Here is a 105,299-nt window from a genome sequence, read left to right as displayed (position 1 = left end):
AACCCCTTTTTACCAAATTCACACAAAAAAGATGAAAAAGATAAGAAATGTAACGAAATCAATGGGTTGTGATCCCTTCAGTGAAGGACGGGATGCTCGGCTACATATCCCAGCTCACGCACAACACTATATATGGATGCTTCTACCCTTCAGCACACAAGATAAAACGGAATCAAGCGTGAGCCGTGCCAGCGCTTGATTCCGATCCGACTGCAATTCAGCCTAGATGATGGGCAAAGAAAGCTTGTGTGCGCTGATGCGCCTCTTCGGCTGCGGTTTCGACGTAGTCGTTTGGCCGCGCATCATTTGCAAAGGCGTGCCCGGCGCCGTCATAGATGTGGACTTCCATTGACGGAAAATAGGCACGGGCCGCATTAAGCATCTCTGCTGGAACGTGGCTATCATCCGCGCCCCAATGACCCTGTACCGGAACCTGTAATGGGGCGATCTGATAGGTGGGTAGTCGTGTCCCGTAGAAAGCGACGCTCGCCGCGACATCGAGAATTTGGGCAGCGCGAATAGCCAGCCCACCACCCCAACAGAATCCGATGACGCCGACCTTACCACCTTTCGCCTTGAGCGATTGGACCGCTGCATCGACATCAAGCATGGTCGTTTCCAAATTCGCCGCAAGCATGAGATCACGACCGCGCAGCGCCTCGGCGAAGGGAATAACCGCATCCTTTTGCTGACGATCGAACAGCGCAGGGATCGCAACATCATACCCAAGCGCAGCATAGCGATCAGCGACCCCCTTGAGCTGATCAGTAACGCCAAAGATTTCTTGCAAGATCACAATGCCGCCCCGGCGTGCCCCTTTGGCGGTTGCCATCCAGCAATCAAAGGAATGGCCATCAGTCGCCTGAATTGTAGTCATCATTGGATTTTGTTCCTCATACAATAGAAAGGAAGAGACCCGCCCGTGCCGCGCGGGCAGGTCAATTTGATTTATTCGCCGACAGTCACGCCGACCTCTTGATAGAAACGCAATGCGCCTGGGTGGTAAGGTGTGACGCTTGCTGGTGCCATTTGATCAAACTTAGCACGGTTAAACGCCCCGAATGATTGACCCAATGCCTCTTTATTACCATGGATGACCTTTACCAAATCATAGACTGTTTGTTCGTCAGCATCGGCGTGGGTCAACAGCATCCAAGGAACGCTCACGAGGTTAGCACCCCAATTCTGCAACCCGTTGATGTTTTCGTTCTGTGGGAGCGTGGCGATTGAGCCACTTGGCAACACGTCTTCTAGCGCCTGAGCGGCCTCATCTCCGCTTTCCATTGAAATATAGCAAAGACCGCCGCGCGACTTGAGCTGAACCGCCGCTTGTTGACCGGCACCGGCATTCAAGCTGACCAATGCCAAATCAACGAGCCCATCACCCAAAGCATTAATCCCAGCGACAAAGCTGGATACGGGCACTTGATCGAAATCTTCGTAAGTTAGCCCGCTCGTCGCCAAGGCACCTTGGATATAGAAAGGAATAATTGTCGAAGATGTATATTCAGAGGCGATCCGCAGATCATTGCGCCCTTGAAGATCAGAGATGCTTTCAAGACCGAGGTCGCAAGGCGCCATGATACCTGTTGTCAGACCGAACATCTCGCCGACCAAACGCACATTAGGATGCTCGCGGGTGAAATTCCCAGTGCCTGTCAGCGCAAAGCTCGCCTCGGCACCGTTTGAGTAGCCAAAGTCGACTTCGCCAGCGTTCAGCAGTGGCATATAACCAACAAGCGGTTGCGTGCGCACGGTGATCCCGTTGTCGTTCGCAACAACGGCGACAGCTTGGCCAGAGTTGTAGGCAAGCGATCCTTGCGCACCTGTTGCCATCGTGACCACTTGGGCCGTTGCTGCCGATGCAAACATCATCGCACTCAGGCCAAGACCTGCGAATGATAGTCGTTTCATGATTTTTCCTCCCATGGATAAAACGTTTAAGTTGCTTGATTGGTGGGGGCGGCCTCTCCTCTTGCCAGCCGGACCACCGCGCATGCCAGCAACACCAGCACCGCTGCGAAATGCACCCAGAGCGGCACCGCAAAGAAACCAAGCGGCAAGGCAAGGACGCCGAAGCCTCCGAAACCAAGACGCCAGAGATGGTTCAGGCGCCCCGCCCAAAACCCGACAATCGCGATTGTGACGCCGCCAATTCCGAATGCTGTCAGTGCTGTCGAGAGGAAGATCTCTTGGGCTGTGCCCTCGAACAGCAGGGCGGGCGTCGCGACAAATGCGAATGGCAAGATAAAGGCCGCCCAACCAATCCGCATCGCAGCGGCACCCGTTGCAAATGAACCGGCACCGGAAATCGCAGCAGCGGCAAATGCCGCGAGCGCAACAGGTGGGGTGATCATCGACATCATGCCAAAATACAAAATGAACAGATGCGCCGCGATCGGTGTCACACCTGCCTCGACCAAAGATGGCGCGACCAGGCTTGCCAATAGAACGTAGACCCCTGAAGTGGGCATCCCCATGCCCAAAATGATGCAAACCACAGCTGAAATCAGAAGCAACAGGAACAAGCTGGACCCAACAGAGTCGACCAACATCAATGTCAGCGCAAAACCTAGCCCGGTGACGTTCAATACCCCAATGACGAACCCCGCAGCGGCCACGACAAGGATCAGGTCGACCATGGATGTGCCCGTGCTGACAAAGACCTGGCCAAACGTTGCAAAGGTCAACCGCGTTCCTTTGTAGCCCCGAATTGCACCCGCTGCGACAATCGCGATTGAAGCAAGCAACGCGGAGTCTTCTGGATCAAGCCGCAATCCAAACAACCCGTACAACAAAACGGCAAATGGGATGAGGAAATGCCACCCCTCAGCCAGCACCTTGCGAACAGTTAGGTTCGCATCTTCGGGGGCTGCAATTCCGTCGCGCGCCGCAATCAGATCAACTTGGGTAAAAACGCCAAGGTAATACAAGGCAGCAGGGATCAAAGCCGCCGCTGCGACAGAGGTATAGGGAATGTCCAAAAACTCGGCCATAAGAAACGCGGCCGCACCCATAATCGGCGGAGTCAATTGACCACCAGTTGAAGCGACAGCCTCGATCGCGCCTGCATCTTCTTTGGAGTACCCACCGCGCTGCATCATGGGCACGGTTATCACACCGGTTGTCGCAACGTTCGAAACCGCAGATCCAGAAATCGACCCAAACAGCGCCGACCCGACAACCGCAATCTTTGCGCTTCCGCCGCGTGCCCGACCGGTCGCGGCCATCGCCAGATCAGTAAAGAAAGCGCCGCCGCCTGCCGCAAAAAGCAGCTGACCAAAGAATACGAACAACAAGACTGTGACTGTGCCGACCGCCAAAGGCGACGAAAAGACCGCAGAGCTGTCAAACCCCACGTAATCGACCAACCTCACGGGTGATAGCTCTCGCCCAATGAGCCGACCCGGAACACGATCAGCAAACAATGCATAGATCAAGAATAGCCCGACGATCGAAAACAGCATCCAGCCTGCGCGTCGACGGACGCCCTCCATGACGCCTACCACGACAACGCTTCCGACAAGTGTGATTTGCCATGGGCGATAGAATTGCTCTTGTAGAAGCCAAACAAAATGGATTGCCGCATAGATCAAGGTCACAAGACAAATGAGCGCAAAGACAATGTTAATGAAATGTGGCCGGGTGACAGGTCGTCCACGCAACCCATAGCTCAGAAAGGCAATGGATAGTGCCAGCCCTAATTGCAGCGCCATATATTGCTGACGCAAAATCGCAAACCCAAGGCGGGTGTGCGCCTCGATATTCCATAAAATACAGGCAACACACATCGTGGTCGCCAAGAAGGCAACTGTCCGGCGCGTCCAAACGGATTGCGTGTTCAGATCAGACATCTGCGACCTCCTCTGGCCAGTAAAGCCGCATCGGATTATCGACCAAAAGCTTGCGCTGAAGTTCCTTTGTCGGTGCGATCTGGGGGATCAGATCGACCAACGCCCCATCATCAGGCATATGTGAACGCATATTGGGGTGCGGCCAGTCAGTCCCCCACAGGACACGATCCGGATAGGCCTCAACCAGATATCGCCCAAAAGGCACAACATCGCCGTAGGGTGGGCCCGATTGTGTCAAACGCTCGGGGCAAGAAACCTTGACCCAGAACCGTTCATCTTTATCCAACAGTTCGCGCACGTTTGCGAACCCGACATCCTGCAAACCACCTGACGCATCAGGACGCCCCATGTGATCAATCACGATGGTGCCGGGCAGGGCGGTAATAAACGACGCGAGATCCGGCAGTTCTTGGGACTCGAAATAGACAACGATGTGCCAACCCATTTCCGCCGCGCGTTCAGCGATACGAATATAGTCGCCCTTGGGCGCATCCCCGACAAGGCGCTTGAGAAAGTTAAACCGCACGCCCCGCACGCCACCCTGATGCAAACGCAAGAGTTCTGCTTCGGTTGTATCCTTTTCAATGACAGCAACGCCGCGCGCACGTCCGTCTGATCGTGCAATTGCGTCAAGCATCGCCGCGTTATCGGTCCCGTGGCAGGTTGCTTGGACAATGACGTTGCGCGCAAATCCTAGGTGATCACGCAGCGCAAACAATCGCGCTGCCGGAGCATCAACAGGCGTGTATTTACGCGTTGGTGCAAAACTGAACTGATCAGCAGGGCCAAAGACGTGACAATGGGCATCAACAGCACCGTCCGGGGGACAAAACTCTGGCCGCTTGGGGGCAGGGTGAAACGACATATAATCGGTCGCAGGCCCTGCCTGAACCGTGTCATTGTTTTGAATTACATGCGATTTCGCCATCAAGATGTCCTCCCGCGTGGCATCGTGCCTGACGGGTCATCATTTGAAAAATGGATATTTGTGTAATACAACATTCATCAAATTAATGGACGACTGAAAATGCTTGGTAATTTTGATCTTAACCTCTTGGTTGTTCTGCATGTACTTCTCGAAGAGCGTAGCGTCACCCGCACCGGAGAGCGTCTGGGCCGCACCCAATCGGCTATTTCAAACGCCTTGAAACGGCTGCGTGATCGGTTCGAAGATCCTCTTTTGGTGCGTACGCCTGATGGGCTCAGCCCGACACCGCGTGCGGCCGAACTCGCCCCGATTGTGGCCCGCATTATTCAAGACGTGGGGATTTGTGCAGCGCCCCGTACAGATTTCGATCCTGCAACAGCGCAAGCCAGCTTTGCGATTGGTGCGCCAGATCGGTTTAGTCTGCCAGTGTTCCTACCCTTACTCAAACACCTGGGCCGCGTTGCGCCCAGAATTGTGGTGAACCTGCGCACAACTGACCGTGACTATGCCACCCGACTGATCGAAGATGGCGAGATTGATCTAGCCGTGGGTTGGATCGACGGAACGCCACCGCATCTACAAACAAGCTTTGCCTACGAGGACCGCTTTGTTTGCTTGTGTAGACAGGATCACCCCCTGATCGAAAAAACAAAGCAACCAAGCGTCGACGATATCCTGAAATATTCTCATTTGGTTGTCAGTTCGACGAGCGACCGCCGGGCAGCTTTCGATGCTGTGCTTGCCGAACATGGCGTTAAACGTACAATTGCGGCGACATTGATGAGCTTTACAATCGTCCCAGAGCTTTTGTTGGAATCTGATTTGATTGGGGTCTTTACGAACCGCGCCAGCGAATATTTTGCCGCACGCTATGGGCTCGCGACCGTCCCGGTCCCTCTCGAGGTTGCGCCCATTGCAAACCACCTGATCTGGCATCGCAGGTTCGAAGAGGACCAAGCCCATGCGTGGCTGCGTCAGCAATTGGAAATGGCGTTTACAGGCAAGATGCGCGAACCAAATCTCAGGCGACAGCGCAAAACACGCTAATTTGGCCACGAAACGATACGCGAAATTCAGCGTATTGCCGCTTAATCCTTGAGGCCAAACGATGTTATCTATGTGGCAAAATATTGACACACATCGCGGCTGCACGTAAATTGCTGACTCGAATGTGCCAGCATTTAATGGCACTCCGTTCGTATTCCGGACGTCACCAAGTAATTTCCGCCTTCGGGCAAGTCGTTCTCTCACAGCACATCACGGTTTGGGTGAACGGTTGAGTAGTGATTTGAGAGGGAGTTAGTTCGCCGTGAACTACGTATTTGAGACCGATAATATCGGCGTCGATATTGAAGACATTTCGCTTACCGGTGATTTCACCATAGAATTCAACATTTTCTTTGAACCGGGCACAGAGATCGCAAAGAATGACGGGGCTGTTTCATCATCTGTAGATGGCGGCAATGACATCAATTTCTTTGATGGCATTCCTCGGTTATATGACGCGAATATGGGTGACGTTGTTGTTGGCGTTAACCCACTTGAAACGGGTGAGTGGAACCACATCGCCCTTGTTCGCGAAGGTGGGACCGTCCGGCTATACGTTAATGGCGTCAACGAAGCGAATTCGCTGACCCAGAACTACACCGATACTTTTGTCATCTCAGAGCTCGCGTCGAGTATCGTCGGCGGCCTTGAAGGGCGCATGGACGAAGTGCGCGTATGGTCGTTGGCGCGTCCGGGTGCAGAAATTCTGGCGAATGCCAACCAGACGCTCGATCTTGCAGGTGGCAACCCTGTGGGATTGGAACGCTACTACCGCTTTGACGAAGACACAGGTCACATTGTCGATGCGACAGGCAATGCCGAAACAGGGCACGATCTGCACCTTCCGACCGGCTCGGATATCGTCGAGGACGACACCGTATTTGATACCCCAGTGGGCGACGCAGGCGGTTTCATCGACACCAAGGTGGTGACGGGGCTGTCATTGCCAACGGATATGGCGTTCTTGCCTGATGGTCGGATGCTCGTAATCCAAAAGAGCGGTGAGGTCGTCATCGTCGAAGACCCAAGCGTCGCCAACAGTCCAAAAGCCATCTACATGGACCTAAGCGCCGAGATTGAGAACTCTCGAGAATCTGGCCTGCTGAACATCGAAGTTGATCCAAACTTTGATGAGAACGGCTATATCTATCTACTTTATACCGACCTTGCCGAACAACGGACAACGGTTGCCCGTTTCCAGCATGAGGAAAACAGTGGCGGCGCGACCAGCACCGCAGATCCCGCTGATAAAACAGTGCTTTGGCGTGAATTCGACATCTATTCACAAAAAGACCACCAAGGCGGCGGCATGGCGATTGCCTATGAACCCATCGACGCCAGCGATCCAAGCCCGTACAAAATGTACATCACGATCGGCGAAGAATTCGAAGGCGATAACGCCCAAGACATGACCCACGATGATGGTAAGGTGCATCGGATCAATCTGACCGACGGGTCTGTACCTGCCGACAACCCATATTATGACCCCGCCGTTGCCGCGACCTATACACCGCATATCAACACGCAGACTGCGATTTCGACCAGCGCCGAAAATTTGGCGATTGATCCAGAAGGTGTCATCACAACCATCTATAGCTATGGGCTCCGCAATCCATTCCGAGCCGAATACGACCAAGAGTCGCAAACGCTTTGGATTGGTGAGGTCGGCGGTAACGGGCGCTACGCAACCGAAGATATTCACATCGCCGCACCCGGCGCCGATCACGGCTGGCCAAACTACGAAGGATATCTACCCGACCCAGATGATCCCGGTAGTCCGATCTATAGCTACATCCACGCCTCTGCACCCGGCCAAGACCAGTTGCCCAGCTATGGCGATTCAGGGTCATCCGTTTCTGGCGGTGTCGTCTACCGAGGAGATCAGTTCCCAACAGAGTACCAAGGCGTCTATTTCTATGGCGACTGGGTGCGGAACTGGATTCGCTACCTCGAAATTGATTATTCATCTGGCGAACCTGTGCTGGTCTCGGACAATCACTTTAAGAACGCAAGTGGTCAGGTTCTAACATTTGCCGAAGCACCAGATGGCACGCTGTATTACATCACCACCTTCCAGACCGGGAACATCTTTAACTTCGAAGGGGCCGTGAACCGGCTTGAGTATAGTATCGGTAACCAAGCACCCGGCGGAACAGGGATCATTCTTGATCCTGGCGAGGACACCAGCCTAACCGCGCCTTATACGGTGACCTTTGAAACAGATGCATTTGATCCTGACGGAGATGCGCTGACATATCTTTGGTCCTTTGGTGACGGCCCAGACATTGACGGGGACGGGATCGGCGACGGCGCAACATCCACCGAGCAAAACCCGACCTACACCTATACGCAAGAGGGGCAATATACCGTCGAACTGATTGTGACCGACGAAAACGGCGCACAGACGGTCTATAACCCTGCAACCATCACGATTGGTAACGCACCAACTGTAACCATCGACACGCCAGTCGAGGGCCAGACGTTCCGTGCAGGCGACATTATCACCTTTACCGGATCGGCCACCGACCTAGAGGATGGCGCGCTGTCAGGCCCCGACGTGTTTTGGTCGGTCAATCTGGCACATAACGAACACTTCCACCCGGAAATTGCAGCTGTCGAAAACGTGCCCGGCGGTTTCCAGTTTGAAATTCCCTACATTGGCCACGACTATTTCGAAAGCGTGGGCTACCAGATTTCACTCACGGCAATTGATAGCGCCGGCCTGACCACCACTCAGACGATTACGATCATGCCAGAGGAGTCAGTCACCACTTATGACATGCCTGACGTTCCGGGCTACACATTTACCATCGATAGCATCGCCTTTACCGGGGATCAGACCCGCGACAACCTGATTGGGTTTAACCATATCGTCAGCGTACAGGATTCTTATGTAAGCGACGGTTTCCAATGGGATTTCTCGCATTGGGAAGACGATCCGCTTCTCACAGATACAACCCGTACTTTTGTCGTGCCCGAAACAGATTCCATTCTGCGCCCGGTCTATGTTCAAGGTGCGCCTGTCGGGCCAGTTGATGCCATTGACGATGAAGTGACCGTTGCGGTTGGCGATCTTAACGGTAACGCGGTGAACCTGCTTGGTGATGTCATGATCAATGACACCAACCCAACGGGTGACCCGTTCCAAGTTGTCGGAGTCGATGGGTACAAAGTGACCGGTGCACCAAAATCTGACACCACGCTGGATAGCCTAGGCGCCTATGGTTGGGTTTGGGGTGACAACGGCGGACAGTTCCGCGTTTACCAAGACGGTCGTATCGAATTCCGCGACCGTGATCTGCAATTCGCTGATCTTGCCGAAGGCGAAACCGCAACCACCAGCATCAGCTATACAGTTGGCGATGGGGATGACACGGATCAGGCAACCTTTACCCTAACCATTCAGGGGGCTGGTGCACCCAATACCGCGCCAACAGGCACGGGTATCGTGCTTGACCCCGGCGAAGAGACAGGACCGAATGCACCCTATGAGGTGACATTTGCATCGGATGTCAACGATGCCGAGGGGCATTCACTGACCTATGCTTGGGACTTTGGCGATGGAACAACGTCGGATGCCGCGGCACCGACGCATACCTACACTGATGTTGGCGTGTATACCGTAACACTTACTGTGACCGACGAACTGGGCGCCAGCACCACCTTTAGCGAGGCGACAATCGACGTGGGCAATGTGCCACCGGTGGCGGTCGACGATAGCTTTACGCTTGAGCCGGGGTTCGATCCGGTTGCCAACCATCTTCATATTCTTGACAACGACTATGACCCAGATGGTGCGCTAAATATGCAGGTCGTTGAGATCATCAGCGGCCCGACATTCGGCACCATCGAAATGATGGACACCGCGCAAGAGCTGGCTGACCGTGGGCTACCTGCAGGTCACTATGGGCACGCCGAATACACTCCGTTTGACCCCGAATTCGAAGGTACCGACAGCTTTACCTACCGCGTCCAAGACGCCGAGGGCGAATGGTCAAACGTGGCAACAGCCACGATCAACGTGACCAGCACCCCACCCAGCGTCGTTGATGCCGTTGATGACAGCCTAAGCATTGATCTGGCCGAGATTAGCAGTGGCGATTGGACAACCTTGCCCCTGAATATCTTTGATAACGACGGCACGGCTGACTTTGACCTGTTGCAGCTTGACGGTTTCAAGGCAAACGGCATCGCGATTTCAACAACCAGCTTTGACTCTCAGGGCAGGCTGAAGACTTGGTCAGATGGTGGCGGCTTATTCCGCATCCGCGATGACGGGACCGTAGAATTCCGCGATCGCGATTTCCAATTTGCGGATATGGCAGAGGGTGAATCTGTTACTCTGTCCATCTCATATACAATTGGTGACGGGACCGAGACAGATAGCGCCTCAATCGCGCTCACGATCACCAATGGCGAGGCCGGGCCACCCAATACCGCGCCAACAGGCACAGGTATCGTGCTTGACCCAGGCGAAGAGACAGGACCGAATGCGCCATACGAGGTGACATTTGCATCAGATGTCAGCGATGCCGAGGGCCATTCACTGACCTATGCTTGGGACTTTGGCGATGGAACAACGTCGGATGCCGCGGCACCGACGCATACCTACACTGACGTTGGCGTGTATACCGTAACGCTCACTGTGACCGACGAACTGGGCGCGAGCACCACCTTTAGCGAGGCGACAATCGACGTGGGCAATGTGCCACCGGTTGCGATCGACGATAGCTTTACGCTTGAGCCGGGGTTCGATCCGGTTGCCAACCATCTTCATATTCTGGACAACGACTATGACCCAGATGGTGCGCTAAACATGCAGGTCGTTGAGATCATCAGCGGCCCGACATTCGGCACCATCGAAATGATGGACACCGCGCAAGAGCTGGCTGACCGTGGGCTGCCTGCGGGCCACTATGGGCACGCCGAATACACGCCATTTGATCCCGAATTCGAAGGTACCGACAGCTTTACCTACCGCGTCCAAGACGCCGAGGGCGAATGGTCAAACGTGGCAACAGCCACGATCAACGTGACGTCCGGTACAAGCAACAGCGCCAACGCCGGGGCTTTGTTATCGCAAAACAATGGGAATGGCATTGATGTCCAAGATCTGACGGTGACTGGCGACTATACGATTGAATTCTGGATCGCGTTTGAGCCGGGCAGCAATATCAACAAATACGATTCCGTGATCGCCGGTGGCACATATGATCCCGCGCCGAATGACGACAGCGCAACGGACGGTATCTTTGGCAACGACCTAAACTTCCATGCCGGACAAATGCGGCTCTATTCAACAGAAACCGCTGGATCGTCAGATGTGATTGTCGCGAATACCGCACTGACCGCGGATGGGACGTGGAACCACCTCGCGTTGGTACGCGAAGGTGATGACTTTACCATCTATCTGAATGGCGAAGTTGACGCGAATGCAACGATGGCGCTGGATGCAGATCTATTGATCGAAGACATTGCCACCAACGTGCGCGAGACCAAGGCACTTGGCGGATCGCTCGACGAGCTTCGCATTTGGGACGACGCCCGTTCTGCCGCAGAAATTGCCGATAACATGGGCACCAGCATTGACCCATTCTCGGATGATCTGCTGCGGTATTACCAATTCGATGACGATGAAGACATCGTGGATTCAACTGGAAACGCGGAAATGCCTGGCGATTTAGCCTATACGGACATCGCCGGCATCGAGTGGACGCAAGCAGACGCGTTTATCTTCTAGGGTAGGGGTGCTTCGCATGATCGGCGCAAAATCAGTGTCCGCACATGATACCGGGGCGTTCGCACCCTCAAAATTAGAGCGGCACCTTCCCGCTCTGATTTTGCTCAGTGGGATCGGCGTCTTTGTTCTTAACTTTTGGCGCAATCGGTTTTTCTTGCATGACGACGCATATATTTCGCTGAAATACGCCCAAAATTTTGTTGAAACGGGCGAACTCACCTGGAACCTTGGCGAACGTGTCGAGGGATATACCAATTTTCTCTACGTGATTTTGACCTCGGGGTTGTTACGGCTTGGGGTCGACGCGGTTGACGCGCTTCGGATTCTCAATGGGTTAGCCATTATTCTGATGGCAGGTGCGGTCTATTATGCCGCACGAAATATTGCGCCTGAACGCAAAGAGTTACACGCGCTCTCGATTACTTTGGCCATTGGGAATGTATCGGCTGTTGTCTGGTTTTTTGGAGGTCTAGAGGCCCCCGTTGCAGCCGCGCTCATTGCGTGGGGAATGGCCTTTGTTGTCGCTGCGATGCTTGCTGAAACCTCTGCCAGACAGATATCACTTTTCGTCGCTGCTGGTATCGCGCTTGCGCTCACAGTGCTCACTCGGCCAGATGGTGTCATTGTGGTGGCTTGTGCCTCTATTGCCTTGCTGTTCACCAGTTCCGGCGATTGGAAAACACGGCTGCGGAACGCTGCAATCGTCGGGGGAATCCCCTTTGTCGTCTTTATGGTGCATATGGTTTGGCGGATCTCGTACTACGGCGACATCGTTCCTAATACGTTCCACGCGAAGGTCGGACTGGATTTATCCCACCGGATCGGAAAGCTGGCCGATTACCTGCTAAAATCTGCGCTACTTTACCTGCCAGTCATCAGTTGCGCCGGAGCAGCCGTTGCAGCGGCGATAATCTGGGGACGGCTGTCACGTATTGCCATCACGATGTTGATCATCGCAGTCGGATTTACGCTTTATATCGCGTGGTCCGGCGGAGACCACATGGCCGCTGCAAGGGTCTTTTTGCCGATAACAGGTGTTTTGACGCTGCTGGCCATTCTTGCAGTCAATTCACTCAAAGAAGGGGCGGGCAGGGTAGTTTCGCTCATCCTCGTTGCAATGATCTGTGTCGCAGCGCTGAATGCGCGCGCATTCCGAATGGACTGGGCCGCTTTCAATGGAACAATTGTCGGGCGCTATATCGAACAAAACTGGCCTGCGGGATCGCTCGTCGCGCTCAACACTGCTGGCTCAACCCCGTTTTTCGGCGCATCGCACCGGTACATTGATATGCTTGGCCTGAACGACCGTACGATTGCACTGCGCGAAGATGTTCCGATCTTGGCGCGTAGGCAGGCCATGCCGGGCCACGGCAAGGGCGACGGTGCATATGTGCTGTCACGACAGCCTGATTACATTATTCTCGGTGGCTCTGAAGGGATCGACATAGCAGATGCTGCCAAGTGGTTTTTGACAGGTGTTGAACTATCAAGCACTGACACCTTTGCCGCATGTTACACTAAGAATACCGTCACACTGCCAGTGCCCGAAGACCTGCAAGCATCTCGTCCAGAAAAGAACGAACTGCTCTTTACCTACTATGAACGCAGCTGCGCAGATTGAACTATTCGTACTGCCTGTTTTCGCTTAGAAATCAAGCATGGCACATGATCTAAATCTGAACGCAATGAACTATTTCGAAGCCGTCGCACGATTGGGCGGCGTTAGCAAAGCGGCAGAGGAACTGAGCGTTTCGCCCTCAGCGGTGAGCCAGCAAATTCGCACGCTTGAACAACAATTCGGGGTGCGCCTATTCCGGCGGGAAAAACGGCGATTGGTTCTCACGCTTGATGGGGAACGGCTGTTCCAGACAACGACACAAGCGTTTCGCATGATGCGTGACGTGCGTTCCGCGATCAAACGCCAAAGAGAAAACCGCCATTTCATTATGCGTGTGTCACCGTCCTTTGCCGTGCGGTGGTTAGGTCCACGCGTCAAACAATTCCTAGATCGCGTTCCCAACTGGGACCTGCGGATTGATGCGGCACCGGATTTTTCGGACTTCGATACCGAAGTTGTTGATCTCGATCTCCGCTACGGAGAAGGAGGCTGGGCCGGGCTGCACGAAGAATGCGTCCTTCATGATTATGTACTTCCAATGTGTTCGCCCGAATACCTCGCCGAGCTCAAATCCCAATCGGACAGCCCGATCAGCCAGCTCTTGAACGCGCGTTTGATCGACTCGGTCAAGACGCATTATCGCTGGGATTTCTGGCTCGCCCGGCAAGGCGTCATGGGCGAGCGGCTGGTCTATCCCCTGCGGTTTGACCGTTCATCAATGGCGCTTCAAGTCGCGCGCGATGGCGGCGGCGTCGTATTGGAAAGCACAACATTGGCGATCAACGAGTTGCAAAGCGGAGCATTAGTGCCGTTGTCGACCGCCTTTGAAGTGATCCGCTTTCCCGCCTATTGGATCGTTTGCCCGACGCGGCATACCAATCGCCGGATTGTTCGGCTGTTCAGTGATTGGATGTATTCTGAAGGAGCAGCGCATGACACACGTGTGCGCGAAATCATCGCTGAGCTCGGTTGTCGCATCCGAGACGAAACCGGACCCAAAGTGCCAGGTGTAGAATTCATGCCAGCGGCAAACGACTGACCCCCGCGAATTGCAGGGGTCAATCATTTTTGCGTTCAGTAGATCGTCAGGAAAGGCAGGTAACTGATTAACATCAGTACCACGATGGCGACCGCATAGAACGGAAGCAGCGACTTAACCACCGCCCCAATCGAGGTCTGCGCAATCGCGGCGGATATGAACAATGTTGTACCCACCGGCGGCGTATAAAGCCCAATCGCAAGGTTCACGACCATCATTAGTCCAAGCTGCACAAGATCAAGACCAATCGCATTTGCAATCGTCACAAAGAGCGGCCCCAGTAGCAAAACCGCTGCTGGCAGATCAAGGAACGTTCCGACGATCAGCATGATCACATTCAAAGCAAGGATGACCATCCAAGGCTCTGTCAACGCACTCGTTACCCATAGCGCAAGCGTCTGCGGCGTGCGTTCAGCCGTGAGAATCCATTGAATCGCACTTGATGACATGATGATAATCATTACTGCGCCCGTCATGACGCCTGTGCTAATCATCGCGTTCCAGATTTCACGTTTGGTCAAATCACGGTAAACCACACCTGAAACAAATAGCGCATAAGCCACCGCCATAACCGAGACTTCGGTCGGGGTCGCGATCCCAAATCGCAGCGTCCCAATCACAAATATCGGCATCAACAACGCTGGCAGGGCGTGCCAAAGCTGCGATTTATACGCACGAAACCCTCCTGGCAGTTCGGCCGTCGGCAGGTCAAGACGCTTGGACACAAAGTAGACCGCGCTAAACATACCCACACCCAGCAGAATGCCCGGAATGATCCCTGCGACAAACAGATCAATGATCGACGTGTTGGACACCAAACCATAGAGGATCAGCGGAATAGAAGGCGGAATCAGCACCGAGACCGTCGATGAGGCAGAGTTCACCGCCGCGGCAAAACCTGCTGGATAGCCTTCCTTGCGTTGGACCGGGATCAACGCATTACCCAAGGCAGAAGCGTCTGCCACCGCAGACCCAGACACGCCGCCAAACATCACCGATCCGATGATGGAGACCTGCGCCAGCCCGCCCTTGAACCGTCCAACAAAGAGCTTGGCAATATTGACAAGATACTCACCAAACTTGCCCGACATCATTAAGTTGCCTGCAAGAATAAAGAACGGGATCGCCAACATCGGAAAGCTCTGCGTTGGCGAATACAGACGCTGCGCGATGACAGCCATTGGTTTGCCATTTGCCCAAAGTGCAACCCCAGTAGCGCCAAGCATGGCTTGGGCGACAGGAACGGACACGAGCAAAAGAACCGGAAAAACCCAGATCAATAGTTTGACCATTTCAGGCTCCTTTTAACTATAACTGACCTGCGCATCTTTGCTGTCTGATTTGCGAACGAGCAAAGCACGCACAACATTCAATCCGGCGTTCACTGCCATACAAGAGAATGCGTAGTACAAGCTGATGTATCCCCAGTACTGCGACACGGGAATTTCTGACAACCGCTGGAATTTAGATGCGTTGATAATGGGTTGACTGGTTTTGACGACCATCACGGCGATGACACAAACCAGAACATTGACCGCAATCGAAAAGATAACTTGGACCTGCCTTGGAAACGCCTGAACAAGAACATCAACTGCGATGTGATGCCCCCGCACAGAGGCCACAGCAATGCCGCCCGCAACCAGCCAAGGAAACAAGATCGCATGGATTTCGTAAGCCCAAGCGAGACCGTCACCCATCGCGTAACGCAAGAATACATTCACCAACAAAGCCAAAAAGATCGCAAGCAACGTTCCAAAAATGATCAAAGAGCCTGACCATTCAATCGCGCGATCTACGCCATCAAGAACACGGGTCAGAGGGCGGAATTTTCCGCCCTCTGCGTTGATATCCCGGTCAGGGGTCACTGTGCAGCCTCGCGCAGTGCGGTGATCATGTCACCGTATTGCGCCGCATAGGTTTCGTAGACACTCGCGGTTGCATCAATAAACGCCTGACGGTCTTCAACTTCTGAAAAAATCGCACCCTCTGCTTCCATGGTGGCACGCAGTTCATTGCCTTGGGACAATGACAGACCACGTTGGTACCAACCGGCCTCTTTCGCTGCTGACTCGACACATGTTTGCGTGCCTTCATCCAGCGAAGACCACCACATCAAAGAAGCAACAACTGGGGTCGATTCATACTTGTGACCGGTCAGGGTTACATAGGGCGTGATCTCGTGCAGCTTTGCAGAGTAGATGTTTGTCAGCGGGTTTTCTTGACCTTCGAAGACACCCGATTGCAGTGCGGTTGGCAGTTCTGACCAAGCGAGCGGAGCAGGGGATGCGCCCAGCGCTTCGAAGGTTGCGATCGTGACCTCATCGGATGGCGTCCGGATTTGCATACCATCTAGATCAGCCGGCGTTGGAACGTTTTTACCTGTGTGTGTCACGTGGCGAATACCGTTGTCCCAGAAGGTCAGGATTTTCAGGCCAGCATTTTGCGCCTTTGCGTCCAACATGTCACCAACTTCGCCGTCAACGACGGACCAAACGGTCGGCAGGTCTTCGAACAAGAACGGCAGGCCGAGCATCCCAGCTTCGGGAACGATTTGCGCAAGAGGTCCTTGGCTATTTGCAGAAATTTGAATGATACCAGCAGCGGTCGAGGTCAGCATCTCAACATCGTTGCCCATCGTCGCTGACGGCGCAACGTTCACCGTTGTTTCACCACCCGTACAGGCTGGAACAAGTGCTGCAAACATTTCCGCAGCGGCATAGCGCGGGTTCCCAGGGTTCGCACCGTGGGCAAAAATAATCTCGTCGGCAAATGCTGGCGCAGCAGTCGTAAGGACGGTCGCACCCAAAATTGCGGCTTTGATAGTCGATTTCATCTGTCTTCTCTCCCTTTCTTCAGGCGGTCTCCTCCCCGCCTTTGCCGGGTTGCCCGGCGATTAGCCGACACGCGCAATGCATGACGGGATTCGAAGCTGACCGCCACCCAAATGCGGCGGCCAGCGGTATCAATTAGTGAATGAGTGAACCACCGTTCACGTCGACTTCGGATCCGGTGCAATATGCGGACAAATCAGAAGCCAAGAACAAGGCACAACCCGCAACATCGTCGGCAGTACCCGCACGACCCATTGGGATGCCTTCCAACACAGTGGCGCGCATTTCTTCGGTTAGTTTCCCGGCAGTAATGTCAGTCGCAATAAAGCCAGGGCAAATCGCGTTGAAACGCACATTATCTGGCGCACATTCGCGCGCCATAGCCTTGGTCAGACCAAGAATCCCGGCCTTGGCGGCAGAGTAATGCGGACCACCGAAAATGCCTCCGCCACGTTGTGCAGATACCGACGACAGATTCACAACTGAACCAGTTTTACGCGCACGGAAATGAGGGATAAGCGCTTGGCTCATGTACAATGTTCCGCGCAGGTTCACATCCAGAACCGCATCATAGTTTTCAGGAGCGATATCCATGATTTTCAATGGTTGCGTGATGCCCGCATTGTTGACCAGAATATCAACCGCACCCCATTTCGCGACCAGTTCATCAGCGGCGGACTGACAAGCCTCTTTGTCGATCACGTTGCATGCCAGACCGATATGGCCCTCACCCGGCAAATCATCTGCGGCAGCCTGCGCTTGCTCCAGATCGAGATCCAAAATCGCAACGGTTGCGCCGTGCTCTGCAAATAGCTTGGCGGTTGCTTTCCCCAGACCACGCGGAGAGGCCGCGCCAGTGACGATGGCAAATTTACCGTCCAAAAGTCCCATTTTGTTACCTTTCATATTGACCGCTTTGCTAAAGCCAGCTGCGGATTTGTTCGGCGACCTTTGTTGTGCTGAGGCCGTACATGTCGTGCAAAGTGGGCAGCGCGCCCGCTTCGAGAAATTGATCGGGCAGGCCGATTTGCCGGAACGTAGGTGTCACACCAGCCCGCAACAGAGTGCTTGCGACGGCCTCGCCCAGACCGCCGATCACGGTGTGATTTTCGGCTGTCACCAAAAGACGCCCCTTTGACGCCTCGGCAATAATGGTATCGGTATCCAGCGGCTTGATTGTCGGGCAGTGCAGAACCGCGACATCGATATTGTCCTTTGCCAGCAATTCGGCAGCATCCAATGCACGCATCGTCATAATGCCAGAGGACACAACCAGCACATCAACACCCTCGCGAATGATCTGTGCCTTGCCCAATTCGAACTGATAGTCGGGCTGATAGCGTGTCAGTACTTCAGGTACTTTTCCACGCAGTAAGCGGGCGTAGACAGGTCCATTATGGTCAACCATAGCAGGGACCATCTGGGCCACATCGGTTGCATCCGCTGGATCAATGATGGTCAGGTTCGGAAGCCCTCGGAAAATCGCAAGGTCTTCGGTGGCTTGGTGGCTTGGGCCATAGCCAGTCGTTAGTCCCGGTAGACCGCAAACCATTTTAACAGGCAAGTTTTCTTCGGCGATTGCCATGCAAATAAAGTCATAAGCGCGGCGCGATGCAAAAACGGCATATGTCGTCGCGAATGGCACAAAGCCCTCGTGCGCCATTCCTGCTGCGGCAGAAAACAGCAACTGTTCGGCCATACCCATTTGATAAAACCGATCTGGGTTTTCTTGGGCAAAGATATGCAGATCGGTGTATTTCGCCAAATCGGCAGACAGACCTACAATACGCGGATCTTTGGCAGCGACCGCGTTTAATGCATGCCCGAACGGAGCAGACACCGTATCGTACCCTTCGGCTGCCAACGACGCGATCATGGCACTGGTCGCCACCTTTTCTTTGGGCGCTACACGGGGTTCGTATTTTCGCGCGCGTGCGTTGGCGGTCATGCTGGCGCTCCTTGGTCAAGAATGTCGATCGCCTTGTCCCATTCGTCAGCTTCGACGCGAACAAAATGGGTAATTTCACGCGTTTCCAAAAAGGGCACACCTTTACACATCAGGGTATTGGCGATGATTACCCTTGGCCTTGGCTCTGAGAGATTGCGGGCAGCGTCAAATGCTTTGACCAATGCCTCTAGGTCGTTGCCGTCAACACGTTGTACATGCCATCCAAACGCCTGCCATTTGTCGACAAGCGGTTCGGCAGTAAGGGTATCTGTCGATTTCCCATCGGCCTGTTGATCGTTAAAATCGACGATGCAAATGAGGTTATCCAACTTATGGTGGGCCGCGCTCATTGCGGCTTCCCAAGTTGAACCTTCACCCAATTCACCATCAGACATCAGGTTATAAACGAACTGATTTGTCTTCTTGGCCTTTAGGCCCAGTGCCATGCCAACCGCGATACCCAGACCGTGACCCAGCGATCCGCCAGTCATCTCCATCCCAGGCGTATAAGATGCCATACCTGACATCGGCATTCGGCTATCGTCCATCCCATAGGTGTCGATTTCTTCCTCTGGCAAAACGCCCGCTTCGATCAATGCGGCATACAGTGCAATGGCATAGTGACCGATGGATAGCAGGAACCGATCGCGTCCTTCCCACTCTGGGTCATCTGCTCGCATGTTCAGGGCGTGAAAATATGAGACGGCGAGCACATCTGCAACGCCCAGCGCCTGACCAACATAACCTTGGCCTTGGACTTGGCCCATCAGCAACGCCTTGCGGCGAATAGCCCAAGCCCTTCTTGCCAATGACACATTGGTCAGTGGTGTGGCAGTCTCCACCATTTGATATCCTCCCGACTGCGGCAAATCTGCGCCGCGGTTGTCGGTGACCATGGCCTCGAAAGTGAATAGAAATCCATCAAGAATACTTAAATACGTTTGAAGTATTTCTTCACAGTTAACCTACGAGTTTCCATTTCCTGATGCTGGTTCTTTGGATACCAATTTGGGTCAATCAGGCCGGTGTTAACGCAAACATCGGCGGGAGGATCACGGAGGACATCATGAAACTGGGTTTGGGCAGCTATGCCTATCGTTGGTCTATCGGCATCAAGGATCAGGTCCCGGCAAGACCTATGGACGCATTCGCAGTGCTAGAACGGGCGGACGCGCTGGGGCTTACGGTCGTGCAATACGCCGACAACATGCCGTTGGATCGTTACACCGAAGCGGATCATCATCGGCTATTTGAGCAAGCGCAACAAAAGGGCATCGCGCTCGAATTGGGTACGCAATGTTTCGACGCTGACGAGGTCGATCGTTATCTAGACATCGGTCAACGCCTGCATGCAAAGATCATGCGTGTCGCGCTCGACGAGGCAGACGGCCATATGGAGGTTTCCGAACTCGCCGAACAATTGCGCCCGCGTGTCGACAAGGCCCGCGCGAAGGGCATGAAAATCGCAATCGAAAACCACTTTAATTATCCGTCCCCACGGATGGTCGAATTGCTAGATACAATTAACGACGATCATCTTGGTGTTTGTCTGGATGTTGCCAACTCGATTTGTGCAAACGAATGGCCCGAAGAAACCATTCAAATGCTGGCACCATACACAATCAACCTGCATCTCAAGGATTATGAAATTACCCCAGACCCCTACGGCGTTGGGTTCCGAGTGCATGGTGTGCCGCTCGGCCAAGGGCGTGCACCAATCGCTTGGACGCTTGATCAACTAAAACACTGCCCACCGGACATGAGCGTCATCCTCGAACATTGGCTGATGATTGATGAAACGGGCCTCGATGGGGCAATCGCCAAAGAGCAGCCTTGGATCGAACAAACGGTCGCCGCCGCCAAAGAATTTACAAAAGGACGCTAAAATGACCGAAGATATTCGCACCAAGAAACTGATAAACGCGCCCGAAGATATTATCTCTCACGCGCTCGAAGGGATGCTTTCCGCCCACTCAGACATGCTCAACATCGAAGGCGCGACAGGCAGGGCCGTTGTCGCCAAGGATGGGCCACGCGATGGCAAAGTCGGCATCGTCATCGGCGGTGGGTCAGGGCATGAGCCCGCCTTTGCTGGATATGTCGGGCGCGGTTTGGCGGATGCCGCCGCTGTCGGCAACGTCTTTGCTTCTCCGTCACCTGAACAAATCATGGACGCCGCGCGTGCAGCTGATGGCGGTGCGGGTTTGATGTTTCTTTACGGAAACTACACTGGTGACGTCCTGAATTTCGACATGGCCGCCGAGGAATGCGCAGGAATTGGGATCGCTGCGCGCTCTGTCGCTGTGACGGATGATGTGGCTTCTGCTCCACAAGATCGCATCGCGGAACGCCGTGGAATTGCCGGTGATTTCTTTGTGTTCAAAGTGGCCGGAGCCGCCGCAGAAGAAGGCCGCGATCTAGATAGATGCTATGCCGCAGCCCGCAAAGCAAATGACAACTGCCGGTCAATGGGCGTCGCGTTGTCTGCCTGCTCGATGCCGCAAACGGGTAAGCCCAATTTTGAGATCGGGCATGACGAAATGGAAATCGGCATGGGCGTACACGGAGAGCCAGGCATGCGCCGCGGTCCTCTTGAAAGCGCGGATTCAGTCACGGACGAATTGGTGAATGCCATTCTCGGCGATATGCCACTTAAACAAGGTGATGAAGTTGCTGTCTTGGTCAACGGGTTGGGCGCAACTGGACCACTTGAGCTTTACATTATTCACCGTCGGGTCGCACAAATTCTGGCAGATCGGGGTGTACGCATTCATCGGTCCTGGGTCGGCGAATATTGTACCTCCCTGGAAATGGCTGGCGCATCTGTGACCTTCCTCAAGTTGGACGCCGATCTCAAATTGCTCTTGGATATGCCCTGTCAGACTCCTGCTCTTACTGTTGCGGGACAACTCCGCCCAAAGGGCATCCGCACAAAACGGCATCATGCAAGTGTAACAACAGATCAAACCGTCGATCTCGCAAGCCTTGCACAGGGCGGAGACATCACACCCGAAAAATTCCGCCAAATGATGCTCTCAGTAGCAACTGCCATCCGCGAAAACCGCGACTGGCTGTCCGAATTGGATGGGGTGATCGGCGATGGCGACCACGGGGTTACGATGGATATCGGTTGGACTGCCGTGCGCAGCAATATCGAAACCCCCAAGACTGAAACCATCACTGCGATCTCAGAAACGATGGCCAAATCATTCTTGGATGCGGTCGGCGCATCCTCGGGCCCGCTCTATGCCTCTGCATTTCGTCGGGCCGGAAGCGCGGTCGCTGATCGCCTAAATCTGGACGCTGGCGCAATGGTCGCTTGGATAGAAGGCATATCAGCCGGAATCCAATCCCGCGGAGGCGCACAAGTCGGTGACAAAACAATGATCGACGCATGGGTCCCCGCCGTCGCCAAAGCAAAAGAAGCCTTGCAATCAGGGGCACCAACACATGAATGCCTCGATTCAGCCATTGCCGGCGCTATCAGCGGCCGCGACTTTACCGCAACAATCGAGAGCCAACGTGGTCGATCGGCTAAACTCGGAGATCGCTCAATCGGGCACATAGACCCCGGAGCAGCCTCTGCCGTAGTCATCCTACAAGCTATCAGAGCCGCCTACGCGTAGCTTGGGCCTTCAAAAAGGCGAAAAAACTACAAAACCGGCGCTGGAAGAAAAAACACATTCCAGCGCCAAATGATCAAGAACACCGGGATGAACGGCGCCAGACCATCTGCAAGTTCTGCTCAAACAGCGAAGAGCATTGAACCGCTGATATCCGTGACAACTGCAGCAATCGGGAAAGCCTGATCGCATTCGAGCGCAAAGTGTCCCAAGCGAGCACTTGGGGCAGACACATAAGCACGACGCGTCCACCATCTAATCGGCTAGCAATACAAAAGTCTTTCTCACCATTGAGCAGCAGGAACTGGCCTAATTACGAGACTTCTTGCAAACGTCAGAAACAACAGAAAAAACGATGAGCTGTTGTCAAAAACACCAAACGATGTACCACCTTATATTCGATAAAGTGGTGAGCCGTGATGGGTTCGAACCATCGACCTACTGATTAAAAGTCAGTTGCTCTACCAACTGAGCTAACGGCCCACTGGGGCGCTATCTAGAAAGGTGGCGCGCTGGGGTCAACCCCCAAATGTCATCTCGACTAGATTAGTACAAAAGACTCTACTATATGGCCGATATGACCACGAAAACTCTTTCATATTTGCCGTTCATGAAGATGCACGGGCTTGGAAACGACTTTGTTGTCGTTGATGAGCGAGGAATCACGCCCATCGTTGACGCAACGTTAGCCAAAAGAATCGCTGATCGGCGGTGGGGAGTCGGATTCGATCAGCTTGCCGTTCTATCTGACCACGACGATTCGGATGTGCATTTGACGTTTTGGAACAGCGATGGGACCACGGCTGGCGCATGTGGGAATGCGACGCGCTGCGTGGCGCGCTATCTGATGGATGAAACTGGCAAAGATGCCCTGCGGATCACTACTGATCGCGGGATGCTCTTTGCGCAGGATGCAGGCGACGGGCAGACTTCGATCAACATGGGGCATCCGCAACTATTGTGGAATGAGGTGCCGCTGGCGCATGAAATGGACACTCTACGGCTACCTATTGAAGGAGAACCGAGTGCGACGGGCATGGGGAATCCACATTGTACGTTCTTTGTAGATGACGCCGAGGCCATCGACCTTGCCCAGCGTGGCGCAGAAATTGAGCATCACCCACTCTATCCGGAGCGGACCAATGTACAATTCGCAAGTGTGATCGGACCTAACCACCTGCGGATGCGGGTGTGGGAACGTGGGGTCGGGATCACGCAAGCCTCGGGTTCTTCGTCTTGTGCGACAGCGGTTGCCGCCGCACGGCGCGGTATCACGGGCCGCAACGTTCGGATTGATCTAGACGGTGGAACGCTGCACATCGACTGGCGCGATGACGGGGTCTGGATGACAGGGCCGACTGCGCATGTGTTTGATGGAAAGTGGCGACTGTAATGGAACTCAAGGCTCCTAAATTTTCGAACCACGGTTGTCGGCTTAACGCCTATGAAACCGAGGCAATGAAAGAACTGGCGACATCTGCGGGTGTTGAAAATGCGGTCATCATCAACACCTGTGCGGTCACGGCCGAGGCCGTACGCAAAGCCCGCCAAGACATTCGCAAATTGCGCCGCGAAAACCCCAGCGCCAAACTGATCGTGACGGGCTGCGCCGCGCAGACAGAACCTGAAACCTTTGCCAAAATGTCCGAGGTCGATGTGGTGATTGGCAACACCGAAAAGATGAAGCCTGAAACCTGGACGAATATGGCCCCCAACCTGATTGGGCAGACAGAGCCTGTACAGGTTGACGATATTATGTCGGTCACCGAAACCGCTGGTCATTTGATTGACGGGTTCGGCACACGTAGCCGCGCCTATGTTCAGGTCCAGAATGGGTGCGACCATCGCTGCACGTTCTGCATCATTCCCTACGGTCGCGGTAATTCGCGTTCTGTACCGGCTGGTGTGGTGGTTGATCAGATCAAACGCTTGGTTGATCGCGGCTATAATGAGGTGGTGCTCACTGGTGTGGACCTAACGAGCTGGGGTGCAGATTTACCTGCCGCTCCGAAGCTGGGGGATCTGGTGATGCGGATTCTCAAACTTGTGCCTGATTTGCGCCGCTTGCGGATTAGCTCAATTGACAGCATCGAAGTTGATGAAAACTTGATGCAGGCCATCGCGACAGAGCCACGACTAATGCCCCACCTGCATCTGTCATTACAACATGGCGACGATATGATCCTGAAACGGATGAAGCGTAGGCACTTGCGCGATGATGCCATCCGTTTTTGCGAAGATGCCCGAAAACTACGTCCCGATATGACATTTGGCGCAGATATTATCGCGGGCTTTCCAACCGAGACCGAGGCGCATTTCGACAATTCGCTCAAGCTCGTTGAGGAATGTGACCTGACTTGGTTGCACGTCTTTCCCTATTCAAAACGCGAAGGCACGCCTGCGGCCAAGATCCCGTCGCAGGTGAATGGCAAAATTATCAAAGATCGCGCGGCGCGTTTACGTGCAGCAGGTGATGCGCAGGTGGATTCACATCTGGAACGGCAAATCGGTCAGACTCATCAAATCTTGATGGAAAACCCACGCATGGGGCGTACCGAACAATTCACCGAAGTACGCTTTGCTGCTGACCAACCCGAAAGCCAGATCGTGACCGCCAAGATCATCGGGCGCGACGGCATTCAATTGACGGCCTAATGTGATGACGACGCTTCCCATTCTTTGGTCTTTTCGGCGCTGCCCATATGCCATGCGCGCACGTCTCGCGATCCAATCGAGCATGCAATCGGTAGAGCTGCGTGAAATCGTACTGCGCAACAAGCCAGCGCCCTTTCTTCAAGCCTCTGCCAAAGGAACGGTCCCTGTTCTACAACTGCCGGACCGGGTCATCGACGAGAGCCGCGATATTATGATGTGGGCGCTGGGTGAAAATGACCCGGAAAATTGGCTTGATATGCCGCCGGATGGTTTTGATCTAATCACCACATGCGAGGGTCCGTTTAAGGCGGCGTTGGACCACACGAAATACGCCGTTCGTTATCCCGAATTGGATGAGCAAGAAGAGCGCGAAAAGGCGATGGTTTTCTTGCGCGTTCTGAATGATCGGCTGTCGCGCCAGTCCTATCTGATGGGCGACGACCGCCGCCTTGCCGATATGGCAATCCTGCCATTTGTCCGCCAGTTTGCGAATACTGATCGTGATTGGTTTGACGCGCAGGGGCTGACGGCCGTGAACAGGTGGTTGGATGAATTCCTGAACTCTAAACGGTTTTTATCTGTCATGACGAAATATACGCCTTGGCAAGATGGACAGGATCAGGTCTTGTTCCCCTAAGAAACAGACCGGGGGATAACAATGCAGCTGTTCATGTCAGGGATGTCACCCTTTGTACGCAAAGCGCGCGTTGCGATCCGCGAACTTGGACTTGCCGACCAGATAACTGAAGCCCCAATTAACACCACAGCGCTTGCCTCTGACCCTGCGATTGTGGCGGCAAACCCGATTGGGAAAATTCCGACATTGGTCCGGGATGATGGGCCTGCGATTTATGACAGCCGGATCATTACCCGCTATCTGAACGATTACGCCGATGGTTCACTTTATCCCGAAAACCGGATTTGGGAGATACTTACGCTCGAGGCGACAGCAGACGCAATTATGGAAGCCGCGGTCGCAATGGCCTACGAGGTACGCCTGCGCCCGGAAACCGAAAGATCACCCGCATGGATCGAAGCGCAATGGCAAAAGGCAGAGCGCGGCATCAGTGCAGTCAACAATAAGTGGATGAGTCATTTGAACGGGCCGCTCAATATCGGGCAGATCGCAGTGGCTTGCGCGCTATCTTATGCTGACCTTAGACACGGCGATAGAGATTGGCGCGCACAAAACAAACCATTGGCTGACTGGCATGCCAATTTTGCGCAGCGCGACAGTATGATCGCTACAGCGCCGGAATAATCAGAAGTTAAAGCTGACACCCATATTCACGGCGTTTGTAAAGACATCCGTTTCAACCGTGCCGCCAGATTCAAGATCGGCCTTATTGGTTGAATAGGTACCTTTGTATTCTCCGAATACCGCCCAACGATCATTGATCGGATAAGTCGCACCGGCAACCCAAGTCGCTGCGGGACCGGTCACCTGATACTCTGCCGTTTCAGAGGTGCCGTTTGTTACCTCAACATGTGGAATAGCAATTCCCAGACCGCCACCAACATACGGTGTCATGTCACCAAACGCATGATCCCAACGCCGATACGCATTCACTGTCAGGGTGTTCAGGCCATCTGTAAATTCTAGCACATCATAGCCGGCAGGTAGTTCACCGTCCTTGGGGTAGACCTTGTTATGGGCAAAATCGAGACCGTAACCGAAGTCATCGTTCCAGCGGGTTGCCCGAATACCGTAGTAAACCGGGGCCGAGAATGACTTTCCCTCCCAACTAATCGAGAAATCATCGTCACCGATCTCTGGATCACGCACCTTTACGTCTGACGCGGGCGCAGATTGCACCCCACCATAAAAGCTAAGCTCCACCTCAGCTGAACCAACAGCGGGCGCTACCAATAGCAGAGCAGAAAGTGCGATCGCACGGGACATTTTTGTTTCCTCGAACATGAGTGGTGGTGAAATGCCCAAACCCCTGAGCAATTTCGGTGTTCGCCTATGACTGTCTTGTCACACTAACAAGGTACCATTAAGGCAAGCTTAAAATTATTGAGATGAAATGTGTCGAACGCGACACAAAATCGGCAGCGTTTTAGCAAAAATAAGCGATTTTTCGACTATTTTTCACTATTTGGTGATCCATTTACCGCCGACCCGCAGAAAACTGGCGGCCAGGCCGATGCGGGCGAATCCTCGATTCTTGTTTACGAAGTCTTGTAAGTTTCACCACAATAACAACGACAATGAACCCTGCGCCCTATTGTCCGCTGGACGGATCATGTTTTCATGGCTAAACAGCGCCAGAATGGACTGATGGAAACATCCGTCCGTCTTTCCCGTGGGCAATCGGCCCAACCAAAGAATCGGAGATGCAAGCCGTGTCACATGCAGACGATCATCAGGGCACACGCCGCGACTTTATATACTACGCAACCGCCGGGGCTGGCGTTGTTGCGACAGGTGCAGCGGTGTGGCCACTGGTTAACCAAATGAACCCTTCAGCTGACGTTTTGGCGCTTGCGTCGATCCGCGTTGATATTAGCGCCGTTGCCCCAGGCACGCAGTTGACCGTGCTGTGGCAGGGTAAACCGGTCTTTATCCGGTCACGTACCGAAGACGAAATTGCAGCAGCACGCGCTGTTGAGATTTCCGAACTGCCTGATCCGGGTGCAGAGAACGCAAACCTCGTTGCTGGCGCAGAAGCGACCGACGAAAACCGTGCGCTTTCAGAAGACGGTGTTTGGCTGGTTCAAATGGGTGTTTGTACACACCTTGGCTGCGTTCCTTTGGGTGAGGCAGGTGAATTTGGCGGCTGGTTCTGCCCATGCCACGGTTCACACTACGACACGGCTGGCCGTATCCGCAAAGGCCCTGCACCACGCAACCTACCAATTCCCGTCGCGTCGTTCGTTGACGCAACAACAATTCAACTCGGTTAAGGAGCGCATATTATGGCTGGTATTCCTCACGACCATTATGAACCCAAGACCGGTATCGAAAAGTGGCTGCATCCACGTCTGCCGATTGTCGGTCTGATCTATGACACGATCATGTTCCCCACACCCAAGAACCTGAACTGGATGTGGATCTGGGGCATCGTTCTGGCATTCACTCTGGTATTGCAGATCGTCACAGGCATCGTGCTTGTGATGCACTATACACCGCACGTTGATCTGGCCTTTGCTTCGGTCGAGCACATCATGCGTGACGTGAACGGCGGGCATATGATCCGCTATTTCCACGCAAACGGCGCATCGCTGTTCTTTATTGCTGTGTATCTGCACATCTTCCGCGGCCTGTACTACGGTTCTTACAAGGCACCACGCGAAGTCACTTGGATCATTGGTATGCTCATGTACCTGATCATGATGGGTACTGCCTTTATGGGCTACGTTCTGCCATGGGGCCAAATGTCGTTCCACGGTACTGCCGTTATCACCGGCCTGTTCGGCGCGATCCCATTCATCGGTGACTCTATCCAGACATGGTTGCTGGGTGCTTCTGCGGTTGGTCAGCCTGCGCTGAACCGCTTCTTCTCATTGCACTATCTGCTGCCATTCGTCCTGCTGGGTCTGACAATCGTGCACATCTGGGCATTCCACACCACAGGGAACAACAACCCAACTGGTGTCGAAGTACGCCGCACAAGCAAAGAAGACGCCGCAAAAGATACGCTGCCATTCTGGCCGTATTTCGTGATCAAAGATCTCTTTGCTCTGGCAATCGTTCTGGCAGTCTTTATGGCAATCGTTGGCTTTATGCCAAACTACCTTGGCCACCCAGACAACTACATCCCTGCGAACGCGCTGGCGACACCATCGCACATCGTTCCAGAATGGTACTTCCTGCCATTCTACGCGATCCTGCGTGCATTCACTGCTGACGTTTGGCTGGTTCAACTGGTGAACTTTGTCAGCTTTGGCATCATTGACGCAAAATTCTTTGGTGTTCTGGCGATGTTCGGTGCGATTGCGGTGATGGCGCTTGCGCCATGGCTGGACACTTCATCGGTCCGCTCTGGCCGGTATCGCCCAATGTTCAAGTGGTGGTTCGCACTGCTTGCATTCGACTTCTTGGTCCTAATGTGGGTCGGCGCGATGCCAACTGATGGCATCTACCCCTACATCTCGTTGATCGCAGCCACCTACTGGTTCGGTTACTTCCTCGTTCTTCTGCCACTTCTTGGCGTGATCGAGAAACCGCTGCCACAGCCAGCAACAATCGAAGACGACTTTAACGCGCACTACGCGCCGAAAGCCGAGGCGACTGCCTCTGCGAAACCGGCCGAGTGAGAAAGGACCAATGAAAATGTTCCGTAAACTCACACTCACTGCTGCAACCGCGCTTGCCCTGACCACAGGGCAAGTGATGGCCGCCGAAGTAGAAACCGAGATCGAAGACTTTGCGTTTTCGTTCGAAGGTCCATTCGGTAGCTACGACCAAATGCAGCTTCAGCGCGGTCTTCAGATTTACACTGAGATCTGTTCAGCATGTCACGGTCTGGAATTTGTCGCATTCCGCACATTGCATGACGAAGGCGGCCCAGAGCTGCCCGAAGATCAAATGCGCGCATATGCTGAATTCTACGAAGTCTATGACGAAACAATCGACGACTATCGCGCAGCGACACCCGCAGATAAATTCCCTGCGGTTACCGGCGCCAGCGCACCTGACCTGTCGTTGATGGCAAAGTCCCGTGCAGGTTTCCACGGCCCAATGGGTTCCGGGATCAACCAGTTGGTCAAAGGTATGGGTGGCGCAGAATACATCGCGTCGATCCTTGCAGGTTACCACGAAGCACCTGAATGTGCGCCCGAGGACTTTGACGGCTACTACAACGTTGCATTCGCACCTGGTGGTTACCCAGAAGAATGTCTCGACGATCACGGTCACCGCACTGTTCCAGGCAGCTGGATCGGTATGGCGCCACCCCTGTGGGGCGATGACGTCGAATTTGCTGATGGTCACTCGACAGAGCTGCACCACGAAGCGCAGGACGTTGCTGCATTCCTGATGTGGACCGCAGAACCGAAAATGATGGCCCGCAAACAAGCTGGCCTGTCCGGTGTGGTCCTTCTGATCATGTTGTCCGTTCTACTGTATCTCACTAACAAACGTTTGTGGGCACCGCACAAGCACAAAGACTGATCAAATAGTTTCATGAAACGAAAGGCCCGCCAATTTGGCGGGCCTTTTTGATTGCGTAGGGTGGATTTTAATCCACCTTTACCCAAGATACGCACGCAACGCCTGCGGTGGATTCTCAAAAATCTCATGGGTCGGTACGGGTGAATGTGCGACACCTTCAGCAACCAAAACAACCTCGTCCGCGATGCGCTTTGCATCATTGGGGTCATGCGTAACCATGATCACGGTACGCCCGTTCTCGGCCAACATGGCACCGACCAGATCAAGCATCTCATCCTTTAGCCCGGGCCCAAGCGCCGAAAACGGTTCATCCAACAAGACAACAGGCCGATCAGCAAGCAGCACACGCGCCAACGCCGCGCGACTTTGCTGCCCACCAGAAAGTGCCGCAGGCTTGCGATCACCCAAACGCCCAAGCCCGACTTGCTTTAACACCGTATCAACACGCGACCGATCACCATCCGACAATCGCAGGGTGGGCGACAACCCTAACCCCACGTTCTGTGTCACAGTCAAATGCGGGAACAAATTGTTATCTTGAAACAAAATGCTGACGGGTCGTTTGGCAGGGGGCAAGGAAACCATATCGTTGCCCTGCCACAATATGCGGCCCGATGCCGGGGCAAAGAACCCGGCGATTGCGGACAAAAACGTTGATTTCCCAACCCCTGATGGCCCGATGACGCCCGTGATTGCGCGTTCCCGAAACGCGAAATCGGCGGTCAATGAAAAACTCTCTTGCGCGAGAACAAGCTGTTCACACATCAGCATCGCGCCGACCTCCAGTGTCACAAAGATAGAAAATCATAAAACTCAACCCCAAGAGCAGGACAGCGGCACCCGCCGCCGCGTCCATGCGATATGCGCCCATGAGCCGATACATCGCAAGCGGCAAGGTTTCTTCTGATTTGCCTGCAAATAGGGTAATTACCCCTAAATCCCCCATAGACAACGCGGCAGATAGGCCAGCACCAAACCCGAGCGGTCTGCGTATGCGCGGCAACACAACGATGCGCAGCCATGCCCAGCCAGACAACCCAACAGATGCGCCCAACTGACCGTAATCATCCTGCACCGCCGCGATTGCAGGCCCAATCGCGCGCATCACAAATGGCAGGGCCAATGTGGCGTTAACCAGCACGGTAATCGGCAAGGCAACCGCGCTCGGTGCAACAAATGGAAATACGATCAAGAACGCCCCGGTTCCAACCACCAAACCAGATGCGGCCAGTGGCAGGACACCGATGATATTGGCCCATTTACGCCCCCATAGCGCCAATGCCACAGACATCGTACAGCATAGCGTGGCCGAACCGATTGCAACGGCAATTGAACGCAGCGCTGCTATCCAAACAGTACCCGGCATAACCAACAGGCCCGGCAGTCCGCGGACAATAATCATCCCGAGCGGCACCAACAAAAACGCCGCTGCTAGCGCGATCCAAAGGTAATCAATGAACGGTCGATCCAAATCCCAACGTGCGACCGTGCGATCAAACCCAGTGCCCATGCCGATATGTACGGTGAACTTCCACGCCAAGAGTGCCGCGATCACACATAGACCGAACTGAATACAAGCGAGTAACGCTGCGCGTCCCAAATCAAAGTCGAACCGCAGCGCTTGGTAAATCGCCAATTCCACTGTCGTAGTTTTCGGACCACCCCCGAGCGTGAGAGCAACGGCAAAGCTGGTCAGACAGATCAGAAAAATCACCAAAAACGTACTTGGCACCACCGAGCGCAGCATCGGTATCTCTAAAAATCTGCCAATCGGCATGCCTAGACTCGCAGCCAGCCGAAACCGCTCTGCCGGAATTGATAACCATCCCTGCAAGATGAAACGCACAGCCAAAGGCAGGTTAAAGAACACATGTGCAAGCACGACTCCGTGAAAGCCGTAGATCGCAATCGGGTCAAAACCCAGAGTTGTGATGAAAACGTTTAATATCCCGCTACGCCCAAATACCGCCAGTAACCCAACGATGGCCACCACAACAGGTAGCAAGAAAGGCGCGCCCAGTAGCGTGATCAACAATCCGCGCCCGCGGAAACGACGGCGTGCCAAGGCGCGTGCAACCGGAATTGCGCAAAGTACGCTAACGAAGGCCGAAACAATTGCTTGAACAACCGTGAAACGGATGGCTGCCCAATCTGCCGCTTGAATCCCGCTTTGCCAGTCCGCCCGCAGTGCAACCGCGGCGAGCGTCCCAAGCGTGAGCATCAGCACCAGCGCCCCAGATAGGGCGCCGGGCCAGCGTGGGTTTATTGAGACAGCGCGTTGCGCCATTCTTCCAATGCTTCGTCACGGATCGCAGCGGCGTCCTCTGGGGATTTCAGCAATGACGCCGTGGGGGTCATCAACGTTTCAAATCCTTCGGGCAATCCTGCCTCTGGGATCACAGCCGGGTACATCCAGTTCGTTGTCGGAATAACAGATTGGAACCCGTCAGAGACCATGAAGGCCAAGAACTGATCCGCCAAATCAGATTGATCTGTGCTTGCTACTTTGCCAGCCACTTCGACTTGCATGTAGTGACCTTCGTCAAAGGACCAAGCAACTTTGCTCGCGTCTTCTTCGGCGATCAGGTGATAGGCGGGCGATGTGGTGTAAGACAAAACAGCGTCTGCCTCGCCATCTAGGAACATGCCGTAAGCCTCGGACCAACCGGGGGTAACGGTGACGATGTTGTCGGCCAAAGTGGCCCACAAATCGGCTGCTTCCTCAGGATAGGCGTCTTTTACCCACATCAGCAGGCCCAAACCCGGGGTCGAGGAGCGTGGATCTTGGATAACGATCTTGAGGTCGCTGTCCGCAAGGTCCCGCAAAGAGCTGGCTGACGTCGCATCTGCGTTGCCGACAAATGCAAAATAGCCCCAGTCAAACGGCAAGAAATCAGGATCAGTCCACTCAATGGGTAAGTCTAGGTCAGCGGTCACACCGTGCGGTGCAAATAGGCCTGTCTCACGGGCGGCGGCAGTCAGGTTGGTATCTAAACCCAAAACCACATCAAATTCGGTCCGTGGACCTTCGAGTTGCAAACGCGCGAGCAACGCCGCGCCATCACTGCTTCCGACAAACTCCAGATCGCAGGCACATTCTGCCTCAAAGGCGGCTTCGACAGCGGGGCCGGGACCCCATTCACTGACAAAGCTGTCGTAGGTCAAAACTTGCAGTACCGGGGTTTCGGCCAACGCGCCTGTCGCGCAAATAGCAAGTCCCGCGACAACTGGCAGATAGATCGGTTTTTGCATCATATCCTCCAAATGCGACGGGCGGATTTGGGGATAGCGCGATTGCCATACCTTCCCTCCGCCGGTCTTAACCGGTTCAGGTTCAACGGGTCCGCTTGCGCATCTCAGCCATTGCTGGCCCCCCGAGGTATCTGCTGAATACGCCTTGCCTGTGGAAATGAAAAGAGCCGCCGGTGACACGGCGGCTCTTGCTTTGGTTTTGAAAGGGTTAGACCGCTTGACCGTGCGGCATTTCTACCTCTTCGTCATCAACCACGCCTGCGTCTGGGTCTTCGAACACAGTCAGGTCAATTTTGCCCTCGGTCTTGGCGACAATGGACGTCACGACCGCATCACCAGTGATATTCACCGCTGTGCGGATCATATCCATCAGCCGGTCCACACCAAGGATGATTGCGATACCTTCGATCGGCAGCCCAACCTGACCTAAAACCATGGTAAGCATCACAAGCCCGACACCCGGCACCCCTGCCGTCCCGATCGAGGCCAGAACTGCCATGCCGATGACGGTGATATAACCGCCAAGCCCAAGGTCGATGGCATAAACATTCGCCAAAAACACAGTCGCCACACCCTGCATAATCGCGGTGCCATCCATGTTGATCGTCGCCCCAAACGGAATACAGAATGACGCGATAGATTTGTTCACACCAACGCGCTCGGTCACTGATCGGTAGGTCACAGGGATCGTCGCGTTTGAGCTCGCGGTTGAAAAGGCAAAGATTTGCGCCGGGCGCATTTTGCGCATGAACGTAATCGGATTGAGACCAGCGAGAACCTTTAGCATCGTCGGCAGCGTCAGGAACAAGTGAATAAATAGCGCCGCAACTAGTGTAATCACATAGGCCATCACCGGCACGAACAACCCGATACCTTGTTCAGCAAAGGTTTTCGCGATCAAACAAAACACGCCGTAAGGTGCAAAATGCATAACGATTGCGACGATCTTCATCATCAACTCGTTCATATATTCACACCCGGCGATAAATGCCTCTGACTTTGCGCCGAGCATCAATACCGCGATACCCAAAACAACAGTGTAGAAAATCACCTGAAGCATTTCGCCATTCGCAAAGGCCGCAATCGGGTTTGTCGGAACGATATTCGCAAACACATCCCAGACGGTTGGCGCTTCGCGACCCGTAACGCCGCTGGTGTCGATACCTTGCATGTCAAACCCTTTGCCGGGTCCAATCACGCTTGCCAAAAGAATAGCAATGGTAATCGCGAGCGCTGTCGTCGCCAGATATAAGAAGAACGATTTCGTCCCGACCCGACCAAGCACACGAACATCGCCGATCCCAGTCACACCACCAAGCAACGAAAAGAAAACCAGCGGAACGACCAGCATTTTCAGCGCATTTACAAACATCTTCCCGATCATCGCGAAAAGACCCGCAACGATATGCGTATTGATGAAAGCGCTGTTAATCGCGTTGAATATTACACCGACCACGATGCCAACGCCCATCGCGATCATGATCTTCATTGTGAGCGACATACCATGGCCGCCATGTGTTTCAGTTGTCATTTTTAGCTCCCCATTAATCCTAAGGTTGAGATTGGCACATATTTTCCATTTCTCAAAATGTACGGATCACGGCGACCAAGATTGAACAAAGGCGGGCCTTCCTGTAACCGGGTCTCAATCAAAGAGGCGCGCATATGTCGATCAACAGTTTCGGTCATCTATTTCGGTTCACAACTTGGGGTGAAAGCCACGGTCCTGCGCTTGGCGCGACTGTTGATGGGTGCCCGCCTGGTGTTCCAATCGAACCCGCTATGTTGCAGCAATGGCTGGATAAACGCCGCCCGGGCCTAAACAAAAACACGACCCAGCGGAACGAACCCGATGCCGTTGAAATCCTGTCTGGCGTGTTCGAAGGCAAATCGACCGGAACGCCAATTCAGCTGATGATCCGCAACACCGATCAGCGCTCCAAAGACTACGGCGATATCGCCAATACATTCCGCCCCGGTCACGCTGACATTACCTATCACCAGAAATACGGTATCCGCGATTATCGCGGTGGGGGGCGGTCTTCTGCCCGCGAAACAGCGGCGCGCGTTGCTGCGGGTGGCGTCGCCCGCGAAGCCATCAAAGCCATTGCGCCTAACGTGCAGATCAAGGGCTACATGACCCAAATGGGCACCAAGCAAATCGACCGCAGCAAAATCGACTGGGATCAAATTGATCAAAACGATTTCTTCTGCCCGGATGCCGATGCCGCCGCCGAGTGGAACGACTATCTGGCGTGGCTGCGCAAAGACGACCACAACTCTGTCGGCGCAATCATCGAAGTCGTCGCACGCGGTGTGCCCGCCGGTATCGGCGCCCCGGTCTATGGGAAGCTTGATACAGATTTGGCAGCCGCAATGATGTCAATTAACGCCGTTAAGGGCGTCGAGATAGGCGAGGGCATGAATGCCGCTGCGCTGACAGGGCGCGATAACGCCGACGAAATCTACATGGGCGAAAATGGCCCCGAATATTCGTCTAACCACGCCGGCGGGATCTTGGGCGGGATTAGCACGGGCCAAGACATCGTTGTACGCTTTGCGGTTAAGCCAACATCGTCAATCTTGTCGCCTCGCAAATCCATCCGGATGGACGGATCACCAATGGAAGTCATCACCAAAGGGCGTCACGACCCATGCGTCGGCATCCGCGCCGTCCCCGTCGGCGAAGCAATGATGGCCTGCGTTGTCCTAGACCACCTGCTTCTTGACCGGGGCCAAACAGGCGGCGTCCGCGGACAGATTGGTTGAGAAAACTTAACGGTCCTAGCGGCTGGTAGCTGGCTGCTTGGACAGTTGGACCGCTAGAATTCCGCCTGCGATGATGGCGACGCCAATCACGTCGAGCCATCCGATGGTTTCACCCAACAACGCTGCGGCAATTGCGACCCCTAAGAACGGGTTCAAAAAGTGGAAGGTCGACGCCTTGACCGCGCCGATGCGCCCCACCAATGTGAACCAAACCCACGTCGCGGCTAGCCCCGGAACGAGCGTGGTATAGGCAAACGACACGATCAGTTGCCAGTTCCAAGTCACAACCCATTCTTCGAGCACAATCGCCGGGACGGTCAGGATCGCGGCGCCGACAAGCATTTGCAGCCCCACAATCATCAAGACGTTCCCACCGGACGATGCGCCCAACACGGCCAAAGTCGCGATGGTCAATGAAACAACGCCAATCACGCAAAGCACCAGGCCAAAGACATCCACGCCACCCTGCAAACGCGCGCCCATGATCAGAACCACACCCACAACACCTGCGATCAATCCAGCCAAACCAAGAGGTCTGACCTTGGTCCCAAATACGATCCAACCAACCAAAGCCACCAAAAGCGGCATGGTCGAGGCAATAATCGCAGCAAGTGAGGCAGGCACGGTCTGCATCGCAACAAAGTTCAGGCCCAAGTACAACGCGTTCTGACACAGACCAAAGATGAATACGCCCAACCACTGACGGCGGCTTAGCCGGGCCCGCTGCCCCATGGCTAAGGCAATCAAAATCCCGATCAATCCTGAGACCAAGAACCTAAGCGCCAGCGCGGTCAGTGGCGGGGCGTATTCCACGATAACCCGCGCCGAAGTAAACGCCGAAGACCACATGGCCGCAAAGGCGAGCCCCATCAGAATTGCTTTGATATCCATAAAATGACGTTTGCGCATGGGTTCGGAAACGTCAATGCAGCCAATAACTTATATTGTATTGGTACGATTTCTATTCATACAAAAAGGGCCGCCCGCATTGGGCGACCCTTTCTATCCATGCATTCGGCATCACGCCAAATGACTTAGCCGTTTACGCTGTCTTTCAGCGCTTTTGCGATTGTCATTTTGACAACCTTGTCAGCTTCTTTTTTGATTTGCTCGCCTGTAGCAGGGTTGCGAACCATGCGCTCTGGGCGCTCGCGGCAATAGATTTTGCCAACACCTGGCAGAGTAACAGCGCCACCGCCTGCTACTTCTTTGGTGATAATGCCAGTCACGGCGTCTAGTGCAGCGCCTGCAGCTTTTTTGTCCATGCCTGTTTCTTCGGCAAGTGCAGCAACGAGTTGCGCTTTTGTCAGTGGTTTAGTCGCCATTTTCTGGTCTCCCTTATTTGCCCGAACTTTAGGGCCTCTACCCGCGCATTTAACGTTATGTTGTGGGTCTCCACAACGATTAGTGTTCGCTTTTCAGTGAAAATAGCGACATTTTGCGCGTTTTTTAGGGACTAAAGGAACGCAGTCTCCTCAAAGCTGCGCAATTTCCGACTGTGAATGCGTTCAAGCGGCATTTCACGCAGTCTTTCCATGGCGCGGATTCCGATCATCAGATGCGCTGCGACCTGTGTTTTATAGAACTCTGACGCCATTCCGGGTAGTTTGAGTTCACCGTGCAGAGGTTTGTCGCTCACGCATAGCAAAGTGCCATATGGTACACGGAATCGGAAACCGTTTGCCGCGATTGTCGCGCTTTCCATATCCAGCGCGACCGCACGAGATTGCGACAGGCGCTGCACTGGGCCTGATTGATCACGCAACTCCCAGTTTCGGTTATCAATCGTCGCAACTGTACCCGTGCGCATAATCCGCTTGAGCTCATATCCCTCAAGCTTGGTGACATCTGCGACCGCTGTCTCAAGTGCGATTTGAATTTCAGCCAGAGCAGGGATTGGCACCCAAACTGGCAAGTCGTCATCGAGCACGTGATCCTCGCGCAAGTAAGCATGCGCCAAAACAAAGTCACCCAAGCGCTGCGAATTCCGCAGCCCAGCGCAGTGGCCAACCATCAACCACGCATGCGGACGTAAAACCGCAATGTGGTCAGTCGCCGTTTTCGCATTAGATGGCCCGACCCCAATATTCACCAATGTAACCCCGCCACCATTGGCGCGCTTTAGGTGATAAGTCGGCATCTGCGGCATCTTACCCGGAACAGGTATTTCCGCGTCAGATTCGGTGATTTCAACATTCCCGGTGCTCACAAAAATCGTATAGCCGCTATCGGGGTCCGCCAGCATCTGCCGCGCAAAATTTTCAAACTCTTCGACATAGAACTGGTAGTTGGTGAACAGCACGTGATTCTGGAAATGTTCAGGCGCTGTCGCCGTGTAATGCGACAGACGTGCCAAGGAATAATCCACACGCTGCGCTGTAAACGGGGCGAGCGGGCGTGCGCCATCAGGGTAAACGAACCCTTCGCCATTCACGATCGCATCATGGGTCGTGCTCAGGTCAGGCACATCGAAGTTGTCGCGCAGATTGAAATCCATAGACCCATCTTGCGGGACAGTCAGTTTGGGATCGTTTGCCGCCGCAAAATGCACTGGCATTACGGTTTCAGACGCACCGATAATGACAGGCACGCCGTGGCTATTCAGCAGCAGTTGAATCTGCTGTTCAAGATAAGCCCCAAAAAGATCAGGCCGGGTGACTGTTGTCGCATAGGTGCCCGGTTCAGCCACATGACCAAAGGACAGCCGGCTGTCCATTTTTGCATGTGTCGTTGTTATCAGCCGGATTTCAGGATAATACGCACGAATGCGAGCCTCTGGCTGGCCAAACTCTAGCGCATCTTGAAAGCTCTTTGACAGAAACGAAACAGCCGTATCGTATAGTTCTTGTAGCCGCTTTACTGCGGCTTTTGCGTCGGTAAACGCTTCGTGTCCGGGCACATCGGGTGTCCAGACGATGACCTGTTGTTCATCATTCATAGGTCGTCCTCAAACAGTTCAGTTAACTCAAATTTTTCGACATCCACCAATCCCAGATCAGATATCCGCAACGAGGGGATGACAACAAGCGCCAACAGCGAATGCTGCATATAGGCGTTATTCAGGGTGCAGCCACAGTCCTGCATGGCTGCGACCATTTCATCGGCTTTTGCTGCGACAACAGCCGCGGGACTATCAGACATCAGACCCGCGATAGGTAGTTCGACAAGCGCGATTTCTTTGCCGTCTTTCCAAACGGTTACACCGCCGCCAACTTCGCCTAGTCGATTTGCAGCGGCAGCCATGTTTTCACGGTCTGTACCAACAACAATCATGTGGTGGCTGTCATGCGCGACTGTCGATGCCATCGCCATTTTGCCCGTGTATCCAAAGCCCGAAACAAAGCCATTCACGACCTTGCCCGTACCCTGATGCCGCTCAACCAATGCAATTTGATAGGTATCACCTTCGCCTTCGACCAACCCGTCAACGACAGGAAGTTCAGCGGTCAAGGCTTCGGTCGGGGCCTGATTTTCAACCACACCGATCACTTTGACCTTAACGCTATTCGCACCCTCAGGGGCAGAAATCGCAAAGTCAGCATCGCCCAGCGCCTTGCCCATATTCACGGTTTGGCGTGCATCAGCAGGCCAGTCGTAATGCGGGCAATCGACGGTAATCTTGCCTTCCATCGCAACGGTCTGACCGCGTGCAATCACATGTTCAATCGGCAAGGTTTTCAAATCAGACGTCAAAATCACATCAGCACGCCGTCCGGGCGCAATTGATCCCAATTCGCGTTCTAGCCCGAAATGAGTGGCCGTATTGATCGTCGCCATTTGTAGCGCGATTAGCGGATCACATCCGCAATCAATTGCATGGCGGACAACACGGTTCATGTGACCATCATTCACCAACGTTCCCGAATGGCAGTCATCTGTGCATAGGATAAAGTTGCGCGGATCAAGCCCCTTTTCAGTGATCGCTGTAATCTGGCTCTCGACATCATACCAAGCGGAACCAAGGCGCATCATCGATTTCATCCCTAAACGGACACGCGCGATGGCGTCAGCCTCGGCTGTGCCTTCGTGATCATCGGCCGCACCGCCCGCAACATAGGCGGCAAATGCATTGCCTTTGTCAGGGCTGGCATAGTGGCCGCCCACGGTTTTGCCCGCGTTCATCGTTGCAGCCATCTCTGCCAACATCTGAGGGTCACCGTTGATCACACCGGGGAAGTTCATCATCTCGCCCAGACCAATGATACCGGGCCACGACATGGCCTCGGCCACATCATCAGCAGAAATTTTAAACCCTGTGGTTTCCAGACCGGGAGCAGAGGGCGCGCAAGACGGCATCTGCGTGTAGATATTCACTGGCTGCATCAATGCTTCGTCATGCATCATACGCACGCCGCGCAAACCAAGCACATTGGCGATCTCATGCGGATCGGTGAACATGGTCGTTGTGCCATGCGGAATAACTGCTGCTGCAAATTCGGCAGGAGTCAGCATCCCGCTTTCGATATGCATGTGGCCGTCGCACAGACCGGGGATCAAATAGCGACCCTCGGCCTCGATCACCTGCGTATCAGGACCAATGCAATGGCTGGTGTCTGGCCCAACATAGGCAAAGCGCCCATCGGCCACAGCAACCTGCCAGCCATCTAGAATTTCGCGGGATTGGACATTCACCAATTTACCGCCACGAATGACAAGATCAGCATGCGCGCGCCCTGCGGCGACAGCGACCAAACGGGGGGCAACCTCGGCCCAAGATTTGATGTGATGTTCCATCCCCAATGGTTTCACCGATTTCAGGCGGGTTCAAGAGGTGATGGATTTCCAGAGCAATAATTATCGTGACGGCAGCGCCGGATTAATTCGCACTAACCGCTCGCAAATATGCGTAGATGTCTTGAGCCTGCTGGGCGTCACGCACTTGATACGCCATTTTGCCACGCGCACGGCGATCATCCAAAGCTTCGCGAAGGTATCCAGTGGGGTTTTGGACATAGGCAACGAATACATCTTCGTTCCAGCGCACCCCTGTTGCACCTAGATCGACAATCGCGTCACCGTAACGAAATCCTTCGACGGTGCCCAAAACGCGCCCATCAATCGCATATAGGTTAGGACCAGTCCGCGCTGTACGACCAGCCAGCAATTCACCACTGTCACTGCGCACGACATGACATGCCACGCACTGACGATTGAATTGTTGTTCACCCGCCGCAACATCACCTTCCGCCACAGCAGCCGAAGCAATTGCGGTCAGTGCCGCTGCAACTGTCAAAGTTTTCATGATCGTTTTCCTTTAGATCTGATCAAACGGCCGTCGCCCAGTTCTAGGGCAGATGTAGTGTACGAAACCGGTCAAACCAAGATTAAAGCCAAAACTTTTTGGCAACGATGCATCAAATTAACGCAGGGCGCGCGGGGCATTCGCCGCATCGCCCTATGTCTTGTTGTCCAATTATCGCTTACCACCATTTCTAGCGCGCTCACGCTCTTCAGCCCGCAGCTGTTCAATCTCATAGCTGCGTAAACGGCGTTCTGAATGATACGGCGGAGACCAACGCGTTTGACGTGTTGCGGTCACAAAACTATCGGCAAATATTGTAAGCATGGCTATCTCCTTTCAGCTCTTGATTGCCAATGAGTAAGATGATTTCTTGAACCTAGCTACTTTATAAGAATTTCAATGTTTAAGTTGAACTAACATATGGACTGGAAAGATATTCCCTCTCTTGCTGCGCTACGTGCATTTGAATGCGCGGCCCGATCCGGGTCATTTACTGGTGCCGCACGCGAATTAAACGTGACTCATGCGGCGATTGCGCAACACGTTCGGGCAATCGAAACAGAACTTGGGACGTCGTTGCTGGTCCGCGAGGGCCGCGGACTTGCCCTAACCGAGACCGGGCAACGGCTTGCCCAATCGCTATCCGACGGATTTGGGCAAATAGCAGCGGGCGTTCAAGCAGCACGCGCTGATATCGAATTGCGCCCGCTTTCTGTAACAGTCACCCATAACTTTGCAGAAAATTGGCTCATGCGCCGCATTTCCGCGTTCTGGGCAGAACATCCTCAAATTGCGTTATCAATCGTTCCAAGCAACAGATTGATCGATCTACGCCGAGACAGTTTTGACATTGGCGTCCGCTACGGTGACGGCAATTGGCCCGGTCTCGAAGCCACACCACTGGTGGCTGCGGACTACACTGTCGTTGCAGCGCCCGGCGTCGTGCGCGCGGATCAGATCAGCAAAGCAGATGTCCCGTGGTACTTTGAAGAAAACCATGCCGAAGCCCAACGTTGGGCGATGGCAACCGGGATGATCGCTCATGACCGGAATATCCACAGCGTGGCAACGTTGGGAATGGCGCTATCGGCTGTGCGCTCTGGAAGCGGCGTTACCGTCACATCAAGCGCCTTAGTCGCCGATGACATCAAGGCGGGTCGATTAATGGCGTTGCGGCAAACCCATCCAGAAAAGATGGGTTACTACATCATCCACTATCCCGGCGTCATGTCAGAACGGGCCAAGACCTTTAAATCTTGGTTGCTCAAGGCGATCTAGCGCGGGCTGCGTTTCGCAAGAATCCGTTGCAAGGTGCGGCGATGCATCGATAGCCGACGTGCCGTTTCCGAAACATTGCGATCACATAGCTCGTACACACGCTGGATATGTTCCCAACGGACGCGATCTGCGCTCATGGGGTTTTCAGGCGGTGGAGGTAACGTATCACTGCCAGCCAACAGCGCGTTCGTCACATCTGTCGCATCGGCGGGCTTTGCCAAATAATCAGTCGCACCGATTTTCACAGCAGCCACGGCTGTGGCAATCGCACCGTATCCGGTCAAAACAACAATGCGGCTTTCAGGGCGTTTGGCACGCAGGGTTTCAACCACATCAAGCCCGTTTCCATCCTCTAGCCGCAAATCAACAACGGCATAGGCTGGTGGACGCGCGGTGGCGATGGCCTTGCCCGCTGCAACTGACTCTGCCGTTTCGACCTCGAACCCGCGTTTTTCCATCGCTTTGGCAAGTCTGCGCAAAAACGCTTCGTCATCATCAACAAGAAGCAGGCTCTTGTCTTCTCCTAGATCCAGCGGCTCGGTCATATTTGTTCGTTCCTCGCATGTTCGCGTCTAAACTGTAGGTTTCTATGGCACATCGTCAACCTGCCACAACGCAGGCAGTGACCTGTGCAATATGTTCTGGGCTATCATCTCGGCCAAAAAAGGTTGCAACCCCTTCATCTGGAAGCACCAGATAAGTCGAAGTCGAATGCTGCACGAGATAGTATTCGTCATCGCCTTCTTCTTTCTCAAAAAAGGTTCGGTAAGCAGCGGAGGCAGCGGCCACCTGTTCTTCGGTCCCAGTCAATCCGATCATCTTGGGATGAAAATTATCCGTGTAGTCACGTACGACCTCAACGGTGTCACGGGTGGGGTCGATGGAAATAAAGACTGGCGTCACGCTCAATCCTTCATCCGCCAAAATATCCACCGCCGCTGCGTTTCGCGCATTATCAAGCGGACACACATCGGGACAGAAAGTGTAGCCAAAATAAATCAGCGAAGGTTCAGCAATCACCTCTGCTTCTGTTACCGTTCGCCCCATTTCATCCATCAACGTAAAGGGCCCGCCGATGTCCCCACTGGGTGCCAGACCGCAATCTGGGCGGGCAGCAAATTGCGTCACGGCAAACGTTCCACCAACAAAGGCAACCGTTGTAACCCCTGCCAGAATTGCCATTGCTTTTGACATACCTACCTCTTTTCAATCGGTCGCATTGATCCGCTATCATCGGCTGCGTATCAATGGTCCACCTTGCCGCACGGGGAACACCGCGAAATGTCTGCCACTGAAATCAACATGTTCCAAGATCAGCAACGTAGCAACTGGATCAGGTTACGGACGCTCACGACCCTCCGGTGGTTTGCAACCGGTGGTCAGGCAGTCGCCATCCTTGTTGCTTCGCAGATTTATGGGCTTCAGTTTGAAATCGGCTTTGCCTTTGTTCTGATCGGGGTCTCAGTCGCGGCCAATCTCATTGCCACATTTGTATATCCCGAAAACAAGCGCCTGTCGGAACGCGAAGCTTCGCTCTGGCTCGTGTTTGATCTGATCCAGCTCACGCTCTTGCTGTTTGTCACTGGTGGCTTGAATAACCCCTTTGCAATGCTCGTTCTTGCGCCGGTCACGATTGCAGCGACGGTTTTGCATCGTGCCAGCACGATTATTGTCGGGCTCACAGCCATTGGCCTGATCACCACTGTCAGTCAGTTTTACTTGCCTCTGATACTGCATGATGGGGCCGTGCTTGTGTTACCAAACATCACACAGTTCGGATTCTGGGTCTCGTTAGTTATCGGGATTGTGTTTCTTTCGACCTATGCCCGCCAAGTCACGACCGAAATGCATGCCATGCGCGAAGCACTTGTCGCGACCCAATTGGCGCTTGCGCGAGAACAAAAACTGACCGACCTCGGTGGTGTTGTTGCGGCCGCAGCGCATGAACTTGGGACGCCGCTTGCTACGATTAAACTAGTCAGTAGTGAATTGATGGAGGAACTGGGCGATCAACCAGACCTCTTTGATGATGCCAGCCTAATTCGCCAACAAGCAGACCGTTGCCGGGACATTTTGCACTCGATGGGGCGGGCAGGCAAAGACGACCTGCACCTGCGTCACGCCCCGATCGAGGCAGTTCTGCGTGAAGCAGCAGAACCTCATACCGACCGAGGCAAAGAGGTGATTTTTCACCTTGCGGCTGACGAGGGCGCGGATCAAACCCAACCGACAATTGCCCGCCGCCCCGAGATCGTGCACGGGATTCGGAACCTTATCCAAAACGCTGTCGATTTCGCCAAAGCAGAGGTTTGTGTCGATCTGACTTGGACCGATACCGACATCAAAGTTCGCATTTCTGATGATGGTCCCGGCTTTCCGGGGTCGGTCATTGGGCGGATCGGTGACCCCTATGTGCGAGAACGCCGCCAAACCGAAGATTCCGGTGGTCGGCCGGGGTACAAGGGAATGGGGCTTGGGCTATTCATCGCCAAAACGCTATTGGAACGTTCAGGTGCAACATTGACATTTGCCAATAGTCGCCGTGCCGGGCTGGGCGAGGGGGGCGCAGTGATTGATGTGGTTTGGAAACGCGCAAGCCTACCAAACAGCGGTGATCGTGTCAGTGAACCCTTGGGCGAAAACCAACCGCATAGCCCTGAAATTTAGATCCGTTGGCGTACTTAACCGCACATTAACCTTACAGGCGGATGCTTAACCTCGGTTTTACTGAGGACGCGAACAGATGCTTTTTGGGATACTCGACTTTGCTGTGATCTGCCTTTGTTGCGCGATCTGCCTTGCCGTCGTTGTTAAGGCCCGGCGCGATGTGGCATTAGCCCATGCACAAGGCGCAGAAAGCGCACGCAGAAAAAACCAGAAGCCGGTATTCTTGTTTTATAACAAAGCGTTGGTTGATGCGACACCGCAAGCAATGGCGTTGCTCGCCGACAGCGACGATCACCTGTCAGAATTCGACGCTCTCGTTCAAACCCTTGCCCCATATTTTCCCGATCTGCGCACGACGCTCGACAACCCGCCTGCGGAAAAAACCCGAATCAACGGCACGTCGATCACTTCGCTTTGGCTCGAAGTGAGCCAAGTGGACGAACAGCTCAGGATCGCTATCAATGGAAATCAGGACGCGATTGCGCATGAGCTGTCATCATCCGTCACCCAAGATGTTCGCCTATCCGAACTCGCCATGTTGCGCGATGTCACACAAGACACACCCCAATTGATTTGGCAGGAATCCAATGATGGAAAATTGCTTTGGGCGAACAAAAGTTATCTCAAGTTTGTCGATCAGTTGACACCGGCAGGGGATAACATGACGCCAACGTGGCCCAGCGCGTCCATTTTTCCGGACCTGCATGAAACACCGGGGGCCAAGGGCACATCGGTACGCCGTCTTTCAGTAAAAACCCATGACCAAACCGCCGATCATTGGTTTGATGTGACCAGCAAACCTTATGGCAGCGGTTTCATTCACTTTGCAACTGACGCCAACAACATCGTGCGCGCCGACCAAGAACGCCGCTCGTTCAAACAAACCCTCGGTCGTACCTTTGCAGAGCTTTCAATTGGGCTCGCAATTTTTGATAAGCAGCGCAAACTATCCACGTTTAACCCTGCGGTTTTGGACCTGACCGGCCTTAAGTTCGATTTTCTGAGCAGTCGCCCCACACTGGATGCAGTGTTGGATAAATTGCGCGAGTCTCGCGTTCTTCCAGAGCCGAAGAATTACAATTCATGGCGGGAACAATTCAGTGCGCTTGAAACCGAGGCCAAAAATGGGACCTACAGTGCCACTTGGGCTCTGCCAGATGGGCGCACATACCGCGTTTCGGGCCGCCCACATCCTGATGGTGCCTTTGCATTCTTGTTCGAAGATATCAGTGCCGAGGTATCCCTGACCCGTCGTTTCCGTTCTGACATCGAAACCAGCCAAGCCGTTTTGGATACCGTCCCCGATGCGATCGCTGTTTTCTCGGGCGCTGGGAACTTGCTGATATCAAACCAGGCATATGCGGACCTGTGGCAAACGAACCCCGCGCTTTATCATGAACACCGCGCTTTACAGACCGAAATGAAGGTCTGGCAAAATCGTTGTACGCACACGCGCATCTGGTCGCAAATCCGGAGTTTTACGCATCAGGTGGGCACGCGCGAGGCGTGGTCGGACAGCACATTGCTCGACGATGGGCGCCTGCTGACCTGCCACACCAACCCCATCGCGGGTGGTAAAACGCTTGTGCGGTTCAGCACCAAAGCCAAAGCCAACCCAGTTATCCAAAAGCTAACCATGAACGATCCCGCAATTCGCCTGCGTCGTCGTTGATTAGACCTTGCGGGCACCAGCCCAAACAATAATCATTCGGCATGACCAATTTGCCGATGACCCAAACCCTACCAGATGAAGCAGATACCGCTGCGCTTGCCCATCGTATCGCGCCAATACTACGACCGGGCGATGTTTTATTGCTGAGTGGTGAGATCGGCGCGGGGAAGTCTGCGTTCTCACGCGCATTAATTCGCGCTCGTCTTGGCCGGATGGAGGATGTCCCATCACCGACCTTCACGCTCGTCCAAACCTACGAAGCGCCAGATGGAGACATTTGGCATTGTGATCTCTACCGTTTGACCCACGCAGACGAGGTGTTTGAGCTTGGCCTCGACGAAGCGTTTACCCACGCAATCTGCCTCATTGAATGGCCCGACAGATTAGGCGACGACGCACCAAGAAACGCACTGTCCCTATCATTCAGCGCGGGCGAAACTGCACATCAGGTCGCGATCGATGGATCAAACCATTGGGCCACAAGATTACAGGCGGTGTTATGATGCAACGTTCTGCTATCATTGATAAATTCATTGCCAATTCGGCTTGGGCGGATTGGACGCGCACGCCGCTTGCTGGGGATGCATCTGGGCGGCGCTATGAACGTCTGACCCATAATGGGCAATCCGTTATCTTAATGGATGATGCCCCAGAAAACGGTGCATCAACATCAAAGTTTGCGCAGATCACTCAGCTATTGATCGCATACAACCTGACTCCGCCCGAAATCCTTGAGCATGAACCAGACTTGGGAATTATGGTTCTGTCGGATCTCGGCGCAGAGGATTTTGCGCATTGGCTTTCCATCTACCCCGATCGGAGTCTGACACTTTATCGTGCGGCCGCTGATGTGTTGGTCGAACTAGCCCAACAGGCTGCGCCGCGAGATTTACAACTTATGACGCCCGAGGTGGGCGCACAGATGGTCGAAATCACCTGCACCTACTATGCGCAATCATCCAGCAGCGGCCTGATCGACACCGTGCGTGACGCGATGGAGCGCCTTGCACCGGATGCGAACACATTGGCGCTACGCGATTATCACGCCGAAAACCTGATCTGGCGGCCTGATCAAACTGGACTGAAACGCGTTGGATTGCTGGACTACCAGGACGCATTTGTCGCGCCGGCGGGATATGATCTGGCATCACTCTTGCGGGATGTGAGGCGCGAGATTGATCCAGCCTTAGCGCAGGAAATCACGACCTATTTCATGGCCAAAACAAAGGCCGGCAAGACATTTCCCGCGCAGCTCGCGTGTCTGGGCGCACAGCGAAACCTACGTATCCTTGGGGTCTTTGCCCGACTTGCGAGCGCGCTCAATAAACCGCGCTACGTCAACTTTATTCCGCGCGTTTGGGATAATCTATTGTCTGATCTACGACATCCCGAACTGAAATTACTGGATCAAGCAGTGCGCGATACGTTACCAGCACCAGAAAATGAATTTCTCACAAGGCTGCGCGGATGACGACTCCTCTATTTTTGTTTGCAGCTGGCCTTGGAACCCGCATGGGGGAGCTCACGCGCAATCAACCCAAACCGCTAATTAGGGTCGGGGGCAAGGCGCTCATTGATCACGCGCTTGCGCTGACCGACCTGCCTGAAATCAGCCCTAAGATCGCCAACGTTCATTATTGCGCCGATCAGATGCGCGCGCATCTTGCCGACACGGGCATCATCATATCCGACGAAACTGATGCATTGCTTGAGACGGGCGGCGGATTGAAAAAGGCCCGCCCGCTATTAGGCGACAAACCCACAATCACCATGAACACCGACGCAGTTTGGAATGGGCCAAACTCGATCAAGACCTTGCTATCGGCATGGCGCGACGACATGGAAGCCCTGCTTTTGGTTGTCAAAAAACACAACGTGCATGGGCATCTGGGGGCAGGTGATTTTGATCTCGATGCAAATGCGCGCCTTCATCGTGGCAGTGACCTGATCTACACTGGCGTACAGATCATTCGGCCAAATACGCTTGATCACATTACAGAAAATGCGTTTTCGCTGAACGTCGTCTGGAACGATATTGCGACGCGCAACGGGCTGTATGGGGTGACATATGACGGGGCGTGGTGCGATGTTGGGCAACCTTCGAGCATCCCAATTGCTGAGGCGATGCTGAATGTTTGAACCCACGGAAAGACCTCGGATCTTTGGTACACCGCTGGGTGTAGATTTCGCACAATCGCTGGTGGATGGTTTGATGGCGCGCGGTGCGCAGATGGCGCCACACGAATGGGCACGCACCGAAATCTACGTCAATACATCCCGGATGCAGCGCCGTATCCGCGATGTCTTTGACGCAGGGCCTGCATGTTTGATGCCGCGGATCAAACTGCTATCGCAGCTCGGTGACGATCCAGTCACACTGTCGGTGCCGCCTGCGGTGCCCCCCCTGCAACGCCGCTTTGAATTGCTGCAATTCGTATCCAAGTTGTTAGAGCAAGAGCCAGACCTCGCGCCGCGTGCCGCGCTTTATGATTTGTCTGATAGTCTTGCCAAATTGATGGATGAAATGCAGGGCGAGGGCGTAATCCCGGAAACCATTGCCGGGCTTGATGTTTCGGACCAATCAGGACACTGGCAACGGACGCTCAAGTTTCTAAATATTATCACCAACTTTTTCGGCGAAAATCACGAAACGCCTGACAAAGAAGCGCGCCAGAGGATGGTGATTGAAGCGCTTTCGCACAAATGGGAACAGCATCCGCCGAACCATCCGATCATTGTCGCCGGTTCAACGGGGTCACGTGGGGCGACGGCGATGTTTATGAAAGCCGTCGCAAAGCTACCCCAGGGCGCGATTATTCTGCCGGGGTACGACTTTGATCTGCCAGACGCGGTTTGGCAGGCAATGAACGATGAACTGACTGCCGAAGATCACCCGCAGTTCAGGTTCCGCCGCCTGATGGACCAAATGGCGTTTGAAAATCACGATGTTGCCCGCTGGTCCGACCATGCCCCGCTGCATGATGCGCGCAACAAGCTGGTTTCGCTATCTTTGCGCCCAGCACCAGTCACAAGCCAATGGCTCGAAGAAGGGCCAGACCTTGGCGATCTGACAGAGGCGACACAAGGTCTCACTTTGGTCGAGGCAGCATCACCACGGGCAGAGGCCGAAACAATTGCGCTACGCCTTCGTCAAGCTGTCGAAGATGGGATAACGGCTGCGCTAATTTCTCCAGATAGGATGCTTACACGGCAAGTCACCGCCGCGCTCGACCGATGGGATATTCGCCCGGATGATAGTGCCGGGATACCGCTACAGCTTTCTCCGCCGGGACGGTTATTGCGCCATGTCGCAGATATGCTGGGCAAACCGCTGACTGGGGAAATGCTCCTTGTTTTGCTCAAACATCCTTTGTGCAATTCGACCGATGCCGAACGCGGACCGCATCTGCGCCACACGCGCGAGTTGGAAATTTATCTCCGCCGGAACGGACCGCCATTTCCAACTGCCGATACATTGCGTGATTGGGCCGCCCGCAGCAAAGGACGCGACGATTGGGCCGATTGGATTTCCGAGACTGTATTTGGATTTTCAGAACCGCGCGACCTACCTCTGTCCGAGCATCTCGCGATGCATTTGCAGTTGGCGGAACGGCTCTGCGCTGGTCCGTCAGGTACTGATGCTGGCGAACTCTGGCAGGAAAATGCGGGACGCGAAGCGCGCAAAACATGCGATAGCATAGCCGAAAACGCTGATTTCGCTGGTGTCATGTCCACCAAGGATTACGCGGCACTCTTTGGCGCGATCCTATCCGAAGGCGTGGTCCGCGAACGCGACAAAGGGCACCCACAGATATTGATCTGGGGCACCCTAGAGGCCCGTGTCCAAGGTGTCGATCTGACGATCCTTGGCGGCATGAACGACGGCGTCTGGCCCGAAGCGCCTGCACCCGATCCTTGGCTCAATCGGGTCATGCGCGCAAAGGCGGGGCTGCTTTTGCCGGAACGGCGCATCGGGCTTTCTGCGCACGACTATCAACAGGCTGTCGCTGGAAACGAGGTCTGGATCACCCGTGCAAAACGTTCCTCGGACGCTGAAACTGTGCCTTCGCGATGGGTCAACCGTTTGACGAACCTGTTGCGCGGGTTGCCACAGCAAAATGGCGATGCCGCGCTTGCCGCGATGCTAGCGCGGGGTCAACATTGGTCAGATATGGCTGCGCAACTTTCGTCTGCTGACGATCGAACTGCACCAGCCAAACGCCCGTCGCCCTGCCCACCCATCGCGGCACGCCCTGACCAATTGTCAGTCACGCAGATCAAAACGCTGATCCGTGACCCGTTTGCGATCTACGCGCGAAAAGTTCTGCGCCTTGACCCACTTGATCCGTTGTCACCAACGGCTGACGCCCCGCTTCGTGGGATCATAGTGCATGAGATCCTAGAAAAATTCGTTGCCGGTGGGTTTGCCCCTGATGATCGCGACGCCTTGATGCAAATCGCACGGGACAGTTTCACCGAACATTGCCCGTGGCCCACCATCCGCGCGCAATGGATCGCACGCATGGAAAAATCCGCCGATCCGTTCCTTGCGGATGAGGTCAAACGCCAAGCTCTCTCTGATCAGCGCGTCATCGAAAAACGGGGCGAAATCATCGTTCCCAATGTCGGGGTCAAACTGACCTGCCTTGCCGACCGGATCGATCTGACCCCCGACGGTCAGGCGCTGATCTATGATTACAAAACCGGTGTCGTACCCAGCGAAAAGCAGCAGGAAAATTTCGACAAACAATTGCTACTCGAAGCGGCAATGGTTGAGCGCGGCGCATTCAGTGACATCGGCCAAAAGCCGGTACAGGCCGCGACTTTTATCGGTGTGAACACCACCATGAAAAACAGTAACGCACCACTAGAGAAAAACCCACCAAGTCAGGTTTGGGCCGAGTTAGAGACGCTTTTTGCAAATTGGCAACAGCTCGATCGCGGTTATACGGCGCGGATTGCTCTCTTTTCCAAGACCGATTTCAGCCCCTATGATCACCTGTCGCGATTTGGCGAATGGGACACCAGCGACGAACCAACGCCAGAGGTGTTGACATGATCCGCGACGCCGCATCCCAAAGGCAGGTTGACGCTGCCGATCCACGCACTTCGACTTGGCTGTCCGCAAACGCTGGATCAGGCAAGACTCGCGTTTTGACAGATCGTGTCGCGCGGCTTTTGCTTGAAAAAGTATCGCCGCAAAACATCCTATGTCTGACTTATACCAAGGCCGCAGCAGCCGAAATGCAGAACCGTCTGTTCAAGCGGTTGGGCAATTGGGCGATGATGGCGGATGACGCATTGCGCGCTGATCTGACCACACTTGGCGTCGATCGTGCGATTGATGATCAACAGCTTCGCGAGGCGCGCACGCTTTTTGCCCGTGCGATTGAGACACCCGGCGGGCTCAAAATTCAGACAATTCACTCGTTTTGTGCGGGCGTCCTGCGACGGTTTCCGCTTGAGGCGCAGGTCAGTCCGCAGTTCCGTGAAATGGAAGATCGCGCCGCAGAATTACTACGCGCCGAGGTTCTGGACGAAATGATCGCCGGACCAGATGCCCCGTTGGTCAGGGAAATCTTGCATCACTTTACCGGGGCGGAACTGGCTGATCTCACGGCGGAGGTAGCAAACAAGCGCGACGCCTTTGCCCATGGTATTCCGCGCGATGCGTTGTGCGCCCGTTTCGGCCTAAGCCCAACCACAACTGCAGATGATCTAACCGCCGATCTGTTGAGCCAAGCGAACCTTGATACCATTCATGCGCTCGCGAAAATCTGTGCCAAGGGTAGCGCTACCGAAAAGAAAGCGGCCGCCGTTCTGGACAAAGTCAGCCAGAACGCACCCGGCAACTTGCGCGATCTTGCCCTGCTCGAAAGCGTATTTTTATTCGGTGGTTCAGCCAAATCCCCCTTTGGCGCTAAGATCGGCAGTTTTCCTACCAAAGGCACACGAGAGACGCACGCCGCCCTTATCGAAGATCTAGAACCAATCATGCTTGGCGTACAGGACGCCCGCGAAGACCGTCTGGCCTTGAACGCGCTAGAGCGATCAATTGCCCTGTATAAATTCGGCGCTGCATTTGTTCCCGCCTACGAGCAACGCAAGCTGTTGATGGGGGCTTTGGATTTCGACGATCTGATCCGCAAGGCCAAGGCGCTCTTGACCGACCGGGACGTGGCGCAATGGGTGTTGTTTCGATTGGATGGTGGGATTGATCACGTTTTGGTCGACGAAGCCCAAGACACCAGCCCGACACAATGGGCCGTGATCGAACAACTAACCCAAGAATTCGCGAGCGGAGAGGGCGCGCATCCAGACCGTGAACGCACCGTCTTTGTAGTTGGTGATAAAAAACAGTCGATCTATTCATTCCAAGGTGCGGACCCTACCGCCTTTGACGACATGAAAGTGCATTTTCGCGATGCCCATCATGCCGTAGATAAACCGTTCGAAGTAACATCTTTGGATCATTCGTTCCGGTCATCCCAAGCAATCCTATCCGTTGTCGACGCGACATTTACCGGCGAACGGGCAGCTGGCATGGATGACACGCTGAATCACATCGCGTTCAAAGAAAACATGCCCGGCCGTGTTGACCTGTGGCCAGTCATCGAAAAACCAGCAACCGAAGAACCGCGAAATTGGTTTGATCCGGTCGATCTGCCCAGCGAAACCGACCATACTGTCCTGATGGCGAACCGGATCGCCGCACAAATCAAACGTATGATCGCAGATGAAACCATCCCCGAAGAGATCGAACACAGCGGCACCTATAACCGCCGTCCGATTACCGAAGGCGACTTTCTGGTTCTGGTGCAGCGGCGGTCTGAATTGTTTTCAGAAATCATTCGGGCCTGTAAATCCGCTGGGCTCAAGATCGCGGGCGCAGACCGTCTGCGCGTTGGCGCGGAACTGGCGGTGAAAGACCTAGCTGCGTTATTAAATTTTCTGGCGCTACCCGAAGACGATCTATCGCTTGCCGCTGCTTTGCGTTCGCCGCTGTTTGGTTGGTCAGAGCAAGACCTGTTTACGCTCGCGCATCACCGTCCTGAAAAAGGGTACCTTTGGCCTGCATTGCGTGACTCAGCTCATTCGGAAACTTTGGCCGTTTTACGCGATTTACGGAAAGAAGCTGACTTTCTACGCCCATATGATCTGATCGAGCGCATCCTGACCCGTCATGATGGGCGTCGCAAGCTCTTGGCGCGCCTTGGACCAGAGGCTGAAGACGGAATTGACGCGCTCTTGTCGCAGGCCTTGGCGTATGAATCGACGGGCGTGCCTAGCCTGACTGGATTTCTAAGCTGGATGGAAACCGACGACCTTGAGGTCAAACGCCAGATGGATGCTCAGGGTGATCGGATCAGGGTGATGACCGTTCACGGGTCCAAAGGGCTCGAGGCACCTATCGTGATTTTGCCTGACACCGCCAAGCGACGGGTCGATGTCAAAGACGAGCTTTTGCCTGCCGACGATCTGATTGTGTGGAAATCCACCGCGGCGGAATCTGGTGCCGCGATGCAAGAAATTCGCAACGAGTTCGTCACCAAACAGCAACGAGAGCGGATGCGACTGCTTTATGTTGCCATGACACGCGCTGAAAAATGGCTCATTGTTGGTGCGGCCGGCGAGGTCGGTGAAGGCGACGAAAGCTGGTACAATATCGTTGCCGAAGGCATGGCCACGCGCGGCGATACCGGATTGAAAATTGACGATATGGAAGTGCGTCGCGTGGCGCATATGGATTGGGAAGTGGGGGAATTGATCGTGCCTACCACCCCAGTTGCAACATCTGTTGTCACGCCATCATTTGGACCAATCCCAGAGCTGACAATTACAAAAACCTTGTCCCCGTCAGAATTTGATGGGGCAAAGGTCATGCCCGGCGATCCAGCCGACCATGATGGCGACGCCGCGAAACTACGCGGGACGCTGATCCATAAACTACTGGAATATCTCCCCGAAATTCCCAAGGCCGAGCGCAAAGCCATCGGTCACAGACTCATTGAACAGGGCGATCCAGACATCGTGGATGCGGTCATCACCTTGTTGGATGAACCTCATCTAGCGCATCTATGGGATTCAAACGCACTGTCAGAGGTGGATGTGACCGCGCATATTGATGGTATTGGGCGCATTCATGGCACCATCGACCGACTGATTGTGAATGAAACGCAAGTCTTGGCTGTTGATTACAAATCAAATCACACTGTGCCCAGCGACACATCAAAAACACCTATGGGGATATTGCGCCAGATGGCCGCGTATTTCGCAGCCTTGCGCCAAATCTATCCTGATCATGACATCACCGTTGGGATCCTATGGACACAAAACGGCCAGCTCGATTTGCTCTCGCCTGAACTGCTTCACGAAACGCTGAAGGGTATTTCGATATCTTGACCAATGGCCGTCAGGTACATAGGTTCAGCATCCAATGACATTCGCCAAGGAGCACCCCAATGGCAACTGTAGCAGTTACAGACGCAACCTTTGACGCCGAAGTCCGTCAGTCAGATATCCCTGTTGTCGTAGACTTCTGGGCAGAATGGTGTGGCCCATGCCGCCAAATCGGCCCAGCTTTGGAAGAACTCTCATCCGAGTACGACGGCAAAGTCAAAATCGTCAAAGTGAACGTTGACGAAAACCCCGGCACTGCATCCGAACTGGGTGTGCGCGGTATCCCAGCCCTGTTCATTTTCAAGGGCGGTGAAGTTGTTTCAAACAAATCTGGTGCGGCACCTAAAGCGGCGCTTGATGGATGGATCAAAGAATCCGTCTAATCTTTGAAACAGCAAAGAATTCAGGGCGCCCGATGTGGCGCCCTTTTTCGTTTTAGACAGGCCAACCGTGACCTTTCAAAACGTTCTGAATGACTGATTGCACCTCTGGTCGGCCCGCGTTGATGGATTGCTTTTGCAAAAACCAAAACAGATAGGATTCATAGTCGGGCGTATGATCGGGTAGGGCAGAAAACGCCCCTGAAACGCCCAATTCATCCACCTTCAACGCGATATGGTGAAAGTCTGTTTTCCCAAATAAAATTAGTGGCTTGCGCAAAAAATACCCTAGAAACCCAAGGCTTGAATTCTGGGTCACGACGTAGTCGCAATCAAACAAGAATTTCTCTGATCTTTGATGCTGCAACGTTAGGCGGTCATTGGCATCAATCAGGGCGTGAAGCGCCTTCATCTCATCGTCAGTATAGGTTTCAGACGGATGTAGGGTGACGACGATATCGCGCGTCTTGTCATGCCTAAGCGTCGCCTTGACCATGTCAAGCGGGCTGCAATGCTGAAATGAACGACAGGTTGTCAGGCGACCCTGCAGTGGCACCAATACAAACCCGCTTTGCGTGATTTCATTCGGAAATAGCTTTTCTTGCCAACGGCGATGAAAACCACGCGCCTTCACAGGATCTTGTGCAATCGGATCAAACATCTGCTTTGCAACTGGCCATTCCCAACGTTCGCTTTGTTTTTCGATGTGCCAAAACGGAAAAATATATGTCCGTCGAAATGTCAGCCCACGATCATCCACAGGATCGTCCATCAAGAACAAACTGCGTCCCGCACGCGACATCGCATTGAGCCGCCCCAAATGATCATTCACATCGTAGGCGATGCTAAATCCTGCCTCTTCGACGACACGACAAATTTGCCGGATAAAATTGTGGTTTCCCCGCTCTGCCTGACGCCGCATTTGGGGACTAAGGTAGAATGTAACTGTCTTTTCGTCGCTCATGGCGCAAAGGCTATCGCTATGTCAGAACAGCTACAAGCAACGGGGTTGTTTGCCTGCGCGCTCAGCGCCATATAGGACGCAACCCGCAAGGAGCAGATAATGACCAAAGAAGAATTTCCCGGATGGCACGGCACAACAATCATCGGTGTGCGCAAAGGTGGTAAAGTCGTCATCGCTGGCGATGGTCAGGTAAGCCTTGGTCAAACTGTAATCAAAGGCACTGCCCGCAAAGTACGTCGGCTGTCGCCCGGCGGCCAAGATGTAATTGCCGGATTTGCCGGATCAACGGCGGATGCGTTTACGTTGCTTGAACGGCTCGAGAAAAAGCTAGAAGCAACGCCGGGACAGCTGGCACGTGCGAGCGTTGATCTCGCCAAAGACTGGCGCACCGACAAATACCTTCAAAAGCTCGAAGCGATGTTGATCGTCACCGACGGCACCGATCTGTTTGTCATTACAGGTGCTGGCGACGTTCTAGAACCAGAGCACGATATCGCAGCAATCGGGTCAGGTGGGAACTTTGCCTTGGCCGCCGGACGCGCGATGATGGAAACCGATATGGATGCCGAAGATGTCGCACGCAAAGCAATGGCAATTGCCGCTGATATTTGCGTGTATACCAACGGCAAACTTACGGTCGAAAGCATCGGTTAGACGATTGGGGCCACCGCCAAACCGACGTTGAACTCTTCGCACCAAATCCAGACTTCGTTGTATTCAGATGTGTCGATCCCTTCGGGGGCGACATATTTTGACGCGCCTGTGTAGCTTTCGAGCGGCCCCATCAGCGTTGCAGGATCATAGACGCCATCTTTGCCAAGTGCGACTTTGGGGTCAGGTGCGCCATCGAAAACAAAATCATCCAAGAGGTTGATTTCGCTTCCAGCAATTTCAGCGGTGCCGGTCACGGTATGCCCGTTTACCCCGCCAAACGACCCAAGCCGCCCGTGACCACCTGCAAAGGCTGGCATAGCTGCTGATCCCATTAGCGCCGCAATAAAAAACCGTCTGTTCATAACAAGACCTCCCAATTTCACATCGGGGATCATCCTACAGATCACACGTGACCAAACAATCAACGCCACGGGTTTGTGAAGTTCTGTAATTTAAGCCAAAACTTAGGTGTTCCACTTGGCGTGTCACCTGACAGCCCCTAAATGTGACGGACGCAAAGGAAAACCTATGATTGACAAAGATGACCTACGCGCAGCGATAAATAGCGGGCTACTGTCCGAAAAACAGGCGTCAGATCTGGCGACATTGGCGCTCGCGCGCCAAAGCTCTGCGTCGGATCTGGCACCGGGCGATGAACCCTTTGAGCTGTTCCGCGGCTTCAATGAGGTCTTTATCATCATCGGATTGTTCATTCTCGGAATCGGTTGGTATTCGGTTGCAACGCTGGCGTTGGGTGATCAGATCGTCGATCTAAAACGCTACGCCATTGGTGTGACCCTCGCTGGGGCCATCGTCATTTGGCTGTTGTCCGAATATTTTGTACGCCGCCGTCGCATGATCGGCCCTGCATCCACACTGGCGATTATGTTTGTGGTCAACGCGACATCCGGGTTTTTTGCCTATTTCGCTGAACCCTTCATGATTGGCCAAGGCAATCTCGAGAGCGTGCCGCTCCCGCTGTTCTTGGGGCTTGTTGCGCTGTTGATCTATTGGTGGCGGTTTCGTGTGCCCTTTGCGATGGCCATTCTGGCAATCGGTTTCTTTGCCGTCACCATGGTCTTTACCGCCAGCAAAGGCGGCGAAATCAACGAATTCCGCGATCTGTTCCTGCTTTCGGCGGGTGGCCCATTTGCATGGATCACCTTGATCCTTGGTATCATCGTCTTTGCCATAGCGATGCTCTTTGACATGAGCGACCCACACCGCGTAACCAGACGATCCACCAATGGGTTCTGGCTGCACGTTGTCGCCGCCCCCGCATTGATCAACACCATCGGGCTGACACTCTTGAACCAAGATACAACGCTATCGACACTTGGCCTATTTGTTGTGCTCGCCGTCTTTGCGGTGATTGCAATCATCATTGACCGGCGTTCGTTTTTGATCACGGCAATTGGATATGTCGTCACCGTTGCAATAACTGTTCTGGATGGTGATGGCGTTGCGCTGACAGTTCTGGTACTGGGCGCGACAATGCTATTTTTAGGTGCTTTTTGGGAAAAAATTCGCGCGCGCACTTTGCGTGTGTTGCCTGCGCGTTTCCCATTGCACCGCTTGCCCCCATCTCATGTGTAAGGACTGACATGACTGACCTCACCCCTCGTGAAATTGTATCCGAACTTGATCGGTTTATTATTGGCCAAAAGGACGCCAAGCGTGCTGTTGCAGTAGCCTTGCGCAACCGTTGGCGCCGCAAACAGCTTAGCGATGATCTGCGTGATGAGGTCTACCCCAAGAATATTCTGATGATCGGGCCAACTGGCGTCGGCAAAACAGAAATCAGCCGGCGACTGGCGAAACTTGCGCGCGCGCCCTTCATCAAAGTTGAGGCCACGAAATTCACCGAAGTGGGTTATGTCGGACGTGATGTGGAACAAATCATTCGCGATTTGGTCGACACCGCGATCTTGGATACGCGCGAACACATGCGCGAAGACGTGAAAGCAAAAGCATTAGAAGCCGCAGAGAACCGCGTGATCACCGCCGTTGCAGGCACCGATGCACGTGATGGCACCCGAGAAATGTTCCGCCGAAAACTAAAGTCGGGCGAACTTGATGATACTGTGATCGAACTGGATATCGCTGACACATCAAACCCGCTCAGCGGTTTTGAAATCCCCGGACAACCCGGTGGCATGGCGGGCATGATGAACCTTGGCGATTTGTTCGGCAAAATGGGCGGTCGCACGGTCAAGAAAAAGATGACTGTCGCACAGAGTTACGAAGTCCTGATCGCCGACGAAGCAGACAAGCTATTGGATGATGAAACCGTCACCAGAGCTGCGCTTGAGGCGGTTGAACAAAACGGCATCGTCTTCTTGGACGAAATCGACAAAGTTTGCGCGCGTTCTGATGCGCGCGGTGCGGATGTTTCGCGCGAAGGTGTGCAACGTGATCTCTTGCCATTGATCGAGGGAACCACTGTTTCCACCAAACACGGCCCGATCAAGACGGATCATATTCTGTTTATCGCGTCCGGTGCTTTTCACGTGGCAAAACCCTCTGACCTCTTGCCAGAGCTTCAGGGCCGTTTGCCGATCCGCGTTGAACTACAAGCGCTGACCGAAGCAGATTTTGTACGCATCCTGACAGAAACTGATAACGCGCTAACCCGCCAATACACTGCCCTGATGGACACCGAAGAAGTTACCGTTAGCTTTGAAGCTGACGGCATCGCCGCGCTTGCCAAAATCGCGGCAGAAGTCAATGAGTCCGTCGAAAACATCGGCGCACGTCGGCTCTATACGATTATGGAACGTGTGTTCGAAGATCTGTCGTTCAACGCACCAGACCGTAGTGGCGACGCGATCACCGTGAATGCGGAATTTGTTGAACAGCACCTCGGAGAGCTGGCACGTTCAACTGACGTGAGCCGCTACGTGTTGTGATTTCGCCGCACTGCGCATTTGGGGCTTTCCTTTTGCGCGGTGCGGGATCACCAAAGGCGTATGCATTCATTCGCCTCTTATCTTCGCTTTATTAAAGACAACGCGCCGTTCCTTGCGGTCGGCGCGCTTCTTTCTGCTCTGTCCAGTTTCGGGCAAACATTTCTAATCGCTGTCTTTGCCGGTGAAATCCGTGCGGAATATGGCCTGTCAAATGGTCAATGGGGCACCATCTATATGGTTGCGACCATGACTTCGGCCGCGGTGATGGTCTACGCAGGCGGGCTTACCGACCGGTTTCGGGTCAGAAGCCTCGGTGTGCTGGTTCTTGTCTTGCTTGCACTTTCATGTGTTGGAATGGCGCTGAATACACATGTCTTGGGCCTTGTTCTGATTGTCTTTTGCCTGCGCCTGTTTGGTCAGGGCATGAGCAGCACAATTTCGGTTGTCGCCATATCACGATGGTTCATCGCAACACGCGGCCGGGCGCTAGCGGTATCCACATTGGGTTTTATCATTGCAGAAGCAACTTTACCGCTGACAAGCGTTTGGCTGAAATCGCATGCTGACTGGCGGACAATCTGGTTGGGCTTTGCGGGTTTCATCATAGTGATGATTCCGCTGCTGTGGATTTTGTTGAAACGCGAACGCACCCCGCAATCCGCAGCCAAAGAAGATACGGCAACTGGCATGGACGATCGGCATTGGACACGGGCCGAAGCCCTGAAACATCCGCTATTCTGGACCCTTGCACCGGCGATGGCGCTATTTCCAATGTTGGCTACGGCATTCTGGTTTCACCAAGTGCATTTTGCGGAACTTAAGGGATGGGAACATCTCAAATTCGTTGCAGTCTTTCCGTTGGGGACCTTTACCTTCATGGGGGCGACATTTCTATTTGGTTGGGCTGTCGATAAATACGGGGTGGGGCGGTTGTTGCCCATCTATCTGCTGCCTTACTCAGTCGCGTTTATCATCCACGCTTTTTCGCCCACGATTGGTTGGTCCGCATTGGGCGTAATCTTGATGGGTCTTGTTGGCGGCGGGCAAGCCACACTGCCTGGATCAGTGTGGAGCACATATTTCGGCACCGCCTACATTGGCTCCATCAAGTCTGCTTCTGTCGCCTTAATGGTACTGGGTTCTGCAATCGGGCCAGGATTGTCTGGGTGGCTCATCGACATCGGTGTCGGGTTCGATACGCAGCTTTTGTTTTATTCCGCCACGTTTATCATTGCCTCATTAGCCATGGTTCCAGCGGTGAGAAAAGCCGAGGCCCGGCTACCTGCCGCGTCGTAGATAAACATAGTACGCGCCATGACCACCATGTCGAATATGTGCTGGCGTCACTTGCAAAATCGCGTGGTTCAGTGGTGGTAGGGCAAGCCACTGCGGCACCTGATGTCGCAATATCCCTTGGCGTGTTGGAATTGGGCCGCCGTCATCGCGATCTTTGCCTTTGCCTGTAATGACCAGAACCAACCTGCGACCAACCGCCTGCGATCCGAGGATAAACGCCACCAATTCCGGATGCGCTTCGTTCATGGTCATCCCATGTAGATCAATACGCGCCTCTGGAACCAACTTGCCGCGTTTCATTTTTCCAAATGATTTATGATCCATTTGGACCGGCGCACGCTTTAGTCGCTCGGAAATATCCGGCAAAATATCATGAGAGCGGTGAACATTCGCCTTTTGCCCAACGCGAAACTGCGGCACCGGAGCAAAGTCATCATGGGTCGGCTTTTTGGCAGGTTTCTCGGGTGCTGCTTTCGCGCGACGCGGGGCGTTGGTTTCCAAAGGTTTAGCGCGCTCCGCAACCCGGTCCCAAAGTGCCCGTTCTTCCTCTGATAGATTTCTGGGTCTACGCATCAGTGGCCTCGTCCACACAGTTTATCCGCCATCGCATTCGGCAAAAGAACCACCATACGTCCCGTTTCATTGACGTCGCCCGCACGTTCGCCAGCGGTCTGTCCTGTTCCAAAGAAAATATCAGCCCGTTGTGACCCCTTTATGGCCGAACCAGTATCTTGTGCCACCATCAACTGTGTCATCTTGGCGTTTTCGATCCAAACGGGCGCCCCAAGGGGAATGCGATCCGGGTCGACAGCAATTGAACGCAAAGGCGTGATAGATTTGCCTAGCGTCCCAATCGGCCCCTGATCTGCTGCTACCTGCGTCAATTCTCGAAAAAACACGTAGCTTTCGTTTTCCCATAGTAACCTGCGACCTGCGTCACCATTGCGTTTAATCCATGCACGAATGGTTTCTGGGCTGATTTCCTCGGCAGAAAGCGCGGACCGTGCTATCAACAATTTCCCAATCGACGTATAGGCTCGCCCATTTTTACCAGCAAACCCGACGCGCATTTTGTGCCCATCACTAAGGACAATTCGTCCAGATCCCTGAACCTGTAGAAAAAACAGATCAACTGGATCGGCGAGATACGCAATCTCTAGTCCATGCCCGGCCAGTGCTTGGTCATGGTCGATTTGCTTGCGGGTAAATGCGCTTGGGTCTTCTGGGAGCGCATAAATCGGCACGCAAAATGTATCTGTTGGTTCACGTGAACCCGTAATTTCGGGTTCGTAGTAACCTGTGAATAGGCAAGGTGATCCATCCTCAATCAACACAGGCGTGAAATTTGTCTCAAAGAAACTACGCGCGGTTTGATAGTGCGCTGATAAGGCACGCCAGTCCTGATCCGCGAAATCCGTGGCCGTGGTCAGAAAAACATCAAGGGCGGCCTGATGATCATCAGCCGCCCAATTCGTCAACGCATCATACGACAGTCGCCTATATGCCAGTTCGGCCATCGCCCGCGCTGCGCCTTATTCACCAGTTGCAACAAGTTTCCAGTTTGGATCACCAGAATCCATCTGACGCATAAAGGTCCAGGTATCTTTCTGGCGTTTCACTTCTTTTTCGCTGCCTTCGACAATATCGCCGGCGTTGTCGCGCACAACCGACGTCATCTCGGATTTGAAGCGAACAGAAATTTCGGCCTCTTTACCAGCTTCGTGGAACTCTGCTGACGCCAAAGACATATCGCTGATCCCGATGAACGTCGCATCGACCGTCAGTCCCTTGCGTTTACGGTCTTCGACAACATAGGCGAATGCCTCGTAAACTTCTTCTGAGATGAAAGGTTTGATCGACGCAAGATCACCGTTCTCGAATGCCATGAGGATCATTTCATATGCGGCACGGGCACCACCAAGAAATTCAGAAACATTAAAGGTCGGGTCGACACGCTTCATACTCGCCAATGCAATCGCGGCAGCGCTGCCTTCGGAGACGTGATCGGTGATATCCAAATCGGGCCCGTCCTTGACCAGCTCAAGCTCGGGTTTATTGCCGCGGCGGTCATCTTGCGATGGGCGGACAACTGGCTTTTCGAAACCTTCTCGGGTTCCCAAAACCCCGCGCAACCGCACGAACAAGAAGACGGCAATGCCAGCCAGCACCAGAATTTCAATTAAAGAGTTCATTCGGACCTCAATTTGGGTGAGGCATGGAAACATGCCTGTTCACACCCTATGTAGGGCCTGCATGGTGCCAAGTCCACCGTGCCCCGTTAAGATAGAAAGGTGCCAACCATGTGGCTGTTGCTTGCATTCATTGCGATCCCGATGATCGAAATCACGCTGTTCATTCAGGTGGGCGGCCTGATTGGGATCGGTTGGACGCTTTTGATTGTTTTGGCGACTGCAATCGCCGGGTCGTATCTGGTGCGCCAGCAAGGCTTGCGTGAATTGGGTAAATTGCAGCAGTCGTTTTCGGCGCTTCAGGATCCGACCGAACCTTTGGCAAATGGTGCGATGATCCTATTTGCTGGTGCGCTATTGCTCACACCCGGATTTTTCACTGACGTTGTCGGATTGTCATTGCTTGTACCACAAGTGCGCCACGCTGCATATCTGTGGGGGAGATCACGGATCAATGTCGCCAGTTTTTCGATGGGCGCCCAGCAATCATATCAGCCGCGACCTGACGACCAAGTGATTGACGGTGAATTTCAGGACATCACCGGAGACAAAAAACCAACACACCCACCGTCTGGGTGGACCCGCCATTGAGCCTTAGGACATTGACTGCTAGGAAAACGCCAACAGAATTTAACCGGAGCAGTTTATAATGTCTGATACCCCAGAAAACGGTGCCGCACCGGCACAACCCGCGCAGGTCAACAGCCGCGTCATGGCGCAATACATCCGCGACATGTCATTTGAAAACATCCTTGCTCAGAAGGGTGTAACCGGCGATGCGCAACCAGAAATTCAAGTTCAAGTGAACCTCGATGCGCGCAAGCGTTCTGCTGAAAACCAGTACGAAGTCATCACAAAGCTGAACATCACCAGCAAGACCAAAGAAAAGGGCGAAGCGCTTTTCGTTTTGGAAATCGAATATGCTGGCGTATTCCACGTCGAGGGCGTGCCAGATGAGCAAATGCACCCTTATCTGTTGATTGAATGCCCACGTATCACATTCCCATTCCTGCGTCGTATCGTCAGCGATATTACACGTGACGGCGGCTTCCCCGCTCTGAACTTGGAAACTATTGATTTCCTTGCGCTCTACCGCACAGAGCTGGCACGTCGTGCAGAAGCTGAAAAAGCAAAAGCTAACTAAGCTTTTTCCACAACGCATCGTCGCCCAGTTTGTCAACAAAGGCAGTATGGGCGGCGGTTTCTTCGGCAGTAATCAAAGACGCTAACGGCTGTGGGCGCGCAGTTGGCCGCCAATCATCTGACTGACCATTGTTTGACTTGGCCTGCGTATTTGCCCCAAGCGCAAAATCAGGCTGACGACCACCGATCAGTTCTAGATACACATCCGCAAGAATTTCACTATCGAGCAACGCCCCGTGAAGCGTCCGCGAAGAGTTGTCGATGCCAAAGCGACGGCAAAGCGCATCCAATGATGCGGGCGACCCTGGAAACTTGCGACGGGCAATCGCCAAAGTATCAAGCGATTGATCCATCGGCAGCAATGGCCGCCCGACCCATCCTAGCTCTGCATTCAGGAATTTCATATCAAATGCAGCATTGTGGATGACCAGCTTTGAATCGCCGATAAAATCGATAAAATCCTGAGCAATATCTTTGAATACAGGTTTGTCGCGCAGCGTTTCTTGGCCCGGTTTTGGGTCTTGGGGAGGCTCTAGCAAATCTGGACCAATGCCGTGAACACCGAATGCCTCGGCAGGCATTGATCGTTCCGGATTGATGTATTGGTGGTAGGTCCGCCCCGTCGGCATATGCCCGATCAGTTCGATAGCACCGATTTCAACGATCCGGTCACCGTCATGCGGTTCAAACCCGGTCGTTTCGGTATCAAGTACGATCTCGCGCATCAGATTGCCTCTTTAGTTTCGCAATCAGTTTTCGCACAGCATCGCGGGTATCGTCCAGCGTCAGCGTTTCAATAATGTGATCCGCGCGCGCACGCTTGTCGCTATCGGGTAGCTGCCGATCAAGAATGGTTTGAAATTGCGTTTCTGTCATTCCCGGTCTGCTTAGAACACGTTCTTTTTGAACCTCAGCAGGGGCAGTGACCACCAATACAGAATCCAACCACGCGTCCGCGTTGGTTTCAAACAACAAAGGAATGTCAAAAACGACAAGCGGTACATCAGATTTTGCCAGAAACGCTTGGCGGCTTTGGGCAACCAAAGGATGCACAATCTTTTCCAATTTGCTCATGACACTGGCGTCTCTCGCGATTAGTTCCTTTAGAACCTCTCGTGAAACTGCGTCATCAACAATCGCATCAGGAAACACCTGGCCAATAGGTGCGACCGCTGCTCCGCCCTTTGCATAGAGCGTATGAACAGTCGCATCTGCATCCCAAACGGGGATACCTTCGTCGCGGAACATCCGTGCGGTCGTGGATTTCCCCATCCCAATGGACCCGGTCAATCCAAGGCGATGCGTCATGCCAAAACAGCCTGGCGGGTTGCCTCGTCAACAATTGGACGTTTGCCAAACCAACGTTCAAACCCTGGCACACCCTGATGAAGCAGCATCCCAAGCCCATCTACTGTTGTGCAGCCAAGTTTTTCTGCCGCGTTCAAGAATGGCGTACGAAGCGGGTTATAAACGATGTCAGTTACGACAGTTTCAGGGCGCAACCCATCCAAGGGGACTTTAAACTCTGCCGCGCCTTTCATTCCCAATGACGTGGTGTTGATAACAACCTGTGCTTCTTCTAATACTGTTCCGGCCTGAACCCAATCAACCACACGAATACGCGCACCAAAATCCGCGCGAAGCGCCTCTGCCTTGGCCCGCGTGCGATTGGTCAGGATGATTTCTGGAACTCCAGCATCGGCAAGCGCAACGATAACAGCACGCGCGGCACCACCGGCACCGAATATAACGGCGGGGCCTGATTTAGGATCCCAGCTAGGCGCGCCCTGCCTGAGATTAGAAATAAATCCGTAACCATCTGTATTATCAGCAAAAATACGACCATCATCTTTGAAGGTCAGCGTATTAGCCGCGCCGATCAGCGTCGCACGATCTGAGATGTGGTCGACGAACTGCAAAACGTCAACTTTGTGCGGCAGCGTTACGTTTACACCGACGAACCCCTGTTCTGGCAAATGGCGCAATGTGGCTTCTAGGTCAGCCTCGGCCACCTGAAGCGCCGTGTATTCACCCGGCAAACCATATGTCTTTAACCAATATCCATGCAGTTTAGGTGATAAGGAATGAGAAATCGGATTCCCAATGACGCAAGCTTTGGGCGTTTGGGTCATGACGGCAGCGTCCCCCGCAGTGATAGATATGATAGTAGCTCGAGTAGCGGCAGTCCAAGCACGTTGAAATAATCCCCCTCAATGCGCGTGAACAACCGCACACCTTCTTCTTCCAGCTTATATGCTCCTACAGCATGACGAATGCTTTCCCAGTTGCGTTCGACATAATCGGCCAAATATGTGTCGCTCGCGTCACGCATTTGCAGGCGAACGACACCAACATGACGCCACAGTGGTTTACCTTCGCCATAGATGACAGCTGCAGACAACAATTGATGACGCTGCCCCCGTAGGCTCTTCAATTGTGCGAGCGCCTGCTCTGGGCTTTCTGGTTTGCTATATACTGTGCGTTTCAACGCGAGAACCTGATCGCAACCAATCACCAAAGCATCTGGATGCTTTGACGCGACGCGCTGTGCCTTAAGTTCAGCCAATGTATCTGCGATATCGCGGGGAGAGGCTTCTTCGGCCTCTAGCGACTGCCGAACTGCGTCTTCATCAACGCGCGCCTTGACCACCGAAAAAGAAACACCGGCGTTCCGCAACAAAGTTGCGCGAATTTCAGAGCCAGAAGCCAAGATGATATTTTCGGTCATGTGGATAACCTTTTGGAAAAACTCTGTGTCAGTTTGCGCGTTAGCTGTGGGACAGTTCAGCGAAAATCTGGGCATGTGAGAAAGTCGAAACTTATGCCCGCCTTTATGCCGATTTTTCCACGGTGGGAAAGGATAACTGTGCCCTGTGGAAGAATCGTGCGGATTCATAGAGTCAATGTCACGAATCGCGGCTACGGCAAAAATTCACTTACCTATAAGTTATTGTTTTTATATATTAATTACACAAAACTGACAACTAGGATCAAAATATTTTCCTGTGGCCTACCATGGGATAAGTCTGCGGATGAAAAAACAAACCACAGAAAATCCGCATACAATCATCATCATCATCTTTTCTTCTTATATTAATTTATTAAGAGGTAACTGACGGAAGAAAGAGAAAGACATGCTGGATTTTCTGAGTGGTTATTACCAATGGATCAAAGCGATCCATATTATGGCGGTCATCTCGTGGATGGCAGGTATGTTCTATCTTCCTCGCTTGTTTGTATACCATGCGGAGCGCGCGGCGGTTGGATCAGAGCTCGATCAGACTTTTCAAATTATGGAAGAGAAGCTGCTAAAGGTGATCATCAACCCCGCGATGATTGTAACTTGGGTTGCTGGGTTGACCATGCTGGCGCTGGGTGCATTCGATTGGGGATCTGTCTGGGCATGGGCGAAAATCATCGCCGTCCTGATGATGAGCGGATTTCACGGATGGCTAAGCAAACGTCGCAAAGAATTCGCTGCTGGAACAAATACACGTTCGGGCAAGGTCTATCGGATCGCGAACGAGGTTCCGACAGTCCTTATGATCATTATCGTCATTGCAGTGATTGTTCGGCCATTCTAGCAAGTCGTTGACTCGTCGGTCTTGGTTGCTTATGTCTGCACCAGCTTCCCGTCCGGGAAAGTGGTTTTCCTTTTCTATATGCAAAGACACTGGTCATTTGGCTGGTGAAGGATTTTATGATGTCACAAGACCGTCTGAACCTTGCCGATCTCAAAGCGCAAAGCCCGAAAGACCTTCTTTCGCTGGCTGAGGAGCTCGAAATCGAGAACGCATCGACGATGCGCAAAGGCGATATGATGTTCGCTATCCTCAAAGAACGCGCCGACGATGAATGGATCATTGGCGGGGATGGGGTGCTAGAAGTCCTTCAAGATGGATTCGGTTTTCTGCGCTCGCCCGAGGCAAACTACCTGCCAGGCCCGGATGATATCTACGTTTCACCTGAAATGATCCGTCAGCATTCGTTGCGGACAGGGGATACCGTCGAAGGTGTGATGAAGGAACCGAACGACAACGAACGGTACTTTGCGCTGACTTCGGTTGAGCGGATCAACTTTGAAGATCCGGAGAAAGCGAAGCACAAGGTTGCATTTGACAACCTGACACCGCTTTACCCCGAAGAACGGCTGAAGATGGAAGTCGAAGATCCGACGATCAAAGATCGTTCTGCGCGGATTATCGATCTTGTTGCGCCAATCGGTAAGGGACAGCGTTCGTTGATTGTTGCGCCACCACGAACCGGTAAGACGGTTCTGTTGCAAAACATCGCGAACTCTATCGAGAAAAATCACCCAGAGTGCTATCTGATTGTTCTGTTGATCGACGAACGCCCTGAAGAAGTGACCGACATGCAGCGTTCTGTAAAAGGTGAGGTGGTATCATCGACCTTTGATGAACCAGCATCACGCCACGTTGCCGTGTCTGAGATGGTCATCGAAAAGGCGAAACGCCTTGTCGAACATAAACGCGATGTTGTGATCCTGCTGGACTCGATCACGCGTCTTGGGCGCGCGTTCAACACGACTGTGCCTTCATCCGGTAAGGTTCTGACCGGTGGTGTGGATGCGAATGCGCTACAACGACCAAAACGTTTCTTTGGTGCCGCACGTAACATCGAAGAAGGCGGGTCTCTGACCATCATCGCGACGGCTCTGATTGATACTGGTTCCCGTATGGACGAGGTTATCTTTGAAGAGTTCAAAGGTACGGGTAACTCTGAAATCGTTCTGGATCGTAAAGTTGCGGATAAACGTGTCTTCCCTGCGATGGATATCCTGAAATCAGGCACCCGGAAAGAAGAGCTGTTGGTCGACAAAGGTGATCTGGCCAAGACTTACGTGCTGCGGCGTATCTTGAACCCAATGGGAACGACTGATGCGATCGAATTCTTGATCGGGAAGCTGAAGCAGACGAAATCTAACGCTGACTTCTTTGACTCAATGAACACGTAACTTGTTGTTATAAAACAATAGGTTAATTATGGACACAATTTTTGCCTTAGCAACTGCAAAGGGCCGCGCAGGTGTTGCTGTGGTTCGATTGTCAGGTAAAAACGCGGTGAAAGCTGCGGGACGATTGATGGGGAATGTGCCCAGCAATCGCGGTGTTCGTGTATTGTCTAATCAAAACGGCCAACTCTTGGATGAAGCGTTGGTTTTGAACTTTGCTGAAGGCAAAAGTTTTACCGGCGAAAGCGTCATTGAACTACACCTTCACGGAAGCCCTGCCGTCGTGAGTGCTGTCTTAGGTGTATTGGGAAACGATCCAGAGTTAAGGCCAGCTGACCCCGGTGAATTTACGCGTCGCGCGTTAGACAATGGTCGTCTGGATTTGGCCCAGGTCGAGGGCCTTGCTGATCTGATTGACGCTGAAACCGAAAGTCAGCGCAAACAAGCAGTCCGTGTATTTTCAGGTGCTCTCGGGGATTTGGCCGAAGATTGGCGAAAAAAACTGATCCGCGCAGCGGCTTTGCTTGAGGCGACAATTGATTTTGCCGACGAAGAAGTGCCCGTCGACGTGACACCGGAAGTGAGCGCATTGATCGCTGATGTGAAATCACAGATGCGTCGCGAAGCAGAAGGGGTCAAAATAGCGGAACGCCTCCGCGACGGATTTGAGGTCGCAATTATTGGCGCGCCCAATACAGGTAAATCCACGTTGCTTAATCGGCTGGCCGGTCGCGAAGTCGCGATTACATCTGAAATCGCTGGAACAACCCGCGATGTCATTGAGGTTCAGCTCGATCTTGATGGGATGGCGGTCACTATGCTCGATACCGCGGGGATGCGCGAAACGGACGATGTGGTCGAGGGAATTGGTGTTCAACGCGCGAAAGAGCGCGCTGCTACGGCAGATATTCGTGTCCACATGTTGATGCATAATGATGAATACCCACTTCATATAGATGACAGTGATATTATTGTTCGGGCAAAGTCAGATATTCATGATGCGGAAGGCTTTGGGATTTCTGGAAAAACTGGCGCCGGCGTTGATGAGTTAGTAGATCGAATTGGCAGTATTCTAAAGGAGCGGGTGGCATCAGTTGGCGTTGCAATGCGCGAACGACATCGTGTCGCAATGATCCGAGCAATTGGCTATTTGGACGCTGCGGAGAATGATCTTGAGCAGCAGCACGGAATGGCTGATCTGACAGCCGAGGAACTTAGGTCAGCTATTCGCGCAGTGGATAGCCTTGTCGGGCGTATTGATGTAGAACAAGTTCTTGACGAAATCTTTTCCAGCTTTTGCATCGGGAAATAGGAGTGTTTCACGTGAAACATCATGACTTCGACGTAATAGTAATTGGCGGCGGTCACGCCGGAGCAGAGGCCGCTCATGCAGCGTCGCGGATGGGCGCAAACACGGCTCTGATCACATTGACCAAAGAATCCATTGGCGTGATGTCGTGCAATCCAGCGATTGGTGGTCTCGGTAAGGGGCATCTAGTACGTGAGATTGACGCGCTCGATGGTGTTATGGGGCAAGTTGCTGATCGTGCGGGTATCCAATTTCGGTTGTTAAATCGGAAAAAGGGACCGGCGGTACAGGGCCCGCGTGCGCAAGCAGATCGCGAAATATACCGTACTACGATGCAGGCTACGCTAGATTTAGTACCAAACCTAAAAGTCATTGAAGGTGAAGCAACCGATCTACTGATGGATGGGGGACGTGTTGCTGGTGTTGTCTTAGATAATGATCAGCAGTTGCGCGCTTCTGGCGTGATTTTGACGACCGGAACCTTCCTGCGCGGCGTCATTCATATCGGAGATGTATCACGCCCAGGTGGTCGGATGGGAGATAAGCCATCTGTCAAAATGGCAGAGCGGCTTGATAGCTTCAGCCTTCCGCTTGGTCGGCTGAAGACGGGGACGCCGCCCCGATTAGACGGGCGTACCATTCGTTGGGATCTTCTCGAATCACAACCGTCTGATTCAGAACCTACGATGTTTTCATTCCTTTCCACGAAACCGTTTGTTCGCCAGATTGATTGCGGTATCACGCATACAAATACCAAAACCCATGACATCATTCGCGCAAACCTTGATCGTTCAGCAATGTATGGTGGGCACATTGATGGTGTCGGCCCACGGTACTGTCCGTCGATTGAAGATAAAGTCGTTCGGTTCGCTGATAAGGAATCCCATCAAATATTTCTCGAACCAGAGGGGCTGAATGACCATACAGTTTACCCCAATGGTATTTCGACTTCTTTGCCTGAAGATGTGCAAGCAGACTACGTTAATTCGATCTATGGTCTTGAAAACACATCGATTCTTCAGCCCGGATATGCGATTGAATACGACTATGTGGATCCGCGCGCTCTTAAACCAACGTTAGAATTGCGTGATGTTCCGGGGCTATATCTAGCTGGACAAATCAACGGAACGACAGGTTATGAGGAAGCAGCGGCGCAGGGGATGGTTGCTGGTTTGAACGCTGCCGCATTTGCGCAAGAGAAAGAAGAAGTCATCTTTAGTCGTCGGACGTCTTATATTGGCGTTATGGTGGATGATTTGATTACGAGGGGCGTTTCCGAACCCTATCGGATGTTCACTTCACGGGCTGAATTTAGGCTTTCTTTGCGCGCAGATAACGCAGATCAGCGTCTTACCGGGGTTGGTCGTGAATTGGGATGTGTTTCTGACGCCCGTTGGGATTCATTTTCCGAAAAGATGAACAAAATTGAAAAGGCAAAAGGAAGTCTTTCAAATATTTCGCTATCTGCAAGGGAAATAGCGGGGCAGGGCGTGAATTTGAATCCCGATGGGCCGCGTCGTTCTGCATTAGACGCATTGGCCCTGACTGATTTCAATTTTGATCATCTTGAGTCTCTCGTAGGGGGCGCGGATGAAATTGATGAGCCGATTAAGGATCAAATCAAAAAAGATGCACTCTATGCTCATTATGTCGCCCGTCAAGAGCGCGATATCGCTGCGCTAGAGCGCGACGAAAAGCAAATTATACCAGACGATATAGATTATGGTCTGGTTAAGGGCCTCTCGAACGAAATCGTGGGAAAGTTAAACGCAACGCGTCCGACAACGATTGCTCAAGCTGGTAGAATTGAAGGAATGACTCCCGCGGCTTTGATGTTGATTATTAGTATGATCAAGCGTGGCCAACAGGCGAATACAGGTAGCTAACTCATGGGTTTTGATGTTGGTGGGATAGATGTTTCACGTGAAACATTCGATGATCTGAAGTCGTTTGAAGCACTGGTGCGCAAATGGACATCTAAAATTAACTTGATTTCGCCCTCGACTATTCCAGAAATTTGGGAACGTCATATCGTCGATTCAGCCCAAATCTATCAATATGCGCCAAAAAATTACGAAAAATGGGTCGATATTGGTAGTGGAGGCGGGTTTCCCGGTATCATAATGGCGATTGTTGGTAAGCATGCCAATCCCGATGCGGAATTTGTTTTGATCGAAAGCGACCTTCGAAAGGCTATGTTTCTTAGAACGGCAGCGCGGGAACTGGGATTACGGGCTAGCGTGATATCACAACGTATCGAAAACGCATCAGAGCAAGAGGCAGATGTAGTATCTGCTCGCGCTCTTTCCACTCTATCTACGCTCATTCCCTTTATTCAGCGCCATTCAAAAGACGATGGCAGAGCTATTTTACATAAAGGGAAAAAATCGCAGGCAGAAGTTGCCGATGCGCGGAAATACTGGCGCTTTGAACTTGAAGAATTCACAAGTTTAACCGATCTTGAAGGCCAAATACTTATCGTCAAAGGGATATCTCGTGTCAGTGAATGACTCTAAAATTATCGCTATCGCGAACCAAAAAGGCGGTGTTGGTAAGACCACAACCACAATTAACCTTGGCGCCGCACTCGCTGAGCGGAATAAAAAGGTTCTCTTGATTGATTTAGATCCCCAAGGAAACGCTTCGACGGGACTAGGTATAGAACAAGATCAGCGAGAAATCACAACATATGACCTGCTGTCAGGGGATGCGACCCTCAAAGAGGCGGCTTTGCCGACGACAGTTAAGAATCTTTCAATTATCCCGGCGACAACAGACCTAAGTTCTGCGGATCTAGAGCTGATTGATAACGAAAAACGCAGCTTTCTATTGCGCTATGTACTGCAAGAGGCGCGCAAGGATGTCGCCTACTACGACTATATATTGATCGACTGCCCGCCATCTCTCAACATATTGACCGTGAATGCGATGGTTGCTGCGCATTCCATTCTTGTCCCTCTGCAAAGTGAATTCTTTGCGCTTGAGGGGCTTTCGCAGCTGATTTTGACGGTGCGAGACGTACGGCAGACGGCAAATCCTGATCTGAGGATCGAAGGAATTGTTTTAACCATGTATGATCGACGGAATAATCTTTCTATTCAGGTCGAAGACGACGCACGCGAGAATATGGGCGACATGGTGTTCAAGACCGTGATTCCACGTAACGTTCGCTTGAGCGAAGCGCCATCGTTTGCGATGCCCGTGATCGAATACGATAGCATGTCCAAAGGTGCATTGGCCTATCGGTCATTAGCGAAAGAAGTCATCAATAAATCAAAAAAACAAAGGGCGTAGAGCATGGCAAACAATCCGAAAAAATCTCGTGGGTTAGGTCGCGGTTTGTCGGCGTTGATGTCTGATGTAACACCAGATGAAACGGGTACTGATGCGCCACGCCGCCCAGATTTGATGGTGCCAGTCGAACATGTTGTTCCAAACCCAGATCAGCCGCGCCGTACATTTGCCGAAGAAGCGCTTCAAGAATTGGCCTCTTCGATCGCTGAAAAGGGGATTATCCAGCCCCTTATCGTGCGAAAATCGCCTTCAAATTCTGACAATTATGAAATTGTTGCGGGTGAACGTCGCTGGCGTGCTGCTCAGATCGCGAAATTGCACGAAATTCCCGTTCTTTTGCGCGAATACACCGACACAGAGGTGCTCGAAGTCGCGATTATTGAGAATATTCAGCGTGCAGATCTAAATGCTGTGGATGAGGCGACTGGCTATCGTCAACTGATGGATCGCTTTGGCCACACTCAAGAACAGCTGGCGACCGCTTTGGGGAAAAGCCGTAGTCATATTGCAAATTTCCTGCGTCTGCTGAATCTGCCAAACGAAGTCTTGGATTACCTTGTTCAGGGGCAAATTTCGGCAGGTCATGCCCGTGCTTTGGTTGGCCATGATCGCGCGGTCGAAATCGCGCGTGAGATTATTCATCGTAATTTGTCAGTTCGCGAAACTGAAAAGCTGGCTAAGCAAGGGGGCGCAGCAAAGCCCAAAACAAAATCCGCGCCGAAACTCAAGAAAGACGCGGATACGATTCAAATCGAAAAGGAACTATCTGCCACGCTGCGGATGAAGGTTTCGATTGATCACAAAGACGGTGACGAAGGTGGTAAAATGACCATCGGCTACAAATCTTTGGACGAATTGGATGATCTTTTACGCGCTTTGTCGGGTGGTTAATCGACCAATAGCTCGCGCAATACAGCGTTTAGAACAGGCCGTCCTTCAGAAGTAAGCTGAAGACGGCCTTTTTCGATTTGAACCATACCAATTTCTTTTAAATTATTGATACTATTTTCAAATTCATCTGTCCGGCCCAACGGAAGCCGATCAAGTGCGACCCCCTCAAACACGCGCATTCCCATCAGCAACATTTCAGACTGTTGATCTTCTTTACTGAGCGAAACACGCGCCGCGTCACCGTTACCCGTATCATTCACTTGTGACAGCCATTTTCCAGGGGCGAGAGGTGCCTCGGTCGCAAGCTTTTGGCCGTTGATGGTCAGCCGTCCGTGTGCGCCAGGTCCAATGCCCGCGTAATCACCGTAGTTCCAATAGATCTTGTTGTGGATACTCTCGCAGCCGGGACGCGCATGATTTGATACCTCGTATCCGGCAAAACCGGCATCACCGCAGATTTGTTGGGTCAGGGCATACATGTCCGCTGCCACATCATCGTCGGGTAATCCACGTAATTTACCGGCGGCATAGCGGTCACCAAAGGCTGTGCCGTCTTCGATGGTGAGCTGATAAAGTGACAGGTGATCAATGGCCAAATCCAATGCTTGACCTAGTTCCTGTCGCCAAGTCTCTAAATCTTGGCCTTGGCGGGCGTAAATCAGGTCAAAACTAACGCGATCAAAGGTCTCTCTGGCCGTGCTGAAGGCCGTTAGCGCCTCTTTAGCGGTGTGAAGGCGACCTAGCGCACGTAAATCTCGGTCATTTAGCGCCTGAATTCCCATCGAAACACGGTTCACACCGGCTTGTCGGTACCCGACAAAGCGACCGGCCTCGACCGATGTTGGGTTTGCTTCGAGCGTAATTTCAATATCGTTCGCCATTGACCAGGTCGCGCGGACTTTTGATAGGATCGCGTCAACCAGATCAGGATCCATCATGCTGGGGGTGCCGCCACCGAAAAAAACGGAACGCAATATGCGCCCCTGCGTTTCTTCGCCGATCCGTTCTATCTCAGAGAGATATGCGCGCTGCCATGCCTGTTGATCAATGGACGAAACAACATGGCTGTTAAAGTCGCAGTAGGGGCATTTGGCCTGACAGAATGGCCAATGGATATACAGGCCAAAGCCCCCATTTTGCCAATCGTCAGCCAAAGCAACCTGCGACAAGTTTTTTGAACGCATCAGCGCGGTGGCTGATTTTGTTCTTTTCGTCTGGGTCCATTTCGCCAAAGGTAATGTCATAGCCGTTTGGCTGGAAAATCGGATCGTAACCGTGGCCTTGTTCGCCGCGCATAGGCCAGACAATTTGACCCGGCATTACACCTGCAAAGACCTCGTCGTGACCATCAGGCCAAGCCAAGACCAAGGTGCAGCAGAACCGCGCGGTGCGTGGGTATGGTGCTGAAACAGTCTCTAACTCGGCCCAAGTCCGTTCCATAGCCATTTTGAAATCGCGCCCATTAGGGGTTTCTGCCCAATCAGCGGTGTAGACCCCAGGCGCGCCGTTTAGCCCGTCAATTTCGATTCCGCTGTCATCGGCAAGCGCCGGGAGTCCCGTTGCTTTTGCAGCGGCATGCGCTTTGATCCGGGCATTGCCGACAAATGTAGTTTCGGTTTCTTCTGGTTCTGGAAGGCCGTGATCATGGTTTGACGTCAAAGTTACGCCATAAGGCCCCAAAAGGGCGATCATCTCTTCCAGTTTACCCTTGTTGTGGGTCGCGATGACCAGTTCTTTTCCGTCAAACCTACGCATTAGCTTACCGCCGCAATCTGCGCTGCCGTTAGCTCTGCGACGCCTTTTTCTGCCAGATCGAGCAAGGCATCCATTTGCGCACGTGTATAAGTGGAACCCTCGGCGGACATCTGTACTTCGATCAACTTACCACCGGTCATGACAAAGTTACCGTCAACGCCGGCTTCGCTATCCTCTGGGTAATCTAGGTCCAGCACCTCTTGTCCGGCGTAAATACCACAAGACACAGCGGCAACCGGATCAACCAAAGGATCGCTGATGATGTCGCCAGCTTTCATCAGCTTTTGTACAGCCAACTTTAACGCGACCCATCCTCCGGTGATAGACGCACAGCGTGTGCCGCCATCGGCTTGGATCACGTCACAATCCACAACAATCTGGCGTTCGCCCAAAGCAACCCGATCAACGCCTGCGCGTAGCGAACGGCCGATCAATCGTTGAATTTCTTGTGTACGGCCAGATTGACCGTTCTTCGCTTCGCGGCGCATTCGCGTATTTGTTGCACGTGGCAGCATCCCGTATTCCGCAGTGACCCAACCCAGACCAGAGTTTTTCAAAAACGGAGGCACGCGTTCATCAATTGTCGCTGTGCAGAGAACATGGGTGTTGCCGCATTTAATCAGGCAGGACCCTTCCGCATGCATGGTCACACCAGTTTCAATGGAAATTTCACGCATTTCGTTTGTTTGACGACCTGATGGGCGCATGGGTTTACTCCTTTTCATTGCAACGCCTCGATACGCTGCCCACATATGAAATCCAACCCCGATTGACGCGCGGTGTGACTTCGTTTTAATTGCGCAGCCTCTATCCGGAATACAAATGCCTGACCAGACACCCAATATCTCAGATATGAACGAACGTTCACGCGAAGTGTTTCGGCGCGTGGTCGAAGGCTATCTCGAAAGCGGGGCACCAGTAGGTTCGCGAACTTTGACACGTGACTTTTCGGAAAAAGTTAGCGCTGCGACCATCCGAAACGTGATGCAAGACCTCGAATACCTCGGCTTACTCGATAGCCCGCACGTGAGCGCGGGGCGCGTTCCAACGCAGCTTGGCTTGCGGATGTTTGTCGATGGCTTGCTAGAGGTCGGGGATCTAGATGGCAAAGATCGGCAGACAATCGATCAAACGCTCGGCGACAGTGACCGCGACGTTGCCTCTGTGTTGGATCAAGTCGGCCAAGCCCTATCGGGCGTGACCCAGGGTGCTAGTCTCGTTCTGACGCCCAAGCACGAGGCACCGATCAAGCATATTGATTTCGTCAGCCTATCACGCGACCGGGCCTTGGTGGTTTTGGTCTTTGCGGATGGCCACGTCGAAAACCGTATCTTTACACCACCTGCGGGCCAGACCCCTTCGTCGATGCGCGAGGCCGCGAATTTCCTAAATGCCATTGCGGCGGGGCATACTTTGTCTGAGCTAGGCAAAGTTGTTTCACGTGAAATTGCGGCGCGCCGCCAAGAAATTGATAGCCTCGCTGCGGACCTTGTCGAAAAGGGTTTTGCGCTTTGGGAAAACGAAGGTGAAACGACCGAACGTCTGATCGTGCGCGGGCGGGGCAATTTGCTGACTGACGGTGAAAACGAACAGGATCTCGCGCGGATCAGAAGCCTGTTTGACGACCTCGAACGCAAGCGAGATATCGCACAATTTCTGGATTTAGCCGAAGAAGGCGACGGCGTGCGCATTTTTATTGGCTCAGAGAACAAATTGTTCTCACTTTCGGGTTCCTCTCTGGTGGTTTCTCCTTATATGAACGCCGACCGTAAGATAATTGGCGCCGTGGGCGTCATTGGGCCGACTCGTCTGAACTATGGACGGATTGTCCCAATCGTGAACTATACCGCACAGTTGGTCGGAAAATTGATTTCCGATCGCTCCTAAAGGGAAAAATTGATGGCAGACAACGAAGAACAACTGCAAAGCCTTGATGAACTCGCTGCTGAAGGCGACGAAATGGATCTCGCTGCTGAGGCAGGTTTCGAAGAAATCGAAGCACTTCGTGCAGAGCGCGATGACATGAAAGACAAATTCATGCGTGCGCTCGCCGATGCCGAAAACATGCGCAAACGTGCAGACCGTGACCGTCGCGAGGCGGAAAACTATGGTGGTTCAAAATTGGCGCGTGATTTGCTGCCCGTTTATGACAACATGAACCGTGCTTTGCAGTCTGTTGAGGAATCCGAAGCAGAGGCAAACGCCGCCATCGTCGAAGGTGTTCAACTGACGATGCGTGAACTGCTGAGCGTGTTCAAAAAGCACGGGATTGAGCCAATCACCCCTGAAGTTGGCGAAAAATTCGATCCGCAACGCCACGAAGCCATGTTCGAAGCCCCAGTGCCCGGAACGAAGGCTGGCGAAATCATTCAGGTCGCCACTACTGGCTTTATGCTGCATGATCGCTTGCTGCGTGCTGCGCAGGTTGGTGTTTCTTCGACACCAGCGTCCTAATACTGCTATGTTTCACGTGTAACGGCGGGAAACGCCGTTACCACGACTAATCCGCACAGGATCAGTATAGCCCCAATCACGCTCTGCGTTGATAGGGGCTCTCCAACAAAAAATGTCGCGAGCAACCATGCTGTCACAGGTTCTGCTAGGGCCAGCGTGACCGCTGTTGATGCCGCGACTTGCGTTAAACCCCATGTGTAGAGCGCATAGGCAACGCCAGTTGCCACAAAGCCCAAGAAGACCAATCCTAGAATTGCCTGCCCGTCAATCCAGCCAAGCGGGACGAATGCCAATGCGGGTAGGGTTAGAATAGCTGCAACGCTAAATGTGGCGGCTGCGATAGTATTGGTGTGCGCGGCGGCTGTCAGTTGGCTGGTTGCTAGCGAATAGCAGGCGTAACAAGCGCCTGAACCAAGTGCGAGGATCACTCCAAAACTATTCCCACCTTCGGCACCACCCGCGAGACCTAGCAAAGCTACTCCAATAATTGATGCAGCCTGTCCGATCAGTCGCACGCGGTCGGGCAGTTTGCGTTGCGTGAGCGTTTCCCAAAGCGTCGCCCAGATAGGCGCGCTTCCGATTGTAATTGCCGTCCCCACACCGACCCCGGCGATTGCCACAGCGTAGAAGAATAGCAAATTATACCCGCCAATCGCCGCACCAGCGAGAAAAACACCGCGTTTCGGCAAGGTTGCAAACCCTGATCTACTCTGTGCATTTGCAAGGGCCAGGCTGATCAGGAAAATTGCACCAAATACAAGACGTAAGACACCAACCGCGAGCGGTTCTCGGTCAGCGGGTAAGACGGATTGAACTGTACCGGTTGTCCCCCAAAGCATCGCCGCCATTAGAACGGCCGCAACGCTAAGCAGCCGTTTCACAGCAAACCTCGCAATTCATAAACCAATGCCAGCGCATCGCGTGGTGTTAGCTCATCAGGGAGAATTTCCTTGAGACGCTCTTCGACCTCTGACTTTGCCGGGGCTGCGGTGGCAACTGGGGCAGGTGTGGCGGCAAAGAGTGGCAGGTCATCAATAACGGCCTTTTGATTACCGCCCTCGCGTTCACCTTTTTCTAACGCTTCAAGCACGACTTTCGCTCGATCCACCACAACTGGCGGAAGGCCTGCCAATCGCGCGACTTGTACACCGTAGCTTCGGTCGGCAGTCCCGCGTTTGACCTCGTGAAGAAAGATAACGTCGCCTTCCCATTCTTTGACCGTCACCGTGGCGTTATCGACCCCGTCCAATTTATCAGAGAGCTGCGCCATCTCGTGATAGTGCGTCGCAAACAGGGCGCGGCAACGGTTTACATCGTGCAGATGCTCCAAAGTGGCCCATGCAATCGACAAACCGTCATATGTCGCGGTTCCGCGCCCGATTTCATCAAGGATCACGAGTGCGCGGTCATCAGCTTGGTTCAGGATCGCCGCGGTTTCGACCATTTCGACCATAAATGTGGAACGCCCGCGCGCTAGATCATCCGACGCTCCGACGCGGCTGAATATTTGGCTGACAATACCGATATGCGCCTTAGTTGCTGGGACATAGCCGCCCATCTGCGCCAAAATCGCCAGTAGCGCATTTTGCCTTAGGAAGGTCGATTTACCAGCCATGTTCGGTCCGGTGAGCAGCCAGATTGGGGAATCCGTCAATCCACAGTCATTGGCGATAAAGGGCTCTCCGGCTTTTTGAAGCGCGGCCTCAACAACCGGATGGCGCCCGCCAGTGATTTCAAAGGCACGGCTTTCATCGACAATCGGACGCGTCCAGTTTTCAGCGACGGCCAAATGCGCCAAAGACCCCGCCAAATCGAATTCTGCTAGTGCCCGTGCCAAAGCTCCAAGTGACGCGGATTTTTCGATAATCGACTGAGTTAGGCTAGAGTAGAGGGTTTTTTCGATCTCAAGCGCCCGCCCACCGGCATTCAATATCCGAGTTTCGATCTCGGACAGTTCGACTGTCGTGAACCTGACTTGGTTCGCGGTGGTCTGCCGATGAATGAAGGTTTCATTTAATGGCGGTGCCATCATTTTATCGGCATGGGTTGCCGTCGTTTCGATGAAATAGCCAAGCACATTGTTGTGTTTAATTTTGAGCGACGAAATCCCGGTCATTTCAGCGAATTCCGCCTGCATTGCGGCGATGACTGATCTGCCTTCGTCACGCAATTTGCGCACTTCGTCGAGCTCTTCGTTAAATCCGGGCGCGATGAAGCCACCGTCACGCGACAGTAAAGGCGGTTCAGCCACCAGCGCATCATCCAAAAGCGCTAGTAATTCGTCGTGACCAGACAGATCCGTTGAGGCTTCGGCCAAAACCTCTGGTAGATCGTCACCCAAGACTGCACCGAGGGATTGCGCCTGTCCCAAAGTATTTCTGATTGCAGCCATATCGCGCGGGCCGCCACGATCCAGCGCAAGCCGGGACAAAGCCCGATCGAGGTCATGCACGCCACGCAGTTGATCACGGATATCTTCGGTCATGCGAGAATTTTTCGCGAGATATTCCACACTGTCTTGGCGCGCATGGATTACGGATAAATTACAAGATGGGGACGATAACCGCCGTTCCAACATACGCGCGCCGCCGGCTGTCATTGTGCGATCAATGCAATGTAGTAGCGAACCTTGTTTGCCGCCGTTCATGGCTTGGGTCAGTTCCAACGATCGCCGGGTTGCCGCATCAATCTGCATTGCAGCTGATTGACCTTCTTGGACAGGCGGGCGGAGCAGGGGCAAATTACCCTTTTGCGTGATATCAAGGTATTCTGCGACGGCGGACATTGCGGAAATCTCGACACGTGAAAACCCACCAAATGCGTCCAGCGATCCAACCTTGTACAAGGAACGGAGGCGTTTTTCGCCTGCGGTGCTATCGAATGCAGCAGCACCCAAAGTGGTCAGTGTCGCGCCATTTTCAGACACTATTCCAGCCCAATTTGCCTCGGAACCGTCTAGGACAATAACCTCTCGTGGGGTTAGTCGGGCTAGTTCTGGTCCCAAATTGACGCCAGCGCAGGGCATGACGTGAAAGGCCCCGGTCGAAATATCGACCCATGCCAACGCTGCCTCGTCGCGGATGACGGCATATGCGGCCAGAAAATTATGTCTGCGGGCATCAAGCAAGGAATCTTCGGTCAATGTGCCGGGTGTAACCAGCCGGACCACTTCGCGTTTAACGACGGCTTTGTAGCCGCGCTTCTTTGCTTCTGCCGGGCTTTCCATTTGTTCGCAAACAGCGACACGAAAACCCTTGCGGATGAGCGTTAAGAAATAGCTCTCGGCAGCATGATGGGGTACGCCACACATTGGGATGTCTTGATCGTCATGTTTACCACGCTTTGTCAGCGCGATGTCCAATGCTTCGGCGGCTGCAACTGCATCGTCAAAGAACATCTCATAGAAATCGCCCATACGGTAGAACAACAGTGCATCTGGGTGCGCTGCTTTGATTTCTAGATATTGCGCCATCATTGGCGTTACTGTGGATTTTTTGGTGCTCATCTATGCCCCCGCGTCATCAGCGCGACATTACCGAGCCAATGTTAGCGACGAAACCCCGAAATCAACCCGTTGCGGGTGCAATCCGTAAACCGTTATGACGGTCTGACTAACGAGAGGGATGATAATGGCCAAAGCAAAGATGACCCGCGAAGACGCGTTGCAATTTCACATGCAGCCAAATCCGGGCAAATGGGAAATTCAGGCGACTGTGCCGATGACAACGCAGCGCGATCTTTCGCTGGCCTATTCCCCAGGTGTTGCGATCCCTTGCGAAGAAATCGCGGCTGATCCGTCCACGGCCTATGACTACACCAACAAGGGCAACCTTGTGGCTGTTATTTCCAACGGTACTGCTGTTCTGGGGCTTGGAAACCTTGGTGCGCTGGGTGGCAAACCTGTAATGGAAGGCAAGGCGGTCTTGTTCAAACGCTTTGCTGACGTAAACTCGATCGATATCGAGCTGGACACCGAAGATCCCGACGCCTTTATCGACGCGGTTAAACTGATGGGGCCGACCTTTGGTGGTATCAACCTCGAAGATATCAAAGCGCCAGAGTGCTTTATCATCGAACAGCGCCTCAAAGAGGAAATGGATATTCCCGTTTTCCACGACGACCAGCATGGCACGGCGGTGATCTGTGCGGCTGGTTTGCTGAATGCGCTACATCTGTCGGGCAAGCAGATCGAAGATGTAAAAATCGTTCTGAACGGCGCAGGTGCTGCGGGTATCGCATGTCTTGAACTGCTCAAGTCGATGGGCGCAAAGCATGACAATTGCATTATGTGCGATACCAAAGGCGTGATTTATCAGGGCCGCACCGAAGGCATGAACCAGTGGAAATCGGCTCATGCTGCGAACACCGATGCACGTACTCTGGCCGAAGCCATGAAGGACTGTGATGTATTCTTGGGTGTCAGCGCCAAAGGGGCGGTGACTCAGGATATGGTGCTAAGCATGGCTCCAAACCCGGTGATTTTCGCTATGGCGAACCCTGATCCGGAAATCACCCCCGAAGAAGCACACGCCGTTCGCGAAGACGCTATCGTCGCTACGGGTCGTTCAGATTATCCGAACCAAGTGAACAACGTGCTGGGCTTCCCGTATTTGTTCCGCGGTGCGCTGGATATTCATGCTCGTGCAATCAACGACGAAATGAAGATCGCATGTGCCGAGGCCCTCGCTGCGCTCGCCCGTGAAGACGTTCCTGACGAAGTTGCAATGGCGTATGGCAAGAAACTGACCTTTGGTCGCGACTATATCATTCCGACACCGTTCGATCCGCGTTTGATCCACCGTATTCCAACGGCAGTAGCGCAGGCGGGGATGAAAACGGGTGTTGCTCGCCGTCCGATCATCGACATGGATGCCTATGAGGCGACATTGATGGGTCGTATGGACCCAACCGCGTCGATTTTGCGCAGCCTAAATGCGCGTGCACGCGCCAACCAATCCACTGTTGTTTTCGCCGAGGGTGACGATCCACGCGTTTTGCGGGCGGCCGTCATGTACCAACGATCCGGTCTTGGCAAAGCGCTGGTGGTTGGAAGAGAGGCGGATGTCGCTGAAAAGCTGACCGCAGAAGGTCTATCCGACGCCGTATCCGAACTGACGGTGGTGAACGCAGCGAACACAGAGCACCTTGATGCATACAAGCAATTTCTTGACCAACGATTGCAGCGTAAAGGATACGACGGCCAAGATATACACCGCTTGGCCGCGCGTGATCGACATGTTTTTGCGTCGCTTATGGTCGCACATGGACATGCGGACGGTATGGTCACCGGTGCGACACGCAAATCAGCCCACGTGCTAGAGCTGATAAACCACGTCTTTGATGCGCAGCCACATCAGGGTGCTGCAGGTGTTACCGCTGTCTTGCACAAAGGGCGCATTGTCCTGATCAGCGACACTTTGGTACATGAATGGCCTGACGAAGAAGACCTAGGCGACATTGCAGAACGCAGTGCCGCTGTTGCGCGTGCGCTGGGCTTGGAACCACGTGTCGCCTTTGTGTCGTTCTCGACATTTGGTTACCCAGTTTCCGAGCGAGCCGAGAAAATGCATACCGCAGCGACCGTTTTGGATGGTCGGAACGTCGATTTCGAATACGAAGGCGAGATGACTGTCGATGTGGCACTGAACGCCAAGGCGCAGGAAAACTATCCTTTCTCTCGTCTTAGCGGACCTGCGAATGTCTTGGTGGTGCCTGCACGACACTCGGCTTCGATTTCTGTGAAACTGATGCAGGAAATGGCAGGGGCGACAGTGATCGGTCCAATTTTGTCAGGCGTCGGGAAACCTGTGCAAATCTGCTCGACAGTTTCGACGGTGAACGACATTCTGAACATGGCAGTCATCGCAGCATGTAAGGTCGACTAATGACAATCTGGAACTTGGGTTCAATCAACGTTGATATCGTTTTTGCCGTGCCACACATTTTGGCGCCCGGTGAAACTTTGGCGTCGACTGGGCGCCAAGTTTTCTTGGGCGGAAAAGGTGCCAATATGTCGGTTGCCGCAGCACGTGCTGCGGCCCGCGTGAATCATATCGGTGCGGTTGGTCACGATGGTAAGTGGGCGGCCGAAAGGTTGCTCGAATATGGCGTAGATACGCGCAATATCGCCTTGTTAGACACTGATACTGCCCAAGCGATTATCATGGTAGACCCCGATGGGGAAAACGCGATTATCCTGCATCCCGGAGCCAACGTCGAAATCCCGCAAGCGTCATTGCAGACAGCAATGGCCGAGGCGGAAACTGGTGATTGGTTGGTTATTCAGAATGAAACGAACCTCCAACGTACGGCTGCTAGCCTTGGCAAAAAGATGGGGCTCAAGGTTGCCTATGCCGCGGCCCCATTTGATGCCGAACGTGTGATGGCGGTTCTGCCACACCTCGATTTTCTGATCTTGAACGCGGTCGAGGCTGAACAGTTAGCTGTCGCAACCGGGAAATCGCCAGCGGATTTACCTGTGCGGGATATCATCGTGACATTGGGTGCCGATGGCGCGGATTGGTACGGTTTGAACGGAAAACAGCATTTCGACGCGATCGATGTTGATCCCGTTGATACCACTGGGGCAGGTGACACCTTTACCGGCTATGTTTTGGCAGGCCTAGATCGCGGTATGACGATGGAAGACGCGATAAATCAGGCGACCAAAGCTAGCGCACTGATGGTCACACGGCATGGCACAGCTGATGTCATTCCGGATTTGTCCGAGGTTCTGGCCTTTACGCCTTAATTTACAAAAGGCGCAGCATTTCCCCAAAGTTCCGCCACACGCTGATCGCGGCCACAGGCGTCGCGGTAAAATGCGTAGGCTTCGGACTGTCGTTTTGGTCCACGGCGGGTCAAAACGATCGAGCGACCTTTGTAGTAATCCTGATGATACGCCTCGGCCGGATAAAAGGTGCTAGATTGCAAAATCGGGGTCACAATTGTCTGTCCTAAATCACGCTGAGCGGTTGTTTTGGCTGCTTGCGCTGATGCGTTTTCCGCTGTGTTAGAGACGAAAATTGCTGTGCGATAGCTATTCCCACGATCACAGAATTGACCACCTGCATCAGTTGGATCAATGGACCGGAAAAACAGGTTTAATAGCTGATCATAGCTCAGAACGTCTGCGTCATAGGTGATTTGTACGGCTTCGTAATGGCCCGAACCCTTTAGCGTATCATAGGTGGGGTTCGTTGTTTGCCCGCCCGTGTAGCCCGACACAGCCTCGATCACGCCGTTCACTTTTTCAAAGTCGCTTTCGACACACCAGAAACATCCGCCAGCGACGGTTGCCGTCTGGATATCTTCTGCGACGGAAACTGTGGGCAGGGCGAATAGGGCAGCAATCAGGGTTCTAAACATGGGCAGGTCCTCCTTTGCTTATCCTTGGTCGTGCATAACAAATACGCAACGCACGGCGTCGTGATCTCACGCGGTGTTTATCGCTTGGAACATTTCGAACTCTGTCCTAGCGTCCAATCAAAGGAGCGCGAAATGACCGAAGTGACCACCCACCAAGCCGAAGAAGACGCCCGCAACGAGGAAATCCTGATCTATCTGAATGGTCGGATCGTTCCCAAAGCGCAGGCCGTTGTCAGCGTTTATGATTCTGGTTTCATGCTGGGCGATGGAGTTTGGGAAGGGCTGCGCTTGTATGACGGCAAATGGGCGTTTCTGGACGAACATATTGACCGCCTTTTTGAGGCGGCAAAAGCCATTGATCTTGATCTCGGGATGGATCGTAAATCTGTGATTTCGGCTTTGTTAGAGACACAAAATGCCAATGAAATGACCACAGACGCCCACGCGCGTCTGATGGTTACACGTGGCACCAAGGTCCGACCATTTCAGCACCCCAGTTTGTCGCAATCTGGGCCGACCTTCACCATTATCATGGAACATTCCAAACCTCAGATTCCGCGCCCTATCACGCTGGCGACCGTTCCACATTTGCGCGGTCTGCCAATGACACAGGACCCAAAACTGAACAGCCACTCCAAGCTGAATTGTATCCTTGCGTGCATTGCCGCGCAAAAAGCTGGTGCGGACGAGGCGCTGATGCTTGATGTGCATGGGTTTGTGAATACGACCAACGCTTGTAACTTTTTCATTGTGAAGAAGGGTGCAGTTTGGACCAGCACTGGCGACTACTGTATGAATGGGATCACGCGGCAAAAGGTGATCGACCTGTGCCGCGCGAACGATATTCCGGTATTTGAACGGAATTTCAGTCTCGTCGATACTTATTCCGCAGAAGAGGCATTCTTGACTGGAACCTTCGGGGCGCAGACCCCCGTGGGCAGCATTGACGGCAGAGTAATTGGAACCGGTGAATTGGGGCCGGTCACAACGCGGCTGCGCGAACTTTACAAAGAACTGGTGGTGAATTCATGAAAATTGCGATGTGGTCCGGGCCGCGAAATCTTTCGACGGCGATGATGTACAGCTTTGGGAACCGTGCCGATTGTGCCGTTTGGGATGAACCGTTTTATGCGCCGTATCTTGAAGCGACCGGTATTGATCATCCAATGCGCGATCAAGTTTTGGCCGCACATGAGACGGACCCAAAGAAAGTTTCGGCACGAATAACAGAGTCTAACTCAGGGGAAAGACCTCATTTTTACATGAAACACATGCCACATCATATGGTCAAAGGAATGCCGATGGACTGGGCACAGGACTGCGTGAACGTCCACCTCATTCGCCATCCGGCGCGGGTCATTGCTTCTTATGGTGTGAAACGTTCTGAAATGACGTTCGAAGATATCGGCTTTGCCCAGCAAGTCGCGCTTTATGATCAAATCGGTGGCCACGTTATCGACAGTGCCGACATCCGAGAAAACCCAGAGAAAATGCTGACCAAGTTGTGTCAGGCTATTGGATTAGAATTTGATCCCGCAATGCTGAGTTGGGAAAAAGGCGCCAGAGCCGAAGACGGCATTTGGGCAAGCCATTGGTACAACGCTGTCCATCAGAGCACAGGTTTCGCCAGCGCCGAGGGCCCGTTACCAGAACTAGAAGGCGACGCCGCCTCGCTTTGTGCAAAGGCGTTACCGTATTACGAAAAAATGGCCCGGCAAAAGCTATGACTTCAGCAGTTGCCCCAATTTCATCGCAACACCCATATCGCCGGATACTTTGATTTTGCCCATGGCAAAGGCGGTCATGGGATTTAGGTCGCCCTTGATAAGTTTTGCCAGATTGCTGTCAGAAATATGAATTGTGCAATCAGCAGGCAGATCGGCCAATTCGGCCTTTTGATCAATGAGGGTAATTGCACCGCTATCTTTGCAATCGAATTTGATTACTTTGTCCAAAGTAAACTTGTCTAACCCACGCTGCATTTTGGCTGCGATTTCAACTAGGGACATGATGGCTCCTGCAATTTTCGGTATTCTTTAACTATCCTGCTCGTTTGTTGCACGTCTATTTGAACGTTACGGCGCAATTTTCATGGGACGGAAAGTCTGGCTCGCTTTGGATGGAAATGCTAGTTTCAGAGATATTGTTTATACATTTTGGATCATCTGATGAAATCAACCCGTCTTGATGGTGACGCAACAACCCCGGAAGCCGCCACTATTTCGTTCACCTCTCGCTTGATGACTTTAACCAATTGGGGTCGGGTCATTGCCGTTGTGGCCGCGATCCAATTCGTTGTGTTTGGCACGCAAAACCTCGGAACAGATTACTTTGCGTTTCTCTTGGTTGTTGCGGGCCTGCTCTGCTTGTCTGTCAACGAATGGGCTATACGAATGCAACAGCGATTGCTCCTTCCGCATTTAGTCGAGCTACTTGGGCTAACCTATCAGCAGCGCGCAACCCCTTTCATGAAAGCGCTTCCTCGGCGATTGCTACCGTGGTTTGCGCGCAGGCGCGCTATGCACGAGATCACTGGGCGTATCGGTGGCAACGAGGTTTCTTTTGCCGAGATTCGAATCCGAACGTGGGGCAAGAGATCTAAGGTTTTGTTTAATGGCCTTGTTCTTAAGTTTCAGAACACCGTTCCCATGCCTGCATTTTTCTTTGCATCAGACAGGCTCACAGAAGATCACCTATCTAGTAGGGTCAAGCTCGATGTGCGCAATCTTGTACGTGTCGACTCTGCGAACCGTTGGACGGGTGAAGGTTACGGCGTTTGGATGAGTAATGAAGGTGCGCGTGATATTCATCCGGCATTGCGGCCTGTAATTGAGGCACTTGTCGAACCTGAGCAAGCGATAGGATCAGATGCACAGATTTTCTCCGCGACGAGCAACGGAGAAGTCATGCATATCGCGATTACATATCCGAGGAAGCTTTTCCGGATTGGCGGGCTCATTGCTACCAATGCTCGGATCATGGCAGGCGTTCAGCGAGCTAACGAGGACCTACGCATCCCGTTCTTGCTGGTTGAAAAGTTGCTCAAGGCAGAAGCACGGGTGCTAGAGGACTATGCCGAATAGTAAAGAAAAAGCCGCGCGAATGACTGCGCGGCTTAATTTTTTTAATGGCTTTGAAACCTTAGAATTTGCGGTTTCTTGCGGCCAGTAGCTTCAAACGCAGCGCGTTCAGCTGGATAAAGCCTTGTGCGTCCGACTGGTCGTAGGCGCCTGCGTCTTCCTCGAATGTCACGTGGGCCTCGGAATATAGGCTGTGGTCTGACCAGCGTGCTGTGGTGTTGACCGAACCTTTGTAGAGTTTCAGGCGCACAGTACCGGTGACATGCTCTTGTGACTTGTCGATGGCAGCTTGCAGCATCTCACGCTCTGGCGAATACCAGAAACCGTTGTAGATCAGTTCTGCGTAGCGCGGCATCAGGCTGTCTTTGAGGTGGCCAGCGCCGGAATCAAGCGTGATCTGCTCGATGCCACGGTGTGCCTCGAGCAGGATCGTTCCGCCGGGTGTTTCATAGATGCCGCGGGATTTCATGCCGACAAAGCGGTTTTCAACAAAATCCAAACGGCCGATGCCGTGTTTACGCCCATATTCGTTGAGCGCGGTCAGGATAGTCGCGGGCGACATTTTTTCGCCATTGATCGCGACGGCATCACCTTTTTCGAATTCGACTTCGATGAACTCGGGCGTATCAGGCGCGTCTTCTGGGTTCACCGTGCGCTGGTAAACATAGTCTGGTGCTTCTTCGCCCGGGTTTTCCAGAACTTTACCTTCGGATGACGTATGCAGCAGGTTAGCATCGACGCTAAATGGTGCCTCGCCACGTTTGTCCTTGGCAATCGGGATTTGGTTCTTTTCAGCGAACTCAAGTAGTTTGGTCCGCGATGACAGATCCCATTCACGCCAAGGCGCGATAACTTTGATATCGGGGTTCAATGCGTAGGCAGACAGTTCAAAGCGAACCTGATCGTTGCCCTTACCGGTTGCACCGTGTGATACAGCGTCGGCACCAGTTTCGGCAGCGATTTCGACCAGCCGCTTTGAAATCAGCGGACGAGCGATTGATGTGCCCAGCAGGTACAGACCTTCGTATAGCGCGTTGGCGCGGAACATCGGGAAAACGAAATCGCGTACAAATTCTTCACGGATGTCTTCGATGTAGATATTCTCGGGTTTGATCCCCAGAAGTTCAGCTTTTTGGCGGGCAGGTTCGAGCTCTTCGCCCTGGCCAAGATCAGCCGTGAAGGTAACAACCTCGCATCCGTATTCTGTCTGAAGCCACTTCAGAATGATCGACGTATCGAGGCCACCGGAATAGGCGAGAACAACTTTTTTAGGGGCAGTCATACGAGGGGCCTTTTTGCTGATGTATTTAGCTTCGCGCGATAACCGTTTTCTGCAGATAGAGCAAGGATTGCCCCGTTGACGCGTGGTTTGCCCCATGCAACCAAGCCCACAGTGACACAAAAAGGAATTTGTAGATGGCTTTTCAGATTATACGACATGCGTTTGCCATGATTTTTGGCAACTTGGGGCAAGCACTGCGGGTGTCCGTAGGGCCTTATGCTCTCATGATTGCTATCTATTTTATCGCGTTTCGTGTGTCCGGTGTGTGGGAAGCGATCAATCAGATATCGATGGGTGGACGGTTCGAGCAAGGGCAGTTTGACCCGTCCGGGGGTACCATTATTCTGACGGCGGCAGTTTTGCTGTTCACCACGCTTTTTGTAACGGCATGGTTTGCGGTTTCTTGGCATCGATTCATCTTGCTCGAGGAATACAGCGGCTTGCTTCCTGCCGTGTCTGGTCGACCGATCAACGCGTATATTTTCCGCACTTTGCTGTGCGGATTAATCTTGGTGGGCGCGGCAATCGCCGGTTTGCTGATTATTTCTGCGGTGAGTGCCGTTTCGGGCGGATTGTCTGCAATCTTAGGGATCGCGTTAACGGTTGTGCTGTCAGTCGTTTGGTTCCGTATTGGGGTTTCATTGCCATCTGTTGCAGTGGGCAAACCTGTTAAGGTTTCAGAGGCATGGCAGGCCACCGCGCCGCTGAACGGCACGATTTTCGGTATCGTGGCGATCATTGTGATCATTAACCTTGTTGCAGGCCTCGCGGTGCAAGGGCTGTACCAAGTTGGTCCGATCTTGGGGTCACTTGTCGATATCTGCGTACAATGGGTGACGCTGTTGATCGGTGTCAGTGTTCTGACAACCCTCTATGGTCATGTCATCGAGGGCCGCGCGCTAATTGATTAAGCTGGCCAAAAATGCGGCGTCGCCTTCGTTGGCGATTGCGTGCAGGGCTTCTTGTGGTGGTAACCAAACGGCAGTGTGACCTGGTTCTCTTGGTGGGCCATGGGGCCGTACGGGGCGGGCCAGATAGATGTGGCAAATCTTTTCGGCGTTGATGTCATATTCAGGCATATAGACAAAACGCCGGAACGCACCGATGCGCAGGGGGCGGGCGATGCGCCAACCTGTTTCTTCGAACACTTCGCGGTGAAGCGCCTGAACAGGGCTTTCGCCCGGATCGATCCCACCACCGGGCAGCTGGTGTTCGAAGTGCGGGGCGGCTTGATAGGTCACTAGAATTTTCCCGTCGCGCGGCAAAATTGCATAGGCACCGGGGCGCAGCGTGTATTTATGGCCCTTTTTTGGGCTGTCACCATAGCGTTTCATTGCCTTACCCCCTTGGACCTTGGCTTGCTCTGCCTATATAGGCGCGGTATGCCAATTCCTGACATGTAAGGAAAGACCATGAGCCTCAGCGCCAAAATCGCTTGGGACGATACCGTCCTGCCATTTCAACTTGATGCTTCCGACATCCGTGGACGGGTGGCGCGGTTAGATGGTGTGCTAGAACAGGTGTTGTCCCAGCACGACTATCCGCAGGTCATCGAAGCGCTTGTCGCCGAGATGGCGTTGCTTACAGCATTGATCGGCCAAACGATGAAGCTGCGTTGGAAGCTTTCGTTGCAGGTTCGCGGGTCTGGTGCCGCACGCCTGATCGCGACAGATTACTACGCGCCAACAGATGATGGTCAGCCGGCACGCATTCGCGCGTATGCGTCTTTTGATGATGAACGTCTTGATCGCGATGCCGAGCCGTTCTCGCAAATTGGTGACGGCTACTTTGCGATTTTGATCGACCAAGGCGAAGGGATGACCCCCTATCAGGGGATCACACCCATTGCGGGCGGTTCGCTTGCCAAATGCGCAGAGACCTATTTTGCTCAGTCAGAGCAGCTCCCGACCCGGTTTTCGCTGAGCTATGGAAGGTCACAAATGCCCGGTGAGGATGCGCATTGGCGTGCAGGCGGCGTGATCTTGCAGCACATGCCCAAAGCATCACCTTCTGTATCCGGCGAAGGTGGTTCTGGCGAGGCTGGTCTCTTGGATGCGAGCGATATTCTGGACGAGGCAGAAGGTGAAAACTGGACGCGCGCAAATACGCTATTGGACACAGTGGACGAGATCGAGCTGATCGGGCCGACCGTTACGCCGACGGATCTGCTCGTGAGGTTGTTCCACGAAGAGCAGCCGCGTGTGTTTGATGCTCAACCCATTTCATTTGGCTGTACATGTTCAGATGATCGCGTCCGCCAAAGCCTGTCGATCTATTCCGCCAAAGAGATTGGCACGATGGTCACGCCCGAAGGCACAGTAACTGCCGATTGTCAGTTCTGTGGTGCGCATTACGTCTTTGACCCCGCCACACTTGGGTTCGAGGCAAAGGATGGCGGTGCCTGATCTGCGCACACGAATTGTGGGTGCGTTGTCCGATTTGGGCAGCGCATCTTCGGATTTTGACCTGAACAAATCTATTCAACCAAACAATCTGACGCAAACGCCAGCGGCAGTTCTTGTTGCGTTTCGCCCTGTGTTAGACACTGTTATTCTCACAAAACGCTCTGCGCGGTTGAAACATCATCCGGGTCAAATTGCATTTCCAGGTGGAAAACAGGACCCTACCGACAAATCCCTGACTGATGCCGCTCTACGCGAAGCAAACGAAGAGATTGGCCTGCCTCTTGGGATTGTTGATGTGCTTGGATCGTTGCCAACGCACCAGACTGTCACCGGGTATCAAGTGACACCAATTGTCGGCATACTGACCCAAGACTTTGAACCCACCCGCGAAGAAGGCGAGGTAAGCGAAATTTTCGAAGTGCCAATTGCGCATCTCGCTAATCCGTCAAATTATCGCATCGAAGGACGGTATTGGCGGGGTCAACTGCGCCAGTATTACGCGGTTCCTTACGGGCCTTATTACATTTGGGGTGCGACTGCGCGTATCTTGCGCGGTCTTGCGGATCGACTGTCATGACAAAGATAGATGCCGATTGGTTGACAGATAATGCCTCGCAACAGGTCTGTCGTCTTCTTACTGACGCTGGGTATCAGGCGTGGTTTGTCGGGGGATGCGTTCGCAATACGCTTTTGAACGAACCTGTCGCCGATCTGGACCTATCAACTGACGCGCACCCCGAGACGGTCATGAGCCTCGCCAAAGCCGCCGGGCTAGATGTGATCCCGACGGGAATTGCACACGGAACAGTCACTATTCTTGCCGAAAACGTCCCATTTGAGGTCACAACCTTTCGCCGCGATGTCGCGACAGATGGCCGTCGTGCGACGGTCGCGTTTGCCGACAACATGACGGATGATGCCCGTCGCCGCGATTTTACGATGAACGCGCTCTATGTTGGTGCTGATGGTCAGGTTGTTGATCCCCTTGGGGGCTTACCTGATTTATACGCCCGAAGGGTCCGTTTCATTGATGATGCCGCGCAACGTATCCAAGAGGACTATCTACGCATTTTGCGGTTCTTTAGGTTCCACGCGTGGTACGGCGCGGCGAACGAGGGGCCAGACCCCGATGGTTTGGCCGCATGTGCTGAAAACGTTGAAGGAATTCAAACGCTCTCTGCCGAGCGGATTACAAGCGAGTTGCTGAAACTGCTTGGCGCGCCCGACCCTGCACCCGCCGTTGCGTCAATGTCAGCGACGGGTGCTTTGGCGCAGGTTCTGCCTGGGGCAGAGGCGACGGTCCTTGCCGTTTTGGTCCATGTTGAGCAGCAGAACAAGCTACCCATCAATCCAATCCGTCGGCTCGCCGTAGTGGGTGGGGATAGATCCGGTTTGAGGCTGTCCAACGAACAAAAGAAACAGGTTTCTCAGACTTTATCTGACCTGACACCCGGTGAGCTTGGCTATCGGTATGGTGCGCGTATTGCCTTGGATAATTTGGCCGTTCGCGCTGCGAGTCTTGGCGTAGAAATAGACCCTATTCAGGCCCAAAAGGCAAAATTTGGCGCGCAGCAAGTCTTTCCCATCAAAGCGATCGATTTAATGCCACAATACCAAGGCCCAGCTCTTGGTCAGGCGCTCAAGGGCGCCGAAGCACGTTGGATTGCGTCTGACTTTACACTTAGTAAGGATGAACTGCTTGGCTGAGTTGTTGCCGCTGTTTGGATTTGTTTTCTTCGGATTGTTCTCACCCGGCCCGAATGTGATCTTGCTCACGACCTCAGGCGCGCGGTTTGGGTTTCGGCGTACCATCCCGCATATCGCTGGTGTTGCTGTTGGCGTGGGGATAACGGCAGGCGTCACCGGTTTTGGCATCGGAACATTGCTTAATGCCTATCCAACGCTCGAATTCATCCTGAAAATCGCGGCGAGTGCCTGGATTTTGTGGATGGCGTTCAATTTGTGGCGGGCGGACCCAGCCAAGGGGGACGGCAGCGATCGCCCATTCACATTTATCGAAGCGGTGTTGTTCCAGTGGATAAACCCCAAGGTTTGGGCTGTGGCGCTCAGCGCGACGGCATATGTCGCAAATCTTGGCCCGCTTGATCAGGCAAAAACCTTGTCGCTGACCTTTTCTGGTTTGAATCTAGGAGTTTGCCTATTCTGGACAGCGGCTGGCGCTATCTTGGCATTTTTGCTGACAAATCAAACAGCATGGCGCGTCTTTATGCGGGTGATGGCCGTCGCATTGGTTGGATTTTCTGTGCTGGTTTTACTCTGACAGAAACCTTGTTATGTCTTTCGCACATGCGAGAGGCAGGATCATGTTTCGCTATTTTGAACGACTGATCGACCCCTATACGAACTACCAAGAAAATGATGTGCCGCCGACGCGGCTCTATCCATTTTTGCGCGCCTATGCAGAGCCGTTTAAGTACATCTTTCTGTTGACGGGAACGCTGTCCGTTATCATCGCAGCGGTTGAAATTTGGCTGCTTGGATATGTCGGGCGTATCGTTGATATTCTGTCAGACGGTTCCCCCCAAGAGGCGTGGGTGCGTAGCGGGGTCGAGATCATCCTTGTCGCGGTCTTTATTCTGACCTTGCGGCCTGCGCTTCATATTGTGCAGGTTTTACTGCTCAATAATACGATATTGCCCAATTTCTCGGCGATGGTGCGGTGGCGTGCACATCGACATGTGCTGCGTCAATCTGTCGGTTGGTTCGAAGATGATTTTGCGGGGCGCATTGCAAACCGCATCATGCAAACGCCATCCGCAGCCGGCGAAGTCGTTTTTCAGCTTTTCGATGCGATTACTTTTGCCTTCGCCTATGTGGTGGGTGCGGCGATTTTGCTGGGCCAAGGTGACCCATGGCTGATCGTTCCGCTCGCGCTTTGGTTTGTGCCATATATGGTACTGCTTCGGTGGGTCGTGCAGCGGATTGGCCCCGCATCAGAGGCATCATCAAATGCGCGCAGCGTGGTCACAGGGCGTGTCGTCGATAGCTATACCAACATTCATTCGGTCAAAATGTTCGCGCACCACGACCGCGAACTGGCCTATGCCAAAGACGCCATCGAGGGGTCGCGCTGCACCTTTCAGGCTGAAATGCGGCTTTATACGATCATGGATATTGCCCTAACCGTCCTGAATGGGCTGCTCATCGTTGGCGTTGTTGGGTGGGCGATCTATCTATGGTTTCATGGCGCGGCAACGCTGGGCGTGGTTGCTGTGGCGACATCGTTGACGCTGCGATTGAACGGAATGTCAGGCTGGATCATGTGGGCGGTCAGCGACTTTTTCCGTGAACTTGGTGTTGTGAGCGAAGGTATGAAAACCATCGCTCAGCCGATCACTCTGACGGATGATGCTGCTGCAAGTACGCTGCAATCAGGACCGGGGGGCGTGAAAATTGATCAGTTATCGCATCACTATGGCAAGAAATCAGGTGGATTGGATGGTATCAATCTGACGATTGAACCGGGGCAACGTGTCGGATTGGTCGGTGAATCAGGCGCAGGGAAGTCGACGCTTGTTAAGCTGCTGCTGCGTTTTTACGACGCCGAACAAGGCAAGATCTCAATCGATACCCAAGATATTGCCACCGTCAGCCAAGAAAGCCTGCGACGCAAGATTGGGATGGTCCAGCAAGATTCATCGCTACTGCATCGGTCAGTTCGCGAAAACATTATGTATGGCAATCCCGACGCAACCGAAGCGGAAATGATCGCCGCCGCCCAAAAGGCCGAGGCCCATGACTTTATTCTGAATTTGGAAGATTCCGAAGGAAACAAAGGTTATGACGCGCGTGTGGGGGAACGCGGTGTGAAACTCTCGGGGGGACAACGCCAGCGGATCGCGCTTGCACGCGTCATGTTGAAGGATGCACCGATCTTGTTACTGGACGAAGCGACCAGCGCCCTAGATAGTGAGGTCGAAGCCGCCATCCAGCAGACCCTATATGGCATGATGCAAGGTAAGACGGTGATCGCTATCGCCCACCGGCTATCGACGATTGCGCAGATGGATCGCATCATTGTTATGGATCACGGCAAAATCGTCGAAGATGGCACCCACGAACAGCTGCTCGCCCAAAATGGCAAGTATGCGCGTTTTTGGGCCCGACAGTCGGGAGGCTTCATCGGACAAAGTGAGCAGGACACAAAATGAAGCTAGAAAACTGGATCGACGCGTTCGAACCTGCCAGTGGACCACCCCCGCAAACCTTGTTGGCCTTTTTGAAATGGTGTGTTGATGGTAGTCTAAAAATCGTCTTTTTCGCAGGATTAGTCTCTGCTTCTGCTGGTGCCCTTGAGGTGGCAACCGCCATGATGCTGGGCTGGGTTATTGATGCGGCTCTGGCTTCTGACCCCGGTTCATATTTTTCGCAAAACGTGCCGTTGCTGGTCGGTGTGACACTTTTCTTTCTTTTGTTGCGGCCCGTTTTCTTGGGTCTGTCTGGTTATTTGCAAAACGTGGTGATTGCGCCGTCACTTAGCAATTTGATCCTATCGCGGTTGCACCGCCACTCCATTGGACAGTCTGTGACGTTCTTTGACGATGATTTCGCTGGGCGCATCGCTCAAAAGCAGATGCAAGCCGCACGTGCTGCCACGGATGTTACAGTGGACATGATCCACACCGTTGCATTTGCGCTGGCATCGTTTGTTGGGTCGATCATTTTGCTGCTAACCATGGACTTGCGTTCCGCCCTGCTGCTGACGGTGTGGGTGATTTGTTACATCGGAATGATCCGTTTCTTCATGCCGCGCATTCGTGCGCGCGCTAAAGCACGTGCCGCTACGCGCGCGATGGTCACGGGGCAGGTTGTTGATACCATTACGAATATCAAGACCGTCAAACTGTTCGCACATGACGATTTCGAAGACCGCGCCGCGATTGAATCGATGATGAACTATCGTGACAAGGCGATCTTTTACGGCAAGCTCTCTGCGGCGTTTCGGTTTTGGCTCATGGCGCTGGGCGGGCTCATTCCTGTTATTTTGGTCGGGGCGACTTTGTATTTTTGGAACTTGGGCACCGCGACCCCCGGCGACATTGCCGCGGCTGGGGCGATTTCCTTGCGGTTGTCCCAGATGACGGGCTGGGTCAGTTTCACGTTGATGGGGATGTATTCCAACATTGGTGAACTCGAAGATGCGATGAATACCCTCAGTCCCGCACATACCCTAGCGGACAAGAAAGACGCCATAGAATTGCGCGCGGATCAGGGGGAAATTGCCCTAGAAGACGTGAGCTTTCGTTACGGTGGGGGACCGGGTGGTCTAAATGGGGTCGATTTGACGGTCAAACCGGGTGAAAAGCTTGGTCTTGTTGGGGCTTCGGGCGCCGGTAAGTCCACTTTGGTAGCGCTGCTGCTGCGTCTTTATGACGCCGAAGAAGGCAGCATACGGATTGACGGTCAGGATGTGCGCGACGTTACCCAACAAAGCCTTCGCAGCCAAATCGCCATGGTGACCCAAGAAACTGCAATGTTTAATCGATCAGCGGTCGATAACATTCGCTATGGGCGCCCGGATGCGACCCAAGACGAAATCGAAGCCGCCGCAACCCAAGCCGAAGCGCATGGCTTTATCCGAGATCTTGAAGACCACAAAGGGCGCAAAGGCTACGCTGCGCATTTGGGTGAACGTGGCGTCAAACTATCTGGCGGCCAGCGTCAACGTATCGCCATTGCGCGTGCAATTCTCAAAGATGCCCCGATTCTGGTGCTTGATGAGGCGACCTCCGCACTAGATTCCGAGGTGGAAGCCTCGATTCAGGCAGGGTTAGAGTCTATTATGGAGGGCAAGACGGTGATTGCCATTGCTCACCGTCTTTCGACGCTGGCGCAAATGGATCGTATCATCGTGCTTGACGCCGGGCGCATTGTTGAACAAGGAACCCACGAAGACCTGTTGGCCAAGGGTGGGCTATATGCGCGCTATTGGAACCGACAGTCTGGTGGTTTCATAGATGCAAAAGATGCGGCGGAATAAATGTTAACAATTGAAAGTTTGACACACCTTGGAATGGGGCGCGCATCGGATGGGCGGTCTTTGTTGCCACGTGTTCTACCCGGTGAAGAAGTCGAAGTTGCCCAAGACGGCACAGTGCGGATTGTCACCCCGTCAACCGATCGCGTTGCAGCATCCTGCCGACATTACAAATCCTGCGGGGGCTGCGCGATGCAGCACGCCACGGATCATTTTGTCGCCGATTGGAAGCTTGGTATCGTTCAAAAGGCTGTTCAGGCACATGGGCTGACGCCTGATTTTCCGGATGTTGCGACTTCGCCTGCGCGTTCGCGCCGCCGGGCAAAGCTATCTGGTCGTCGCACCAAAAAGGGGGCAATGGTTGGTTTTCACGGGCGCGCATCGCATACATTGGTTGCTGTGCCCGACTGCCAACTAATGACGCCTGCGTTGTTGGCAATTCAGCCTGCTCTTGAGGCGCTGACAGTATTGGCCTGTTCACGCAAAGGCGAAATAGACCTAACCGTGACAGATGCAGACCACGGGCCCGATGTTTTTGTTGCAACCGACAAAGATCTCACGCCGCAGCTGCGCATTGAATTGGCTGCATTTGCGAACCAACACGGGTTGTCGCGTTTGGTTTGGAACGATGAACCTGTGGTAACAATTAACGCACCTGCGCAAGACTTTGGCGGAACCAAAGTCACTCCGCCGCCGGGTGCGTTTTTGCAAGCAACAAAACATGGTGAAACATCTCTGTTGGATGCGGTTGAGGCGATCACTGCAAAGGCATCGCGTGTTGTCGATCTGTTTGCGGGCTGCGGCACATTTACCCTGCCTCTCGCGAAACGCGCCGAAGTCCACGCCGTCGAAGGCGAAGCCGATATGCTCGCCGCTTTGGATCGCGGTTGGCGCGAAGGCTATCAATTGCGCAAAGTGACAACGGAAACGCGCGACCTGTTTCGCCGGCCTCTTGAGCCTGATGAACTGCGCCATTTCGATGCAGCCGTCATTGACCCGCCGCGCGCGGGTGCTGAAGCTCAGATCGAAGCGCTTGCCCGCTCAGAGATCAAAACCATTGCGATGGTATCCTGCAACCCCATCACGTTCGCGCGGGATGCAAAGATGCTGACCGACGTTGGATTTGATATGCCATGGGTCCAGACTGTTGATCAGTTCCGCTGGTCACCGCATGTCGAAGTTGTCGCGCCTTTCACACGAAAATGATATCAAAAGGCAAATTTTCCTACCTTTTGCCATAATGTGCGAATATCTTGTGAAAAACGGCGCAGACCGGGACAAGTAGGCAGTGATATGATTTCAAGACGATCAATGATGGTCGGTGCAGCAGCGGGTTTGGCTGGCTGTTCGGCGGGACCGCAGGTTTATACCGGTCCACAAGTGACACGCATTCAAGTATTCAAAGGACAGCGTCGTATGCAGCTTTTGCATAATAATGCGCTGTTAAAGGAATACGGTTTTCAACTGGGCTTTACCCCTGAGGGACACAAAGTGCACGAAGGCGATGGGCGTACCCCCGAGGGCGCATATCTGATTGATCGTCGCAACCCAAACAGCCGTTTTCATCTGTCGTTGGGGATTTCTTATCCCAATTCAAACGATGTGGCGTATGCACGTAGTCAGGGTTTGGACCCGGGTGGGGATATCTTTATTCACGGCACACCCGATCGTTGGGTTGGGCAAACCGATTGGACATGGGGCTGTATCGCCATTTCGAACGATGAAATGGACGAAGTTTACCAGATGGTTCAGACGGGTACCTTGGTGACGATCTACGCTTAGAACGCGACGCTGGGGATGGGTTGCGACATTGCAGGGTCGCTGCCCATGTTCAGGCACCACCACAGTTTGCCTTCGGGTTCTTGGTACCATGCAAATCCCATCGACCGTGCATTTGGATCTAACAAGACAGCGCGCGTGTCAGCTTGGCCCATCCATGCAGCAAGTGTTTGCAGCTCAGTTTCGTAGGATTCCGAGATATTTTCGCCCAACAGTCGCCCCGCAAATCCGGCACGCAATGCGCGGTCAAGCGGGCTGGACCCGTCGGATCCAAACAACCAAGGCCGGTTTTGGATCGACATATCCCGCGCATGTGTTGCCGCCGCCGCATTTAGTTGGGCGTTCAACTCAACAGGGGCGGCACCAGCTTTGGTACGCAATGCGTTGATGCTATCGAGCATCCGAAATTGCACAGCGGCTGCGTCTCTGTCTGAAATGCGATAAACAGTCGGAAGGGGTAAACCGTCTGGCCCTAGCTGGCGTTGTGGTCTTTGACATGCAGCTAGCGTCGTTGCCACCAGCCCCAAGATCATTTCGCGTCGGTACATCGGTCACCTAAATCTAATTCATTGTTTATCTGTAGCGGTATCGGCGCGGCACTTCAAACCCGCATCGTTCTGGCTGACATTTGTTTGAATTGCAGTGTTTGACCATACACTTTAGATTGCATCCTTGAAACGATGTTTACCCAGTTCCGGAGACTGTAATGACAAAGGTTATGTCACGACGTGGTTTTTTGGCTGCCTCTGCCGCTGTAGTCGGTACGGGTGCGGCTGCGCAGACCGCAAATACAACTGAAATCGAAAGCGATATCTCAAGCCGCGTTCAGCGTAATATCTCGAGCTTTCGCTCGTTGGATTGGCAGCCATATTTTAGCAATCTGAATAATGGCGCGATCTTGGTCGATATTCAGTCGCGTGCCCTGCATTACTGGTCCGAAGATCAGTCGATTTACAAACTCTATCCAACAAGTGTGCCACTGACCGACGATTTGACGCGGACTGGTCGGACTGAGGTCACGCGCAAGGTCGAAGGACCAAGTTGGGCGCCGACCCCAGCCATGCGTATTCGTAACCCAGAGTGGCCAGACTTCATCGGGCCGGGTCCAGATAACCCCTTGGGAACCCACGCTTTGTACTTGTCTTGGCAGTACTACCGCATTCACGGCACTCACGACACACGCAAGATCGGTCGCCGGTCTTCGAACGGGTGTATTGGGCTATACAACGAACAGATCGCCCAACTGTTTAGCTATGCCAAAGTTGGTACACAGGTGCTGCTCATTTGAGTTATCAGCCGAATAGGCGACGCGTGAACCAACCACCCAGCCGCGACTGACCTGCGCGGCGGGTCGGCTTGGGGGCGACATAGCTTCTTGGTTCGCTGAACTGACGGCGCAAAGGTTTGCTGCTGTTTTCCACCAGACGAGATGTCTCTTCGTTAAATTCTTTGACCCAATCGGGGACATGCTTTTGTGCCGGCTCCACAACGCGCTGGGTCACCACCTGTTCCTGATGGGGTTGAGAGTTGCGAACGTATTCGTTGGTTTCGGATACCAAACGCGTCAGTGTTTCGCCCAAGTTGTCGCTGGGCTTGAGCAACAGCGGCTTGATCCGATCACGTTTGTCGCTGTCGATGATATCGGACCATTCCCGCGCTGACTGAATCCGGTTTTTAGGCAAGATCGACATGGCTTTGTCGATCGCCTCAAGGAATTCGGGTTCATATTCGTCAAAACGCCCTGCCAGTGGCTCGCACGGATCGGGGTTTTGGCTGGCAAATTCGGCCATCCGCGTTTGGCTGTTTGGCGGAGCTTTGCCCGAAATCAGGTGATAGAAAGTTGCCCCAAGCGCGTAGAGATCGCTGCTTGGTCCTTGTTTACCGCCTGCGAAATAGAATTCTTGTGGGGAATAGCCATCTTTGACGACCAAGACTGCTGACAATTCGCGTGTTTCACGGCTGGCTTCTTCGCGCGCAGCACCAAAGTCGATCAGAACCGGGCTACCCCATTTATCGAGCAGAATGTTGTCAGGCGAAATATCCCGGTGCAGCAAATCCTGACGGTGCACCAGATCAACAGCATCCAGCAGCTTTACAAGGATTTTCTTGATTTGTTTCGGCTTCAGTTGCTGTTCGTCATCTTTGATGATGTTCAGCAGGTCGCGCCCTTCGATCAAATCAAGCACCATATAGGCGGTTTCATTGTCCTCGAAAATGCGGTGAACACCAACAATGTTGGGGTGGCGCATCTTTGCGATTGTGCGCGCCTCTTTCATGAACATCGAAACGATTGACCGGTACTTTTCGTAGTGGGAATCCGATCTGACAAAGACGTTTTTCCCGTCGCGCCGGCAAAATACCTCTGGATAGCATTCTTTGATCACTACGCTGCGTTCAAGATAGTTATCACGGGCAAGATAAGTGATACCGAAACCACCATTGCCAAGTCTACGCCGGATCGTGAACTGATCGCCCAATAGTGCGGTTCCATTCGGCAGCGCCTCGCTCCGCGAGGTTTCATTTGCGATTTTTTCTTGCGTCGCAGCTGTCGTCATGTCCCACCATTAAGCGCGCCAGATTTTAGCGCTTCCCCGAAAAGTACTTGTTAACAATATCCGCATAAATGTGGTCGTAATGCGGCCAACTGGCAAAAAATCGCTTAGTGACAACAAGTTAGATGAACAGTTTTGGAAATATGTCCGTTTTTGTATCCATAATGTAAACAAAATGGGCGAATTTCGCCCATCGATGACTGACGCAACGTCACTGATTCTATTCGAGCCAGCCGAGCAGATTCTTTTCGATGACGCCCGACAGCGCATCGATATGGGCCGGGCTATCGTTCAGGCAGGGCACATAGGTAAAGTCTTGGCCGCCAGCATGTTCAAAGCTTTCTTTGATCTCTTCGTTGATCTCTTCGAGCGTCTCAATGCAGTCAGCCGAAAACGCAGGGGCACAGACCGCGATGTTCTTAACGCCTTCTTCTTTGGCAAGTCGCGCAACCTCTTCAACGGTATAAGGTTTTAACCATTCTTCGGGGCCGAATTTAGACTGGAAAGTCGTCACGATCTGCGTGTCATCCCAGCCCAAGCGTTCCTTGAGCAGGCGGGTCGTTTTCTGACATTGGCAATGGTAGGGGTCGCCCTCGTGCAAATAACGTTCTGGCACGCCGTGATATGAGCAGATCAGCTTTTCAGGCTTTTTCTCGGCTGCGGCATAAGCGGTCTCGATCGACTGGGCGAGCGCCTCAATATAGCTGGGTTCTTCGAAGTATGGCTCGACGATACGTGCCGTTGGCTGCCATTTTTCTTCCATTAATGCCCGAAAGAACTGGTCGTTTGCGGTCGCAGAGGTCGCGCCCGCGTAATGCGGATAGAGCGGAAAGAACAGGATGCGGGTACAGCCTGCCTCGACCATTTCGCGTACCTTGGATTTAGTCGACGGGTTTCCGTACCGCATGCAGAAATCGACCATGACCTTGTCGCCATACCGTTC

98 protein-coding genes, 1 tRNA gene and 1 riboswitch (1 of these 100 cut by a window edge) are annotated in these 105,299 nt (G+C 53.4%); of the genes, 54 read left to right on the top strand and 45 right to left on the bottom strand.

Annotated elements, in window-relative coordinates; translation table 11 throughout:
- The coding region (locus tag TW80_RS18300; protein WP_204218496.1) for a hypothetical protein at positions 1 to 199 on the top strand (199 nt) is incomplete at its 5' end.
- Positions 200 to 217: 18 nt separating this feature from the next.
- Here TW80_RS18300 and TW80_RS12000 read toward each other — a convergent pair.
- The 4 genes from TW80_RS12000 to TW80_RS11985 all read right to left on the bottom strand — a co-directional run bounded on the left by TW80_RS12000 (position 218) and on the right by TW80_RS11985 (position 4,782).
- On the bottom strand, positions 218 to 880 hold the full coding sequence (locus tag TW80_RS12000) for a dienelactone hydrolase family protein (protein WP_045997605.1): 663 nt from the start codon (positions 878 to 880) through the stop codon (positions 218 to 220).
- 68 nt (positions 881 to 948) lie between these two features.
- Complete coding sequence (locus TW80_RS11995; RefSeq protein WP_045997604.1) at positions 949 to 1,914, bottom strand: TAXI family TRAP transporter solute-binding subunit; 966 nt, start codon at positions 1,912 to 1,914, stop codon at positions 949 to 951.
- 26 nt (positions 1,915 to 1,940) lie between these two features.
- Entirely contained in the window at positions 1,941 to 3,854 is a 1,914-nt protein-coding gene (locus tag TW80_RS11990) for a TRAP transporter permease (protein ID WP_045997603.1), read from the bottom strand.
- Positions 3,847 to 4,782 carry an amidohydrolase family protein gene (locus tag TW80_RS11985; protein ID WP_045997602.1) on the bottom strand — a complete coding sequence of 312 codons (936 nt, stop codon included), beginning with the start codon at positions 4,780 to 4,782 and terminating at the stop codon, positions 3,847 to 3,849. The genes TW80_RS11990 and TW80_RS11985 overlap by 8 nt, the downstream gene beginning before the upstream one ends.
- A gap of 99 nt (positions 4,783 to 4,881) precedes the next feature.
- On the opposite strand from TW80_RS11985, the gene TW80_RS11980 reads away from it, so the two are divergent.
- From TW80_RS11980 to TW80_RS11965, 4 genes are all read left to right on the top strand, one after another.
- Positions 4,882 to 5,829, top strand: coding sequence for a LysR family transcriptional regulator (locus tag TW80_RS11980; protein ID WP_045997601.1), 948 nt, complete (start codon positions 4,882 to 4,884; stop codon positions 5,827 to 5,829).
- 262 nt (positions 5,830 to 6,091) lie between these two features.
- Positions 6,092 to 11,569, top strand: coding sequence for a PKD domain-containing protein (locus TW80_RS18295; protein ID WP_045997600.1), 5,478 nt, complete (start codon positions 6,092 to 6,094; stop codon positions 11,567 to 11,569).
- Positions 11,570 to 11,585: 16 nt separating this feature from the next.
- On the top strand, positions 11,586 to 13,190 hold the full coding sequence (locus TW80_RS11970) for a hypothetical protein (protein WP_157033256.1): 1,605 nt from the start codon (positions 11,586 to 11,588) through the stop codon (positions 13,188 to 13,190).
- Positions 13,191 to 13,227: 37 nt separating this feature from the next.
- A complete protein-coding gene (locus TW80_RS11965; RefSeq protein WP_045997598.1) occupies positions 13,228 to 14,226 on the top strand; it encodes a LysR family transcriptional regulator in 999 nt (332 codons plus the stop codon).
- A 35-nt stretch (positions 14,227 to 14,261) separates the two neighbouring features.
- On the opposite strand, the gene TW80_RS11960 is transcribed toward TW80_RS11965, so the two are convergent.
- The 6 genes from TW80_RS11960 to TW80_RS11935 form a co-directional block, all read right to left on the bottom strand.
- Positions 14,262 to 15,518: a TRAP transporter large permease gene (locus TW80_RS11960; protein WP_045997597.1), complete on the bottom strand. Its 1,257-nt coding sequence runs from the start codon at positions 15,516 to 15,518 to the stop codon at positions 14,262 to 14,264.
- Between the two features lie 12 nt (positions 15,519 to 15,530).
- A complete protein-coding gene (locus TW80_RS11955) occupies positions 15,531 to 16,091 on the bottom strand; it encodes a TRAP transporter small permease (protein ID WP_052700973.1) in 561 nt (186 codons plus the stop codon).
- Complete coding sequence (locus tag TW80_RS11950; protein WP_045997596.1) at positions 16,088 to 17,059, bottom strand: TRAP transporter substrate-binding protein; 972 nt, start codon at positions 17,057 to 17,059, stop codon at positions 16,088 to 16,090. The genes TW80_RS11955 and TW80_RS11950 overlap by 4 nt, the downstream gene beginning before the upstream one ends.
- 133 nt (positions 17,060 to 17,192) lie before the next feature.
- Positions 17,193 to 17,948: an SDR family NAD(P)-dependent oxidoreductase gene (locus tag TW80_RS11945; RefSeq protein ID WP_045997681.1), complete on the bottom strand. Its 756-nt coding sequence runs from the start codon at positions 17,946 to 17,948 to the stop codon at positions 17,193 to 17,195.
- 28 nt (positions 17,949 to 17,976) lie between these two features.
- The gene (locus tag TW80_RS11940; RefSeq protein WP_045997595.1) at positions 17,977 to 19,005 is read right to left on the bottom strand and encodes a transketolase family protein; all 1,029 of its coding nucleotides are present in this window, start codon (positions 19,003 to 19,005) and stop codon (positions 17,977 to 17,979) included.
- Complete coding sequence (locus tag TW80_RS11935; RefSeq protein ID WP_045997680.1) at positions 19,002 to 19,850, bottom strand: transketolase; 849 nt, start codon at positions 19,848 to 19,850, stop codon at positions 19,002 to 19,004. The genes TW80_RS11940 and TW80_RS11935 overlap by 4 nt, the downstream gene beginning before the upstream one ends.
- A gap of 221 nt (positions 19,851 to 20,071) precedes the next feature.
- On the opposite strand from TW80_RS11935, the gene TW80_RS11930 reads away from it, so the two are divergent.
- Both TW80_RS11930 and dhaL read left to right on the top strand, forming a co-directional pair.
- The gene (locus tag TW80_RS11930; RefSeq protein ID WP_045997679.1) at positions 20,072 to 20,890 is read left to right on the top strand and encodes a sugar phosphate isomerase/epimerase family protein; all 819 of its coding nucleotides are present in this window, start codon (positions 20,072 to 20,074) and stop codon (positions 20,888 to 20,890) included.
- Position 20,891: 1 nt separating this feature from the next.
- Positions 20,892 to 22,631 (top strand): dihydroxyacetone kinase subunit DhaL, encoded by a 1,740-nt coding sequence (dhaL, locus tag TW80_RS11925; protein ID WP_045997594.1) that lies wholly within the window; start codon positions 20,892 to 20,894, stop codon positions 22,629 to 22,631.
- Between the two features lie 404 nt (positions 22,632 to 23,035).
- Here the strand turns inward: dhaL and TW80_RS11920 are convergent.
- Positions 23,036 to 23,111 (bottom strand) — tRNA-Lys (locus tag TW80_RS11920).
- An 85-nt stretch (positions 23,112 to 23,196) separates the two neighbouring features.
- Here TW80_RS11920 and dapF point away from each other — a divergent pair.
- The 4 genes from dapF to TW80_RS11900 are packed head-to-tail and all read left to right on the top strand — an operon-like array spanning position 23,197 to position 26,544.
- The gene (gene dapF, locus TW80_RS11915; RefSeq protein WP_045997593.1) at positions 23,197 to 24,021 is read left to right on the top strand and encodes a diaminopimelate epimerase; all 825 of its coding nucleotides are present in this window, start codon (positions 23,197 to 23,199) and stop codon (positions 24,019 to 24,021) included.
- Positions 24,021 to 25,283: a tRNA (N(6)-L-threonylcarbamoyladenosine(37)-C(2))-methylthiotransferase MtaB gene (mtaB, locus tag TW80_RS11910; RefSeq protein WP_045997592.1), complete on the top strand. Its 1,263-nt coding sequence runs from the start codon at positions 24,021 to 24,023 to the stop codon at positions 25,281 to 25,283. Before dapF ends, mtaB begins: the two co-directional genes overlap by 1 nt.
- Before the next feature lie 4 nt (positions 25,284 to 25,287).
- The gene (locus tag TW80_RS11905) at positions 25,288 to 25,920 is read left to right on the top strand and encodes a glutathione S-transferase (protein WP_084625771.1); all 633 of its coding nucleotides are present in this window, start codon (positions 25,288 to 25,290) and stop codon (positions 25,918 to 25,920) included.
- Positions 25,921 to 25,941: 21 nt separating this feature from the next.
- The gene (locus TW80_RS11900) at positions 25,942 to 26,544 is read left to right on the top strand and encodes a glutathione S-transferase (protein ID WP_045997591.1); all 603 of its coding nucleotides are present in this window, start codon (positions 25,942 to 25,944) and stop codon (positions 26,542 to 26,544) included.
- On the opposite strand, the gene TW80_RS11895 is transcribed toward TW80_RS11900, so the two are convergent.
- The gene (locus tag TW80_RS11895; protein WP_045997677.1) at positions 26,545 to 27,186 is read right to left on the bottom strand and encodes an outer membrane protein; all 642 of its coding nucleotides are present in this window, start codon (positions 27,184 to 27,186) and stop codon (positions 26,545 to 26,547) included.
- 446 nt (positions 27,187 to 27,632) lie between these two features.
- On the opposite strand from TW80_RS11895, the gene petA reads away from it, so the two are divergent.
- Genes petA through TW80_RS11880 form a run of 3 tightly spaced genes read left to right on the top strand, consistent with a single transcriptional unit; the run spans position 27,633 to position 30,402 of the window.
- Positions 27,633 to 28,193 (top strand): ubiquinol-cytochrome c reductase iron-sulfur subunit, encoded by a 561-nt coding sequence (gene petA / locus TW80_RS11890; RefSeq protein WP_045997676.1) that lies wholly within the window; start codon positions 27,633 to 27,635, stop codon positions 28,191 to 28,193.
- A 12-nt stretch (positions 28,194 to 28,205) separates the two neighbouring features.
- A complete protein-coding gene (gene petB / locus TW80_RS11885; protein ID WP_045997590.1) occupies positions 28,206 to 29,546 on the top strand; it encodes a cytochrome b in 1,341 nt (446 codons plus the stop codon).
- 10 nt (positions 29,547 to 29,556) lie between these two features.
- The gene (locus TW80_RS11880) at positions 29,557 to 30,402 is read left to right on the top strand and encodes a cytochrome c1 (RefSeq protein WP_045997589.1); all 846 of its coding nucleotides are present in this window, start codon (positions 29,557 to 29,559) and stop codon (positions 30,400 to 30,402) included.
- A gap of 78 nt (positions 30,403 to 30,480) precedes the next feature.
- Here the strand turns inward: TW80_RS11880 and TW80_RS11875 are convergent, their stop codons facing one another.
- The 4 genes from TW80_RS11875 to TW80_RS11860 form a co-directional block, all read right to left on the bottom strand.
- Positions 30,481 to 31,173: a thiamine ABC transporter ATP-binding protein gene (locus TW80_RS11875; protein WP_045997588.1), complete on the bottom strand. Its 693-nt coding sequence runs from the start codon at positions 31,171 to 31,173 to the stop codon at positions 30,481 to 30,483.
- Positions 31,160 to 32,689, bottom strand: a complete 1,530-nt coding sequence (locus tag TW80_RS11870) for an ABC transporter permease (RefSeq protein WP_045997587.1) — start codon at positions 32,687 to 32,689, stop codon at positions 31,160 to 31,162. The genes TW80_RS11875 and TW80_RS11870 overlap by 14 nt, the downstream gene beginning before the upstream one ends.
- Entirely contained in the window at positions 32,665 to 33,654 is a 990-nt protein-coding gene (gene thiB, locus TW80_RS11865; protein ID WP_045997675.1) for a thiamine ABC transporter substrate binding subunit, read from the bottom strand. Before thiB ends, TW80_RS11870 begins: the two co-directional genes overlap by 25 nt.
- A gap of 36 nt (positions 33,655 to 33,690) precedes the next feature.
- Positions 33,691 to 33,789: riboswitch (TPP riboswitch) on the bottom strand.
- A gap of 73 nt (positions 33,790 to 33,862) precedes the next feature.
- Positions 33,863 to 35,185, bottom strand: coding sequence for a dicarboxylate/amino acid:cation symporter (locus TW80_RS11860; protein ID WP_045997586.1), 1,323 nt, complete (start codon positions 35,183 to 35,185; stop codon positions 33,863 to 33,865).
- A gap of 134 nt (positions 35,186 to 35,319) precedes the next feature.
- Here TW80_RS11860 and aroC point away from each other — a divergent pair, with 134 nt between their 5' ends.
- Positions 35,320 to 36,423 (top strand): chorismate synthase, encoded by a 1,104-nt coding sequence (gene aroC, locus TW80_RS11855; protein WP_045997585.1) that lies wholly within the window; start codon positions 35,320 to 35,322, stop codon positions 36,421 to 36,423.
- A 15-nt stretch (positions 36,424 to 36,438) separates the two neighbouring features.
- On the opposite strand, the gene TW80_RS11850 is transcribed toward aroC, so the two are convergent.
- From TW80_RS11850 to TW80_RS18100, 6 genes are all read right to left on the bottom strand, one after another.
- Entirely contained in the window at positions 36,439 to 37,314 is an 876-nt protein-coding gene (locus TW80_RS11850) for a DMT family transporter (protein WP_045997584.1), read from the bottom strand.
- A gap of 143 nt (positions 37,315 to 37,457) precedes the next feature.
- Positions 37,458 to 37,748, bottom strand: a complete 291-nt coding sequence (locus TW80_RS11845; RefSeq protein ID WP_045997583.1) for an HU family DNA-binding protein — start codon at positions 37,746 to 37,748, stop codon at positions 37,458 to 37,460.
- Between the two features lie 131 nt (positions 37,749 to 37,879).
- Positions 37,880 to 39,361, bottom strand: a complete 1,482-nt coding sequence (locus tag TW80_RS11840) for an AMP nucleosidase (RefSeq protein ID WP_045997582.1) — start codon at positions 39,359 to 39,361, stop codon at positions 37,880 to 37,882.
- Entirely contained in the window at positions 39,358 to 41,157 is a 1,800-nt protein-coding gene (ade, locus tag TW80_RS11835) for an adenine deaminase (RefSeq protein ID WP_045997581.1), read from the bottom strand. The genes TW80_RS11840 and ade overlap by 4 nt, the downstream gene beginning before the upstream one ends.
- A gap of 82 nt (positions 41,158 to 41,239) precedes the next feature.
- Positions 41,240 to 41,665 carry a c-type cytochrome gene (locus TW80_RS11830; protein ID WP_045997580.1) on the bottom strand — a complete coding sequence of 142 codons (426 nt, stop codon included), beginning with the start codon at positions 41,663 to 41,665 and terminating at the stop codon, positions 41,240 to 41,242.
- Between the two features lie 171 nt (positions 41,666 to 41,836).
- Positions 41,837 to 41,989 carry a hypothetical protein gene (locus TW80_RS18100; RefSeq protein ID WP_157033255.1) on the bottom strand — a complete coding sequence of 51 codons (153 nt, stop codon included), beginning with the start codon at positions 41,987 to 41,989 and terminating at the stop codon, positions 41,837 to 41,839.
- A 96-nt stretch (positions 41,990 to 42,085) separates the two neighbouring features.
- On the opposite strand from TW80_RS18100, the gene TW80_RS11820 reads away from it, so the two are divergent.
- A complete protein-coding gene (locus TW80_RS11820; RefSeq protein WP_045997578.1) occupies positions 42,086 to 42,943 on the top strand; it encodes a LysR family transcriptional regulator in 858 nt (285 codons plus the stop codon).
- Here TW80_RS11820 and TW80_RS11815 read toward each other — a convergent pair.
- Positions 42,940 to 43,488 (bottom strand): ActR/PrrA/RegA family redox response regulator transcription factor, encoded by a 549-nt coding sequence (locus TW80_RS11815; RefSeq protein ID WP_045997577.1) that lies wholly within the window; start codon positions 43,486 to 43,488, stop codon positions 42,940 to 42,942. The genes TW80_RS11820 and TW80_RS11815 overlap by 4 nt on opposite strands.
- 55 nt (positions 43,489 to 43,543) lie before the next feature.
- Positions 43,544 to 44,137, bottom strand: a complete 594-nt coding sequence (locus TW80_RS11810; RefSeq protein ID WP_045997576.1) for an SCO family protein — start codon at positions 44,135 to 44,137, stop codon at positions 43,544 to 43,546.
- Positions 44,138 to 44,224: 87 nt separating this feature from the next.
- Between TW80_RS11810 and regB the strand changes: the two genes are divergently transcribed.
- From regB to trxA, 8 genes are all read left to right on the top strand, one after another.
- Positions 44,225 to 45,610 carry a sensor histidine kinase RegB gene (regB, locus tag TW80_RS11805; protein WP_045997575.1) on the top strand — a complete coding sequence of 462 codons (1,386 nt, stop codon included), beginning with the start codon at positions 44,225 to 44,227 and terminating at the stop codon, positions 45,608 to 45,610.
- A gap of 76 nt (positions 45,611 to 45,686) precedes the next feature.
- The gene (locus TW80_RS11800) at positions 45,687 to 47,282 is read left to right on the top strand and encodes a PAS-domain containing protein (protein ID WP_052700972.1); all 1,596 of its coding nucleotides are present in this window, start codon (positions 45,687 to 45,689) and stop codon (positions 47,280 to 47,282) included.
- Positions 47,283 to 47,323: 41 nt separating this feature from the next.
- Positions 47,324 to 47,785: a tRNA (adenosine(37)-N6)-threonylcarbamoyltransferase complex ATPase subunit type 1 TsaE gene (gene tsaE / locus TW80_RS11795; RefSeq protein WP_084625770.1), complete on the top strand. Its 462-nt coding sequence runs from the start codon at positions 47,324 to 47,326 to the stop codon at positions 47,783 to 47,785.
- A complete protein-coding gene (locus TW80_RS11790; protein ID WP_045997574.1) occupies positions 47,782 to 48,753 on the top strand; it encodes an aminoglycoside phosphotransferase family protein in 972 nt (323 codons plus the stop codon). The genes tsaE and TW80_RS11790 overlap by 4 nt, the downstream gene beginning before the upstream one ends.
- Positions 48,750 to 49,421, top strand: a complete 672-nt coding sequence (locus TW80_RS11785) for a nucleotidyltransferase family protein (protein WP_045997573.1) — start codon at positions 48,750 to 48,752, stop codon at positions 49,419 to 49,421. The genes TW80_RS11790 and TW80_RS11785 overlap by 4 nt, the downstream gene beginning before the upstream one ends.
- Positions 49,414 to 52,341, top strand: a complete 2,928-nt coding sequence (locus tag TW80_RS11780) for a PD-(D/E)XK nuclease family protein (RefSeq protein ID WP_045997572.1) — start codon at positions 49,414 to 49,416, stop codon at positions 52,339 to 52,341. Before TW80_RS11785 ends, TW80_RS11780 begins: the two co-directional genes overlap by 8 nt.
- The gene (gene addA, locus TW80_RS11775) at positions 52,338 to 55,685 is read left to right on the top strand and encodes a double-strand break repair helicase AddA (RefSeq protein WP_045997571.1); all 3,348 of its coding nucleotides are present in this window, start codon (positions 52,338 to 52,340) and stop codon (positions 55,683 to 55,685) included. The genes TW80_RS11780 and addA overlap by 4 nt, the downstream gene beginning before the upstream one ends.
- 59 nt (positions 55,686 to 55,744) lie before the next feature.
- Positions 55,745 to 56,065 (top strand): thioredoxin, encoded by a 321-nt coding sequence (gene trxA / locus TW80_RS11770; protein ID WP_045997570.1) that lies wholly within the window; start codon positions 55,745 to 55,747, stop codon positions 56,063 to 56,065.
- Positions 56,066 to 56,117: 52 nt separating this feature from the next.
- On the opposite strand, the gene TW80_RS11765 is transcribed toward trxA, so the two are convergent.
- Positions 56,118 to 57,026, bottom strand: a complete 909-nt coding sequence (locus TW80_RS11765) for a hypothetical protein (RefSeq protein WP_045997569.1) — start codon at positions 57,024 to 57,026, stop codon at positions 56,118 to 56,120.
- Positions 57,027 to 57,125: 99 nt separating this feature from the next.
- Between TW80_RS11765 and hslV the strand changes: the two genes are divergently transcribed.
- On the top strand, positions 57,126 to 57,680 hold the full coding sequence (gene hslV / locus TW80_RS11760; RefSeq protein ID WP_045997568.1) for an ATP-dependent protease subunit HslV: 555 nt from the start codon (positions 57,126 to 57,128) through the stop codon (positions 57,678 to 57,680).
- Here hslV and TW80_RS11755 read toward each other — a convergent pair.
- Positions 57,677 to 58,042, bottom strand: coding sequence for a DM13 domain-containing protein (locus TW80_RS11755; RefSeq protein ID WP_052700971.1), 366 nt, complete (start codon positions 58,040 to 58,042; stop codon positions 57,677 to 57,679). The two genes, hslV and TW80_RS11755, sit on opposite strands and share 4 nt — an antisense overlap.
- 166 nt (positions 58,043 to 58,208) lie before the next feature.
- Between TW80_RS11755 and TW80_RS11750 the strand changes: the two genes are divergently transcribed.
- Genes TW80_RS11750 through TW80_RS11740 form a run of 3 tightly spaced genes read left to right on the top strand, consistent with a single transcriptional unit; the run spans position 58,209 to position 61,885 of the window.
- The gene (locus tag TW80_RS11750) at positions 58,209 to 59,276 is read left to right on the top strand and encodes a hypothetical protein (protein ID WP_045997567.1); all 1,068 of its coding nucleotides are present in this window, start codon (positions 58,209 to 58,211) and stop codon (positions 59,274 to 59,276) included.
- 8 nt (positions 59,277 to 59,284) lie between these two features.
- Positions 59,285 to 60,589, top strand: coding sequence for an ATP-dependent protease ATPase subunit HslU (gene hslU / locus TW80_RS11745; protein WP_045997566.1), 1,305 nt, complete (start codon positions 59,285 to 59,287; stop codon positions 60,587 to 60,589).
- 60 nt (positions 60,590 to 60,649) lie between these two features.
- Positions 60,650 to 61,885: an MFS transporter gene (locus TW80_RS11740; protein WP_045997565.1), complete on the top strand. Its 1,236-nt coding sequence runs from the start codon at positions 60,650 to 60,652 to the stop codon at positions 61,883 to 61,885.
- On the opposite strand, the gene TW80_RS11735 is transcribed toward TW80_RS11740, so the two are convergent.
- Genes TW80_RS11735 through TW80_RS11725 form a run of 3 tightly spaced genes read right to left on the bottom strand, consistent with a single transcriptional unit; the run spans position 61,868 to position 64,077 of the window.
- On the bottom strand, positions 61,868 to 62,458 hold the full coding sequence (locus TW80_RS11735) for a Smr/MutS family protein (protein ID WP_045997564.1): 591 nt from the start codon (positions 62,456 to 62,458) through the stop codon (positions 61,868 to 61,870). The two genes, TW80_RS11740 and TW80_RS11735, sit on opposite strands and share 18 nt — an antisense overlap.
- Positions 62,458 to 63,402, bottom strand: a complete 945-nt coding sequence (mltA, locus tag TW80_RS11730; protein ID WP_045997563.1) for a murein transglycosylase A — start codon at positions 63,400 to 63,402, stop codon at positions 62,458 to 62,460. Before mltA ends, TW80_RS11735 begins: the two co-directional genes overlap by 1 nt.
- A gap of 15 nt (positions 63,403 to 63,417) precedes the next feature.
- Positions 63,418 to 64,077 carry a Tim44/TimA family putative adaptor protein gene (locus tag TW80_RS11725; RefSeq protein WP_045997562.1) on the bottom strand — a complete coding sequence of 220 codons (660 nt, stop codon included), beginning with the start codon at positions 64,075 to 64,077 and terminating at the stop codon, positions 63,418 to 63,420.
- Positions 64,078 to 64,185: 108 nt separating this feature from the next.
- Between TW80_RS11725 and TW80_RS11720 the strand changes: the two genes are divergently transcribed.
- Both TW80_RS11720 and secB read left to right on the top strand, forming a co-directional pair.
- Positions 64,186 to 64,665 carry an FxsA family protein gene (locus TW80_RS11720; protein ID WP_045997561.1) on the top strand — a complete coding sequence of 160 codons (480 nt, stop codon included), beginning with the start codon at positions 64,186 to 64,188 and terminating at the stop codon, positions 64,663 to 64,665.
- Between the two features lie 58 nt (positions 64,666 to 64,723).
- The gene (gene secB / locus TW80_RS11715; RefSeq protein WP_045997560.1) at positions 64,724 to 65,218 is read left to right on the top strand and encodes a protein-export chaperone SecB; all 495 of its coding nucleotides are present in this window, start codon (positions 64,724 to 64,726) and stop codon (positions 65,216 to 65,218) included.
- On the opposite strand, the gene dnaQ is transcribed toward secB, so the two are convergent.
- The 4 genes from dnaQ to TW80_RS11695 are packed head-to-tail and all read right to left on the bottom strand — an operon-like array spanning position 65,211 to position 67,945.
- Positions 65,211 to 65,942, bottom strand: a complete 732-nt coding sequence (gene dnaQ, locus TW80_RS11710; protein ID WP_045997559.1) for a DNA polymerase III subunit epsilon — start codon at positions 65,940 to 65,942, stop codon at positions 65,211 to 65,213. The genes secB and dnaQ overlap by 8 nt on opposite strands.
- Entirely contained in the window at positions 65,923 to 66,525 is a 603-nt protein-coding gene (gene coaE / locus TW80_RS11705) for a dephospho-CoA kinase (protein ID WP_045997558.1), read from the bottom strand. Before coaE ends, dnaQ begins: the two co-directional genes overlap by 20 nt.
- Entirely contained in the window at positions 66,522 to 67,349 is an 828-nt protein-coding gene (locus TW80_RS11700) for a shikimate dehydrogenase (RefSeq protein WP_045997557.1), read from the bottom strand. The genes coaE and TW80_RS11700 overlap by 4 nt, the downstream gene beginning before the upstream one ends.
- Positions 67,346 to 67,945, bottom strand: a complete 600-nt coding sequence (locus tag TW80_RS11695) for a Maf family protein (protein ID WP_045997556.1) — start codon at positions 67,943 to 67,945, stop codon at positions 67,346 to 67,348. Before TW80_RS11695 ends, TW80_RS11700 begins: the two co-directional genes overlap by 4 nt.
- 406 nt (positions 67,946 to 68,351) lie before the next feature.
- Between TW80_RS11695 and hemJ the strand changes: the two genes are divergently transcribed.
- From hemJ to TW80_RS11660, 7 genes are all read left to right on the top strand, one after another.
- On the top strand, positions 68,352 to 68,801 hold the full coding sequence (gene hemJ, locus TW80_RS11690; protein WP_045997555.1) for a protoporphyrinogen oxidase HemJ: 450 nt from the start codon (positions 68,352 to 68,354) through the stop codon (positions 68,799 to 68,801).
- Positions 68,802 to 68,920: 119 nt separating this feature from the next.
- Positions 68,921 to 70,192: a transcription termination factor Rho gene (rho, locus tag TW80_RS11685; RefSeq protein ID WP_045997671.1), complete on the top strand. Its 1,272-nt coding sequence runs from the start codon at positions 68,921 to 68,923 to the stop codon at positions 70,190 to 70,192.
- A gap of 28 nt (positions 70,193 to 70,220) precedes the next feature.
- A complete protein-coding gene (mnmE, locus tag TW80_RS11680) occupies positions 70,221 to 71,501 on the top strand; it encodes a tRNA uridine-5-carboxymethylaminomethyl(34) synthesis GTPase MnmE (protein WP_045997554.1) in 1,281 nt (426 codons plus the stop codon).
- A gap of 11 nt (positions 71,502 to 71,512) precedes the next feature.
- Positions 71,513 to 73,384, top strand: a complete 1,872-nt coding sequence (gene mnmG / locus TW80_RS11675; protein WP_045997670.1) for a tRNA uridine-5-carboxymethylaminomethyl(34) synthesis enzyme MnmG — start codon at positions 71,513 to 71,515, stop codon at positions 73,382 to 73,384.
- A 3-nt stretch (positions 73,385 to 73,387) separates the two neighbouring features.
- The gene (gene rsmG, locus TW80_RS11670) at positions 73,388 to 74,008 is read left to right on the top strand and encodes a 16S rRNA (guanine(527)-N(7))-methyltransferase RsmG (protein ID WP_045997553.1); all 621 of its coding nucleotides are present in this window, start codon (positions 73,388 to 73,390) and stop codon (positions 74,006 to 74,008) included.
- Positions 73,995 to 74,792 carry a ParA family protein gene (locus tag TW80_RS11665; RefSeq protein ID WP_045997552.1) on the top strand — a complete coding sequence of 266 codons (798 nt, stop codon included), beginning with the start codon at positions 73,995 to 73,997 and terminating at the stop codon, positions 74,790 to 74,792. The genes rsmG and TW80_RS11665 overlap by 14 nt, the downstream gene beginning before the upstream one ends.
- A 3-nt stretch (positions 74,793 to 74,795) precedes the next feature.
- Entirely contained in the window at positions 74,796 to 75,683 is an 888-nt protein-coding gene (locus tag TW80_RS11660; RefSeq protein WP_045997551.1) for a ParB/RepB/Spo0J family partition protein, read from the top strand.
- On the opposite strand, the gene hemW is transcribed toward TW80_RS11660, so the two are convergent.
- From hemW to rph, 3 genes are read right to left on the bottom strand one after another with little or no spacing between them, the layout of a single operon-like run.
- Complete coding sequence (hemW, locus tag TW80_RS11655; RefSeq protein WP_045997550.1) at positions 75,680 to 76,867, bottom strand: radical SAM family heme chaperone HemW; 1,188 nt, start codon at positions 76,865 to 76,867, stop codon at positions 75,680 to 75,682. The genes TW80_RS11660 and hemW overlap by 4 nt on opposite strands.
- Positions 76,830 to 77,438, bottom strand: a complete 609-nt coding sequence (rdgB, locus tag TW80_RS11650; protein ID WP_045997549.1) for an RdgB/HAM1 family non-canonical purine NTP pyrophosphatase — start codon at positions 77,436 to 77,438, stop codon at positions 76,830 to 76,832. Before rdgB ends, hemW begins: the two co-directional genes overlap by 38 nt.
- Entirely contained in the window at positions 77,438 to 78,145 is a 708-nt protein-coding gene (gene rph / locus TW80_RS11645) for a ribonuclease PH (protein ID WP_045997548.1), read from the bottom strand. Before rph ends, rdgB begins: the two co-directional genes overlap by 1 nt.
- 115 nt (positions 78,146 to 78,260) lie before the next feature.
- Here rph and hrcA point away from each other — a divergent pair, with 115 nt between their 5' ends.
- Together hrcA and TW80_RS11635 are read left to right on the top strand one after the other, a co-directional pair.
- Positions 78,261 to 79,325 (top strand): heat-inducible transcriptional repressor HrcA, encoded by a 1,065-nt coding sequence (gene hrcA, locus TW80_RS11640; protein WP_045997547.1) that lies wholly within the window; start codon positions 78,261 to 78,263, stop codon positions 79,323 to 79,325.
- A gap of 12 nt (positions 79,326 to 79,337) precedes the next feature.
- Positions 79,338 to 79,892 carry a nucleotide exchange factor GrpE gene (locus tag TW80_RS11635; RefSeq protein ID WP_045997546.1) on the top strand — a complete coding sequence of 185 codons (555 nt, stop codon included), beginning with the start codon at positions 79,338 to 79,340 and terminating at the stop codon, positions 79,890 to 79,892.
- 5 nt (positions 79,893 to 79,897) lie between these two features.
- On the opposite strand, the gene TW80_RS11630 is transcribed toward TW80_RS11635, so the two are convergent.
- On the bottom strand, positions 79,898 to 80,773 hold the full coding sequence (locus TW80_RS11630) for a DMT family transporter (protein ID WP_239450537.1): 876 nt from the start codon (positions 80,771 to 80,773) through the stop codon (positions 79,898 to 79,900).
- A complete protein-coding gene (gene mutS, locus TW80_RS11625; RefSeq protein WP_045997544.1) occupies positions 80,770 to 83,397 on the bottom strand; it encodes a DNA mismatch repair protein MutS in 2,628 nt (875 codons plus the stop codon). The genes TW80_RS11630 and mutS overlap by 4 nt, the downstream gene beginning before the upstream one ends.
- A 124-nt stretch (positions 83,398 to 83,521) precedes the next feature.
- Between mutS and TW80_RS11620 the strand changes: the two genes are divergently transcribed.
- The gene (locus tag TW80_RS11620; protein ID WP_045997543.1) at positions 83,522 to 85,777 is read left to right on the top strand and encodes an NADP-dependent malic enzyme; all 2,256 of its coding nucleotides are present in this window, start codon (positions 83,522 to 83,524) and stop codon (positions 85,775 to 85,777) included.
- Positions 85,777 to 86,643, top strand: a complete 867-nt coding sequence (locus TW80_RS11615; protein ID WP_045997542.1) for a ribokinase — start codon at positions 85,777 to 85,779, stop codon at positions 86,641 to 86,643. The genes TW80_RS11620 and TW80_RS11615 overlap by 1 nt, the downstream gene beginning before the upstream one ends.
- On the opposite strand, the gene msrA is transcribed toward TW80_RS11615, so the two are convergent.
- Positions 86,640 to 87,260 (bottom strand): peptide-methionine (S)-S-oxide reductase MsrA, encoded by a 621-nt coding sequence (gene msrA, locus TW80_RS11610; protein WP_045997541.1) that lies wholly within the window; start codon positions 87,258 to 87,260, stop codon positions 86,640 to 86,642. The two genes, TW80_RS11615 and msrA, sit on opposite strands and share 4 nt — an antisense overlap.
- 132 nt (positions 87,261 to 87,392) lie before the next feature.
- On the opposite strand from msrA, the gene TW80_RS11605 reads away from it, so the two are divergent.
- Together TW80_RS11605 and TW80_RS11600 are read left to right on the top strand one after the other, a co-directional pair.
- On the top strand, positions 87,393 to 88,292 hold the full coding sequence (locus TW80_RS11605; protein WP_045997540.1) for a D-amino acid aminotransferase: 900 nt from the start codon (positions 87,393 to 87,395) through the stop codon (positions 88,290 to 88,292).
- Positions 88,289 to 88,987, top strand: a complete 699-nt coding sequence (locus tag TW80_RS11600; protein WP_045997539.1) for a sulfotransferase-like domain-containing protein — start codon at positions 88,289 to 88,291, stop codon at positions 88,985 to 88,987. Before TW80_RS11605 ends, TW80_RS11600 begins: the two co-directional genes overlap by 4 nt.
- Here TW80_RS11600 and TW80_RS11595 read toward each other — a convergent pair.
- A complete protein-coding gene (locus TW80_RS11595; protein ID WP_045997538.1) occupies positions 88,982 to 89,269 on the bottom strand; it encodes an SCP2 sterol-binding domain-containing protein in 288 nt (95 codons plus the stop codon). The genes TW80_RS11600 and TW80_RS11595 overlap by 6 nt on opposite strands.
- Before the next feature lie 159 nt (positions 89,270 to 89,428).
- Here TW80_RS11595 and TW80_RS11590 point away from each other — a divergent pair, with 159 nt between their 5' ends.
- Positions 89,429 to 90,343 carry a hypothetical protein gene (locus tag TW80_RS11590; protein ID WP_157033253.1) on the top strand — a complete coding sequence of 305 codons (915 nt, stop codon included), beginning with the start codon at positions 89,429 to 89,431 and terminating at the stop codon, positions 90,341 to 90,343.
- 58 nt (positions 90,344 to 90,401) lie between these two features.
- Here the strand turns inward: TW80_RS11590 and TW80_RS11585 are convergent, their stop codons facing one another.
- On the bottom strand, positions 90,402 to 91,622 hold the full coding sequence (locus TW80_RS11585) for an argininosuccinate synthase (protein WP_045997536.1): 1,221 nt from the start codon (positions 91,620 to 91,622) through the stop codon (positions 90,402 to 90,404).
- Positions 91,623 to 91,756: 134 nt separating this feature from the next.
- Between TW80_RS11585 and TW80_RS11580 the strand changes: the two genes are divergently transcribed.
- The gene (locus TW80_RS11580; RefSeq protein WP_045997535.1) at positions 91,757 to 92,533 is read left to right on the top strand and encodes a hypothetical protein; all 777 of its coding nucleotides are present in this window, start codon (positions 91,757 to 91,759) and stop codon (positions 92,531 to 92,533) included.
- Here the strand turns inward: TW80_RS11580 and TW80_RS11575 are convergent.
- Positions 92,522 to 92,956, bottom strand: coding sequence for an NUDIX hydrolase (locus tag TW80_RS11575; RefSeq protein ID WP_045997534.1), 435 nt, complete (start codon positions 92,954 to 92,956; stop codon positions 92,522 to 92,524). The genes TW80_RS11580 and TW80_RS11575 overlap by 12 nt on opposite strands.
- A gap of 78 nt (positions 92,957 to 93,034) precedes the next feature.
- Here TW80_RS11575 and hslO point away from each other — a divergent pair, with 78 nt between their 5' ends.
- The 8 genes from hslO (at position 93,035) to TW80_RS11535 (ending at position 101,807) form a co-directional block, all read left to right on the top strand.
- A complete protein-coding gene (gene hslO / locus TW80_RS11570; RefSeq protein ID WP_045997533.1) occupies positions 93,035 to 94,027 on the top strand; it encodes an Hsp33 family molecular chaperone HslO in 993 nt (330 codons plus the stop codon).
- Positions 94,020 to 94,604, top strand: a complete 585-nt coding sequence (locus tag TW80_RS11565) for a CoA pyrophosphatase (protein WP_045997669.1) — start codon at positions 94,020 to 94,022, stop codon at positions 94,602 to 94,604. The genes hslO and TW80_RS11565 overlap by 8 nt, the downstream gene beginning before the upstream one ends.
- Positions 94,601 to 95,734 carry a CCA tRNA nucleotidyltransferase gene (locus TW80_RS11560; RefSeq protein ID WP_045997532.1) on the top strand — a complete coding sequence of 378 codons (1,134 nt, stop codon included), beginning with the start codon at positions 94,601 to 94,603 and terminating at the stop codon, positions 95,732 to 95,734. The genes TW80_RS11565 and TW80_RS11560 overlap by 4 nt, the downstream gene beginning before the upstream one ends.
- Positions 95,727 to 96,308: a LysE family translocator gene (locus TW80_RS11555; protein ID WP_239450536.1), complete on the top strand. Its 582-nt coding sequence runs from the start codon at positions 95,727 to 95,729 to the stop codon at positions 96,306 to 96,308. Before TW80_RS11560 ends, TW80_RS11555 begins: the two co-directional genes overlap by 8 nt.
- Positions 96,309 to 96,351: 43 nt before the next feature.
- Entirely contained in the window at positions 96,352 to 98,199 is a 1,848-nt protein-coding gene (locus tag TW80_RS11550; RefSeq protein ID WP_045997530.1) for an ABC transporter ATP-binding protein, read from the top strand.
- A complete protein-coding gene (locus tag TW80_RS11545; protein WP_045997529.1) occupies positions 98,196 to 100,028 on the top strand; it encodes an ABC transporter ATP-binding protein in 1,833 nt (610 codons plus the stop codon). Before TW80_RS11550 ends, TW80_RS11545 begins: the two co-directional genes overlap by 4 nt.
- A complete protein-coding gene (locus TW80_RS11540; RefSeq protein ID WP_045997528.1) occupies positions 100,029 to 101,231 on the top strand; it encodes a class I SAM-dependent RNA methyltransferase in 1,203 nt (400 codons plus the stop codon).
- An 87-nt stretch (positions 101,232 to 101,318) separates the two neighbouring features.
- Positions 101,319 to 101,807 (top strand): L,D-transpeptidase family protein, encoded by a 489-nt coding sequence (locus TW80_RS11535; RefSeq protein ID WP_239450535.1) that lies wholly within the window; start codon positions 101,319 to 101,321, stop codon positions 101,805 to 101,807.
- On the opposite strand, the gene TW80_RS11530 is transcribed toward TW80_RS11535, so the two are convergent.
- Positions 101,804 to 102,352, bottom strand: a complete 549-nt coding sequence (locus TW80_RS11530) for a CAP domain-containing protein (RefSeq protein ID WP_045997527.1) — start codon at positions 102,350 to 102,352, stop codon at positions 101,804 to 101,806. The two genes, TW80_RS11535 and TW80_RS11530, sit on opposite strands and share 4 nt — an antisense overlap.
- 158 nt (positions 102,353 to 102,510) lie before the next feature.
- Between TW80_RS11530 and TW80_RS11525 the strand changes: the two genes are divergently transcribed.
- Positions 102,511 to 103,092: a L,D-transpeptidase gene (locus TW80_RS11525; RefSeq protein WP_045997526.1), complete on the top strand. Its 582-nt coding sequence runs from the start codon at positions 102,511 to 102,513 to the stop codon at positions 103,090 to 103,092.
- 4 nt (positions 103,093 to 103,096) lie between these two features.
- On the opposite strand, the gene TW80_RS11520 is transcribed toward TW80_RS11525, so the two are convergent.
- A complete protein-coding gene (locus tag TW80_RS11520; protein ID WP_084625768.1) occupies positions 103,097 to 104,359 on the bottom strand; it encodes a serine/threonine protein kinase in 1,263 nt (420 codons plus the stop codon).
- Between the two features lie 217 nt (positions 104,360 to 104,576).
- Positions 104,577 to 105,299, bottom strand: partial view of a ferrochelatase gene (gene hemH / locus TW80_RS11515; RefSeq protein ID WP_045997525.1) — the 3' portion only. It continues 342 nt past the right edge of the window; only the last 723 of its 1,065 coding nucleotides appear in the window; its start codon lies beyond the right edge, outside the window; the stop codon is at positions 104,577 to 104,579.

The organism is Loktanella sp. S4079 (assembly GCF_000967725.1).
Lineage (GTDB): Bacteria > Pseudomonadota > Alphaproteobacteria > Rhodobacterales > Rhodobacteraceae > Yoonia.
Note: the sequence above shows the minus strand (reverse complement) of the source record. Positions and strands in the feature narration are given on the sequence as shown.

Coding starts and splice junctions, on each gene's coding strand:
- trxA (WP_045997570.1), top strand. CDS start 55,745: ATGGCAACTGTAGCAGTTACAGACGCAACCTTTGACGCCGAAGTCCGT.
- TW80_RS11595 (WP_045997538.1), bottom strand. CDS start 89,269: ATGTCCCTAGTTGAAATCGCAGCCAAAATGCAGCGTGGGTTAGACAAG.
- TW80_RS11575 (WP_045997534.1), bottom strand. CDS start 92,956: ATGAAACGCTATGGTGACAGCCCAAAAAAGGGCCATAAATACACGCTG.
- petB (WP_045997590.1), top strand. CDS start 28,206: ATGGCTGGTATTCCTCACGACCATTATGAACCCAAGACCGGTATCGAA.
- rph (WP_045997548.1), bottom strand. CDS start 78,145: ATGCGCCCATCAGGTCGTCAAACAAACGAAATGCGTGAAATTTCCATT.
- TW80_RS11615 (WP_045997542.1), top strand. CDS start 85,777: ATGACAATCTGGAACTTGGGTTCAATCAACGTTGATATCGTTTTTGCC.
- TW80_RS11860 (WP_045997586.1), bottom strand. CDS start 35,185: ATGACAACTGAAACACATGGCGGCCATGGTATGTCGCTCACAATGAAG.
- TW80_RS12000 (WP_045997605.1), bottom strand. CDS start 880: ATGATGACTACAATTCAGGCGACTGATGGCCATTCCTTTGATTGCTGG.
- TW80_RS11530 (WP_045997527.1), bottom strand. CDS start 102,352: ATGTACCGACGCGAAATGATCTTGGGGCTGGTGGCAACGACGCTAGCT.
- TW80_RS11850 (WP_045997584.1), bottom strand. CDS start 37,314: ATGGATATCAAAGCAATTCTGATGGGGCTCGCCTTTGCGGCCATGTGG.
- TW80_RS11840 (WP_045997582.1), bottom strand. CDS start 39,361: ATGAATGATGAACAACAGGTCATCGTCTGGACACCCGATGTGCCCGGA.
- TW80_RS11750 (WP_045997567.1), top strand. CDS start 58,209: ATGATTGACAAAGATGACCTACGCGCAGCGATAAATAGCGGGCTACTG.
- TW80_RS11535 (WP_239450535.1), top strand. CDS start 101,319: ATGATTTCAAGACGATCAATGATGGTCGGTGCAGCAGCGGGTTTGGCT.
- hemW (WP_045997550.1), bottom strand. CDS start 76,867: ATGCGTTCAAAAAACTTGTCGCAGGTTGCTTTGGCTGACGATTGGCAA.
- TW80_RS11585 (WP_045997536.1), bottom strand. CDS start 91,622: ATGACTGCCCCTAAAAAAGTTGTTCTCGCCTATTCCGGTGGCCTCGAT.
- TW80_RS11545 (WP_045997529.1), top strand. CDS start 98,196: ATGAAGCTAGAAAACTGGATCGACGCGTTCGAACCTGCCAGTGGACCA.
- TW80_RS11995 (WP_045997604.1), bottom strand. CDS start 1,914: ATGAAACGACTATCATTCGCAGGTCTTGGCCTGAGTGCGATGATGTTT.
- TW80_RS11980 (WP_045997601.1), top strand. CDS start 4,882: ATGCTTGGTAATTTTGATCTTAACCTCTTGGTTGTTCTGCATGTACTT.
- TW80_RS11580 (WP_045997535.1), top strand. CDS start 91,757: ATGGCTTTTCAGATTATACGACATGCGTTTGCCATGATTTTTGGCAAC.
- TW80_RS11875 (WP_045997588.1), bottom strand. CDS start 31,173: ATGCTGATGTGTGAACAGCTTGTTCTCGCGCAAGAGAGTTTTTCATTG.
- dapF (WP_045997593.1), top strand. CDS start 23,197: ATGGCCGATATGACCACGAAAACTCTTTCATATTTGCCGTTCATGAAG.
- TW80_RS11700 (WP_045997557.1), bottom strand. CDS start 67,349: ATGACCCAAACGCCCAAAGCTTGCGTCATTGGGAATCCGATTTCTCAT.
- TW80_RS11800 (WP_052700972.1), top strand. CDS start 45,687: ATGCTTTTTGGGATACTCGACTTTGCTGTGATCTGCCTTTGTTGCGCG.
- TW80_RS11785 (WP_045997573.1), top strand. CDS start 48,750: ATGACGACTCCTCTATTTTTGTTTGCAGCTGGCCTTGGAACCCGCATG.
- TW80_RS11870 (WP_045997587.1), bottom strand. CDS start 32,689: ATGGCGCAACGCGCTGTCTCAATAAACCCACGCTGGCCCGGCGCCCTA.
- ade (WP_045997581.1), bottom strand. CDS start 41,157: ATGGAACATCACATCAAATCTTGGGCCGAGGTTGCCCCCCGTTTGGTC.
- mtaB (WP_045997592.1), top strand. CDS start 24,021: ATGGAACTCAAGGCTCCTAAATTTTCGAACCACGGTTGTCGGCTTAAC.
- TW80_RS11935 (WP_045997680.1), bottom strand. CDS start 19,850: ATGGTGGAGACTGCCACACCACTGACCAATGTGTCATTGGCAAGAAGG.
- TW80_RS11605 (WP_045997540.1), top strand. CDS start 87,393: ATGACCGAAGTGACCACCCACCAAGCCGAAGAAGACGCCCGCAACGAG.
- TW80_RS11960 (WP_045997597.1), bottom strand. CDS start 15,518: ATGGTCAAACTATTGATCTGGGTTTTTCCGGTTCTTTTGCTCGTGTCC.
- TW80_RS11540 (WP_045997528.1), top strand. CDS start 100,029: ATGTTAACAATTGAAAGTTTGACACACCTTGGAATGGGGCGCGCATCG.
- TW80_RS11970 (WP_157033256.1), top strand. CDS start 11,586: ATGATCGGCGCAAAATCAGTGTCCGCACATGATACCGGGGCGTTCGCA.
- TW80_RS11780 (WP_045997572.1), top strand. CDS start 49,414: ATGTTTGAACCCACGGAAAGACCTCGGATCTTTGGTACACCGCTGGGT.
- TW80_RS11820 (WP_045997578.1), top strand. CDS start 42,086: ATGGACTGGAAAGATATTCCCTCTCTTGCTGCGCTACGTGCATTTGAA.
- hslV (WP_045997568.1), top strand. CDS start 57,126: ATGACCAAAGAAGAATTTCCCGGATGGCACGGCACAACAATCATCGGT.
- TW80_RS11940 (WP_045997595.1), bottom strand. CDS start 19,005: ATGACCGCCAACGCACGCGCGCGAAAATACGAACCCCGTGTAGCGCCC.
- TW80_RS11520 (WP_084625768.1), bottom strand. CDS start 104,359: ATGACGACAGCTGCGACGCAAGAAAAAATCGCAAATGAAACCTCGCGG.
- rho (WP_045997671.1), top strand. CDS start 68,921: ATGTCACAAGACCGTCTGAACCTTGCCGATCTCAAAGCGCAAAGCCCG.
- TW80_RS11765 (WP_045997569.1), bottom strand. CDS start 57,026: ATGAGCGACGAAAAGACAGTTACATTCTACCTTAGTCCCCAAATGCGG.
- TW80_RS11815 (WP_045997577.1), bottom strand. CDS start 43,488: ATGACCGAGCCGCTGGATCTAGGAGAAGACAAGAGCCTGCTTCTTGTT.
- TW80_RS11965 (WP_045997598.1), top strand. CDS start 13,228: ATGGCACATGATCTAAATCTGAACGCAATGAACTATTTCGAAGCCGTC.
- TW80_RS11895 (WP_045997677.1), bottom strand. CDS start 27,186: ATGTCCCGTGCGATCGCACTTTCTGCTCTGCTATTGGTAGCGCCCGCT.
- TW80_RS11740 (WP_045997565.1), top strand. CDS start 60,650: ATGCATTCATTCGCCTCTTATCTTCGCTTTATTAAAGACAACGCGCCG.
- TW80_RS11990 (WP_045997603.1), bottom strand. CDS start 3,854: ATGTCTGATCTGAACACGCAATCCGTTTGGACGCGCCGGACAGTTGCC.
- hrcA (WP_045997547.1), top strand. CDS start 78,261: ATGCCTGACCAGACACCCAATATCTCAGATATGAACGAACGTTCACGC.
- TW80_RS11550 (WP_045997530.1), top strand. CDS start 96,352: ATGTTTCGCTATTTTGAACGACTGATCGACCCCTATACGAACTACCAA.
- addA (WP_045997571.1), top strand. CDS start 52,338: ATGATCCGCGACGCCGCATCCCAAAGGCAGGTTGACGCTGCCGATCCA.
- mutS (WP_045997544.1), bottom strand. CDS start 83,397: ATGAGCACCAAAAAATCCACAGTAACGCCAATGATGGCGCAATATCTA.
- thiB (WP_045997675.1), bottom strand. CDS start 33,654: ATGCAAAAACCGATCTATCTGCCAGTTGTCGCGGGACTTGCTATTTGC.
- TW80_RS11945 (WP_045997681.1), bottom strand. CDS start 17,948: ATGGGACTTTTGGACGGTAAATTTGCCATCGTCACTGGCGCGGCCTCT.
- coaE (WP_045997558.1), bottom strand. CDS start 66,525: ATGACGCATCGCCTTGGATTGACCGGGTCCATTGGGATGGGGAAATCC.
- mltA (WP_045997563.1), bottom strand. CDS start 63,402: ATGGCCGAACTGGCATATAGGCGACTGTCGTATGATGCGTTGACGAAT.
- TW80_RS11600 (WP_045997539.1), top strand. CDS start 88,289: ATGAAAATTGCGATGTGGTCCGGGCCGCGAAATCTTTCGACGGCGATG.
- msrA (WP_045997541.1), bottom strand. CDS start 87,260: ATGTTTAGAACCCTGATTGCTGCCCTATTCGCCCTGCCCACAGTTTCC.
- TW80_RS11845 (WP_045997583.1), bottom strand. CDS start 37,748: ATGGCGACTAAACCACTGACAAAAGCGCAACTCGTTGCTGCACTTGCC.
- rsmG (WP_045997553.1), top strand. CDS start 73,388: ATGGGTTTTGATGTTGGTGGGATAGATGTTTCACGTGAAACATTCGAT.
- secB (WP_045997560.1), top strand. CDS start 64,724: ATGTCTGATACCCCAGAAAACGGTGCCGCACCGGCACAACCCGCGCAG.
- TW80_RS11755 (WP_052700971.1), bottom strand. CDS start 58,042: ATGAACAGACGGTTTTTTATTGCGGCGCTAATGGGATCAGCAGCTATG.
- TW80_RS11735 (WP_045997564.1), bottom strand. CDS start 62,458: ATGCGTAGACCCAGAAATCTATCAGAGGAAGAACGGGCACTTTGGGAC.
- TW80_RS11985 (WP_045997602.1), bottom strand. CDS start 4,782: ATGGCGAAATCGCATGTAATTCAAAACAATGACACGGTTCAGGCAGGG.
- TW80_RS11725 (WP_045997562.1), bottom strand. CDS start 64,077: ATGAACTCTTTAATTGAAATTCTGGTGCTGGCTGGCATTGCCGTCTTC.
- TW80_RS11620 (WP_045997543.1), top strand. CDS start 83,522: ATGGCCAAAGCAAAGATGACCCGCGAAGACGCGTTGCAATTTCACATG.
- TW80_RS11590 (WP_157033253.1), top strand. CDS start 89,429: ATGAAATCAACCCGTCTTGATGGTGACGCAACAACCCCGGAAGCCGCC.
- TW80_RS18100 (WP_157033255.1), bottom strand. CDS start 41,989: ATGCTTACAATATTTGCCGATAGTTTTGTGACCGCAACACGTCAAACG.
- TW80_RS11660 (WP_045997551.1), top strand. CDS start 74,796: ATGGCAAACAATCCGAAAAAATCTCGTGGGTTAGGTCGCGGTTTGTCG.
- hslU (WP_045997566.1), top strand. CDS start 59,285: ATGACTGACCTCACCCCTCGTGAAATTGTATCCGAACTTGATCGGTTT.
- TW80_RS11635 (WP_045997546.1), top strand. CDS start 79,338: ATGGCAGACAACGAAGAACAACTGCAAAGCCTTGATGAACTCGCTGCT.
- TW80_RS11900 (WP_045997591.1), top strand. CDS start 25,942: ATGCAGCTGTTCATGTCAGGGATGTCACCCTTTGTACGCAAAGCGCGC.
- regB (WP_045997575.1), top strand. CDS start 44,225: ATGTCTGCCACTGAAATCAACATGTTCCAAGATCAGCAACGTAGCAAC.
- TW80_RS11950 (WP_045997596.1), bottom strand. CDS start 17,059: ATGAAATCGACTATCAAAGCCGCAATTTTGGGTGCGACCGTCCTTACG.
- mnmE (WP_045997554.1), top strand. CDS start 70,221: ATGGACACAATTTTTGCCTTAGCAACTGCAAAGGGCCGCGCAGGTGTT.
- TW80_RS11905 (WP_084625771.1), top strand. CDS start 25,288: ATGACGACGCTTCCCATTCTTTGGTCTTTTCGGCGCTGCCCATATGCC.
- aroC (WP_045997585.1), top strand. CDS start 35,320: ATGTCGATCAACAGTTTCGGTCATCTATTTCGGTTCACAACTTGGGGT.
- hslO (WP_045997533.1), top strand. CDS start 93,035: ATGAGCCTCAGCGCCAAAATCGCTTGGGACGATACCGTCCTGCCATTT.
- hemJ (WP_045997555.1), top strand. CDS start 68,352: ATGCTGGATTTTCTGAGTGGTTATTACCAATGGATCAAAGCGATCCAT.
- rdgB (WP_045997549.1), bottom strand. CDS start 77,438: ATGCGTAGGTTTGACGGAAAAGAACTGGTCATCGCGACCCACAACAAG.
- TW80_RS11830 (WP_045997580.1), bottom strand. CDS start 41,665: ATGAAAACTTTGACAGTTGCAGCGGCACTGACCGCAATTGCTTCGGCT.
- TW80_RS11790 (WP_045997574.1), top strand. CDS start 47,782: ATGATGCAACGTTCTGCTATCATTGATAAATTCATTGCCAATTCGGCT.
- dhaL (WP_045997594.1), top strand. CDS start 20,892: ATGACCGAAGATATTCGCACCAAGAAACTGATAAACGCGCCCGAAGAT.
- TW80_RS11880 (WP_045997589.1), top strand. CDS start 29,557: ATGAAAATGTTCCGTAAACTCACACTCACTGCTGCAACCGCGCTTGCC.
- TW80_RS11720 (WP_045997561.1), top strand. CDS start 64,186: ATGTGGCTGTTGCTTGCATTCATTGCGATCCCGATGATCGAAATCACG.
- dnaQ (WP_045997559.1), bottom strand. CDS start 65,942: ATGCGCGAGATCGTACTTGATACCGAAACGACCGGGTTTGAACCGCAT.
- TW80_RS11695 (WP_045997556.1), bottom strand. CDS start 67,945: ATGACCGAAAATATCATCTTGGCTTCTGGCTCTGAAATTCGCGCAACT.
- TW80_RS11930 (WP_045997679.1), top strand. CDS start 20,072: ATGAAACTGGGTTTGGGCAGCTATGCCTATCGTTGGTCTATCGGCATC.
- TW80_RS11560 (WP_045997532.1), top strand. CDS start 94,601: ATGACAAAGATAGATGCCGATTGGTTGACAGATAATGCCTCGCAACAG.
- tsaE (WP_084625770.1), top strand. CDS start 47,324: ATGACCAATTTGCCGATGACCCAAACCCTACCAGATGAAGCAGATACC.
- TW80_RS11810 (WP_045997576.1), bottom strand. CDS start 44,137: ATGTCAAAAGCAATGGCAATTCTGGCAGGGGTTACAACGGTTGCCTTT.
- TW80_RS11525 (WP_045997526.1), top strand. CDS start 102,511: ATGACAAAGGTTATGTCACGACGTGGTTTTTTGGCTGCCTCTGCCGCT.